Annotated in this window: 107 protein-coding genes, 2 tRNA genes and 1 pseudogene (1 of these 110 running past the window's edge); 37 read left to right on the top strand and 73 right to left on the bottom strand. The window is 48.3% G+C overall.

From position 1 onward, the window contains the following. Positions 1-860 carry the 5' portion of a helix-turn-helix domain-containing protein gene (locus tag ACSHWX_RS09945; protein WP_435668059.1) on the bottom strand. It extends 43 nt beyond the left edge of the window, so only the first 860 of its 903 coding nucleotides appear in the window; it begins with the start codon at positions 858-860; its stop codon lies off the left edge, out of view. Between the two features lie 70 nt (positions 861-930). Between ACSHWX_RS09945 and ACSHWX_RS09940 the strand changes: the two genes are divergently transcribed. From ACSHWX_RS09940 to ACSHWX_RS09925, 4 genes are all read left to right on the top strand, one after another. Next, positions 931-1,467 carry a NuoB/complex I 20 kDa subunit family protein gene (locus tag ACSHWX_RS09940; protein WP_435668058.1) on the top strand — a complete coding sequence of 179 codons (537 nt, stop codon included), beginning with the start codon at positions 931-933 and terminating at the stop codon, positions 1,465-1,467. A gap of 71 nt (positions 1,468-1,538) precedes the next feature. After that, positions 1,539-3,092 (top strand): ArnT family glycosyltransferase, encoded by a 1,554-nt coding sequence (locus ACSHWX_RS09935; protein WP_435668057.1) that lies wholly within the window; start codon positions 1,539-1,541, stop codon positions 3,090-3,092. Continuing rightward, positions 3,092-3,850, top strand: a complete 759-nt coding sequence (locus ACSHWX_RS09930) for an SDR family NAD(P)-dependent oxidoreductase (RefSeq protein WP_435668056.1) — start codon at positions 3,092-3,094, stop codon at positions 3,848-3,850. The genes ACSHWX_RS09935 and ACSHWX_RS09930 overlap by 1 nt, the downstream gene beginning before the upstream one ends. Before the next feature lie 106 nt (positions 3,851-3,956). Beyond that, on the top strand, positions 3,957-4,484 hold the full coding sequence (locus ACSHWX_RS09925; protein WP_435668055.1) for a 2TM domain-containing protein: 528 nt from the start codon (positions 3,957-3,959) through the stop codon (positions 4,482-4,484). A gap of 88 nt (positions 4,485-4,572) precedes the next feature. Here the strand turns inward: ACSHWX_RS09925 and ACSHWX_RS09920 are convergent, their stop codons facing one another. The 8 genes from ACSHWX_RS09920 to ACSHWX_RS09885 form a co-directional block, all read right to left on the bottom strand. Continuing rightward, entirely contained in the window at positions 4,573-5,811 is a 1,239-nt protein-coding gene (locus tag ACSHWX_RS09920; protein WP_435668054.1) for a class I SAM-dependent methyltransferase, read from the bottom strand. A 204-nt stretch (positions 5,812-6,015) separates the two neighbouring features. After that, a complete protein-coding gene (recJ, locus tag ACSHWX_RS09915) occupies positions 6,016-7,806 on the bottom strand; it encodes a single-stranded-DNA-specific exonuclease RecJ (protein WP_435668053.1) in 1,791 nt (596 codons plus the stop codon). Positions 7,807-7,946: 140 nt separating this feature from the next. Then, complete coding sequence (locus ACSHWX_RS09910) at positions 7,947-8,288, bottom strand: DUF1579 domain-containing protein (protein ID WP_435668052.1); 342 nt, start codon at positions 8,286-8,288, stop codon at positions 7,947-7,949. Positions 8,289-8,624: 336 nt separating this feature from the next. Then, positions 8,625-10,181 (bottom strand): LA2681 family HEPN domain-containing protein, encoded by a 1,557-nt coding sequence (locus ACSHWX_RS09905; RefSeq protein ID WP_435668051.1) that lies wholly within the window; start codon positions 10,179-10,181, stop codon positions 8,625-8,627. 165 nt (positions 10,182-10,346) lie between these two features. Beyond that, positions 10,347-10,853 (bottom strand): hypothetical protein, encoded by a 507-nt coding sequence (locus tag ACSHWX_RS09900; protein ID WP_435668050.1) that lies wholly within the window; start codon positions 10,851-10,853, stop codon positions 10,347-10,349. Positions 10,854-11,273: 420 nt separating this feature from the next. After that, a complete protein-coding gene (gene glpX, locus ACSHWX_RS09895; protein WP_435668049.1) occupies positions 11,274-12,263 on the bottom strand; it encodes a class II fructose-bisphosphatase in 990 nt (329 codons plus the stop codon). Positions 12,264-12,327: 64 nt separating this feature from the next. Continuing rightward, positions 12,328-13,677, bottom strand: coding sequence for a homoserine dehydrogenase (locus ACSHWX_RS09890; protein ID WP_435668064.1), 1,350 nt, complete (start codon positions 13,675-13,677; stop codon positions 12,328-12,330). A gap of 313 nt (positions 13,678-13,990) precedes the next feature. Beyond that, positions 13,991-15,205 carry an LL-diaminopimelate aminotransferase gene (locus tag ACSHWX_RS09885; RefSeq protein ID WP_435668048.1) on the bottom strand — a complete coding sequence of 405 codons (1,215 nt, stop codon included), beginning with the start codon at positions 15,203-15,205 and terminating at the stop codon, positions 13,991-13,993. Between the two features lie 618 nt (positions 15,206-15,823). Here ACSHWX_RS09885 and ACSHWX_RS09880 point away from each other — a divergent pair. Then, positions 15,824-16,345 carry a MarR family transcriptional regulator gene (locus tag ACSHWX_RS09880; protein ID WP_435668047.1) on the top strand — a complete coding sequence of 174 codons (522 nt, stop codon included), beginning with the start codon at positions 15,824-15,826 and terminating at the stop codon, positions 16,343-16,345. A 1-nt stretch (position 16,346) separates the two neighbouring features. Here the strand turns inward: ACSHWX_RS09880 and ACSHWX_RS09875 are convergent, their stop codons facing one another. Both ACSHWX_RS09875 and argC read right to left on the bottom strand, forming a co-directional pair. Next, positions 16,347-17,033 (bottom strand): glyoxalase superfamily protein, encoded by a 687-nt coding sequence (locus ACSHWX_RS09875; protein WP_435668046.1) that lies wholly within the window; start codon positions 17,031-17,033, stop codon positions 16,347-16,349. 216 nt (positions 17,034-17,249) lie between these two features. Next, positions 17,250-18,302, bottom strand: coding sequence for an N-acetyl-gamma-glutamyl-phosphate reductase (argC, locus tag ACSHWX_RS09870; RefSeq protein ID WP_435668045.1), 1,053 nt, complete (start codon positions 18,300-18,302; stop codon positions 17,250-17,252). A gap of 143 nt (positions 18,303-18,445) precedes the next feature. Between argC and ACSHWX_RS09865 the strand changes: the two genes are divergently transcribed. After that, a complete protein-coding gene (locus tag ACSHWX_RS09865) occupies positions 18,446-19,738 on the top strand; it encodes a glycosyltransferase (protein ID WP_435668044.1) in 1,293 nt (430 codons plus the stop codon). A 23-nt stretch (positions 19,739-19,761) separates the two neighbouring features. Here ACSHWX_RS09865 and ACSHWX_RS09860 read toward each other — a convergent pair whose 3' ends face one another. The 7 genes from ACSHWX_RS09860 to ACSHWX_RS09830 all read right to left on the bottom strand — a co-directional run bounded on the left by ACSHWX_RS09860 (position 19,762) and on the right by ACSHWX_RS09830 (position 24,689). Next, positions 19,762-20,415 carry an SdpI family protein gene (locus ACSHWX_RS09860; RefSeq protein ID WP_435668043.1) on the bottom strand — a complete coding sequence of 218 codons (654 nt, stop codon included), beginning with the start codon at positions 20,413-20,415 and terminating at the stop codon, positions 19,762-19,764. After that, a complete protein-coding gene (locus ACSHWX_RS09855) occupies positions 20,408-20,677 on the bottom strand; it encodes an autorepressor SdpR family transcription factor (RefSeq protein ID WP_435668042.1) in 270 nt (89 codons plus the stop codon). The genes ACSHWX_RS09860 and ACSHWX_RS09855 overlap by 8 nt, the downstream gene beginning before the upstream one ends. Before the next feature lie 99 nt (positions 20,678-20,776). Then, complete coding sequence (locus ACSHWX_RS09850; protein ID WP_435668041.1) at positions 20,777-21,451, bottom strand: HAD-IA family hydrolase; 675 nt, start codon at positions 21,449-21,451, stop codon at positions 20,777-20,779. A 48-nt stretch (positions 21,452-21,499) separates the two neighbouring features. Then, positions 21,500-22,381 carry a DMT family transporter gene (locus ACSHWX_RS09845; RefSeq protein WP_435668040.1) on the bottom strand — a complete coding sequence of 294 codons (882 nt, stop codon included), beginning with the start codon at positions 22,379-22,381 and terminating at the stop codon, positions 21,500-21,502. Positions 22,382-22,527: 146 nt separating this feature from the next. Then, the gene (gene rpsI / locus ACSHWX_RS09840; RefSeq protein ID WP_435668039.1) at positions 22,528-23,016 is read right to left on the bottom strand and encodes a 30S ribosomal protein S9; all 489 of its coding nucleotides are present in this window, start codon (positions 23,014-23,016) and stop codon (positions 22,528-22,530) included. A 1-nt stretch (position 23,017) separates the two neighbouring features. Continuing rightward, on the bottom strand, positions 23,018-23,482 hold the full coding sequence (rplM, locus tag ACSHWX_RS09835; RefSeq protein ID WP_435668038.1) for a 50S ribosomal protein L13: 465 nt from the start codon (positions 23,480-23,482) through the stop codon (positions 23,018-23,020). Between the two features lie 154 nt (positions 23,483-23,636). Next, positions 23,637-24,689, bottom strand: coding sequence for a COX15/CtaA family protein (locus tag ACSHWX_RS09830; RefSeq protein ID WP_435668037.1), 1,053 nt, complete (start codon positions 24,687-24,689; stop codon positions 23,637-23,639). A 153-nt stretch (positions 24,690-24,842) separates the two neighbouring features. Between ACSHWX_RS09830 and ACSHWX_RS09825 the strand changes: the two genes are divergently transcribed. Next, positions 24,843-25,070: a DUF2842 domain-containing protein gene (locus ACSHWX_RS09825; protein WP_435668036.1), complete on the top strand. Its 228-nt coding sequence runs from the start codon at positions 24,843-24,845 to the stop codon at positions 25,068-25,070. On the opposite strand, the gene ACSHWX_RS09820 is transcribed toward ACSHWX_RS09825, so the two are convergent. Then, positions 25,057-26,112: a polysaccharide deacetylase family protein gene (locus tag ACSHWX_RS09820; RefSeq protein ID WP_435668035.1), complete on the bottom strand. Its 1,056-nt coding sequence runs from the start codon at positions 26,110-26,112 to the stop codon at positions 25,057-25,059. The two genes, ACSHWX_RS09825 and ACSHWX_RS09820, sit on opposite strands and share 14 nt — an antisense overlap. Positions 26,113-26,129: 17 nt before the next feature. Next, positions 26,130-28,382, bottom strand: a complete 2,253-nt coding sequence (locus ACSHWX_RS09815) for a Wzz/FepE/Etk N-terminal domain-containing protein (RefSeq protein ID WP_435668034.1) — start codon at positions 28,380-28,382, stop codon at positions 26,130-26,132. Between the two features lie 194 nt (positions 28,383-28,576). Here ACSHWX_RS09815 and ACSHWX_RS09810 point away from each other — a divergent pair, with 194 nt between their 5' ends. The 4 genes from ACSHWX_RS09810 to ACSHWX_RS09795 all read left to right on the top strand — a co-directional run bounded on the left by ACSHWX_RS09810 (position 28,577) and on the right by ACSHWX_RS09795 (position 33,167). Beyond that, positions 28,577-29,146, top strand: coding sequence for a polysaccharide biosynthesis/export family protein (locus ACSHWX_RS09810; protein WP_435668033.1), 570 nt, complete (start codon positions 28,577-28,579; stop codon positions 29,144-29,146). Between the two features lie 26 nt (positions 29,147-29,172). Beyond that, entirely contained in the window at positions 29,173-30,285 is a 1,113-nt protein-coding gene (locus ACSHWX_RS09805; protein WP_435668032.1) for a glycosyltransferase, read from the top strand. An 89-nt stretch (positions 30,286-30,374) separates the two neighbouring features. Further along, positions 30,375-31,895 (top strand): undecaprenyl-phosphate glucose phosphotransferase, encoded by a 1,521-nt coding sequence (locus ACSHWX_RS09800; protein ID WP_435668031.1) that lies wholly within the window; start codon positions 30,375-30,377, stop codon positions 31,893-31,895. A 12-nt stretch (positions 31,896-31,907) separates the two neighbouring features. Then, complete coding sequence (locus ACSHWX_RS09795; RefSeq protein ID WP_435668030.1) at positions 31,908-33,167, top strand: O-antigen ligase family protein; 1,260 nt, start codon at positions 31,908-31,910, stop codon at positions 33,165-33,167. A 1-nt stretch (position 33,168) separates the two neighbouring features. On the opposite strand, the gene ACSHWX_RS09790 is transcribed toward ACSHWX_RS09795, so the two are convergent. Then, the gene (locus tag ACSHWX_RS09790) at positions 33,169-34,158 is read right to left on the bottom strand and encodes a phosphotransferase enzyme family protein (RefSeq protein ID WP_435668029.1); all 990 of its coding nucleotides are present in this window, start codon (positions 34,156-34,158) and stop codon (positions 33,169-33,171) included. Positions 34,159-34,303: 145 nt separating this feature from the next. On the opposite strand from ACSHWX_RS09790, the gene ACSHWX_RS09785 reads away from it, so the two are divergent. After that, positions 34,304-34,380: transfer RNA gene (locus ACSHWX_RS09785), tRNA-Pro, on the top strand. Between the two features lie 158 nt (positions 34,381-34,538). On the opposite strand, the gene ACSHWX_RS09780 is transcribed toward ACSHWX_RS09785, so the two are convergent. The 7 genes from ACSHWX_RS09780 to ACSHWX_RS09750 all read right to left on the bottom strand — a co-directional run bounded on the left by ACSHWX_RS09780 (position 34,539) and on the right by ACSHWX_RS09750 (position 41,409). Further along, complete coding sequence (locus ACSHWX_RS09780) at positions 34,539-36,926, bottom strand: methyl-accepting chemotaxis protein (RefSeq protein ID WP_435668028.1); 2,388 nt, start codon at positions 36,924-36,926, stop codon at positions 34,539-34,541. A gap of 284 nt (positions 36,927-37,210) precedes the next feature. Then, positions 37,211-37,675 carry a MerR family transcriptional regulator gene (locus tag ACSHWX_RS09775; RefSeq protein WP_435668027.1) on the bottom strand — a complete coding sequence of 155 codons (465 nt, stop codon included), beginning with the start codon at positions 37,673-37,675 and terminating at the stop codon, positions 37,211-37,213. A 36-nt stretch (positions 37,676-37,711) separates the two neighbouring features. Beyond that, positions 37,712-38,023 (bottom strand): integration host factor subunit alpha, encoded by a 312-nt coding sequence (locus ACSHWX_RS09770; RefSeq protein WP_435668026.1) that lies wholly within the window; start codon positions 38,021-38,023, stop codon positions 37,712-37,714. Between the two features lie 89 nt (positions 38,024-38,112). After that, complete coding sequence (locus ACSHWX_RS09765; RefSeq protein WP_435668025.1) at positions 38,113-39,087, bottom strand: beta-ketoacyl-ACP synthase III; 975 nt, start codon at positions 39,085-39,087, stop codon at positions 38,113-38,115. Further along, the gene (gene plsX, locus ACSHWX_RS09760) at positions 39,084-40,169 is read right to left on the bottom strand and encodes a phosphate acyltransferase PlsX (protein WP_435668024.1); all 1,086 of its coding nucleotides are present in this window, start codon (positions 40,167-40,169) and stop codon (positions 39,084-39,086) included. The genes ACSHWX_RS09765 and plsX overlap by 4 nt, the downstream gene beginning before the upstream one ends. 87 nt (positions 40,170-40,256) lie before the next feature. Beyond that, on the bottom strand, positions 40,257-40,817 hold the full coding sequence (locus ACSHWX_RS09755) for a YceD family protein (RefSeq protein ID WP_435668023.1): 561 nt from the start codon (positions 40,815-40,817) through the stop codon (positions 40,257-40,259). Between the two features lie 43 nt (positions 40,818-40,860). After that, a complete protein-coding gene (locus tag ACSHWX_RS09750; RefSeq protein WP_435668022.1) occupies positions 40,861-41,409 on the bottom strand; it encodes a ubiquinol-cytochrome C chaperone family protein in 549 nt (182 codons plus the stop codon). Positions 41,410-41,572: 163 nt separating this feature from the next. Between ACSHWX_RS09750 and ACSHWX_RS09745 the strand changes: the two genes are divergently transcribed. Beyond that, complete coding sequence (locus ACSHWX_RS09745; RefSeq protein WP_435668021.1) at positions 41,573-42,004, top strand: outer membrane protein assembly factor BamE; 432 nt, start codon at positions 41,573-41,575, stop codon at positions 42,002-42,004. A gap of 65 nt (positions 42,005-42,069) precedes the next feature. Here the strand turns inward: ACSHWX_RS09745 and ACSHWX_RS09740 are convergent, their stop codons facing one another. From ACSHWX_RS09740 to ACSHWX_RS09700, 9 genes are all read right to left on the bottom strand, one after another. Further along, a complete protein-coding gene (locus tag ACSHWX_RS09740) occupies positions 42,070-43,281 on the bottom strand; it encodes an MFS transporter (protein ID WP_435668020.1) in 1,212 nt (403 codons plus the stop codon). 15 nt (positions 43,282-43,296) lie between these two features. Beyond that, positions 43,297-43,779, bottom strand: a complete 483-nt coding sequence (gene nusB / locus ACSHWX_RS09735) for a transcription antitermination factor NusB (RefSeq protein ID WP_435668019.1) — start codon at positions 43,777-43,779, stop codon at positions 43,297-43,299. A gap of 3 nt (positions 43,780-43,782) precedes the next feature. Beyond that, a complete protein-coding gene (locus ACSHWX_RS09730) occupies positions 43,783-44,235 on the bottom strand; it encodes a 6,7-dimethyl-8-ribityllumazine synthase (protein ID WP_435668018.1) in 453 nt (150 codons plus the stop codon). Positions 44,236-44,442: 207 nt separating this feature from the next. Continuing rightward, positions 44,443-44,910 (bottom strand): transcriptional regulator NrdR, encoded by a 468-nt coding sequence (nrdR, locus tag ACSHWX_RS09725; protein WP_435668017.1) that lies wholly within the window; start codon positions 44,908-44,910, stop codon positions 44,443-44,445. Positions 44,911-44,925: 15 nt separating this feature from the next. Then, positions 44,926-46,212 carry a serine hydroxymethyltransferase gene (gene glyA / locus ACSHWX_RS09720; protein ID WP_435668016.1) on the bottom strand — a complete coding sequence of 429 codons (1,287 nt, stop codon included), beginning with the start codon at positions 46,210-46,212 and terminating at the stop codon, positions 44,926-44,928. Between the two features lie 96 nt (positions 46,213-46,308). Then, positions 46,309-46,509, bottom strand: a complete 201-nt coding sequence (locus ACSHWX_RS09715; RefSeq protein ID WP_435668015.1) for a DUF6898 family protein — start codon at positions 46,507-46,509, stop codon at positions 46,309-46,311. An 18-nt stretch (positions 46,510-46,527) separates the two neighbouring features. Then, the gene (locus ACSHWX_RS09710) at positions 46,528-47,730 is read right to left on the bottom strand and encodes a L,D-transpeptidase family protein (protein ID WP_435668014.1); all 1,203 of its coding nucleotides are present in this window, start codon (positions 47,728-47,730) and stop codon (positions 46,528-46,530) included. 259 nt (positions 47,731-47,989) lie between these two features. Then, on the bottom strand, positions 47,990-48,502 hold the full coding sequence (gene ldtR, locus ACSHWX_RS09705; protein ID WP_435668013.1) for a transcriptional regulator LdtR: 513 nt from the start codon (positions 48,500-48,502) through the stop codon (positions 47,990-47,992). 163 nt (positions 48,503-48,665) lie between these two features. Next, positions 48,666-49,058, bottom strand: coding sequence for a hypothetical protein (locus tag ACSHWX_RS09700; protein ID WP_435668012.1), 393 nt, complete (start codon positions 49,056-49,058; stop codon positions 48,666-48,668). Between the two features lie 167 nt (positions 49,059-49,225). Between ACSHWX_RS09700 and hemB the strand changes: the two genes are divergently transcribed. After that, the gene (hemB, locus tag ACSHWX_RS09695) at positions 49,226-50,239 is read left to right on the top strand and encodes a porphobilinogen synthase (RefSeq protein ID WP_435668011.1); all 1,014 of its coding nucleotides are present in this window, start codon (positions 49,226-49,228) and stop codon (positions 50,237-50,239) included. Positions 50,240-50,276: 37 nt separating this feature from the next. Here hemB and ACSHWX_RS09690 read toward each other — a convergent pair whose 3' ends face one another. Next, positions 50,277-50,852 (bottom strand): TetR/AcrR family transcriptional regulator, encoded by a 576-nt coding sequence (locus tag ACSHWX_RS09690; protein ID WP_435668010.1) that lies wholly within the window; start codon positions 50,850-50,852, stop codon positions 50,277-50,279. 105 nt (positions 50,853-50,957) lie between these two features. Between ACSHWX_RS09690 and ACSHWX_RS09685 the strand changes: the two genes are divergently transcribed. The 5 genes from ACSHWX_RS09685 (at position 50,958) to ACSHWX_RS09665 (ending at position 55,930) form a co-directional block, all read left to right on the top strand. Continuing rightward, on the top strand, positions 50,958-51,461 hold the full coding sequence (locus ACSHWX_RS09685) for a GlcG/HbpS family heme-binding protein (protein ID WP_435668009.1): 504 nt from the start codon (positions 50,958-50,960) through the stop codon (positions 51,459-51,461). Between the two features lie 175 nt (positions 51,462-51,636). Further along, a complete protein-coding gene (locus ACSHWX_RS09680; protein ID WP_435668008.1) occupies positions 51,637-52,191 on the top strand; it encodes an RDD family protein in 555 nt (184 codons plus the stop codon). Positions 52,192-52,281: 90 nt separating this feature from the next. Next, on the top strand, positions 52,282-54,102 hold the full coding sequence (locus ACSHWX_RS09675) for an SLC13 family permease (RefSeq protein ID WP_435668007.1): 1,821 nt from the start codon (positions 52,282-52,284) through the stop codon (positions 54,100-54,102). A gap of 54 nt (positions 54,103-54,156) precedes the next feature. Then, positions 54,157-54,915: an arginyltransferase gene (locus ACSHWX_RS09670; protein ID WP_435668006.1), complete on the top strand. Its 759-nt coding sequence runs from the start codon at positions 54,157-54,159 to the stop codon at positions 54,913-54,915. 13 nt (positions 54,916-54,928) lie between these two features. Continuing rightward, entirely contained in the window at positions 54,929-55,930 is a 1,002-nt protein-coding gene (locus ACSHWX_RS09665) for an endonuclease/exonuclease/phosphatase family protein (RefSeq protein WP_435668005.1), read from the top strand. Here ACSHWX_RS09665 and parC read toward each other — a convergent pair. The 9 genes from parC to rpoZ form a co-directional block, all read right to left on the bottom strand. Further along, positions 55,927-58,173 (bottom strand): DNA topoisomerase IV subunit A, encoded by a 2,247-nt coding sequence (gene parC / locus ACSHWX_RS09660; RefSeq protein WP_435668004.1) that lies wholly within the window; start codon positions 58,171-58,173, stop codon positions 55,927-55,929. The genes ACSHWX_RS09665 and parC overlap by 4 nt on opposite strands. Before the next feature lie 55 nt (positions 58,174-58,228). After that, on the bottom strand, positions 58,229-58,951 hold the full coding sequence (gene recO, locus ACSHWX_RS09655) for a DNA repair protein RecO (RefSeq protein WP_435668003.1): 723 nt from the start codon (positions 58,949-58,951) through the stop codon (positions 58,229-58,231). 7 nt (positions 58,952-58,958) lie between these two features. Further along, on the bottom strand, positions 58,959-59,870 hold the full coding sequence (gene era / locus ACSHWX_RS09650) for a GTPase Era (protein WP_435668002.1): 912 nt from the start codon (positions 59,868-59,870) through the stop codon (positions 58,959-58,961). Beyond that, complete coding sequence (gene rnc, locus ACSHWX_RS09645) at positions 59,860-60,570, bottom strand: ribonuclease III (protein WP_435668001.1); 711 nt, start codon at positions 60,568-60,570, stop codon at positions 59,860-59,862. Before rnc ends, era begins: the two co-directional genes overlap by 11 nt. Beyond that, on the bottom strand, positions 60,567-61,343 hold the full coding sequence (gene lepB / locus ACSHWX_RS09640; RefSeq protein ID WP_435668000.1) for a signal peptidase I: 777 nt from the start codon (positions 61,341-61,343) through the stop codon (positions 60,567-60,569). The genes rnc and lepB overlap by 4 nt, the downstream gene beginning before the upstream one ends. Before the next feature lie 49 nt (positions 61,344-61,392). After that, on the bottom strand, positions 61,393-61,791 hold the full coding sequence (gene acpS, locus ACSHWX_RS09635) for a holo-ACP synthase (RefSeq protein ID WP_435667999.1): 399 nt from the start codon (positions 61,789-61,791) through the stop codon (positions 61,393-61,395). A 15-nt stretch (positions 61,792-61,806) separates the two neighbouring features. After that, positions 61,807-62,391, bottom strand: coding sequence for an orotate phosphoribosyltransferase (pyrE, locus tag ACSHWX_RS09630; protein ID WP_435667998.1), 585 nt, complete (start codon positions 62,389-62,391; stop codon positions 61,807-61,809). Beyond that, entirely contained in the window at positions 62,388-64,676 is a 2,289-nt protein-coding gene (locus ACSHWX_RS09625) for a RelA/SpoT family protein (protein ID WP_435667997.1), read from the bottom strand. The genes pyrE and ACSHWX_RS09625 overlap by 4 nt, the downstream gene beginning before the upstream one ends. A 105-nt stretch (positions 64,677-64,781) precedes the next feature. After that, positions 64,782-65,153 (bottom strand): DNA-directed RNA polymerase subunit omega, encoded by a 372-nt coding sequence (gene rpoZ, locus ACSHWX_RS09620; RefSeq protein WP_435667996.1) that lies wholly within the window; start codon positions 65,151-65,153, stop codon positions 64,782-64,784. Positions 65,154-65,430: 277 nt separating this feature from the next. On the opposite strand from rpoZ, the gene ACSHWX_RS09615 reads away from it, so the two are divergent. Further along, positions 65,431-65,985: an NYN domain-containing protein gene (locus ACSHWX_RS09615; protein WP_435667995.1), complete on the top strand. Its 555-nt coding sequence runs from the start codon at positions 65,431-65,433 to the stop codon at positions 65,983-65,985. Between the two features lie 46 nt (positions 65,986-66,031). Then, on the top strand, positions 66,032-66,637 hold the full coding sequence (locus tag ACSHWX_RS09610; protein ID WP_435667994.1) for a uracil-DNA glycosylase: 606 nt from the start codon (positions 66,032-66,034) through the stop codon (positions 66,635-66,637). Between the two features lie 6 nt (positions 66,638-66,643). Here ACSHWX_RS09610 and smpB read toward each other — a convergent pair whose 3' ends face one another. After that, a complete protein-coding gene (gene smpB, locus ACSHWX_RS09605) occupies positions 66,644-67,126 on the bottom strand; it encodes an SsrA-binding protein SmpB (protein WP_435667993.1) in 483 nt (160 codons plus the stop codon). Positions 67,127-67,131: 5 nt separating this feature from the next. After that, complete coding sequence (dapA, locus tag ACSHWX_RS09600; RefSeq protein WP_435667992.1) at positions 67,132-68,007, bottom strand: 4-hydroxy-tetrahydrodipicolinate synthase; 876 nt, start codon at positions 68,005-68,007, stop codon at positions 67,132-67,134. Between the two features lie 276 nt (positions 68,008-68,283). Here dapA and ACSHWX_RS09595 point away from each other — a divergent pair, with 276 nt between their 5' ends. Both ACSHWX_RS09595 and ACSHWX_RS09590 read left to right on the top strand, forming a co-directional pair. Next, a complete protein-coding gene (locus ACSHWX_RS09595) occupies positions 68,284-70,332 on the top strand; it encodes a lytic transglycosylase domain-containing protein (RefSeq protein WP_435667991.1) in 2,049 nt (682 codons plus the stop codon). A 57-nt stretch (positions 70,333-70,389) separates the two neighbouring features. Beyond that, positions 70,390-71,316 carry an alpha/beta fold hydrolase gene (locus ACSHWX_RS09590; RefSeq protein WP_435667990.1) on the top strand — a complete coding sequence of 309 codons (927 nt, stop codon included), beginning with the start codon at positions 70,390-70,392 and terminating at the stop codon, positions 71,314-71,316. A 62-nt stretch (positions 71,317-71,378) separates the two neighbouring features. On the opposite strand, the gene ACSHWX_RS09585 is transcribed toward ACSHWX_RS09590, so the two are convergent. The 3 genes from ACSHWX_RS09585 to ACSHWX_RS09575 all read right to left on the bottom strand — a co-directional run bounded on the left by ACSHWX_RS09585 (position 71,379) and on the right by ACSHWX_RS09575 (position 77,646). Beyond that, the gene (locus tag ACSHWX_RS09585; protein ID WP_435667989.1) at positions 71,379-72,077 is read right to left on the bottom strand and encodes a hypothetical protein; all 699 of its coding nucleotides are present in this window, start codon (positions 72,075-72,077) and stop codon (positions 71,379-71,381) included. Positions 72,078-72,248: 171 nt separating this feature from the next. Then, entirely contained in the window at positions 72,249-76,163 is a 3,915-nt protein-coding gene (locus ACSHWX_RS09580) for an OmpA family protein (protein WP_435667988.1), read from the bottom strand. Positions 76,164-76,425: 262 nt separating this feature from the next. Then, positions 76,426-77,646, bottom strand: coding sequence for a hypothetical protein (locus ACSHWX_RS09575; protein ID WP_435667987.1), 1,221 nt, complete (start codon positions 77,644-77,646; stop codon positions 76,426-76,428). A gap of 449 nt (positions 77,647-78,095) precedes the next feature. Here ACSHWX_RS09575 and ACSHWX_RS09570 point away from each other — a divergent pair, with 449 nt between their 5' ends. Both ACSHWX_RS09570 and ACSHWX_RS09565 read left to right on the top strand, forming a co-directional pair. Next, positions 78,096-79,427, top strand: coding sequence for an Hsp70 family protein (locus tag ACSHWX_RS09570; RefSeq protein ID WP_435667986.1), 1,332 nt, complete (start codon positions 78,096-78,098; stop codon positions 79,425-79,427). Positions 79,428-79,537: 110 nt separating this feature from the next. After that, on the top strand, positions 79,538-80,158 hold the full coding sequence (locus ACSHWX_RS09565) for a TIGR02466 family protein (protein ID WP_435667985.1): 621 nt from the start codon (positions 79,538-79,540) through the stop codon (positions 80,156-80,158). Between the two features lie 605 nt (positions 80,159-80,763). Here ACSHWX_RS09565 and ACSHWX_RS09560 read toward each other — a convergent pair. From ACSHWX_RS09560 to ACSHWX_RS09525, 8 genes are all read right to left on the bottom strand, one after another. Further along, positions 80,764-80,919 (bottom strand): hypothetical protein, encoded by a 156-nt coding sequence (locus ACSHWX_RS09560; RefSeq protein WP_435667984.1) that lies wholly within the window; start codon positions 80,917-80,919, stop codon positions 80,764-80,766. Positions 80,920-81,363: 444 nt separating this feature from the next. Beyond that, positions 81,364-83,124, bottom strand: coding sequence for an ABC transporter ATP-binding protein (locus ACSHWX_RS09555; RefSeq protein ID WP_435667983.1), 1,761 nt, complete (start codon positions 83,122-83,124; stop codon positions 81,364-81,366). Positions 83,125-83,162: 38 nt separating this feature from the next. After that, complete coding sequence (locus ACSHWX_RS09550) at positions 83,163-84,107, bottom strand: acetamidase/formamidase family protein (RefSeq protein ID WP_435667982.1); 945 nt, start codon at positions 84,105-84,107, stop codon at positions 83,163-83,165. A gap of 18 nt (positions 84,108-84,125) precedes the next feature. After that, positions 84,126-85,739 carry an ABC transporter substrate-binding protein gene (locus tag ACSHWX_RS09545; RefSeq protein WP_435668063.1) on the bottom strand — a complete coding sequence of 538 codons (1,614 nt, stop codon included), beginning with the start codon at positions 85,737-85,739 and terminating at the stop codon, positions 84,126-84,128. 41 nt (positions 85,740-85,780) lie between these two features. After that, positions 85,781-86,701: an ABC transporter permease gene (locus ACSHWX_RS09540; protein WP_435667981.1), complete on the bottom strand. Its 921-nt coding sequence runs from the start codon at positions 86,699-86,701 to the stop codon at positions 85,781-85,783. Then, on the bottom strand, positions 86,701-87,549 hold the full coding sequence (locus ACSHWX_RS09535; protein WP_435667980.1) for an ABC transporter permease: 849 nt from the start codon (positions 87,547-87,549) through the stop codon (positions 86,701-86,703). The genes ACSHWX_RS09540 and ACSHWX_RS09535 overlap by 1 nt, the downstream gene beginning before the upstream one ends. Before the next feature lie 7 nt (positions 87,550-87,556). Further along, positions 87,557-88,150 (bottom strand): ANTAR domain-containing response regulator, encoded by a 594-nt coding sequence (locus ACSHWX_RS09530; protein WP_435667979.1) that lies wholly within the window; start codon positions 88,148-88,150, stop codon positions 87,557-87,559. Further along, positions 88,147-89,328, bottom strand: a complete 1,182-nt coding sequence (locus tag ACSHWX_RS09525) for a transporter substrate-binding protein (protein ID WP_435667978.1) — start codon at positions 89,326-89,328, stop codon at positions 88,147-88,149. The genes ACSHWX_RS09530 and ACSHWX_RS09525 overlap by 4 nt, the downstream gene beginning before the upstream one ends. A 458-nt stretch (positions 89,329-89,786) precedes the next feature. Between ACSHWX_RS09525 and ACSHWX_RS09520 the strand changes: the two genes are divergently transcribed. Beyond that, positions 89,787-90,251 carry a GNAT family N-acetyltransferase gene (locus tag ACSHWX_RS09520; RefSeq protein WP_435667977.1) on the top strand — a complete coding sequence of 155 codons (465 nt, stop codon included), beginning with the start codon at positions 89,787-89,789 and terminating at the stop codon, positions 90,249-90,251. Between the two features lie 126 nt (positions 90,252-90,377). Here the strand turns inward: ACSHWX_RS09520 and ACSHWX_RS09515 are convergent, their stop codons facing one another. From ACSHWX_RS09515 to ACSHWX_RS09490, 6 genes are all read right to left on the bottom strand, one after another. Beyond that, entirely contained in the window at positions 90,378-90,848 is a 471-nt protein-coding gene (locus ACSHWX_RS09515; RefSeq protein WP_435667976.1) for a nucleotidyltransferase domain-containing protein, read from the bottom strand. A 46-nt stretch (positions 90,849-90,894) separates the two neighbouring features. Then, positions 90,895-91,662, bottom strand: a complete 768-nt coding sequence (locus tag ACSHWX_RS09510) for an inositol monophosphatase family protein (RefSeq protein WP_435667975.1) — start codon at positions 91,660-91,662, stop codon at positions 90,895-90,897. Continuing rightward, positions 91,659-92,642 carry a glycerophosphodiester phosphodiesterase family protein gene (locus ACSHWX_RS09505; protein WP_435667974.1) on the bottom strand — a complete coding sequence of 328 codons (984 nt, stop codon included), beginning with the start codon at positions 92,640-92,642 and terminating at the stop codon, positions 91,659-91,661. Before ACSHWX_RS09505 ends, ACSHWX_RS09510 begins: the two co-directional genes overlap by 4 nt. Before the next feature lie 8 nt (positions 92,643-92,650). Beyond that, positions 92,651-94,351 carry an ABC transporter permease gene (locus ACSHWX_RS09500; protein ID WP_435667973.1) on the bottom strand — a complete coding sequence of 567 codons (1,701 nt, stop codon included), beginning with the start codon at positions 94,349-94,351 and terminating at the stop codon, positions 92,651-92,653. A gap of 1 nt (position 94,352) precedes the next feature. Continuing rightward, on the bottom strand, positions 94,353-95,348 hold the full coding sequence (locus ACSHWX_RS09495) for an ABC transporter ATP-binding protein (protein WP_435667972.1): 996 nt from the start codon (positions 95,346-95,348) through the stop codon (positions 94,353-94,355). An 81-nt stretch (positions 95,349-95,429) separates the two neighbouring features. Then, positions 95,430-96,443, bottom strand: a complete 1,014-nt coding sequence (locus tag ACSHWX_RS09490; protein WP_435667971.1) for an extracellular solute-binding protein — start codon at positions 96,441-96,443, stop codon at positions 95,430-95,432. A 155-nt stretch (positions 96,444-96,598) separates the two neighbouring features. On the opposite strand from ACSHWX_RS09490, the gene ACSHWX_RS09485 reads away from it, so the two are divergent. The 4 genes from ACSHWX_RS09485 to ACSHWX_RS09470 all read left to right on the top strand — a co-directional run bounded on the left by ACSHWX_RS09485 (position 96,599) and on the right by ACSHWX_RS09470 (position 100,333). Further along, positions 96,599-97,765: an ROK family protein gene (locus ACSHWX_RS09485; RefSeq protein ID WP_435667970.1), complete on the top strand. Its 1,167-nt coding sequence runs from the start codon at positions 96,599-96,601 to the stop codon at positions 97,763-97,765. 165 nt (positions 97,766-97,930) lie between these two features. Then, positions 97,931-99,484, top strand: coding sequence for a hypothetical protein (locus tag ACSHWX_RS09480; protein WP_435667969.1), 1,554 nt, complete (start codon positions 97,931-97,933; stop codon positions 99,482-99,484). 7 nt (positions 99,485-99,491) lie between these two features. Then, on the top strand, positions 99,492-99,752 hold the full coding sequence (locus tag ACSHWX_RS09475) for a hypothetical protein (protein WP_435667968.1): 261 nt from the start codon (positions 99,492-99,494) through the stop codon (positions 99,750-99,752). Further along, entirely contained in the window at positions 99,749-100,333 is a 585-nt protein-coding gene (locus ACSHWX_RS09470) for a hypothetical protein (protein WP_435667967.1), read from the top strand. Before ACSHWX_RS09475 ends, ACSHWX_RS09470 begins: the two co-directional genes overlap by 4 nt. Here the strand turns inward: ACSHWX_RS09470 and ACSHWX_RS09465 are convergent. Continuing rightward, a complete protein-coding gene (locus tag ACSHWX_RS09465) occupies positions 100,330-100,971 on the bottom strand; it encodes a LuxR C-terminal-related transcriptional regulator (RefSeq protein WP_435667966.1) in 642 nt (213 codons plus the stop codon). The two genes, ACSHWX_RS09470 and ACSHWX_RS09465, sit on opposite strands and share 4 nt — an antisense overlap. After that, on the bottom strand, positions 100,968-103,166 hold the full coding sequence (locus tag ACSHWX_RS09460) for an ATP-binding protein (protein ID WP_435667965.1): 2,199 nt from the start codon (positions 103,164-103,166) through the stop codon (positions 100,968-100,970). Before ACSHWX_RS09460 ends, ACSHWX_RS09465 begins: the two co-directional genes overlap by 4 nt. Before the next feature lie 130 nt (positions 103,167-103,296). On the opposite strand from ACSHWX_RS09460, the gene ACSHWX_RS09455 reads away from it, so the two are divergent. Further along, the gene (locus ACSHWX_RS09455; RefSeq protein ID WP_435667964.1) at positions 103,297-103,740 is read left to right on the top strand and encodes a hypothetical protein; all 444 of its coding nucleotides are present in this window, start codon (positions 103,297-103,299) and stop codon (positions 103,738-103,740) included. A gap of 230 nt (positions 103,741-103,970) precedes the next feature. On the opposite strand, the gene ACSHWX_RS09450 is transcribed toward ACSHWX_RS09455, so the two are convergent. Further along, positions 103,971-104,789 carry a hypothetical protein gene (locus ACSHWX_RS09450; protein ID WP_435667963.1) on the bottom strand — a complete coding sequence of 273 codons (819 nt, stop codon included), beginning with the start codon at positions 104,787-104,789 and terminating at the stop codon, positions 103,971-103,973. A 499-nt stretch (positions 104,790-105,288) separates the two neighbouring features. Here ACSHWX_RS09450 and ACSHWX_RS09445 point away from each other — a divergent pair. Continuing rightward, positions 105,289-105,492, top strand: a pseudogene (locus ACSHWX_RS09445) (IS3 family transposase); the annotation flags it as partial. A gap of 200 nt (positions 105,493-105,692) precedes the next feature. Here ACSHWX_RS09445 and ACSHWX_RS09440 read toward each other — a convergent pair. Beyond that, a tRNA-Ser gene (locus tag ACSHWX_RS09440) sits at positions 105,693-105,782 on the bottom strand. A gap of 358 nt (positions 105,783-106,140) precedes the next feature. Between ACSHWX_RS09440 and ACSHWX_RS09435 the strand changes: the two genes are divergently transcribed. From ACSHWX_RS09435 to ACSHWX_RS09425, 3 genes are all read left to right on the top strand, one after another. Next, a complete protein-coding gene (locus ACSHWX_RS09435; RefSeq protein ID WP_435667962.1) occupies positions 106,141-107,424 on the top strand; it encodes a DUF2254 domain-containing protein in 1,284 nt (427 codons plus the stop codon). A gap of 270 nt (positions 107,425-107,694) precedes the next feature. Beyond that, positions 107,695-108,123, top strand: coding sequence for a DUF2147 domain-containing protein (locus ACSHWX_RS09430; RefSeq protein ID WP_435667961.1), 429 nt, complete (start codon positions 107,695-107,697; stop codon positions 108,121-108,123). Positions 108,124-108,219: 96 nt separating this feature from the next. Then, the gene (locus ACSHWX_RS09425; RefSeq protein ID WP_435667960.1) at positions 108,220-108,984 is read left to right on the top strand and encodes a sulfite exporter TauE/SafE family protein; all 765 of its coding nucleotides are present in this window, start codon (positions 108,220-108,222) and stop codon (positions 108,982-108,984) included. An 18-nt stretch (positions 108,985-109,002) separates the two neighbouring features. On the opposite strand, the gene ACSHWX_RS09420 is transcribed toward ACSHWX_RS09425, so the two are convergent. From ACSHWX_RS09420 to ACSHWX_RS09410, 3 genes are all read right to left on the bottom strand, one after another. Continuing rightward, positions 109,003-111,096 carry a molybdopterin-containing oxidoreductase family protein gene (locus ACSHWX_RS09420; protein ID WP_435667959.1) on the bottom strand — a complete coding sequence of 698 codons (2,094 nt, stop codon included), beginning with the start codon at positions 111,094-111,096 and terminating at the stop codon, positions 109,003-109,005. 145 nt (positions 111,097-111,241) lie between these two features. Beyond that, the gene (gene ndk, locus ACSHWX_RS09415) at positions 111,242-111,664 is read right to left on the bottom strand and encodes a nucleoside-diphosphate kinase (protein ID WP_435667958.1); all 423 of its coding nucleotides are present in this window, start codon (positions 111,662-111,664) and stop codon (positions 111,242-111,244) included. 105 nt (positions 111,665-111,769) lie between these two features. Then, positions 111,770-112,231 (bottom strand): hypothetical protein, encoded by a 462-nt coding sequence (locus ACSHWX_RS09410; protein ID WP_435667957.1) that lies wholly within the window; start codon positions 112,229-112,231, stop codon positions 111,770-111,772. A gap of 214 nt (positions 112,232-112,445) precedes the next feature. Here ACSHWX_RS09410 and ACSHWX_RS09405 point away from each other — a divergent pair, with 214 nt between their 5' ends. Beyond that, entirely contained in the window at positions 112,446-114,338 is a 1,893-nt protein-coding gene (locus ACSHWX_RS09405; protein ID WP_435667956.1) for an ABC-F family ATP-binding cassette domain-containing protein, read from the top strand. 9 nt (positions 114,339-114,347) lie between these two features. Then, on the top strand, positions 114,348-115,157 hold the full coding sequence (locus ACSHWX_RS09400; protein ID WP_435667955.1) for a DUF4344 domain-containing metallopeptidase: 810 nt from the start codon (positions 114,348-114,350) through the stop codon (positions 115,155-115,157). The last annotated feature ends 186 nt before the right edge of the window (positions 115,158-115,343 follow it).

Raw genomic sequence — 115,343 nt, 5'->3', positions numbered from 1 at the left:
TCTTCGTGATCGATTAATTCATTCAGTTGCTTAGGCGATAGACCGGTTATCCGTTTTACGTCACGCCCTAAATGAGATTGATCGGCATAGCCATTTTCAACGGCAATTTGGGAAAAACTGAAATCATCGTTTTCCCGCCGATGAATGAAACTCTTATAAAGCTCTTCGCCCCGCGCATAAGATTGTAATTCCCTTTGCGTCAAACCTGTCCAGTGCTTAATCCGGCGTTGAATTTGTCGCGTGCTGCGGCCAACACCGCCGGTCGCTAATTGCATAAGCCCCTGGCGCATCCAATCCACCAAGCCGTTGGGAATGATTGCATGGCTGGGCCGTCTCTTGGCCCAGATTGGGGCCAATATCTGCTGAAGATGAGCAAACTCTTCCTGAGCATCTCCATCTACAGTGAAAATATCCAGAAAAGGCAAAAGCTCATTGGGTAAAATTTTACCTGCATCAATGTACTTATTTGCAATTGTTGAAGCGTCGATCCCTGTCAGCGCAAACCAGGCATCTGGCAGAAACCCCAATGTGACTGCGTAAACATCGCCCTCGTTCCAAGAGATTGTGGGCTGGTTCGTAGGGCCGCTCACAAAAACCTGAGGTAGCGGCGACCAACATTCTGGATCGGCACCCCCATCTTCAGAAACACGACAATCGCCCTTTAATATCCATGAAATGGCGCAATAGGGAGACTTGGGAAAATTGTTAAATCGATCAGAAAAGCCAAGGTTTGCACCGCGCGTATCGCGCACAACACCTGTGGGCATACAGGCAGCAATGTCACCCTGTGGCCAAAGCAGCTCAGATTTGGCTTTTGATTTATCGATTTCAGACATCAAAGTTTTTGCTAGGCCTACCATGTCGCATTCATTCTATCTTGTTTCTGCCAAAACCGAAATTGTTCTCGCATGGAAACAATGGAACCAGAGCATGAACAATTCAGATGCGCCAACTTTATCTAGTCAACGTCAATCCAATGATGATTGGAGTACCTTTTCAGATCAACTTGCCGACAAGGGGTTTTTGGTCACCTCCTCTTCTAAACTGATTAATTGGGCCCGCACAGGATCACTTCACCTGCTCAGCTTCGGCCTTGCTTGTTGTGCTGTTGAAATGATGCAGTTTTTAACGTCACGCTATGACTTTGAACGTTTGGGCATGGCCTTCCCAGCAACGCCGCGACAGGCCGACTTGATGATTGTCGCTGGCACGGTCACCAATAAAATGGCGCCGGCATTGCGCAAAATCTATGATCAGATGCCGGAGCCGCGATACGTGATCTCCATGGGCTCATGCGCCAATGGAGGTGGTTACTACTATTATTCATATTCTGCAGTACGTGGCGTCGATAGATTGATTCCCGTTGACATTTATGTGCCGGGTTGCCCACCAAGCGCTGAGGCGCTGATGTATGCGGTGATGTTGCTGCAAAAGAAGATCAGACGCACGGGCACGATAGAGAGATAATGAGTTCTGGCCCTCCTCGCCTAAACCTATTATAGCAATCAGCAAGTATTGGCGGTGAATAAGGGGCGCATATGGCCAAGACAGTTGGGTCAAACGCGGATGGATCAAAGGATATGACGCAGCGCGTGCAAATTCCTTTTTCAAACAAGTTCATGGTCGCCGTGCTGGTCTATCTGGTCGCGATAAAGCTGATTACCAGCTTTACAATGCATCCGCTTGGCGACGAAGCCTATTACTGGCTCTGGGGCCAAAACCCTGCTCTTTCCTATTTCGACCATCCAGGACTTGCTGGTTGGCTCTTGGGCCTCACAGACGCGGTGTTCGGCACGTCGCTGTTTGGCTTACGGATAGCCTCCGTTTTGACCGCAATTGGTTCTGTATGGTTTTTGTGGCTTTATGCGGCGCGCGTTGTTCCCCTCAATCAGCGCAAGGGCCTTTTGTTCATCACCCTGATGATCGCCACCTCACCCACTATATTTGTATGGACCACCTTGGTTTATCACGACCATCTGTTGATTTTCGTGTCACTGGGTGCGATGTATTTCTTCACTTGCTATTTGGGCGACGAAGCGTCGTCAAAAAATGCAAAGCTCTATCAGCTTTATGCTGGTGCTGTTCTTTTGGGTCTGGCGGGGCTTACGAAATATAGTGCTGTGTTCATGGGTTTAGCCATCGCCCTGTTGGTCATTGGCCACCCGAAATTGCGACACATATTAGCGAGACCGCATATCTATTTCGCGGGCCTGCTTACTGTGATCATGCAAGTCCCAACGCTTTATTGGAATTACAACCGCTCCTTCGCTTCGTTTGGTTTTCATCTAAACGATAGACACGGGTCTGATTGGCTGTCAGCTTTCAATTCCGACAGTTTTTTCAACTTCGTGTTGGTCACCATCGTGCTTTTCGGCCCTTTTTTGGTGCCGCCCTTCATCAGATTGTTTAGGGAAAAAACAGAAGGTGACTTTTACGGCATTGGCATTTGGCTGGCCCGGCTGGTCACCATTATGTCGACCGGAACCTTTATGTTCATCGCGTTTTTCTCCTTTACCCTGTGGTACTGGAGCGACCTTTCTTACATTTTGATGTTGGTGATGTTGCCTGTGCTTGCCATGAAGCGGTGGCTGGCACTTGCGCATATTTGGTTTGGTCTTGTGCTGATCACGCTCGTCGGGATCAATTACACGGTCGCCCCCGTCGCCAATCTGTTGGGGCAACGCGATATTGAAGCGGCGACCGTTTATGGCTGGGATGAGATTGCCCAGTTTGTTGAAAAAGCTGAGCAAGTGCATCAACCTACATTCGTGGCAGCAACGCGGTTTCAATCAGCTTCTCAGCTTTCCTTCGCCATGCGCCGCACCGACATAACCGCGATTGAAGGCCGCCCAACCCAATTTGATATTTGGGAAGATCGCGCAGCAATTGCAGGCGGCACAGGGCTTATTCTACAAGACGAGTTTGGCAGTATGGGTGAAACCCAACAGCGGTTTGAAGAGCTAAAAAAAATCGATGAGTTCATGGTTGAGCGTTTAGGCTATCCATTATTGAAATATGAACTTTATCTTGGCACAAACTACACGCCGCGCCCAACTGACTTGGTCAAGCCAGATTTGGCTAAGGCAAACTAATGGCAGTCGCCCAGCGGAAAACAGCATGGGTGATCGGTGCAAGTTCTGGATTGGGCGCAGCTCTATCTGTTCGCTTGGCGAACGAGGGATATGACGTTGTCATTTCAGCTAGACGCGTAGAGCTTCTCGATCAAATTGCCACCCAACATAATTCCATCACGTCGCTTCCACTTGATGTCAGCGACCATGCTGCTTGCAAACTGGCAGCCAATCAGCTGTGCGACCGAGCAAAACCAATTGACCTATATGTGTTTTGTGCAGTGAGTGCCGGCAACCAAGAGGGTTTGCACAATGAGATCAGCAATGCCCTAGATGTTGGCCTGCTGGGCTGCACGGCGACATTAGAACCGATCTTGAACCAAATGCGCACTCACGAGAATGGGCATATTGCACTCATTGGATCACCAGTTGGATTTCGGGCCCTACCGGGAACCACAAGCTATGGGGTTACAAAATCTGCTTTGGCCCATCTGGCGCAAAGCATAAGGCTTGAACACGCCAAACAAGGGATTGATGTCCAACTGATTTTGCCCGGCTTCGTCGACACGCCGCTTACCCAACGCAATCAATTTCCAATGCCATTTCTCATGCCGCTTGAAAAAGCAATTGATCGGATATGGGACGGGTTGTGTCATCCAAGCAGGTTCGAGGTCGCGTTCCCCAAACGCCTGATTTGGCCCATGCGCTTGATGGCAGCATTGCCAGACGCCATATATGGAAGGCTGATGAGCTTCATTTCAAATAGGATGAAAAGCTAGGGAAAACTGGCATGTCTGATCAATGTCGTGAACCTGTCGCACAAATGTCGTGTTCACCCATCCTTCAATTCGATAATCAGTCGTTGCCACAAATTGAGATTTAAAAATGAGCATAGCAAGACGAAGAATTGATAAAGGTTGGACACAGGAACAGTTGGCAGAAGTCGCCGGACTGAGCGCCCGTACGGTCCAACGTATCGAAAGCGGCAAATCCGCAAACTTGGAGTCTTTAAAGTGCCTTGCGTCCGTTTTCGAAACCAATGTGGCAGATTTGATTAAGGAGCAAGAGATGCAAAATCAAATAGCTGAGCATGCGGATTTAGAAATAGATGGCGACCAAAAATCCTACCGCGAAACTGAAGCCATCAAATATGTGAAAAACCTCAAAGAGTTTTACCGGCATCTAATCGTCTTCGTCATTGTCGCACCGTGTCTTGTGGCGTTCAATGCGTGGCTTACACCGGGCGTATGGTGGGTCGTGTGGGCGATTTTTCCTTGGGGATTTGCCGTCGCGATGCACTTTTTAACTGTGTTCGGATTTTTGAACCTGCTGGGTCCCAAATGGGAACAACGCCAATTTCAAAAACGGATGGAAGCGCACGACAACAATCGGGCTGATAAGACAGGAAACTAAGTTGGGACGTTTCAGGAAATTCGGCAAACTAAAGCGAACTAAGTGAAACAAAGTGGGACATGTTTCACCCACTTATCCCCGCTCCGTTTCAGTCGATCCGGCGGTATTGATAGACCCCAACATCGATCATTTCTTCGGCAAATCCAGCTTCGCAATAACACAGGTAATAGATCCACCTGCGTTTGAAAACGTCGTCAAAGCCAAGCTTCTCGATTTCCGGCCAAGCCGCCAAAAACTGCTCACGCCAAATGCGTAATGTCGTTGCGTAAGACTGGCCGAAAAGCTCTTGTTTTTCCAACTTCAAACCAACCGCATCGCCTTGATCTTTCATCGCTTTTTCCGTCATCAACATGCCGCCGGGAAAGATATAGCGCTGAATGAAATCGACGTGTTTTCGGTAGTCCTCGAAATCGCTCTCATTGATGGTAATCGCTTGAATCGCAGCCGTGCCACCCGGTTTCAAACGGTCATGTACCGTTTTGAAATAGGCGGGCCAATGTTCTTCGCCAACTGCCTCAATCATTTCGATTGAACAAACATGATCAAACTGACCAATTGTGTCGCGGTAATCCTCGATCACTAAATCGGTGAGATCGGATAAACCCTTGTTTTCCATACGATCTTTAGCGTATTTAAGCTGTTCGGTTGAAAGGGTTATCCCCTTTAATTCCGCTTTGTAATCTTTGGCTGCCGTTTCTGCAAACGCGCCCCAACCACATCCGATTTCGAGGACAGAATGGCCCTCTTTAAGGCCAGCCAAATCCGCAACGAGGTGATTCTTTGCCCATTGCGCTTCGGTAAGTGTTTGATTTTCATCAGTATAATACGCCGATGAATAAATCATCGTGGGGTCGAGCCAAAGGGCATAGAAGTCATTTCCAAGGTCATAGTGCTCGGAAATGTTTTTCTTCGAGCCCTCTTTGGTGTTTTGCCGCGACAGGTGGTAAGCCATGTCTTGAGCAGTACGCTTGAAAAAGTTCGGTTTAGAGCCAACCAATTGATCGCGATTGAGCAAGAAAAACGAGAATACTTTCACAAGGTCATCGCACTCGATATCCTCGTTCATGTAAGCGGCTGCAAAACCCACCGTTCCGCGCTGCGCTGCTTCCCATATGACATTGAAGTTGTTCAGACGAAGAATCGCCTTTGGGCCATCATTGGATTTATCCCCCAACGAGATGCTTTTCCCCGAGGGTAAAACTATTTTTAGATGTCCAATTTTAATCCGGCCAACAGAACGTTTGCCGATAAATCCAACAATTGCCGACATGATTTTGGCAGACAATGTTGGTGAATTTTTCGCGTGGTCTAAAGCAAAGTCACTCATTTTATAAACCTGGTACAATCAAACCCTAAGACGTTGATTCAATGACTGATTCAGTGCGCGAAGTTGCGCCAATCATCTTAGAACTTGGTACAGCCAAGCCTCCTCAATTTACAAATATAAGTTTAACGAGGCTTTTTTTTGATGCAACCCCAATTTGCGGGCCATCAAAATAGCGTTAATTTCTGGGTCTTGCATGGCTTGATACTATCCGGCTGGTGCTGCATCCATAATTCTTAGCTGAACCTCTTCGCGGCCCTGCCAATGGTTTATAGATAACGTGCCAACTATATGAATCGGATCAGAATTTCTTGCTTCTAACAGAAATTGTCCGAGTGCCGTATCAGCTGCTCGAAATGCGATACCGTTAAGACGCGCGCGGTCTTGGGAAACAAGGCTGACTTTTACATGTCCGCCAACCCCAACAATGTCTGAAAAAGTGACGCGGTGGGCGGGTAACGCAAAAACTGGGCCCGAATTGCCTGCGCCAAATGGGCCCGCCTTTTCAATGGCATGCATGAAATCTATCGTTGCGCCACGCGCGGTCAGTGCCGCATCGATCTTTATGCCTGTATCCTGCTGCGCCTCACCAACTGAGCTGACCAGTTTTTCGCTCAGGAAAGTGCGAAATGTACCGATTTCACCAGACCCGATTGAAATGCCAGCAGCCATGGCATGGCCTCCGCCTTTTGTGATGATGCCTTTTGCAACAGCTTCAAGCACCGCAGCGCCTAGATCGACACCTGGAATAGATCGGCCAGAACCGGTGCCGCTGCCATCCGGGCGCTGTGAAATAGCAAATGCAGGTCGGTTGAAGCGTTCTTTTAAACGCGATGCAACAAGTCCAACAACGCCTTGATGCCAATCTGGCGACGCCATGACAAGCACAGGAGGCCCTTCCCCGTCGCCAATTTCTGCGTCCGCTACCGCGATAGCTTCGTCAACCGCTTGTTTTTCGATTTTCTGGCGTTCAGCATTTAACTGGTCAAGCTGGGCTGCCATGTGCATCGCGTCATGTTCATCGCTGGTGGAAAGTAATTTCGCGCCAATACTTGCGTCGCCTATTCGGCCACCTGCATTGATGCGCGGACCAATAACAAAACCAAGGTGATAGGGGTTAAGCGGCCCAGATACCCGAGCAGCCATCGCCAGCGCGCCGATGCCAATGTTCGACCCTTTGCGCATAATATCAATGCCGCGCTGTACGAAGGCTCTGTTTAGACCCTTAAGCGGCACAACATCGCAAACGGTTCCAAGAGCAACCAAATCGGTCATGCCCATTAGGTCTGGCAAAGGAGAAACGCCAACTTCCCGCAATTTTCGGTTTAGCCCGACAAGCACCATGAAAGTAACACCTGCGGCGCACAAATGCCCAAGCCCCGAAATGTCGTCAGGCCGATTTGGGTTGACCAATGCGTCCGCCTTGGGCAGTTCCCCATCCACCATGTGGTGATCGATCACCAAAATGTCGACGCCGCGCTCTTTGGCATGTTCTATTGGCCCGTGGCTTGTTGTGCCACAATCCAGCGTGATGATTAAGTTTGCACCATCGTCTATCAGTTGATCAATAGCGCCATTGTTAGGGCCATAGCCTTCAAATATCCGGTCTGGAATGTAAATTAGCGGGTCAAGGCCCACTCCGGTGAAATACCGCGTTGCCAATGCGACGGAAGTGGCGCCATCAACATCATAGTCACCAAACAGGGCAATTTGCTCATTGTTTTGAACCGCTTGAACAAGCCGATCCACCAATGGCTCCATGCCGGTCAACAGATTAGGGTCCGGCATTAAATCGCGAAGGGTGGGTGTTAAAAACTGTTCGGTTTCTTCCAGTGCAACGCCCCGGCCCGCCAAAATACGCGCAACAATTTCACTGACTTCAAATTGCTGGGACATGGCGGTTGCAAGACGAACAGATTTTTCATCCAGCCGGTCCAACCATTGGCGACCAGAGATGGACTTTTCGACCCCAAGAAAGTTCTTATTTCGCTGCAACATAGGTTAAGTGCTAACGATATATGAGCAATTCGTCGAGTGAAAACATGGCGATGGCGCTCCTCTAATCCGCAACTGACAAACTCGCGTAGAGCTTTCTTCTTCCCAACGCTACTCACAATTGACAAAAAATGTATGCATTCTTAGCCAACGCGTTCGAAATCCATTGTCCAATTGGTTTCCCATGTTTCACCATCATCAACTGACATCGCTTGTTCCCATCGAGGTGAATCTGTGTCTGTGCGCAGCCATAAGAACCTAACGATTACTGGATCTCCATCGAAACGGTCATTGGCAAAGAATGATCCAACTCCATTCTCAAACTTACCGACGACCGGCACATCAAGTTGATGCGGCTCATTGGCAGAAAGCCACCAGATCGCCCAAGTTTGAGCTGTGGTGTCAAACGAACGTATGGCGATGGCACGATAAGGGCCGCTTGGAAATTCCAGTAAATTGTCTTCGATATTGCCATTACCGCCCAATACAGGTTGCGTTTGCGAATAGCCATCAAACTCCTCCCAATCCCTGCTGCCAACCAACCTTTCTTTGAGTCTGCGATGTTTTACTTGCCATTGCCCAAACTCAAAATCAAAGTCGGGTGAAATGCCTGCTGGTCCTTGCGTGGATGATATCCTAGAATGATCATGTCATTTTTTGTTCTCTATATGTTCTTATTGTAAATATAAACCAACATAAATGGGGTCTGTTCCGGCTGAGTGCGAAATGACACTCTAAGGTCAGCAATGCGGACAAAACGACATTTTGCTGCTTTTGCGCCAAAGGCAGCTTTACGTCGCAAAAACTTTACCCATGAGCTGTTACCGCCCTCTGATATAGTCATGGTCGGGGACTATTGATGATACCACAATGGTTTCATCATCCGAATGCTTCACCTCTTCGGCAAAGATGATCATATCTATCAAATAGAACAGCGCTGCTCTTGCCAGTTTCAGTGAATCCAGAGTTAGACGCTCAAACTTTGAAATATCTATATGATCAACAGCAAACGATGCAGAAGAATAGTCGTTGGAAATCATGTCATCATGAAGAACCGAAAAACGGTGCGTAGAGGTGTTTCTGTAGGTCTTGTGTGCCTCCATATAACCGTGCCCTCGGCTATCATCTTTGGAGATATCGTGAAAAATATTGTAGAGCGCAATGAGACCGGGGTTGCCTGAATTTAAAGAAGCTTTGATCTCTTCATGTAGTTTAAAACCCTCACCCTTTTTTTTACTGCCCCAAACCTTGGTAAAGTCAGTTTTATTTGCTTTCTCCATATCTAAGTAGCAGGCCAGAGCAACAGCAATTTTATCCAGTATATCAAACACAATACGTTGCGCACTTGTTAGCGCTGAATAGCGAACACCGTACACGGCATAGTCTAAAGTATCCGCGCGAGAGGTTGTCTCAAAGAACGGCGTATCAGTGTCATACTCCCATACGTCAAAGAAAACCTGCCTAGCAAAAGCATAGTCAGATTTCATCACATTAATCATTGCAAAAATTTCAGGACCATGGTGCTTGTCGGATGGCTTCGCCTGAACCGAGGGGATCGTCAACAAATCAAAGCGGCCGGAAGAAAACTCGTCATTGCTACAATAAAGAGAAAGAGCCAAGCCCTGCTCTGCTACGAATGCGAAAAATGGATTATCAATTTTCTTTTGGGGACAAGGTTTGATTTTAGCAGCATCCTCAACGGCTTTCTGAACCGATGACAAAGCGTCCTTCCCAGAAAATTCCTCTACGGTGTCGTAGTTAGAAGAAACCACATCAGAAAGCTGTCGAACGCGCTCAAGCATTGTATCGACATGACAATAGCTTTGATAAGTTTTTGTCTTCCTATAAAACAATCCCGCTAGGCTCATCGAATGCCGCATCTCTTGATATGCAGCGACCCCGTTTCGCGGTAAAATTTTCAACGCTTTCTGAAAGCAATCAAGAGCTTCTACCCAACGGGAAGTTTCCAGAAGAAGTATTCCAATATTGGTCAACGCCTGCGATTTCAGTTCGGGAGATGCGTGGTTATCACGTATGACCTTTCCGAAATTTACTCTTGCTTGAAAACGGTCTTCAAACTGCGGCCCGGCAACGGGAGATGATAGCTCGTCATTTACCCGCGAACGGATTTGCAGTCCGTTTGCCAAATTGTAAAAGAGTCCAGAATTGGGTTTGGCTATTTTTATTAGCCTGCCAAGTATCTCAACGCCTTGACTGACAGCTTCAAAGTTATTCGTAGCGGCGCCACAATCAATAAGCACAACCGCCTTTGGCAACAGTTCTTCCCGACTATCGCCCAACTCGTTGAGAAACAATAGGGCTGCTAAAGGGTCTTCATTTCTAAGTTTGTAAAGCTGATTGATTTTTTCAGATGACATCATAGCCCCTCAAGGTTTTACGTAAAAACCTCCAAATGTTGAAACTGTCGCACGTTAGGATTTCTCCTAAGCAGACACTAGTCGTATTGTGATAGTCTGGCAAAAAGGGCTCAGAGCGGTCGTCGGCGTTGAAACCTAAAAAACGTCGAAGGAAGCCAATTAGTACTAAAATGCGTCCGATCGCCTACCGAAACTATCCAACATGCAAGTCTGCCAAGAGTCATAAAACAATGTTGCAGCACAATTTGGAGGGGAACAATCTAAACTGTCAGACGCAACTATAAAAAAGTCGTCACCATAACTCTTGCCGGCGTTTGCAATGACCCAGCTACCCAATGGACTAATGACCGTAATACTAGAGTTATCTTCTTGACGGTTCTTTGCTATTACAATGCTTGTTAGCTCAGCATCGACTCCCAATTGAAATGGGCAAGCCGTCGGCAGCTGCGCGTATCCATGAACGTATTCGTCTTGATTCAAACCGTCGACAACAGTTTGGATAACCGGAATACTCCCCATCGTATACGATGACAAAGTGAGGCCCCATTTTCGCATTTCTTCTCGATATCCGAATTGACCTGCAAAATGAATAATGACGCCAGAACCCAAAACTATCACCGTAAGCAAACTAAGAAATTGCGCAGACCTGGCCTTGTTCAATAAGTTTTTCAAACCGCCACCAAACGAATGTCGCTACATGCCTCGAATTCTACGCACATCTACGGCTTTCCCAACTCACACTGTTTCAGAACCCGATGTGTAATGAATGTGGATATCCTTGGCAACTTGGCTAATGCTCTGAATAGAAACAATTTTGAATATACAATCGCTAACAGGCCCTACTGGTCGAAGTCTGCTTTGGGCTCAAACCAGTCATTTGGTTGTTTCGCAAACGTTCGTTTGAGACATAGGCTCTATATGCATGAAAAGCTGTAGTTTTGTGCTACACAAACCATATCATAACCAATAGTTTGCAAAGGGTTGGTAGCGAATTACTCTTCGAGTTTCATTTCACACTCAGTCGGAACCGACCCCTTGAAGGGCTTCATCGCTGAAGCCCTCCTCTATCAGTATCTGTGAATAAACTAAAACCTAGTTGTCGCGCAAATGGCGTGCATTGATCCAACGTACTGTCTTTGACCAAGAACGCATGACAATTGTTGAGGTTTCAAAGTGGTTTGGGCGAATTTTTACGCCAGCCAGCATCGACCCATCGGTCACCCCGGTTGCGGCGAACAAAACATCACCAGAAGCCAAATCCGTAACGTTGTAGATACGGTCTGGATCTTCAATGCCCAAGCGTGCGGCGCGTTCGCGCTTTTCCGCTGTGTCCAGCACCAACCGCGCCTGCATTTGCCCACCTACACAACGTAAAGCCGCTGCCGCCAACACGCCTTCTGGCGCACCGCCGGTGCCCACATATAGGTCGATCCCGGTTTCTTCTCGGTCGGTGGTGTGAATGACACCTGCAATGTCGCCATCATTGATCAATTTGATCGAGGCACCCATTTCGCGCAATTCATCAATAATTTTAGAGTGTCTTGGACGATCCAGCACACAAACAGTGATTTCAGCAGCTGAAACGCCGCGCGCCTTGGCCAAGGCATTTACGTTTTCGGTGATGGAGCGATCGATTTGCACAATGCCTGGCTCGTATCCGGGGCCAACGGCGATTTTGTCCATGTAAACGTCTGGCGCGTGCAACAGTCCGCCCCGTTCGGCCATGGCTAGAACGGCCAAAGAATCATGCTGGTTTTTGGCGCACAATGTTGTGCCCTCAAGTGGATCAACGGCGATATCTACTTTAGCGCCCTCGCCTATGCCGACTTCTTCACCAATAAACAACATGGGTGCTTCGTCGCGTTCGCCTTCGCCAATAACCACCCGGCCATCAATAGAAACCTTGCCAAGCTCTTTGCGCATGGCCTCAACTGCGGCACGGTCGGCAGATTTTTCGTCGCCTTTGCCGCGCCATTCAGCCGCCGCGATGGCCGCATTTTCAGTGACCCTTACAATCTCCAATGTGAGATTGCGGTCAACAATCGCTGTTTGGCCTTTTGCTGATTTTGCAGTTGTTGCCATTTTCGACGCCTCTTATAAGTGTTTGCCCATAACCAATTACTATAAGCAGATCGGCCAAATTGGCCTAAAACCGCTCAATACGAATAACCTGTGGCGTACCGACGATGAAACCGTCTTTTGCCACGCGATCAAGGGTTTGACGCACGGTTTGCTCCATGGTCTCTTGCGTGATTAAAACCACTGTCCGTGTTGCTACATCACCCGCCTCAGGGTCACTAACAACCAAATCTGGACGTTGGATGACGCTTTCCAGCGAAATATCACTTTCCCCCATACGCGAGGCTATAGCAGCAAGTGCGCCCGGAATGTCCCTAGCATTTAGTCGTATAAAGTAACCGCCTTCGTGCGCACGCATGCTGGCTTTTTGATAAGGCGCAAGCTGATCAACGGGCATACCCAATGGCGGCACCAAAGTACCACGAGCGCTATCAAAAATATCGGCCAATACAGAAGCAGCTGTGGCTTCACCGCCCGCACCGGGGCCGGCCATCAACAATTCTTGCACATGATTGGTTTCAAGTGCCACAGCGTTCATCACGCCATCAATGCCTGCAATTGTGGACGTTTTAGGAACCAATGTCGGGTGAACGCGTTGCTCGATGCCATCCGACGTGCGTTGCGCGACACCCAGCAACTTGATGTTGAAACCAAGGTCGTCAGCCACTTTAATATCAGCCTGATCAATGCGGGTAATGCCTTCAACAAACATTTGATCGGCAGCGATTTCAACGCCAAAACAAAGGCTCGTAAGAATTGCAAGTTTGTGTGCTGTATCAAACCCTTCAATATCAAAAGTTGGGTCCGCTTCTGCATATCCCAATTCTTGCGCATCTTTTAGACATGACGCGAATGAAATCTCTTCGTTGGACATGCGCGTTAGGATATAATTACAAGTACCATTCATAATGCCGTAAACGCGTTGCACACGAGCAAGCCCAAGCCCTTCACGCAACGTTTTAATAACCGGAATGCCGCCGGCGACCGCCGCTTCAAAATTGAATGAGGTGTTATGCTTTTCCGCCAGGCGCGCAATTTCAACGCCATGTTTGGCGATAAGCGCTTTGTTTGCGGTGACAACCGGAATCCCCGCCTCTAGCGCTGCGCGGATGCTGGCTAGCGCCGGACCATCTTCGCCACCCATCAGTTCAACATAAAGATCGATAGAGCTAGACTTTGCGAGGGCAACAGGATCGTCGAACCATTCGACTTCGCTCATATCGACGCCGCGATCGCGTGAGCGCGAACGAGCGCAAACAGCGGTTACTTCGATATCGCGCCCAAAACGCTTTTGAACATCATCTTGCTGGCTTTGCAAAATGGAAACAAGAGCCGCGCCAACGGTGCCAACACCTGCAACACCTATACGTATCGGAGCATTAGCATTTGTGGATTGTTTTTCGATGGTTTTGATCATATCGGTAATCTTGTTTCTTGTTTCGGCGCGAGGCTCGCGCCCTTCACGAAGGTTGAATACAAATTGCGGATCAGACGCCAACTCCCGGCCAAAGCGGGTTGGTGTCCACTCATTTCGTTCCATAAAGCGCTCTACACGGTCACGAAACTGGTCTAATTCGGTCATGAACTTCACGTTCTTGTTGTTGAAACGCCTATAGAATAGGAAAAGTCCTATTCGTCAACAGTAGTGCATGGGATTGTTGGGAGTGAAAGTAAAAAAGGCACCCGTCCGATAGACGCACGCCTAATTAATCCCTTGTGCAAATGCCGTCTTACTTGCTCATTTTCACGACATTATCGCCGCGTTTGCCGTGCTCAGTCATGAATTTTTTGATGTTGCGGGCTGCTTGGCGGATGCGTTGTTCGTTTTCTACTAGGGCGATGCGCACGTAGTTGTCGCCATATTCACCGAAGCCCAGACCTGGTGCTACCGCAACGTCTGCCTCTTTGATCAACAATTTGGCGAACTCGAGCGAACCTAAATGTGCGAACTGCTCGGGAATTGGGGTCCACGCGAACATGGTTGCCGGTGGTGGTGCGACGTCCCACCCTGCGCGCGCAAAGCTGTCGACCAGCACATCGCGGCGATGTTGATAAATCTCGCGCACTTCAGAAACGCAATCATCTGGGCCGTTAAGAGCGGCGGCGGCGGCGACTTGAATTGGCGTAAACGCGCCATAATCCAAATAGGATTTCACGCGTTTTAACGCCTTGATCAAACGTTCATTGCCGACAGCAAATCCCATGCGCCAACCCGGCATCGAGAATGTTTTGGACATTGATGTGAATTCAACTGCGATGTCTATAGCGCCGGGCACTTCTAGAATTGAAGGCGGTGGTGTGCCGTCAAAATAGATTTCGGAGTAAGCGAGATCCGACAGGATGAAAATCTCGTGCTTGCGGCAATATTCAACGACCCGTTTATAGAAATCTAGGTCCGCAACATAGGCTGTTGGGTTAGATGGATAATTCAAAATCAACGCGATTGGCTTTGGAATTGAATGCCGTACGGAGCGATCTAACGCCTCAAAGAAGTGCTCATTCGGCTCAGCTGGCATAGAACGAACTACGCCGCCAGACATGATGAAGCCAAATGAGTGAATGGGATAAGTTGGATTAGGCACCAACACCACATCACCGGGCGCGGTGATGGCCGACGCCATGTTGGCAAACCCTTCTTTGGAGCCAAGCGTGGCGACAACTTGCGTGTCAGGGTCCAGCTTCACGCCAAAACGGCGGCCATAATAGGACGCCTGCGCTTTGCGAAGTCCGGGAATGCCCTGAGACGACGAATAGCGGTGGGTACGCGGATCGTTCACGGTTTCTTTTAGTTTTTCAACAATGTGCTTGGGGGTCGGCAAGTCTGGATTGCCCATGCCAAGATCTATAATGTCCGTTCCCGCCGCTCGCGCCGCCGCCTTGATCGGGTTGATATGTTCAAACACGTAAGGGGGTAGTCTGCGTATACGGTGAAATTCTTCGGTCATCTTGATCTCTTTCGACCTCTTGTTGATGTTGAAACGTACCTAACTGGTACTGCGTAAAATGCGCTATAGCATCTATTGTGAAGAATTATGGTTTTTAAAAGGATAATCTAGAACCAAACGCTGAAAATTCGGGCTTGTGTAGCCGTTATACCACTGGGAATAGACGACTTATCATGTCGCTTGGAATTAATCCTGAAGCGTTTAAGATGTAGGGTATTGCGATTAGGTCATTGAAAGGAGTGTTTTATGCAAAAGTGTATTTTTACGACATTCATATTGGCACTATTTCTAAGCACAACCTCAGCCCAGGCTGCCACTTGCAAAAGCTACTCGACTTGCCAACAAGCCGTTAAAAACTGGTGCGAAGGAAGCCACCCGAGAGCAGATGGCGACGGAGATGGAATTCCTTGCGAGAATGTTTGCAAATCACTTGCTGACGTTCAAAAAATTCGAAAGAAAATTGGCTGCTAGTCTTATTGGAAGAGTTTGTCATTGCGCAACGATGACTTGATTTGCGGTTGATAAGTTGCATTATGATGGAGTTCTACCCAAGCAAGTGATTGACGTGCCACGCTAATTTGAAGTTAGTACGGAAACCGTACAAATTTTGGATTGCATATGAATATCGCCGATCATTTGGAAACACTGCACCGGCAGGCCCATCGCCACTGGATGAAACATGGCTCGACGCTGGGGCTAAGTTACAGCGAATTCGAATATTTAAGCGCAATCAAAGAACAAGAAGTACTTAGCACGGCTGATGATTTTCACGGCCAGCATCTGCATGATTTGGTAACCGCTATGGGCGTCAACAAAGCTTCAGCCAGTGCGATGATGGACAAGTTGGAAAAGCGCAAATTGGTGCGGGTAAAGCCGTGCAAGCGCGATGCGCGGGCGAAACATTTCATCCTAAGTAAAAGCGGTGAAGCGCTTCGCGTGCAAGGAAAAGCGGCATATGCGCAATTGCTTGAAACCTTAAGTGCCGACGTGCTGGCGATGATTTCATCTCAATCGCTAGAGGCAAAAATTACACCAAATCAAGCGATTGAGAAACCAGCGTCGAAACCAAAGCCTAAGAAAAAAGCAGAAAAGCCCGCCGTTGATAACGCCGAGCTTCCGCAATTGAGTTTGTTTGGGTGAATTAGTTCAGTCCCAAGTTTGTTGGTTCATCACCACCATATTTTCGTCCACCAGACACCGGGACCGAATTGTCCACTTTTTCAAACTTGATGTTGCGAAACCGGGCCATGCCGCTGCCAGACAACATACAACCAAAGTTGACGATATCTGCACCGTCGGGCACGTCCAGCACCAGCTCTAGCGGTGTCCATTCGTTGGTGCCTTCGAGCGCTCGATAGGGCGCCACGTCGACCATGTTGTCGAATGCGAGCGTGCTATTCGGCTTTCCATCAACGCGCATCCACAGGCTTGTGGGCCCAGCGTTTCGCGTCGCAACTTCTGCGGCCATTCGTATATGACTTCCCAAATATGTTTTTGCAGAAATGAACTGCATAAGCGAAGCAAACGTGTTGGCACGCGCTTCGATGCAGTCAATCACCATTTCCTTGGCGTGGGCCTCCCCTTCAAGTCGAGCATTGTAGCATTCCAGATGATCCCGTCCAATAAAGGACCAGCCGTCGGGAATTTGGTTATTTCGACATTCATTGGGCGTTTTCCGCAAATTTGCGCTCAGATGGTTCCAGCTTTTCTCGCCGACCGTTTCTGCAATGATTTCCAAGCAATCTGAGTGAGAAAATTCTGAATTTCGCGATGACAGCGCGTTGCGCAAGGCTTTCGCGTAGCCCTTAATCTGTTCTTCAGTATACATATTCGTCCCATTGGCGACGATCAATTTGTCAGTGCGTGCATTGCCAACACATCGTCGCAATGATTGACGATTTGCAAAGTACAGAAAGCGCTTTCACCAATCCCAACGGGACGCACGCAGCAGGCAGCGCTGAACCTTTTGAAAGGTTAGCGCTGTTCACAAAATGATTCAAGATGTTGCCAAAATGATTCTGCTTTGAGTGGTAAGCAATTGAACTTAAGGGAACATTGGTTGTTGGCTTAAGCCTGTTGTTTCTTCAAAACCGAACGCGACGTTGAAGTTTTGTAGCGCCTGCCCGGCACTACCCTTGACCAAATTATCAAGCGCGGCGATCACTATTGCTCTACCCGGAATGCGGTCTTCAAACACATTGATAACGCACGAATTAGAGCCGCGCACCATGCCGGTTGAGGGCATTTTGCCTTCGCTCAACACCCTAACAAAAGGCTCGTTCGAATAAGCCGTTTCAAGCGCACTGCGCAAATCGGCCGCGGTTTTGCCATTCGATAGCTCTAAGTGCGCAGTGATCAATTCGCCCCGACTCATAGGGATAAGGTGGGGGGTGAAATTGACTTTGATCTCTTTGCCGGCGACGGCGCCGAGTTCTTGTTCCAACTCGGCAGTATGGCGATGGGCGCCGACGGCATAAGGAGAAAGACTTTCCCCTGCTTCGGCGGCGAGTGTATTTTGTTTCAGTCCCCTACCCGCGCCAGTTACGCCGGATTTCGCATCCACAATGATCGCGTCCACATTGATCAAATTGGCTTTGGCCAAGGGCAACAATGCCAACAGAACAGCGGTGGGGTAACAGCCAGGGCAAGCGATGATCCGCTTCTCCCGAATCGCGTCGCGATTGTGTTCCGTCAGTCCGTAGGCAGCGATTTCTTGCAGTTTTGGGTCAATATGGTCATTGCCGTACCAGTTTTTATACTGCGCCGGGTCTCTCAAGCGAAAGTCAGCGGACATATCCACAATCTTGGGCCGGTCGGTTTTTGTAATGATTTCACTTACAATTTTTTGGCTCGTTGCGTGTGGCAACCCGCAAAAAATAACGTCAAATTCTGCCCAATCTAGCTCTTCTGCCCGTTGCAAAGTTGGCAATTCAACCCCACCTAAGTGCGGAAACACGTCCTCTACGGCTTTGCCCGCATGGGTGTTTGCAGTTAGGGCCTTAAATTGAACATGTGGATGTAAGACACCTAATCGCATCAAATCAGCACCCGTATATCCGGATGCACCCAGCAGTGCGGCGTTGAGCTTCTGGCTCATGATACTTGCCCTCTTTGGTTGATTATGCGAAACAAATGTGTCCAATTGCGCTGTTCTATCTGCGCCGCATGGTGTTGTAAATGGTTCGATGTTTGGGCGCGGCGCTTCAAAAGCGCTGTGGAGTTATAGGAAGTGAGGTTTTGATGGCAAAACGCATTGCGATCGCCACGATCGGCACGCAAGGTGATGTCCAGCCATATGTTGCGCTGGCAGTTGCTCTTCGGGATCGAGGATATTCGGTTGTTCTGGGTGCGCCCAACGACTTTAAAGAGATGATTGAGACCGCAGGTCTCGAATTTTTCTCGCTTGGTCGAAACATTCAAGCCTTTGTAAAACAATCCAACTTGGATGAAGTCGTCACCAAAACACTACTGACGAGCGCGCCAAAACTGATGCGCCAGGGCCAAAAGATTGTGGAAATTGCCGCGCGCCGTTCATGGGAAATGGCCCAGGGTGCCGATTTGCTGATGGCAAATATGAACACCACCTTTTGCATCGATATCGGCGAAGCGTTGGACATTCCGGTGATCATGTCGGCGCTGCAGCCTCTTACTGCGACCAGCGAATTCCCAATTGTTGCTTATGACGGTCCCGATTTGGGCCCAGCATTCAATTATATTTCTCATGCGCCGATGAACTGGCAGCAGATGTTTTATGATTGGCCGCGCAATAAATTGCGCAAATCGTTGATGGGCATGGAACCACGCAAAAAGGGCGGGTTTTTCAAGGACAATCACGGGCATGATCTGCCTGCGCTTTACGCCTATTCATCCCAAGTTAGCCATCGACCGGACGATTGGCCCAAAACCGCCCACGTCACTGGCTACTGGCAGTTAAAAGACCAAGCTGACTGGGAACCAAGCGACAGTTTTAAAGAATTTTTGGCCAATGGCTCCGAGCCGATTTATGTCGGCTTTGGGTCGATGCCATTTGGTGCTGAGCGGAATACGCAGATACTGAAAGACGCCGTTGCTAAATGGGGGGGCCGTGTTGTTGTTGGGCGTGGTTGGGGCGGTATAAACCCGGAAGACTTGCCTGATACGATCTACGCCATTCGTCGCGCGCCGCATGACAAGCTGTTCAAATATGTGCGTGGCGTCGTGCATCATGGCGGCGCGGGCACCACATCTGCTGGGCTTCACGCTGGCAAGCCAACTTTTGTCGTGCCGCAAACAATGGATCAGCCATTTTGGGGTCGTCGGATACATGTGCTTGGCTGTGGCCCAAAGCCTGTGGCGTTGCGCAAGCTAACATCCGATGATTTGGCCTACGCTTTGCGCCAATTGGCAACCAATGAAGAATTCAAAAATAGCGCCGAGAATATGGCTGCAAAGCTGCGTGCGGAAGATGGCCGTGAGCGTGCTTGCGACATAATTGGTGATGTGATTGCCAATTACCAGCCGATTTCGTTGGGAAAAGGCAGTGCCGCGCGATAGCGGCACCACTTTAGCTGCAACACTTACTCGGCACCTGCGCTTTCGCGAATGAGGTAGCTATATGCAATTGACGCGATGGTGCTTGCTGCCAAGCAAAAAATTGCGATACCGAGATTGTAAGGTGCCGGGATACCGATCACCCCAACAAGCACCGCCGCGAGGCCCGCCAACATAAATATCCTGCCTGCAAATTGATGGGTCTTTGTCCAATTATCTTCGGAACTCAACGTCCATTTGGTTCGAATTCCGGACCATTTATTGCGCTGTGATTTTGGAAGGTAATTGCCAATAATGAGCAGCACAAAACCAACGAATAGGGTGCCAAACCGTGTGATATCAAGCCCCGGCCCGCTCGCCTGAATGACGATCATAAGCTGCGCGAAACACATGGCGGCAAAAGCGATTGTGACGCTTGCATTTACCAAAGATTTACCCGCTGCCTGCTCATTTTGAGATATGCGCGCGTTGTAAGCCATCGCGCCTATGACAATGAGTGAAGCTCCAATGGGCGCGATCAGAAGCGCGTATGATGCTGCCATAAGACTATCGGGCTGACCGAAAATATCCCAATGAACCGCCACTTGTTTATCCAATGGAATGTTGAACCAACCGTACCCGAACGCCAAGCCAATAGCGGTCAACATGGCCACGTTTAGTGGCGAAAAAACTCTAATCATCTTTGTTCCCTTCACTAAAATCGAGCAAATCGCTTAACGCCGTCTCCAAAACTGATGCGTTGAGGTGATACAGAATGGAATTGCCCTGTCTCGTGGTGCGCACAAGTTCGGCCTTTTTTAGCTTTGCGAAATGGGACGAGATGGTTGGCTTGGTCAGGTCAAACATACCCGCCAACTCACCCGCCGATTTTGGCCCCTGCTTGAGGGTTTTCACAATTTTGCGCCGCACGGGGTGCGACAAAGCTTCAAAGACAGAATTCATGACCACTCATCTATTTCGAATATCATCTAATTAGATACTAATCTAAATAGAGTCAAGCGGTGAAGCCTAAATTGTCTGAGAGGTGGTGTTTGAGGCCAATTAGCCGATCAACTTATCGGCCACGCAAAATAGGTTTTCAAAATTGGATATCACATGATCAGGACCATAAGTCTGTATGGGATGCTCAGAATATCCAAAGTCGACTGCAATTACGGGAATATTCGCGCGTTGTGCGGTGAGTATGTCGTTTTGCGTGTCACCGACCATGATCGCCTTTGAGCAATTTCCGCCAGCCAGTTCCACTGTGCGTATCAAGTGTCTGGGATCCGGTTTTTTGAATTTAAAACTACCAACGCCAGTGACAGCTGAGAACAGTTGGTCGATTTCCAGTTCAAGTAACAATTTCTCTGCAAGTTCAATCGGCTTGTTTGTACAAACTCCAAGCAACCATCCTTTGTCTGAGAATCGCTGGAGGCTGTCATTAACACCGGGATACAAGGCTGTCTCAACAGACATATTCTGCTGATAGTCAATGATGCTCTCGATGAACAGTTCTTCGATTAATTCTTGGTTTATCGGCATGCCCGCTTGCTGGATGGCATGCATGATCATCGCTCTTAGCCCTCCTCTGCCGGTCATGAACCCAACTTGGGTTGCCTCGACGCTCTTCACTTTGTGAAGGGCAAGCGTGCGATTTAGCGCTGCAACAAGGTCACTTAGCGTGTCAGCAAGCGTTCCATCTAGGTCAAAAACTATTGTCGGTTGTTGGCGCATATAGACCTTAAATGGTTGCGAATGTGCGAGCTTAACTCGGGTTTTACGCTATATAGCCTGTCTCTTGTTCTTCGCATTTTCACTCATAATATTGACGATGTTAGCAACCAACACAAGCACAGCGCCAAGAATAACAGGCCATTCAAACGCTTCCTGATAGAGCACAAATCCAATGAAAGCGATCAATGGCAACCGGACGAACTCTAGCGGTGTCACGACGGTAGCGGGTGCCAGATTGAGTGCATTTGTTATGCAGAAATGCGCCAGCAGCCCACACACGCCGATCAAGGCAACGAGCAGGATTTCAACGCCTTCAGGGATGGCGATTTGGCCATCAAAACCAGCGGATGCGGCACCAAGAACCGAATGCATGACAACCAGCCAAAACAGAATAGCAGTTGTTGATTGCGTGCCGGTAAGCTTTTTGGTCGCCATTGTCGTACCTGCGAAAAAGATAGCGCATGTCGCAGCGGCAATGATGGCAGGGTCGACGATAATGTTGTCAGGACGAGCTACGATTAAGATGCCTGTGAACCCTAATATGGCGGCAAAGATTTTGGTTGGCGTTAGGCGCTCACCCAGAAATATAGGCGCTAGAAGCACGACCCACAGAGGTGAGGAAAACTCAAATGCAAATAGTTGAGACAGCGGAACAATCGTGACCGCGTAAAACCACAGGTTCTGCCCCACGAAATGGCAGCTGTTCCGTATCAAATGTAGACGAAATTTTGAAAATCCGATGTCGCCTAACGTCCCGGCAAACTTTGCCACAGTCAACACGATGATGACGCCCAAAAATGAGCGATACATCATGATCTCAAATGTATCGAGCCGACCACCAAGTTCCCTACCCGCAATGGCCATAAGGGAAAAAGAAGACATTGCACCGACCATCCAATAGGCGGCCTTAAGGGGTTGGGACTGTGTCAAAATGGAAACCTAAATGTTTGAAGAGTTTTAGGCTAGCGCTTCAAAATGCAACTCGCAAGAACAGGTTGTTGATATTTGATACATAAAACAAAAAAAGGGCCAGCGAATGCCGACCCTTTTAAAAAGCAAGAAAAGTGCTTTGAAAATTAGCGCTTTGAGAACTGGAAAGAACGACGAGCTTTTGCGCGACCGAATTTCTTACGTTCAACAACACGACTATCGCGTGTTAGGAAGCCGCCTTTTTTCAAGACAGGACGAAGCGCAGGTTCAAAATGTGTAAGCGCTTTAGAAATACCGTGACGTACTGCACCAGCTTGGCCAGATAGACCGCCGCCAGAAACAGTAGCGACAACGTCGTACTGATCTTTACGTTCAGCAGCAATCACCGGCTGTTGTACAACCATTTGCAACACAGGACGTGCAAAATAAACAGGCATATCGCGGCCATTGATTGTGATCTTGCCTGAACCTGGTTTAATCCAAACACGAGCAACAGCATCTTTACGCTTGCCGGTTGCATATGCGCGGCCTTGTGCGTCAAGCTTTTGCTCATAAACAGGCGCGTCATTTTCAGTCGTTACAACTGTAGCTTCGCCCAATTCTTCGAGCGAGTTGATGGTCTCTTGTTCAGCCATGTTACTTCACCCGCTTGTTTTTAGGGTTGATAGATGCCACGTCCATTACTTCTGGACTTTGGGCTTCGTGTGGGTGCTCTGTACCGCCATAGACGCGCAAGTTTTTCAACTGCGCACGAGTCAATGGACCACCAGGCATCATACGCTCAATAGCTTTTTCCAACACACGTTCAGGAAAACGACCTTCAAGAAGATCGCGCATTGAACGCTCTTTAATACCGCCAGGGTGATTTGTGTGCCAGTAGAAGATTTTGTCGTCCATCTTCTTGCCGGTGTATTTCACTTTGTCAGCATTGATAACAATAACATTATCGCCACAATCCATGTGCGGTGTGAATGTTGGTTTGTGCTTGCCACGCAAACGTGTTGCGATGAAAGCTGCAAGGCGGCCAACAACCACCTCTTCAGCGTCGATCAAGATCCATTTTTTCTCGATCTCGCTCGGTTTTGCCGAGTACGTCTTCATTTCAAATTCCTTGAATTGGTAGGATTGAGACTTTGAGCGTTTCCCAAAGTTCACCCCGTTCGTCGTGCGATTTAGACAAGATTACACTCCTCGTCAAGCACAAAGTTTTTATTATTGTTTTTCAATAACTTAGTAATGAGGTATTTGAATACCGCTAATTTTGATGAGACATATCAGCGAGATAGGCCATGATTGTCGCCATTAAGATAAACGCTGTTGCCTGGTGCGCCAGAGCTAAGTGAATTGGCACCACATAAATAAGCGTCAAAATGCCGAGAACCACTTGGAGAACGGTCAAAACGGCAATGGAGATCATCCAGCCGTGTACCCCATCAAACTGAGTTTTGACCCACCCATGCCATGTTAGACCAACCACCACAGCAAATATGAAGTAGGCAAGCATGCGGTGAGAGAATTGCACCGTGATGATGTTTTCAAATAGGTTTAGCCAAGACGGCACGAGCATCAACATACCGTCAGGAACGAACTTCCCGTCCATAAGCGGCCATGTATTATGGGAAAAGCCTGCATCTAGCCCTGCAACAAACGCGCCTGCGATGATTTGAACAAAAACAAGGATGCCCAACCCGGACACCAATAAAGGCCAACCCTTTTGAACCCAAATCACTGTTGGTTCTCTTAGCCTACGCGCGACCCAGATCAAGGCCATCAACAAGATACACGCTGCACCTAGATGCGCGGCTAGGCGATATTGAGAAACGTCGACCCGATTGCTAAGGCCTGAGGACACCATCCACCAGCCTAAGAACCCTTGAAACCCGCCCAAGAAAAACAAAGTCGCCAGTGCGGGTGCCAATTTCCAATTCAGGCGCTTTTGAAACAAAAACACCAAAAATGGAAATAGGAATGCCAAACCAATTATACGGCCAAGGAAGCGGTGGCCCCATTCCCACCAAAAGATGCCCTTGAACTCTTCAAGCGACATGCCCTTGTTGATCTGCTGATATTCTGGAATTTGCTTGTATGCTTCAAACTCTGCGGTCCAGTCTTGGATATTCAAGGGTGGGATGGTGCCTGAAATCGGCTTCCATTGGGTAATGGATAGGCCAGAATCTGTGAGACGTGTCGCCCCGCCAACGACCACCATGAGCAAGACAAGCAACGCCATCACATAAAGCCAGATGCGTACCGGACGCAATTTAGCGTATGCGTTGGGAGCCGAAGAGGTGAGATCAATTGACGACATGCGCATTATGCCCTTGCTTGAGATAGACTTCGTGATAAATCGTTGGAAGCGAAACTGCAAGGGATCGCCAAGAAATCACATGCGATCATAATGACGCAGTGGGCTCATAGTGACGCAGTACATGCCACTCAAAGTGGATAGATGGGGATTACATTGACTTTACGACAGCGCAAATTTCTCGGCATTCCAATTATGATCGTGATCATCATTGTCTATGCAACGATTGGCATGTTGATTTATGAGCGGTTTCTAACGGGGGCGCACAATCTGATTTTGCTGGTCTATTTTGTTGTTGTAGGCACCGGTTGGTTTTTCCCAGCTGCGTGGACGATCAAATGGATGTCTGCGCGGCCGCACGAATTGCCGCCTAGTCAAGATTGACTTTTTTCATGCCGCTGTGCGCGGTAAAGATTGCGCCGGTTAAAAACACATCTAAAAATCGGCGTTTTTGGTATTTGCCATTCAACGATACACGCGGCAATGCGTTCGGGAATTGTGCGTTTTCGGCGTAAAGTCCACCCGGGCGCGTCGTGACCCCTGACGTGATATCCATCGACTTAACCGCGTCAAATTCACGTTTTGCTGCCGAAGCAGGACCGCCCAGTGGGTAGGAGAAGTGTGACGGCTTCTTACCTAACTTTTCGCCCAAAACCTCTACAGATTGCAAAATCTCACCGCGCATCTGATGTTCGGGTAATTTGGCAAGCTCTGGGTGATTCATTGTATGCGCACCGATTGTGCATAATGGCTCATCAACGAATATTTGCAGCTCTTCCCAGTCCATGATCAAGGCGCGGCAATGCTGAGTTAAATCTAGACCATATCGATGCGCCAGCTGGTGCAGCAATGCCAATCGCTTCTCTTCAGGCTGATTGCGCATATACCAATAGAGATGATCAAACGCTGCGTTTTTTTGCGGTATCGTTACTGATTCTAGAGTCTGTTCCCCCTCACCCAGATCAAACTTAATCTCATCATTTTCTCCAATGATATCTTCTAACGCCTGCCACCAAATCTCAGCTGTCGCGCTTGTGAGGTTGGGAGCGATGAACAGGGCGAACGGGCAATTATGTTTGCGCAAAACTGGCAAGGCGTGTCGTAAATTGTCTCTATACCCATCATCGAACGTAAAAACCGCAAACCGGTTTTCTTTTTCTGTAGATTTGAGACGTCGCAAAGCTTCATCCAAGTCAACGATATCCACCCCGAGATGACGGCAGCGCAAAATCGTTTGTTCAAGAAAATCAGGCGTGATCTGCAAGATCGCATTGGGCGAAAATTCCGCAGGCGTTGAAGGCAACACGCGATGCAAGGTAAAAATGATGCCTTTAGATGCGGAAAACTGGCGAATAAGAGCAGCCACACCGGGCAACGCGAAGACTTCCATTGCCAAATGGATTGCGTGATATTTCAAGGCGCTCACTATATTCCCCTGTCGGGTTAGGCGACATTAGTGTGGATTTTGGATTGCTCGATGCAGGTGATATTGCGAATGCCGAGTGCCCGAACATCGCCCATCAACGCTTCAAGCTGTTCCTGATCTGAGGTGTTTGTAACCAACAAAAGGGCTGGATCCAAATCCGCAAACGGAGCCAAAGGCGCACTTAGTCCCAAACGTCCGCATTCGACGATCACGTGATCGTAAATTTCGCTCAATGCATCCATCATCAAAGTGAAACGTTCACCTGAAAAATGTAGTCGGTCCTTGGTGCCCCATGGCACGTAATATTGCTCTTCTGTCGCGCCTTTACGAATAATCGAACCAAAATCAGCGTCACCGACGCACATGTCGGTTAACCCGGCCATGCGTAATTGGTCTGGTCCGCCAGCATTCACAACAATTGCAGTTCGTCCGTTTTGGGCAAGATATTGCAACAGCTCATCGGCAACCACACTGTCTGTGCGGGTTGGCGCAGCGTTTGTTACAAGTATAGTGCTCTCGCGATTGGCTATGATTTGCGCAGCCAATGCGGACATGGAGCCATTTGCTATTGCCGGAAGGTTTGCCTGCCCACTTATGTTGGCCCGTGCTTGAACGGTAGGTTCGGCAGGCGCAATCGGTGCGGCCGCAACGACTGGTGCCATATCTTGCAATTCATCATTTTCCATATCATGAATTTCTTCATGTATGTCTTGCGGTACATATTTTGGCTCAAGTGCTGGAGGCTGCTCCACATGGGATTGCGCAGCTTGGGCCTGTTCGGTTTGAGGTTGAGCGACAATTGGCGCTGCTTGCGCATATTCCGCTTGCTGCAGCTCGTCATCTTCCAACTCATGACGCACCGTGATTACATTTCCAGCGGCGAGTTCTGAAATGATCACCATGCCCAATTGCAAAACAACTGAAATCGAAGCCACGAGAATCAATAGAAGCGGCTTATTTGGCCAAGACGGTTTGCTTGGCGCTGATGCCGTCGAGATAATACGAACGTCAGGGAAGATGGCGCCAGTATTGGTCCTTGCTGTAGCTTCGCTCTGGCGCGCTAGGAAGGTGTTCAACAAATTACGTTTTGCGCTTGCTTCTCGCTCTAGCTCAGCAAGTGTCACACCGCTTCGTTCTGCACCCGAAGCTGTGAGTTTCAATCGCACTAGGTCATCGCGAAGTGACTTTTCCAACTCACCTTCAATTTGAGCCTGCGTATCCAGCGATTCTGCAATTCGACGACCTTCTCTTTGTATTTGCTGGTCGATATCGACAATCTGAGCATCAAGCGCTTGCAAAGTGGGGTGATTGCTCAACAAGGTCGCAGCAGATTGCGCACGCGACGCCTGAAAGTTGGCCTTTTGCTGAGACATGCGCTGAATAACTGGTGATTGGCGTACATCTGGAACAGATTCTAAACTTTGACCGCCGCGCAACAAATTGCGGATCAGGCGTGATCTAGTGGCTGCCGAATTCTTCCGTTCAGACACGGTACTAATTTGGCGCGAAAGGTCTGACAATTGCTGACCAATTAGTGTTGTGTCGCGCGTTGAGCGGAAAAGATCATTTTCCACCCGGAAATTGGCGACCCTATTCTCGGCGTTTACAACATCTATGCCTAAACTCTTAATTTCTTGATCCAACCATTTGGTTGCGTCAGACGTATCCGAGATCGCAAGGTCTGAGCGACGGTTGACCAATGCCTTAGCCAAGGCGTTAGCGACATCAGCCGCAATTTTTGGATCAGTCGATGAAAACTTAATCGAAATAACCCGGCTATCGCGCGCTTGAGCGGCAACCAATTTACTGGAAATCTTGGCAATGATTTTATTGTCGAGCGAAGAACTCGGCGCATCGGCGTTGCTTCCGCCAATCGAGAATAGCGCGAACACTAAGTCTAATGGTCCAGCACCCTTGCCCAAAAATTCTGGATTTGATCTTAGATCAAGATCATCAACAACACGGAGCAATGTTTCGCGCGACTTAAGCAACTGGATTTGACTGGCAATCGCTGCATTATCAACAGCAGACTGGTTCGTCGGGTTTGTGCGTGCGCCTGAACTTTGCGCAAAGCTGTCACTTCTGGGCTCTAAAAGAACACTCGCGTTGGATGTATATTCCTTGGTCATCAAGGAGGTGATCACAAAGGTCAAAGCGCATAGAATTGCCGTGATGATCACAATCCGCGGTAATGCACGCCAAATCGCACCAAAAAGCTGGTGGATGTTAAGTTGTACGTCTTCGTAGCTCTTAGCCCCGTTCTGGGTCATGCAACGATTCCTTCGCGGTCGAAAAAGTATTCCGTCCCCTTTTCGCCTACGTATAGTAAGAATTCAGTTAATTTTCGCTTTGGTTGCAGATGTGCAATGCGGACAGCCAAACAGCTATGCTCTGCATTTTTCCTGAAAATTAACCATAAGCCCCTCATAAGAAGGTCAGTAGTCGATTCTTAAAGGTCATTGTTATGCCATTGTTGCGTCCTGCGTTTTTGTTGGTTGTCTTGTTTCTTTCTGGATGTGCAGCCACATCTCGCGTTTCAACAAGTGACGATCCAGGTGTTTATTCAAACGCTGGGGCTTCATACCTATTGGATACTGGCGACGTTTTGCGCGTGACTGTTTACAACGATGCGCAACTAACAAGCCAATATGGTATTGACGATGCCGGCTACATTTCCATGCCGCTTGTTGGACGCGTTTATGCACGTGGCAAATCCGTTAGCCAAGCAGCCACATTGATTACCGCACGACTGGCCGCTGGCTATTTACGCGATCCTAATGTTGCCGTTGAAGTTGCGCAGTACCGACCGTTCTTCATTCAAGGCGAAGTGAAAACCTCCGGACAATTTCCGTTCATTTTCGGGATGAGTGTACGTGCTGCGATCAGCACAGCCGGTGGTTTCAGTGACACTGCGTCAAAAAACTCTGTCACCATCTATCGCCGCACCAAGACCGGTACTACGCAAATGCGCGCATCATTGGATACGCCAGTGCAACCCGGCGACACAATTGTTGTTCACGAGCGCTGGTTATAAGTCGCTCATAATCGGAATCTGAAAACATGGATAAGTCATTGCGCGTATTGCAAGTTTTGCGAGCGCCTGTGGGCGGATTGTTTCGCCATGTGTGCGATTTGGCAACGCAGTTGGATGAAAATGGCCATCAGGTGGGCATTGTTGTGGATGCCCTTTCCTATGACAGCGAAACCGAATTGAAGCTGGCTCAAATTTCGCCGCGCTTAAAGCTCGGCATTCACCCCATAGCCATTCCTAGGCTTTTCGGACCTCAAGACCTGCTGGCGCCCTTTAAGATAAGCAAGTTATTCGCGCAACACCAAATAGATGTTGTGCATGGTCATGGTGCCAAAGGTGGATTTCACGCTCGTTTGGCTGGGTGGAACAAACCTAAAGTCAAAAAGATCTATACGCCACATGGCGGAGCGTTGCATTTTTCTCAAACCTCAATGGCTGGTCGCATTTTTCATTTTTTGGAAAAGCGTCTTATCCCTCTAAGTGATCACATCATTTTCGAAAGTTCATACGCACAAAACACCTACAAAGCGCAAATCGGCGATGTTGGTGAAATTGGCAGTGTCATTCACAACGGGCTGTCCAGTACAGAATTCACGCCTATCCCCTCATCTGACGCGTATGATTTTGTTTTCGTGGGCGAAATGCGAGATCTAAAAGGCGTTGAATATTTGTTGCACGCTTTAAAGGGCGTAAAAACTGCACAAGGCGTGCAAGCCAAACTGTTGCTTATTGGCGATGGTCCACATCGCGCTCAATTTGAACAACTTGCAGGCGAACTTGGGCTCAATGATAGCGCAAAGTTCGTTGGGCCCCAGCCAGCAAAAAACGGGTTTGCAAGCGCTGACATCGTCATAGTGCCATCGCTCAAAGAATCCCTGCCCTATATCGTGATGGAAGCTGTGGCTGCTGGCAAACATGTCATCGCGACTGATGTAGGTGGAATTGGTGAAATATATGGCCCGGAGAAGGCTCAACTTATCCCGGCAGCCGATGTCGACGCGCTAAGGGGCAAAATGATCCAATCACTGGCTAACTCCAGCCAACAACAAAAACACCGCAACGCATTGTTCGACCATGTTCGCTCAAACTTCGTGATTGATAAAATGGCTGGTGAAATTACTGCTAAATATTTTGAACGATAGCAAATCATTAACCCTGATACTTCACCTCACTTTCACGCCTTTAAGATATTGTAATTCTTGAATAACTCGAATTTTCGCAGGAACCGCAAATGTATCGAATTGATCCCAAAGAAGTTGTCGCTGAAATGTTAAGTGAGCGCCAGCAAGCCGTTGCGGAGAGTTCGCTATCTAAACGGGCGAAGGAAATTGCTGCTCAACCAGTTGATCGCGCTATGTCGAGCAAGATCATTGTTGGCGTTGTTCAATCAATTGAATTCCTATTGATAGCCGTCTTAGGTTTGGCGATTTATTTCGCATATGTGAAGGATGGTGATTTATTTCATTATCTTACACTTAGCTTGGCAGCATCTGGGATTTCGCTTTTCGGGCAAAACCTTGTCAAAAACCATTCGATACAGAAATACCGCACAACACTGACCCAAGTTGGCCGAGCTTTAGCCGTATGGGCATCTGCCATTGTGTTGCTGGTTGCCGCGATATTTTTGCTAAAACTCAGTGAGTATTTTTCACGGGCCTGGATTTTGATCTGGCTGACGACAGGTGCCGCAACCTTGGTTTTTTACCGCATGGCGGTACGCAGTTTGATATTGCAGTGGACCAAAGCAGGCCGATTAAAAAGACGAACCGTGCTTGTGGGCGGTGGCCCAGAAGCTGAGGTGTTGATCAATGGCATCAAAAACTCAGCCCATAACGATATTGAACTATTTGGCCTATTTGACGACCGGGCAGACAAACGTTCCCCTGAACTCGTTGCTGACTGCCCAAAACTTGGCAAAGTGACTGACCTCGTAGAGTTTGCACGGTTGACCCGCATTGATTTGGTGATCGTGTCCCTGCCCGTTTCTGCAGAAACCCGCGTTTTGCATATGCTTAAGCAGCTTTGGGTTTTACCCGTGGATATTCGTTTGAGCGCGCACATGAGCAAGCTTAAGTTCAAATCCCGCGCCTATTCTTTTCTTGGTGATGTGCCGGTCTTTGATATGGCGGACAAACCAATTTCAGACTGGAACATCGTCGCCAAGTGGATTTTTGACATGGTGGTTGCGGCGGTCGCATTGGTGGTGTTTTCACCAATCATGTTGTTGACCGCAATTGCGATCAAGCTGGATAGCAAGGGCCCTATCTTCTTCAAGCAAAAACGTCACGGCTTCAACAATGAGCTGATCGAAATTTATAAGTTTCGCTCCATGCGCACAGAGAGTGCGGATGCACAAGCCAGTAAGCTGGTCACAAAAGATGACCCTCGTGTCACTAAGGTCGGCAAGTTTATCCGCAAAACATCGATTGACGAGCTGCCCCAGTTTTTGAATGTGTTGCGTGGGGAACTTTCAATTTGTGGGCCACGTCCACACGCCTTACAGGCAAAAGCCGAAGATCGCCTTTATCATGATGCGGTCGACGGCTATTTCGCGCGGCATCGGGTGAAGCCTGGAATTACCGGTTGGGCGCAAATTAACGGCTGGCGTGGTGAAACTGATACGGTTGATAAGATCATGCATCGAGTCAACCACGACCTCTACTACATTGAAAACTGGTCGATTTTCCTTGATTTGTACATCCTACTGATGACGCCGATTTCGTTGGTCAGCAAGAATGAAGGCGCATACTAACTCGGATTTCTTATGGCAGTTCAATCTGACTTCGGACATCAAGGCGTTAAAGTTAGCGGTGCGGCAATTGCCCACCGCTTAATGCTTATGCTGGTGCCTGTGTGGATTGTGGGCGGCGCTTTTGTGTTCTTTGAACCTTCGCCTTACGAACTTTTGTTTGTTGCTGTCTTCGGCCTAGCTTTGATCGCAGGATTACCCATAAGCCGGCGCACCAATAACTATTTGTTTGCCGTTCTGTTGTTCATTCCGCCAGCTTTTGTGGCCATCCTGCAGATGAAATACTCTACGCTGGATAAAGGTTTGATGTTTACGGTCGTTACCGTTTTTCTTCTGCTGACCGGGTATTTTGTCGCCAACTTTATTGCAGAAAAGCCATTTGAACGCACCAGCTTGATTGTAAAGGCATACATTGTTGCTGCCGTGTTTACAGCGCTGCTCGGCACTTTAGCCTATCTCGGCTTGTTGCCTGGCAAGGACTTCTTTTTACGATATGGGCGGGCAAAGGCATTGTTTAAGGACCCGAACGTATTTGGACCCTTTTTGATACTGCCTGCTGCGTATTTGGTTCAACGCATTTTGCTCAACAATCCTTTAAAGATGATTGGCAACGCAATCCTGTTGGGGATCATCTTTGTTGGCGTATTTGTGTCTTTTTCTCGAGGTGCTTGGGCGCACTTGTTGCTCACACTGGCGATTGTATTCGTTTTGAATTTTGCACTGGAAGCGACGGCGCGTGAAAAACTGCGCATGATCGGCCTAGCGCTTCTTGGTGTTTTTCTCTTGGTTTTATCCATTTTGGGGCTGCTGATGATCCCAAGCGTCGCGGAGTTGTTCACACAGCGCGCGACGCTGGTGCAAAGCTATGATAGCGGGGAGACAGGTCGTTTCGCCCGTCAGGCGTGGGGCTACGGACTGGCGCTCAACAATCCACTGGGGCTTGGGCCCTGGCAATTCGGCAACCTTTTGGTGAATGAGCAACCGCACAACACTTATCTTAAGGTTTTCCTTGATTATGGATGGCTCGGCGGTGGTGCGTTTGTGTGGCTAATTTTGATGACGCTTTGGCGTGCAGTCGCGTCGCTTGCGATCCCCTCACCCAACCGCTTGTTGATGATCCCTGCCTTCGCGACATTTTTGCCTTTGATTTTGGAGGCAGCCATTATTGACATTGACCATTGGCGGCATCTGTTTTTGATTATGGGCATGATTTGGGGTATTTCAGCGGGTTACGACGTTTATGCTGGCCAACGCAACATCCGACGTCTCCCGTAAACTAGCTGAAATTTTCTAGATACTTTTGCGCCAATGCTGCGCCTCTTGGCACAAAGTCACGTGCCAAGCTTTTTGCATAAGGGGTTTCCGCATGGGAGCCGATCCAAGCCGTTAGCGCCATACGCCTAAGCATGACAAACGTATCGATTTCTGCTTCGTCACTGGCAGACAATTGGCGTTGGGTGCGATAGCCTTTAAGCCAAGCCTGTTTTAGCTTTGGCACTTGAGGGCTGTCTTCGATGAATGAAATAGCCGCGGCGAAATCGTACAAGAACCAGCAAAATCCGCAATCGTCGAAGTCGATCAATTTGATCTGATCCCCATCGATCAAAAGGTTGGCCAACCGCATATCGGCATGGATCAGTCCATATCGCTGGGCTTCACTACCGAATGCCCTTAACCGCTTGCGCAGCAACACATCAACACGTTCAAAAACGGTATTGTAGTCGCTGACCATCCCCGGTGCCGTGCGCCAGTTGCCCCACAATCCATCTGGATCCAATATGGTGTTGGCTGACCATCGCAACCGCTCAAATCCTGCAGGTTTGACCCAATGTTGCGAATGATTGTGCGCTTTGGCTGCCAAAATGCCTAGCTCAACAAATGAGTTCTCGAGATCATCATCTGGACTTGGCTCAACGCCTGCCTCAAATTCAAAAAGAACCATAAAGTGTTCTTGTGCGTCAGCACCTACCGGGGCGCTTTGAACAAGTTGGTTGTTCAAACCGCGTAATGCGACGGGTGTTTTAATCTGTTCATCTGCCCGCAATGCTTTGCTCCAAGCCAGCTCCGACTGGATCGCATTTTTTGTATTATAGCCCGGGCGGTGAACGCGCAGAATTTTTCGTTGCCCATTGGGCATGTCGATCAGAAACGTCGCGTTTTCAGTGTGATTGATCAACTTAAACCGGGAATTCTGCAGGTTGGGCCAAAGATCGAAAGCCTTGGTCAATCCACTTCTGGAGATACCTGTATTTTCGATCAAACTCATGTCCATCCCAACCTTTGAGTTGGATGGCTAACCCAATTTGGGCAGGCTGTTAAGCCACAAACTTGGATAAACTGTTCTGTTTCGCAAAAAACGCAGTTTGAGCAGCTTGCGCATGCAGACGAATTTAGATAACAAAGCGTCAGTTCGGGGTGTAGCGCAGCCTGGTAGCGCATCTGTCTGGGGGACAGAGGGTCGTCAGTTCAAATCTGGCCACTCCGACCATTCACAAATTTATTTGGATGCCCATTTCGCATGCCTGTGGTCAATCCGATTCATATTCGTTTGATGATGTTTCACGACCGATGAAATTCCGAATTGCAACGAAAAAGGCGCCCCGGAAATTCCAGAGGCGCCTTTGATTTTGAGGTCGATAAGTGCGGCTAGAATTCAGCCCAATCTTGACCAACTGCTACTTTGCTGGCTGGGGCTGGACTAGGTGCAGCAACTGCCGCTTTTTCACGTAATTCATGACCAGCATCTCTTAGCTTGTCTACAGCACGATCGTTTAGCTTGAAGACATCGACAATGCGATCCAGGTCGCTGGCCTGTGTCTCGGTTTGTTCGATTGCGGCGTTTGTTTCTTCAACGAGTGCCGCATTGTGTTGGGTCATTTCGTCCATCTCACGAACCGCAGCGGTCACTTCATCAATTGAGAATGCTTGATCGCGACTGTTATCAGCAATGCCTTCCATCAATGCGGTGTTTTCTTTAACACCATCTAGCATTGTAGAGAGTCGTCCTGCAGCATCCGCGACCAACTTAGAGCCGGTTGCAACTTCTGATGCACTTTGCTCGACCAACTGCTTAACTTCATTAGAAGCTTCTGCTGCGGATTGAGCCAAACGACGAACTTCGATCGCAACAACTGCAAATCCCTTACCGGCCTCACCTGCCCTTGCAGCTTCAACTGAAGCGTTAAGCGCTAGCAAGTTGGTTTGGAAAGCAATGTCATCAATCATACCGATAATGTTTGAGATTTTTGAAGAAGACGATGTAATACGCTCCATAGCAGAACTAGCCTGCGACATAGCATCACCACTCTCTTCGGCCGTTTTTCTAACCTCTTGCGCTTTGCTCGCACCAGTCTGTGCTTGCTTTGTATTGCTGGTCACTGTGGTTGAGAGCTGTTCCATTGCAGCAGATGTTTCTTCAATCATCGCTGCTTGCTTGGTTGTTCGATCAGAAAGATCGTTTGCGCCAGAAAGGATCTCACTCGTCGCTGATTTGAGACCAGATGAGGTTTCTTTTAGTTCGCCGACAATATCTGAAAGCTTATCAGCAACAAGGTTGGTGTCATCCTTTAGACGCTGGAACGCACCGTGATAATCGCCTTCAACCCGAATGGTCAGATCAGTATTGCTTAATGCAGAAAGTACTTTTCCTGTTTCATCCAACCCAGAGTCCACTGTGGATACCAAGTTGTTTACAGAAGCAGCCAATTCATTGAGTTCTGCGTCAGGGAAGTCTGCAGGAACGCGTTTGCTGAAATCACCGGCGATGGCTGCGTCAACAACTTCACCGAATGCAGATCGCAAGTCGCCCATCATCGTTGCATGTTCGAGTTTACGTTGAGCGTCTGCTTGCTCCTCTTCACTGGAAAGCGCAGCCACTCGGATTGCGTTTTTCTTAAACACTTCAACCGCGCGGGCCATCGCACCAATTTCATTGCTCGCATCCAAGCCCTTAACCTCAACATCCAAATCGCCACCAGCGAGTTTGGACATTGTGTTGGTCAGTCCTTGAACGGGAACCGAAATTAGCTTGCCTATGACGAACGCTAAGATTGCACCAAACACGATAGCAACGATTGAGATGGTCAATGTTACAGTTACTGACTGACTAACCTCTGCAGAAGCCTGTGGGCCGAGTTCATCTTGCAACGCTTTATTGGCAAGTTTGAGATCTTCCATCTCTGTCGCCATTTGAGGGCCGATTACGTCCAAAGTACCTGTGATGATAGCATTACGGTCTGTGATGACCGAAATAACTTCGTTGAACGTCGCTGTGTATTCGCCAGCCAACGCCATAACTGATTTCGCAAGTTTATTGCGTTGAGGGTTTTGAAGTTCTTTGAGCATTTCCGCGGATTGTTTTTCAAAATCTGAAAGCTCTGCGTTTGCACGTTCACCACTTGCCTCCAAATTGTCCACCAAATAGCGGTTTGAATATAGACGTGCCAGCAATAGTGAGCGCAATGCGGAACCAGCCATGAAACTTGCCTGCGCATCATCGTCTTTAAACGCACTCTTCATAATGGATGTAAGGTCTTTTTCAGCCTTAGGTCCAACCGTATTCAATATATTGACTAGCTTATTACGTTCCTGAACAAACACAGTCACTTGTTCGAAGGAGCTGTCATATTGTGCGATACCCGCCTGCAGATCTTTCACGACCTGCAATGCTTCAGGACGATCAAACAGCGTCATGCTTTCGTCAATAAGAGTGGAAACTGATGCTAGGCGCTTTCGAACTTCTTCGGCCGCTTCTTCCGTATTTTTGAGCAGAAAATCCTTTGCCGCAAGTCTAGCAGAAAGCAAATTGGATTGAATGCGTCCCAGTTGATTGGTCTGAATTGCGTAACTACGGTATTGCTTAAAGTTACTATTTGCACTGGACAGGCCATCGTATGCAAAATATGCAACCCCCACCAACAAAACGAGTACCAGAGAAAACCCTAAGGCTATCTGCCGTGAAACTTTGATGTTTGAGATAGACAGTTTGGAAAAAAGTGTCTTGGACCCCGTAGTATTTTTGACTTGCTCGCTCATATAACCCCAACCTAGTTTTTCACCTGTAATTCCAGCTAAAACATCACAAGAATCCATCGCTTCTTCGGAAAGCGACCTTTTGATATTCGAGCCACACCACATAACTATTCAAATGTATAAATATGTATGGTGAACGAAATATTAAGTGTTTCTTGCGCTTGCTCGAACACAGAATGCAGGAATTATGAACAATATTTCAAAGGGGTACGGAAAACACCAAAAGACGTCACAATTTACATGACAATCAGAAGGTTACATCAATTTGTGGGAGGAATTAAAGTCCGCTAGTTTAACGGCTCTTCTGTCGCCTTGTCTAAAATCCGTTTGCACTCTAGCAATTCATGCAACGCCTCATTGAGCCGGGCACGTGAATAAGTGTCTATAACTGAGCCGGATGTGGCAACTTCTGGGGCAGTAATTTGAGGAGTGGTCACCATTTCATCGCCAGCACCTGCCGACGTTACAGTTTCAATAGCGCCGGTTTCGCCAATCGTAATGACGTGGCGTGCGCCGTTTTCTTTGAGGATTTTTTGAACGCCTTTGATCGTAAATCCTTCATCATAAAGAAGGAAACGAATGCCACGCAGCAGCTGCACATCATCGGGACGATAATACCGCCGCCCACCACCACGTTTAAGCGGTTTGATCTGGGAAAATCGCGTCTCCCAAAACCGCAATACGTGTTGAGGCAAGTCAAGCTCTTGTGCCGCTTCCGAGATTGTACGAAATGCGTCAGGCGACTTTTCCAACGGCTCCACCCTTTAAATTCTGAAACGCGATTATTGTTATTTTTTAGCGCTCAGCATCTTGTCATTGATTTTTGATTTCAAAACATTGCTTGGTTTAAACACCAAAACACGTCTTGGCAAAATCGGCACTTCTTCGCCCGTTTTAGGGTTGCGGCCAATTCTTTCATTCTTCGATCGAACTAAAAATGAACCGAAAGATGAAAGCTTGACGCTTTTACCCGCCACAAGTGAATCACTCATCAAATCCAATACGCGTTCGACCAAATCCGAGGATTCTGCCCGCGATAGACCAACCTGCTGATACACTGCCTCACTTAGGTCAGCGCGTGTTAAAGTTTTCCCTGCCATATCCGCTCCGCAATGCATTTCAATATGTTAACGAGCATAGATGCGACATTTCATCTGGTCAATGACCAAGAAGAAACATGCGTTACGCTCTACCACCTAACCAGTGACGCACCCCATGTAAAACCACCACCCATGGCTTCTAACATAACCAAATCGCCCTGCTTTATGCGTCCATCTTCAACGCCTATGCTCAGCGCCATGGGCACTGATGCGGCGGAAGTGTTCGCATGCTTGTCGACGGTAACGATGACTTTTTCAGCAGGAATTTTCAATTTTCTGCCAGCGCCATCAATTATCCGCTTGTTTGCTTGATGGGGAACGAACCAATCCAAATCGCTCGGCTCTACGTTCGCTTTTTCGAACGCACCTTCAACCACATCAGAAATCATACCCACCGCATGGCGAAAAACTTCTTTTCCTTCCATGCGGACGAAACCAACAGATTTCGTGAGTGAGGGGCCGCCATCGACATAAAGTTTTCGCCAATGTTCGCCATTTGAACGCAAGCAGTTTGATAAAACGCCGCGATCACCTTCAGTGTTGTCAGGAACAGCCTCAACAACCATCGCACCTGCGCCGTCGCCGAATAACACACAGGTGGTGCGGTCTTCCCAGTCTAAAAGACGTGAGAAGGTTTCTGCACCAATGATTAGGGCTTTGGTGCCCAATCCATTTTTCAAGTAGCTGTCAGCTGTCGCGACCGCATAAACAAAACCAGAGCATACGGCCTGAATATCAAAAGCAGCGCCTTGAGTGATGCCTAGTTTTTCTTGAACTAGCGCCGCTGTCGCTGGAAACGTGCGGTCAGGCGTTGTGGTGGCCAGAATAATCAGGTCGATTTCGCTGGCATCCATTCCGGCGGCAGCTAACGCGTTTTTAGCGGCGTTTAAAGCCAGATCAGACGTTTGCTCGTCGTCACCCGCTATATATCGCTGTTCGATGCCTGTGCGTTGCACGATCCATTCGTTGGATGTATCAACCGTTTTGGCTAGTTCCGTGTTTGTGACCACATTTTTGGGCAAATGATGCCCCACACCCCGAACAACTGTTTTTACCCCACTCACGCTGACGCTACCTCACCATCATTTTCGCCATCCGATGCCGCTTTTTGGGCCTCTTGGTCAGGCGTTTCAAACTGTTTCAAACCTTCACCGATTTTATCCATCAGTCGGTTCTGTGCCATTTCATATGCAACCCCGAGCGCGCTTTTAAAGCCCACTTCGTCCGTGCCGCCATGGCTTTTAATCACGATGCCATTTACACCCAAAAATACGGCACCATTGACGTTTCTTGGGTCCATTTTGTCCCGCAATGTCCGCAATCCGCCAGAAGCAAGCAGAGCGCCCAATTTGGAAACCCAACTTTGAGTGAGTGCGGTGCGCAAATATGTAGCGACCTGCCGGGCTGTGCCCTCAGCGGTCTTTAGCGCAATATTGCCGGTAAAGCCTTCAGTAACGACAACATCAACCGTGCCTTTGCCAATATCATCACCTTCAACAAAGCCGTGATATTGATATCCGCGACCTGTATGGGAGCTTAGCTCCTTCGCAGCATCTTTTACCGCTTCTAAGCCTTTTACTTCTTCCGTACCAACATTGAGCAAACCAATTGTTGGTTCTTTCATATCAAACAGGGAGCGGGCCATTGCAGCGCCTAGAATTGAAAAATCGATAAGTTGTTTCGCGTCGCCACCCACGGTCGCGCCAACATCGAGCACAACGATTTCTGTGCGTAGCGTGGGCCAAACCGCAGCTAAGGCCGGACGGGAGATGCCCTCCATGGGGCGCAGGCAAAATGTTGCCATCGCCATCAACGCGCCGGTATTGCCGCCTGAAATTGCGGCATCCGCTTCCCCATCTGCAACGGATTGCAACGCATTCCACATTGAGGACTTGCCACGCCCTTTGCGCAGGGCCTGAGATGGCTTTTCGTCCATCGAAACAACATTGTCGTTGTGCCGAATCTCGGATACTGCCTGCAAATCGCTGTATTTTTGAAGCAAAGGTGCCAATTCATCTTCACGCCCATGAAAGATGTAGCGGGTGTTGGGTCGCTCAAGAAGAGACATTTTTGCCCCCAAAAGGACGATCTCTGGACCATTGTCGCCACCCATGGCGTCGACTGAAATTGTTATATTTTTTGCCATATTCGCTTTGGTTTTTTTAGCAAAACTGCTCGACAGCTTATCTATGTATAAGCCCCGTACAAGCTTTTTCGCACCTTTGTCGACCGATTAATCTGACTTCTTTAGTGCCGCGAGTGCAGCAAACGGTGATTTCTCCGCCGGTTCATCATCGATATTCAATTCAGGCAACACTGCGCCATCCTTTTTTGGATATGGATTGATGGATAACAAAAACTGCTCAAGTACAAATTCACTCAAGTCGATTTTGTCTTCATTAAACCATTCATTGTCTGCACTTGCCTCAAGATCAATGAACACTTCCCCATTTGAGGTCACATCCATTTCAGGCTCTTCACCCCGCATAAAGATGCGTCGCATCTCAATGTCGATATTCTCATCTACTGGTTCAAGGGTTATGACACATGGTTGTTGCAGTGAGGCGACTAATTTGCCAGTTGCTTCATATCCACCTCTGATTGGGCGTAATTCGACATGACCGACAAATTTACTAACCTGCGACGCTGGAGAATTCTGCGTCAACCAAGCCAATCCCTCTTCGTCGGCGTCAAAGTCGTATTTTCGCCCCTCAACAGATATCTCATCAAGTCTGGCCACAATGTCCAGAAGTAGAGTTAGGCTATGGGTGCGTCGTTCTTGTTTGTCGCTCATTATCAATTGCTCATCATTTATTACTTGTATTAATTGGCCAACGCTATTTGGCCAAATAGCTGGATTGTGATTGTTCAGGGCTCAAAAAATTTAGCAAGCCTTGCAAAAATTCATTTTGCCCTTCCAAATACCCCACCTGCCCGATGGTGTATTTTGCCAACTCTTCAGCGCATTTTGAGTTTTCTTCGTTGTAGAGATTTCGGTCTAACGCTGCCGTCAGCCCATCAATATCTTTTTCATCAAGTGCGCCTTTAACCGCGCCCAACAACCCGTAGAACACCTCACCCATCTTTTTTACTTTTTTGGGTACGGTGATATCACCAACGCCCATTTCGCGCAGAGATCTATCCATGTCTTTGAAAAACAAGTCAAATAATGATTGGGCAAATTTGCGTTGTTCTACATCACCCTTGTGTAATCGATGAAAAACAAGCGACATATGTAAGGCGATCATATCGAAGCGGCCGGTTACATTGTCTGCTATATCATAGGATAAATAGAAATCGGGATGCCGAGATTGTGCCACAATGATATTGTAGGCAGCTAGCGCTGCTTCGGCATATGGGTCTTTTCTAAAGGGATTGAAAATCATTGGTTTGTCGTAGGTTCCGCTGCAGGTCGAATTTTTTAAGTTCTATCTGTGACTTGCCATGTTACGACTTAGGCAGCTAAACAGATTTGGAATGCGCGTATCAAGTTGCGCCGATTTGTCTTGTTAATAGAGTTTTTGTGAGAAAGCCAATTAAATGATGGTTATGCGTACAGCAATCCGCTTCTTTTCACTTGTCAGCGTTATCGCGGCAGCCCTTTTGCTTTCCGGCTGCCTGACCCAACAACGCACTCAGGGTTATGATATTCCTGAGGATAGCTTAGCCCAGGTTCGTCCAGGTGTATCCAAGCAATTGGTCGAATTCGTCATGGGTTCGCCTCAGTCAAAAAATACGTTTGGCGATGAAGAAGCTTATTATTATGTAGAAACGAAGATCGAACAGACCGCGTTCGGTATGAAAAACGTCAAGGACCGCACTGTTGTTGCTGTCTATTTCGACAAAAAAGATCGTGTGATCGACAAAGCAGTTTACAAGCTTGAAGATGGCAAGGTGATCGACACAGTGTCCCGCACAACGCCAGGATTTGGGCAAGACCGCTCATTCCTGCAGCAATTGCTCGGCTCGCTTAGTTTCTAGGCGAAACAGAAGTATTCAAAGAAAATTAGGCGGGAAGTTTCATAAACGAACTTCCCGCCTTTTTGTTATTGGGTGCGAAGCTTGCGCTGGCGATAATCGCCCCACGCCAGCAGGGCAAGCGCTGCTGTGACGATTGGCAACACCATCACGTTGATTGATTGCCAACCCAACGTATTCAACAAAACGCCTGAGCTAATTGAAGCGACAGCCATTGAACCGAACACCAACGGCTCGTTTAGGCCCTGAGCAGTTGAGGCTTCCTCTGGACGGTAAGCCTGAGACAACAACGTTGTCGAGCCGATAAACCCGAAGTTCCAGCCCACACCGAGCATGATCAAAGCGGCATCAAAATGGGTAACTGATACGCCGTTGAGGTTGATCAACGCGCAGATGAGAATCAACACAAGACCTATGCCTACCGTTGCGTGAGCGCCAATACGATTGATGATGTTACCGGTGACCAAACTGGGCGCGAACATTGCAATAATATGCCACTGAATTGTTGTGGTTGCTTGTTCCGCAGAGTGACCGCACACATGAACCATGGCCAAAGGTGCAGCAACCATGACAAACGTCATCAGCGCGTACGAAATCATTCCTGTTAGGATCGGAATGCCGATTTCAGGCACTTTGATCAGTGCCATGGCCGACCGGCCTTTGGCATCCCCTACTTTTGGCTTCACAATCGGGGCAAGTTTGGTTTGTGAAAGCAAAACGATCGCCGCGATCGATAGAAACGAGATGATCAAAAACGAGCCTGCAAATTCAACCCCGCCCAACCAGTCCTTTGAAATGTAAGAAAGTCTTGGCCCAAAAAAGCCTGCAGCAACACCGCCAAGCAGAACCAAAGAGATGGCACGCGCCTTCATGCCATCAGGCACACTATCGGCAATGGCAAAACGGTATTGTTGGGTAAATGACGCACCCATTCCAACAATGGAAAGTGCCAAGGCGAACAAAATAAAGGATGACAAAGTAACGGCGGCGGCGGCGGCCAATCCCGCAATCACCCCTAGTCCTGCGCCCACCAAAAATCCATTTCGACGTCCAATCGAATAGATGATTTTTGTTGCTGGTCCGGCCATAAGGGCCAAACCGATAATCATTGCTGTTGTTGGAAGTGTTGCTAGGCTTTTATCTGTGGCTAGATTTGCGGCAGTAAGCGCACCAACAGCCATAACGATAGCTTGGCTAGAGCCGCCGACAGCCTGCGTTAAAGCCAAGAGCCCGATGTTTCGGCCCGCATTTTTTTCTTTATTAAATTCGGGCTCAGTCATCTTTGGGGACTCCGTTTATTTCAGTTCGTCTGGTCTAAATATCTGCGCAATATTATGCAAAACGCCATTGACCATGGCAGGTTGATCTTTTTCGAAAAACGCCCGTGCAACATCGACATATTCAGTGATGACTACACGTACGGGAACATCTTTTTTGTACAATAATTCGAACGCTGCAGAACGCAGGATCGCACGGAGTGTACTATCGATTCGAGTAACGGGCCAACCTTCAACCAGTGAATTATCGACTATTGGATCAATCTTGAGCTGATGCGCTTTCACGCCTTTTAGGATTTGGGTGAAATAGTCTTTGTCCGCAGGGAGATACTCGTCTCCCTCTACTTCTTTACCCAAATAAAACATGTCAAACTGGGTCAAAGTCGCCTCAAGCGAACTTCGGCCGATATCCATTTGATAAAGCGCTTGCACCGCAGCTAGACGCGCCGCGCCGCGCTGATTGGCCTGTCCGGGCGAACGTTGTTGTTTATCTTCGTTCATCTCTTACAATCCAAACTTCTTTTTCACGTCGATCATGGCAAGTGCTGTTCTGGCGGCATCTGCGCCGTTATTTTTGTTGGTTCGTTTAACCCGACCCCGCGCTTGGTCTTGGTTTTCCACAGTTTGAATACCATTACCTAAGGCTAAGCCTTCAGACGTCACCATGCTCATAATTGCGCGTGCGCTCTCATTTGCGACAATCTCATAGCGGGATGTTTCAGATCGAATAACCACGCCAAGCAAGACATAACCATCGTAAACATCAGCATCAGCAACTTCTGCACCAATAAGCGCCATCGATAGCGCGCTGGGTATATCGAGTACGCCGGGGACAGAAATACGTGTCACAACAGCGCCTGCTTCGTCCAAAACTTCCATGGCGCCTGTTGCCAACTCGTCGGCAAGTTCTTCATAATTGCGCGCTTCTATGAGCAAAATACTTGGCTTATCTGTCATTTTGGTCCTCAAATTGCGAATTAGCGAGCATAGTTCATTGCGATCAAGCTGGCTGCATATCGCGCCGCATGATCAATTTCAATGTTTATCTCATTGCCCACATTTGCAAGGCCGCATTTGCCTGCCCCCGATTAATGGGGCGTACTTTATAAAATGCCTCATTGAAACAGGAAGAAATAGCGTCAAGCTGGACCTTAGTCCGCCCAACTACTCGTCTTCCTTACTTCCGGCATCAAGCTGGGAAAGGAAGGATTTGAAATCATCTGCTTTGGAAAAATTCTTATAAACGGAGGCAAACCGAACAAAGGCCACATCATCGAGCTCTTTAAGGCCCTCCATAACCAGTTGGCCAATTTGCTCTGAGGTGATTTCGTTTTCGCCAATGCTTTCGAGCCGACGCACCACGCCAGAGATCATTCGATCTGCAGCTTCTGCATCGACTTCGCGTTTGCGAAGAGCGGTTTTGATTGATCGCGTGAGTTTCTCGCGATCAAAAGGCACTTTGCGGCCCGATTTTTTGCTGACAATCAGCTCGCGCAATTGCACACGTTCAAACGTGGTGAACCGCCCACCGCACGCCGAGCAAACTCGGCGGCGACGGATCGCGTTAGAATCCTCGGTTGGCCGAGAATCCTTCACTTGCGTATCGTGATTACCGCAATATGGGCAGCGCATGGTGCCTCCAGAGGCCTAATCAGCGTAAATCGGGTGCGAATCTGTGAGCAGTTTTACTTGCTCACGTACGCCAGCTTCAACGCTTGCATTGCCCTCTTCGCCATTTTTTGAAAGCCCATCAACAACTTCAACGATCAATTCGCCGACAGTCTTAAAGCTCACTGTACAAAAACCGCGTGATGTTGCCGCTGGTGTACCCACACGAATACCGGACGTTACGAAAGGCTTTTCCGGATCAAACGGAATGGCGTTTTTGTTACAGGTAATGTGCGCACGTTCCAGAGCAGCCTCAGTTGCCTTACCGGTAACGCCTTTAGGACGAAGGTCAACGAGCATCAAATGGTTGTCTGTACCGCCTGATGCAATGTCCAACCCACCTTCAATAAGCGCGTCTGACATGCTTTGGGCATTGTCGACAACTTTAGTGATATATTGCTTGAAGTCATCTGTTAAAGCTTCACCAAAAGCCACTGCTTTTGCTGCAATAACATGCATCAGAGGTCCACCCTGAATACCAGGGAAAATCGCTGAATTGAACTTTTTGGCGAGCGCTTCATCGTTTGTCAGAATCATGCCGCCGCGTGGTCCGCGCAACGTTTTATGCGTAGTTGTGGTTGCAACGTGGGCGTGTGGGAACGGACTAGGATATTTGCCACCAGCCACAAGGCCAGCAACGTGTGCCATATCCACCATGAAGTAGGCGCCTACTTCGTCCGCAATCTCGCGGAAGGCCGCAAAATCAAGAACGCGCGAATAAGCGGAGAAACCTGCAATGATCAGCTTGGGTTTATGTTCCCTAGCCAAGTCACGCACTTGGTCCATATCACACAGACCGTCCTCTTTACGCACGCCATAATGGATCGCATTGAACCATTTACCAGATTGGTTAGGACGCGCGCCGTGGGTAAGGTGTCCACCTGCATCAAGGCTCATGCCCAGGATCGTATCGCCGGGCTGAATAAGTGCTTGGAATACGCCTTGGTTGGCTTGTGAGCCAGAGTTCGGCTGCACATTGGCATATGCGCAATCGAAGAGCTTCTTGGCGCGATCAATGGCCAAGTTCTCAACAACATCAACATGCTGACAACCGCCATAATAACGTTTGCCGGGATAGCCCTCAGCATATTTGTTGGTCAGGACTGTGCCCTGCGCCTGAATTACCGCTTTAGAGACGATATTCTCTGAAGCAATAAGTTCGATTTCAGTTTGCTGACGCTTAAGTTCAGCATCAATTGCCCGCGCAACATCAGGATCGACATCTGCCAGCGAATTGGTGAAGAAATTTGGAAAAATTTCGGTCATGGAAAATCCTCGCGATTATAACGACCAATTTCGGTGAGGACGGCATATCATAGAGAATTGGGTAATCCAAGTCGTCTAAAGTTCAATCGGTTCTTGCTAAGACTTTGCTTCTGCTAGTTTCCGACGCAATTTGCCCAACGCCAACTGTCGCATATGCTGCTCAGTCGCTTGAATTGGTGCAATTGCCATGACTTCTGTGCCGGTTTCTTCATGAATGGCTGCGATTCGCACTTGCCCACCCATTTGAATGAACTCGAAATAAACGGTGCCGACCGGCGTAACGTCACGCTCTCTCATGGACGAACCCTTTAGTTCTTAATCGCTAGCCAATGCCACTCGGCCCTGCGCATCATATTGGTAGATATCTTCACGGAACGAAACAACACCTTCGCGGTTTGCCCAGGCAGTGATGTAGGTCGTGATAATCGGCACTGGATTTTTTATGCTGACGTCTAAACGTTCCCCAGATTCAAATGCTGCGTCCACAGCGTTTTGGTCCCATTCGCCGTTGCTCTGCAACAACCATGACACAAGCTGATCGACGTCATCCACGCGCACGCAGCCTGAAGAGTGAAAACGTCTGTTTTGACCAAACAGTGATTTTTGAGGCGTATCGTGCAGATAAACCGCATGTTTATTGTGAAAGTTGATTTTCACATGACCCATGGAGTTTTCAGCACCGGGCTCCTGGCGGAATGAATACTGAACTGCCTCTTCTGTTTTCCAGTCAACAGAGCTTGGCTCGAGTTCCTCACCATTGCCGTCATAAATTTTAATCCGGAAATTGGCCAAATACTGCGGATCATCATTCATATATTTGATGATGTCGCGGCGAATAATGCTCTTGGGCACATGCCAATATGGGTTAAAATTGATCTGGTGGACTTTGGACTGCAAAATTGGAGTTGGGCGATCAATACGGCCAACAATCGCCGTGTGACGGCGCTCAACGGTGCCGTTTGACACGGCTTCAATTGAAGCGGCAGGAATGTTCACAACAATATACTGATCTGCGAGTGCTGGTACCAATTCCTGAACACGTGCTTGGTTCAGACGAAGCTGATTGAGCTTTTCCTGTACCGGCACATTCATGGTGATGAAGGTTTCTTGGTCAAGAACGCCCGTTAAACGCAAACCGTGACGGGCCTGAAAGAGGCGTACCGCAGCATCAACATCTGCATCAAATTCGTCAGACAGCCGAAGATTGGGATCCAAATCGCCAGATGCCATCAAACGTCTACGAATGCCACGCACATGGCCCTGACTTTTGCCAAGCTTTAAACCGTACGATCCGCGCGAAATCGGCTCCCAGCCGCCTGCAGCAGCGATCGCTTCATATTTTTGGATGGCTAATTGTAGATTGTAGGCCGTGTCGTAGGAAAGAACGGGCTCGATCGAGTCGATCGCATCTTGTGCCGCGCTTACACTATCCTGCGCAAAAGGCGCTGAAACGCCAAGCGACATGGCGACGATCGCGCCAGCAAGCATTTTAACAGTGTTTCGCTTCAAGAATTTCATGACAAAAATGCCCCAACTACAGCTTATGAATACATCAGCGTGTTTAACACTACATGCGCAAACCCTCAACCAATGATTGTATTGGTTTTGCCTAGTTGGTGTTTAAGGCATCTTTGTGTCGTTTGCGGCTTTATTGAATTGCCAGCGCCTCAATTGGAAGCGACACCTAAACTAGCAATGAAGCATCAAGCCACGCCATGTTTCGATGAAGAAACAGGCGCAGCCGGTGTGCTTAACCAAACAGGTAATATCGTAAGTTCTAAAGTTTATAAAGAATTTGATCGACCCAGAAACGTTCCAGACGTGCAAGGGCTGTGTTTAGACCTTCAAATTCTGTTTCCGACAAACCACCAACATGCGCGATGGATTTCAAGTGGCGGTCATAAAGTTCGTCGATCACTTCTGCAACCTCTTCGCCCTTTGGCGTAAGCTTAATTCGAACTGAACGTCTGTCAGCCTTTGAGCGTTCCTGAAAAATATATCCTGTATCCACCAACTTTTTGAGGTTGTAAGATACGTTTGATCCCAAATAGTAGCCTCGCGAACGCAATTCGCCTGCTGTCAACTCAGAGCCACCAATATTGAACATCATAATGGCTTGAACTGGGTTGATATCATCCCAACCCATGCGGTCAAACTCGTCTTTTACCAGATCGAGTAAACGACGGTGAAGACGCTCCACGCGAGAAACGGCTTCCAGATAGCTTGGCTTTAAAGAGGGGCCAGCTTCTTCAGGCAAATGCGCCTTAACTTTCATCGGGTTCGTAGTCATAATTGCCTCACTGTTTTGGTCGCACGATTTTTCGTGTCTATGCAGCCAAATTAGCGAACGAGCTATAATATCAGTTTAAGATACAGACTTAAGAATATCTTACTGAATAAATAGGCATTTTTAGCTTTCTCAAACCTTAAGCACGTTCAGGTTTTCATAACCTTCACAATTGGTTTACGTGCTGGTGCTTGTTCACTGAACGCCAAATTAACAATCCCAATGATGAAGCAAGCAACAGGATGCTGATTGCAAATCCGGTAGGGCTGATCATGAGGTCAACAAGACCTGAGGTCGCAATAAACATTTCGAGCACACTTGCAAAAAGAAGCAGAAATGCGCCCCAAGTTGCATGGGCCCACAACCCGACCGCCGCAAAAAGCCTTAATAGCGCTACAACAGACAACACAGCGAATGCTGCTTCGCCATATTGTTCGATTGGGCTTATTAAACTGGCAGATACACCCATAGCGTTGAACGCATTCATCAAACCCACGACAAGGCTAACGCCAGCAACAATGCGTGCAACAATACGAATCCGTCGGGCTGAAAATGCCATTTTGCGTTTCCTCTTTTAAAGCTGCATAACCAAACTAGGCTGCTCGTGGCAAGGTGCCGCAGCTAAATTGCATAAATTTTGCTGGACCATTGTTTCAAGTTAAGTTCCAAATGCGTCAAGCAATTTAAGATTCCAAGCAAAAATCCAATTCAGGAAAATGACGGCATATGAGTAAGAATTTTGAGCGTGTGAATATGGATTTTCTAGCAGGACGTCGCCTCCGTCGCTCTCGGCAATATGGTTGGAGCCGAGATATGGTGCGCGAAACTATCGTTCAGCCGAGCGATTTGATTTGGCCGCTCTTTATCATTGAGGGTGAGAATGAACGGCAGGCCGTTAAATCCATGCCTGGCGTGGATCGATTATCCATTGATCTCGCCGTCCAAGCTGCAAAAGAAGCGCTCGCTCTTGGCATCCCTGCCCTCGCCCTTTTTCCGAACACGCCAGCTGATGCACGATCTGAAGATGGTTCTGAAAGCTATAATCCTGACAATTTGATGTGTCGCGCTCTTTCAACAATTAAGTCGGCAGTACCCGAAATTGGTCTTATCGCCGACGTTGCGTTGGACCCCTACACCACCCATGGTCATGACGGATTGCTAGATGGTGAACGCATTCTAAACGACGAGAGCGTCGAAATATTGGTCAAGCAATCTCTTAACCAAGTGCGCGCAGGTGCCGATATTATTGCCCCATCTGACATGATGGACGGACGCATTGGCGCAATTCGAGAAGCTTTGGACGCTGAGGGGCATCAAAACACGCTGTTGCTTTCCTATGCGGCTAAATACGCATCCGCCTTCTACGGACCATTTCGTGAGGCTGTTGGTTCTGGCTCCCGCTTGAAAGGCGACAAAAAGACGTATCAGCTCGAGCCATATAACCGCGAGGAAGCCATGCGCGAGGTCGAGCAAGATATCTTGGAAGCCGCTGACTGGATAATGGTCAAACCCGGTATGCCGTATCTCGATATCGTGCGAGAAATCAAAACTCGGTTTGAAATCCCCGTGTTCGCGTATCAAGTTTCTGGCGAATATGCCCAAATTGAATTCGCAGCTCAAGCTGGCGCGATTGATCGCCAAGCCGCGATGGTAGAAAGCCTAATTGCGTTCAAGCGCGCAGGATGCTCAGGCATATTGACCTATTTCGCCAAAGACATGGCGGAGTTGCTCAACAGCTAGTCTTGATCGTAGAGCACCATTCTTAGATTTTCACGTCTTAGCTTTTTGCGATATCTACGCCACAAAGGGTAAGCGTGCTGTTGCGCAAAACGCTGAGCAGTTCGTGCAAGTGGGCTTCGTTTTTGGGTGAATGCTTCAAGGCCATCAAAGATTGCTGAATATAGTCTGAGAGCTGAAAAAGACTCATTTGATGGCCAACAATCGCCTCTTCGTAAGGGGCTAATGCTTCCTCGATGGCGATTCGGTACTGTTCGGAAGCCGAAACCAGTTCATCACGCGCAGCTTCATTAAATCCATTTAAAATGTCAGAAGGATCTGTCGATTGCTGGATCATTTTGAAACTTTTGACTGCGATTGCGTCAAATATTTTGTTTAGTCGCTGTGCGAGGTCATCGGATTGCTCGAACTCTTGTTTAATCTCCGCAATTGCCCTGCCGCAAAGTAGCCGTGTTGCTGCGCGCAAAAGCTCGTCTTTCGTCGAGAAACACAAATAAATTGATTGTCGAGACAAACCTGATTGCTTGGCAATATCGTTCATGCTGGTTCTAGACAAACCATAACGCATAATGACAACAATCATTGCCTCAATAATTTCTTCTTCGCGTTTTGTCACATCATGTTCAAACATAAGAAGTATATTGCTTAGGCTTGTTTTTTTGTCAATTTTACAATATTACCAAATTTGTAAAATTGACAATCCACTATTATGGAACAACGAATGAAAATTTTATTTATTGCCACCATGCTTGCGACGTCCGCACTGCCAGCCATTGCCAGCGATCACCTTTTGAGCAAGCAAACAATGCTGACACTTGATGCGGCAGAACTCATGATGGATGCGACCAAAGGGGCCGCGATAGCCAACAATGCGGCAGTTAGCATCGCAATTGTCGACCAAAGCGGAACATTGATTGCATTTGAAAAAATGGACGGCTCTGCCTTGGGTAGCATTGATTTCGCCATAGACAAATCGACCAGCTCCGTATCCTTTGGTGTGCCAACACAATCCTTGTCTGACTGGGCATTTGGTGAGAATTTGGAAGGTGGACCATTGCCATTTATTGGAACATCGGGCGAGTTGTTTGCATTGGGTGGTGGCCAACCGATTTATATAAACAATGAACTCGTTGGCGGAATTGGTGTTAGTGGCGCGACTACACCTAAGCTTGACATAACTATCGGTGCGGCAGGTATAAAAGCACTGGGCAACGCCATCAATTAGGACGCTGCAACAAAAACTGCAGCAATACGGTTTTGCATACGTTTCATATGACAGCGACGACCGTGCAGAATGGCCGTCGCAAAACTCAAATGACGGCCTACGCCGATAATTTGGCATTTTGCACTTGTTCCACTCGATTTTTGAACCATCTATGCGTTAGAGATGGAGACGAACAATGCCAAAAGATACATTTGGACTGAATATGCGTGACGACCTGCCAACACCTGACACTTCCCCTGAACTTTTTGAGGGTGTTTTGAAACGTCGCGTTTTCGCGTTCATAATTGACGCGGTAATTCTGATCGCTTCGATCGCTGTTTCCGCCGTCATTCTGGGTATTTTGGGCATTCTGACACTCGGTCTTGCTTGGCTCGGTTACTTTATTTTGGTGCCCGGCGTGATATTCGCATATTATGTCATTACGCTAGGTTCTCCTGCCCGGGCGACCATCGGCATGCAGTTGATGGACATTGTGCTGACGCCAACCCGCACCCGCACGCTTGACGGTGGCTTGGCCATTTTGCACCCAATTGTAGGTTGGATTTCGCAATCCCTCACCCCGCTTGTTCTTCTGGTTCCGCTTTTCACTAAGCGTCGTCAGATGTTGCATGACCTTGTTGTCGGCACATTGATGGTTCGTCGTTCACCCATGCAACGTTTTTGGCAAGAAGAAGTGCGCGGCTATGATGAACCATGGGTTTCGCCTACCAATCCACGCTGGGACGAATAGTGGTAAAAAAGCACAAAAAGTGTTGATTTCGGTGCGTATAGTCCAAATTTGTGCTTGGAGGTCGGCTAGCTAATCGGCAATGTGTCGACCATGGTTGCACAAATTTTAAGCGCTGATTCTTTAGCCATGTGGGCAAGTTTTGCGGTAATTGCTATTGCAATTGTACTGTTCGCAACTGAACTCGTTTCCTTGGAGCTGGTCGCGCTTGGTGCAATTGTTGTATTGATGGCAATCGGCTTGCTGGCGCCGGAAGCAGGGCTAGAAGCCGAAGAATTACTGTCCGGGTTTTCTAACCCGTCATTGCTGACGATCTTAGCGCTCCTTGTTATCGGGCAAGCTTTGTTTCAAACAGATGCTCTTGGCAGTCTGACGAAGACTTTTGAACGACTTTGGCCACGACATCCCCAACGTGTTATTCCCATCGTCCTCATCATTGCAGGTGTTGCGAGCGCGTTCATCAACAATACGCCGGTCGTTGTTATGTTCATACCGCTGCTCACAGCCGTCGCGGCCCGGCGCAAGCTACCGACACCTAAAATAATGATGCCCCTAAGCTTCATATCGATACTTGGCGGTATGACCACGCTGATCGGCTCTTCCACCAACCTTTTGGCCGCTGGTATTGCGGTTGGTGCAGGTGTTAAGGGGTTAGACTTTTTCGCTTTCACAGTGCCGGGCTCCGTAATGGCGCTAGTGGGTGGCGTATATGTTTTGTTTGTCATGCCCAAATTACTGCCAAGCGCCGTAAATGCAGACGGACAAGAAGTTCAGCAACGCAACTTACAATTCATTTCAGAAATTCGGCTTTACGATAGCCACCCGTTGGTTGGGGAAAAAACCGTCGCTGGCATGTTCCCCAAGATAACGACCATGACCGTTAGGGCGGTCATTCGGGGCTATCATCGCTATTTGCCACCGTTCGACGACATTACTCTTCGTACAGGTGATGTGCTGATTCTTGCTGCCACCCGAGAGAAACTGACCGACGCCCTAAAGCAATGGCGCGCTTTTGATACGCCGCTAAAGCCTGGTGCGGACGAAGGCACCACAGACCACGGCGTTGTGATGTGTGAAGCGCTGGTGCAGCCCGGCTCACGCCTAATCAACAACGGTATCGATCAACGCGGATTTTTGGCGCAACATGGCTGTCTGATTTTGGGCGTCGAGCGACGTAGCCGCATGCCCCGCGAATCACTATCAGACATTCGATTGGAAGCTGGCGATGTATTGCTAATCGCTGGGCCAGCTGACCGCATCAACAGAATGCGCGGGTTGCAAGACATTGTCGTGATTGAGTGGAGCGCGTCAGAATTGCGGCCTCATCGGTTTGCGTTTCGAGCACAAATGGTCTTTCTGGCAACTGTCGCAGCAATTGCTACTGGGTTCGTGCCCATTGTGTTTGCCGCCATTGCTGGGGCGTTTGGCATGCTAGCCACCGGCTGTTTGAACGTACGCCAGGCGACCCGTGCCATTGACCGTCGAATCATTTTGCTCGTTGGCTCTGCAATCGCAATGTCTGGCGCTCTTGAAGCAACCGGAGGTGCGCAATTGCTGGCTGATTGGGCTGTGGGCGGCTTGGGCAACGTCACGCCGTCTCTTGTGATGGCGATCATCTTCATTATCGTAGCAATTCTGACCAATGTGCTGAGCAACAATGCCACTGCAGTGCTATTTACACCAATTGCGATATCAACCGCGCAGAGTTTAGGCGTCGATCCGCTTCCGTTTGTTGTAGCTGTAATCCTTGGTGCCAACGCTTCGTTTGCCTCCCCCATTGGGTATCAAACCAATTTGCTCGTAATGGGCCCAGGGCATTATCGGTTCAAACATTACTTCATCGCTGGTGTGCCACTTATCCTTTTGGTTTGGATAACATTTAGCATAGTTGCGCCATGGTATTATGGGGTCTAAACTCTCCTAAAAGAACCCAAAGGGATAGCCGGGAAACTGGCGAATAAGCATGCAATGACTGAACATAGCCCGTCAGATTTGCAGTTTTATTTGACCGCCGAAACGCCCTGCCCCTATTTGCCGGGAAAATTTGAACGCAAGCTATTCACCCACTTGGCCGGCAAACGCGCCGGGGACTTGCATGATATGTTGAGTTTGCACGGATTTCGACGCAGCCAAAACATCGCTTATCGTCCGGCCTGCGAAGGTTGCGATGCTTGTCAATCTGCACGCGTTCTGGTTGACGACTTCGAGCGCAACGCCAATCAACGCCGAATCTGGCGAAAGAATGCAGATATTGTTGGTACGCCAGTTGACCCCGTAGCGACACAAGAACAGTACGCTTTGTTCAAACGCTACCTAAAAACGCGGCATCAAGATGGTGGCATGTCGGAAATGTCACATATTGATTATGAGTTTATGCTGGAAGACACGCCTGTTCAGTCAATGGTTGTAGAATACCGTATTCGAACTGATTTGGATCAGGACGATGGCCCTCTTGTGGGGTTAGCCCTTACTGATCTTCTGCCGGACGGCATTTCGATGGTCTATAGCTTTTTCGATACGGAAGCCCATCGACGCAGTCTTGGGCGGTTTATGGTGTTGGACCAAATAGAGCGGTCTCGTCGATTGGGCCTGCCGTTTTTGTATTTGGGATATTGGGTCAAAAATTCGCCTAAAATGACCTATAAAAGTTCCTTTCAACCGTTGGAAATCCTTGGAAACGGGGATCGCTGGCAATTGTTAGACGACGCCCCAACCGGGCAGAAATGAGACTGTTTCGCCTGTGATCATTAAGCGACTTAAGCCCATTTTTCTGTTCTTGTTTTCGAGCGGCGCTTTTTTTGTCTCACTGGCGGCGATTGCTGGTTTTCTGGCCTTTGCTTTTTGGCCGCTGGATGTTTTCAACCATTTCCAGCCTGTCATCTTTCCGGTCACGTTAGTTCTGTTTGTCACATCTGCAATATTTGCGCACCGGCAGCCGTTTCGGGGCCTAATGCTGAGCGTAAGCGCAACTGGGTTTATTGCCTCTTGTCTTGTGACTGTCCCAGAAATTGTTGGCGCCATTCGGCAAACTCCTCAACTGACCCAAATCGAAAATACTAAACGGCTGATGACGTTCAACATTTATGCAAAGAACGAAGACATTGAAGGTCTATTTGCCAGCATTAAAGACGAAAATCCGGACGTTTTACTGATGCAGGAATATTGGCGCTGGCATAGGGGAGAACTCGAGGAACGCTTAACGGTTCTGTTCCCCTATAGTGTTCATTGCCAAGGCGGGAAAAGGTCATTCCTTGGCATTTATTCAAAACTGCCGCTCAAAGAGTTACCAGGACACAATTGCATCGACAAGCTGAGTACCAAACAACGCACTTCGATAATCGCTGTTCAAGTTCAAGATGAGATTCCGTTTAATGTGATAACCACCCATTTTGATTGGCCAATTCCTGCTGGGCGGCAACGCGAACAGATGCAAACGGTAGTAAATGTGATCTTGGCTCAGTCAGGGCCGACATTGTTTGGGGGTGACTTCAACTCAACACCGTTTTCATATTCATTTAAAAACTTGGTGGATCAGAGCAAACTTAAGCGCGCCGTTTGGCTGATGCCGACTTGGCCTGCGCCACCAACTCACCCTGTTCCAATGCCAGCTTGGCTGCAGTTGGATCACATTCTTGCATCAAGTCATATAAAACCCACCAATTGGCACCGCGGCGCCAATGGTGGTTCTGATCATTATCCGTTGGTGATCGACTTTCAAATCTATTCTGGCGAACTCAACTAGCCTTTGAACTTGTTGTTGCGCGGGAAACCGGTTGGCGGCTGTCGTCCAGCTTGGGCGCGTTCACCCTGCCATTCCAGAAGTTCTTCACCCTTTTTGGTGTAAGTCCTTCCGGAGCTATCTGTCCAAGTTAGACCGTCCTCAGCGTTGAAGAGTTTAACGTCAGAAACCCCACCGTCTTTGTAACGCTGCAAACGGACGCCTTTTCCACGTCCCATTTCAGGCAACTGATCTCTTGAGAACACAAGCAGCTTGCGATTTTGGCCGATCACAGCGACCATATCGCCTTCAGCTTTAACGAAAATCTTAGCTTCTTGTTCGCCCGTAACATTAAGCACCTGCTTGCCCTTGCGCGTATTGGCGATCATGGCTTCTTCACCAACAACAAACCCGTTGCCAATGTCAGATGCAATCATGCGTTTTGTTCCTGGTACATGGACACAAAGGTCTAAAATGTCGGCACTTTCTTCCAAATCGATCAGAATACGAACAGGTTCACCATGCCCTCGCCCGCCCGGCAGTTTATCCGCAAGCAGTGTGAAGACCTTGCCGTTTGTTGCCACAAGGAACAATTTGTCTGTCGTTTGAGCGTGTGCCCACGTCTTTATCCGGTCGTCAGTTTTGAACGTTAAACCTTCAATATCAGTCGTGTGCCCTTTAAGCGCTCTAATCCAGCCTTTTTCCGATAGGATAATGGTCACCGGCTCCCGCTCAATCATTGCGGTTTGGATGTCTTCCAGATTGGCCACGGGGGCATCCTCGAACGTCGTACGACGACGACCAATTTTGGTGTCTTGACCGTAGGCTTTCCGAAGGTCTCTAATCTGTGTCGAAATTACCTGCCATTGCTGAGGATCAGAGCCCAAAAGCTCTTCAATTTTTGCCTTTTCAACGGTCAAACCGTCGAATTCCGTGCGAATTTCAACTTCTTCGAGTTTGCGCAATGCCCGCAAGCGCATATTGAGGATGGCTTCAGCTTGCACATCATTCAGATTGAATGCAGCCATCAGCGACGATTTCGCATTGTCTTCTTGACGGATAATGCGGATGACCTCGTCTAGATTGAGGTAAGCAATCAAATAACCACTTAGAACATTCAGGCGATGTTCGATATGGCGCAATCGATGATTTGAACGTCTGACCAGCACTTCTTTGCGGTGATCTAGCCATTCACGAAGTGTATCGCCAAGGCCAAGAACGCGGGGCACCGCGCCTTTGGTCAATACGTTGAGGTTGAGTGAAATCCGACTTTCAAGATCGGTGAGCTTGAACATGGACTCCATCAACATAATGGGGTCAACAACGCGAGATTTCGGCTCCAACACCAGACGCACATTTTCGTCGGACTCGTCTCGTACGTCGCGCAATAGTGGCAAGCGCTTAGCGATCAGCAGGTCAGCAATTTTTTCAACCAACCGCGCTTTCGGCACCTGATAAGGAACTTCGGTGATAACGATTTGATATCCGCCGCGACCGGTATCTTCACTTTCCCAACGCGCACGACATCTGAATGCCCCGCGTCCCGTTTCGTAGGCGTTGATGATTGACTGTTCGCCATCAATCAAAATGCCGCCGGTTGGGAAATCTGGACCTTTTACATAATTGACCAAGGTTTCAGTCCGCGCATTCGGCGTTTTGATCAGATGAAGTGCCGCGTCACACAATTCAGCAACATTGTGCGGCGGGATAGACGTCGCCATCCCAACCGCAATGCCGCTTGAGCCATTTGCCAAGAGATTGGGAAAATTGGAGGGAAGAACAACCGGTTCGTTGTCTTCGCCATCATATGTGTCGCGAAAATCAACGGCGTCTTCTGTGATACCCTCGAGTAAGCGACCAGCAACGTCGGTCAATCGCGCTTCGGTGTACCGCATCGCAGCCGCGCTATCGCCGTCGATGTTACCAAAGTTTCCTTGGCCGTCAACAAGCGGATAACGAACTGCAAAATCCTGCGCCAAACGCACCAGAGCGTCATAGACAGATTGATCACCGTGTGGGTGGAACTTACCGATAACGTCACCGACGACACGAGATGACTTTTTATATCCCTGCCCCGGTTCGAGCTTAAGCAAACGCATGGCGTGCAAAATTCGTCTGTGAACAGGTTTAAGCCCGTCCCTTACATCCGGCAAAGCCCGTTGAGTAATAGTCGACAGCGCATAGTTCAAATAACGCTCTTCAAGCGCTGACTTGAGTTTTAGTACTGGAAGTTGACCACTGTCGTCTGGGGGCTGCTGATCGCCCATAGATTGCCTCGTTACGCTTTAGAAATGGATCAGTTAAATCGAATCACTCAACTGATTATAGCCCTTCACATAGGGTTTTGATCAGCCGTTGTCGCATAGAAGGTGGGGATAATTGGCGCGGCGACCAAATATGCATGTTTAAAAAATGCTCTGTTAGCGCAAATGCGGCTTCAAGTTCAGCTTTTTCGCTCAATTCTAATATTCCGCCGAACAGCGAGGGCAATTTCATGAGCTTGGACAAATAGGGTTGCGCTGCCTCGTGGGTCACCGCTCGTCCGGTTTTTGGAGAGATATAGGCCAGACCCGTTTCTTCTCCGGTCAAAGCGCAGCTTTTAATGTCGATCCCAAAACCCAATTCATTAAGCAAACGCATTTCGAATTTTGCCAGCGCAGATCCAAGGATATATCCGCTTGCTTCAATGTCGTGCATTGCGGTGGCTTCGGCCAGCAAACGCGGATGCGGATCTCGCTCTGGCAATGCGCGTAAATGTTCACAAATCAGTTGGCTCAATGAAAGGCGTTCGCGTGTTTGCATCAGCGCCGCAGCGCGCAACGAAAGTGCTTCGACCGTATATGAACCCAAATGGTTTTCTAGACGCGCGCGCCAAGACAATTCGACACTATTTCCTGCCTGTAAAAGCGCAGCGAAACGTCGAGAGCGACCACCGCGAACCAAACCCATGTGACGGCCGTGTTCAACGGTCATAGCTTCCACAATCACGGCATTTTCGCCATGTTTTCTGGTGCCAAGAATAAGACCTTCGTCACGCCACTCCATTTAAGACCTATTTGGGGAATTCAAGTCCCATTTCCCGATAGCGAGATGGGTCATCGCCCCATTTTTCACGAACTTTGATGAACAGGAACAGATGTATTTTGACATCAAACATTTCCATGAGTTCTTTGCGTGACTCAGCCCCGATTGCCTTAATCGCTTGGCCGTTTTTACCCAAAATAATTTTCTTGTGCCCGTCGCGAGCCACGTAAATTATTTGTTGGATGCGGATTGAGCCGTCTTTTTGCGTTTTAAAACTCTCGGTTTCAACAGTCGCGCCATAAGGTATCTCTTCATGGATACGCAAAAACAGTTTTTCCCGCGTCACTTCTGCAGCGGTAAGCGCCATAGTAAGGTCGGTCAAATGATCTTCTGGGAAATGCCAATGGTCAACTGGCATTTGTTCACCACAAAAATTCACAAAATCTTTTACGCCGTGGCCCTTTAGCGCTGAAACCATGAAGGTCTGATCGAAATCAACTTTTTCGTTCAGTGTCTTTGACAACTCAAGCAGTTTTTCGTGATCGATCTGGTCGATTTTATTGAGCACAAGCACTTTGCGCTGATTGTAATCTTTAAGACCATCCAGCAAACGTTCAACTTCGTCAACAATGCCGCGCTTCGCATCAATGATCAGCGCGACCATATCTGCGTCGCCAACGCCGTTCCACGCCGATTGAACCATTGCGCGGTCTAGACGACGTTTTGGGAGAAAAATACCTGGTGTATCAACAAAGATGATTTGGTTTTTCTCAAGGGTAACAACACCGCGCACTTGCGCCCGTGTGGTTTGCGCCTTGTGCGTTACAATCGACACTTTAGTGCCAACCAACGCATTTAGCAGTGTTGATTTACCTGCATTGGGTGCCCCGACCAACGCGACAAATCCGCATCTGGTATCAAGGGGGTGGTTATTCGTCATCTTCGCTCCAAATGCCTTCGCGGATTAAAAAATTCATGGCCGCTTCATGTTCAGCAAACTTCTTCGACTTGCCCATCGCAGTTGCTGAAACATGTTTTTCAATTTGTACTTCAATTGTAAATTCAGGTGCGTGGTCGGGCCCTTCGCGCAAAACCTCAACGTAAACAGGAAGGCTTAGGCTTTTTGATTGGGCCCATTCCTGCAAACTGGTTTTCGCATCGCCACGGCCATCGGTGCCGCCTTTAATGTATTTTGCAAAATGTTTTTCGATGAATGTTCGAGCAACCTCGATACCACCATCCACATAGAGCGCGCCAATAATCGCCTCGCAAACATCGCCAAGAATAGCTTCTTTTTGTGCGCCACCGGACTTCGCTTCGCTTTGCCCCATAATGAGCGCAGGTCCGACATCAAGTTTACGCGCAACATCCGCGCAACTTTCCTTACGAACAACTGAATTAAGCGCGCGAGACAAACCACCCTCGTTGGCGCCAACATTGTCGCGCAACAATCTGTCAGCAACAACAAGCCCCAAAACCCGGTCGCCCAAAAACTCTAACCGTTGGTATGAGTTCTCGGTACGTCTGGTGGGCGCAACTGCGCTAGAATGCGTGATAGATCGCGTTAACAGCGATCTATCTTTGAACTGGTGCCCAGTTCGTCGTTCCAGCTCGTCTATTGTACGGTTTCTTGTGTTCATTGGTAGACGGATTGGAACATGCGCTCTAGGCGAACATTGCCCGGCCAGCGCCAAACCTGCCAAGGATTGATGTTGTCTTTTATGGAGAAGAACCGTACCTCAGCCTTACCAATGAAATTTTCCAACGGCACATAACCGACGGTTTGCAATGAACGGCTATCCAATGAGCGGTCTCTATTGTCACCCATCATAAAGTAATGACCATCTGGCACGGTATAAACGCTTGTCTCGTCGAATGGGCGCGTATCGGAAAACTCTTGAACAAGATAGCTCACGCCGCTCGGCAACGTTTCACGATATTGAATCATTTCAAGCGAGTCGCCGCGACTGTCCGTATCGATAATTGTGCCAACGCGTTCTTTTTGTACGGCTGTGCCGTTAATATGCAGCACGCCTTTTTTCATCTGAATTGTGTCACCGGGCAAACCGATTACGCGCTTCACATAATCAACTGTTTGCGGCACGGGGCGGAAAACGGCGATTTCTCCACGCTCTGGTGCTCGACCAAATATCCGACCGCTAAAGGGAATAATTTCGAACGGGAACGAGTATTTGGAATAACCATAGGTGTATTTCGACGCCAAAATATAGTCACCGATCATCACATTTGACTGCAACGATGCGGTTGGGATTGAAAATGGCTGAAACAAAAAGCTACGGAAAATCAGTGCAATAGCAAGTGCTTGCACGAGAATAACAATCGTTTCCCAAATTTCACTTTTGGCCGTGGGCTTGCCATTGGCATCAAGCTTGTTCTCAATTTTTCCGGCCATTTGGTCCTGCTTGTCTGGTGGTTGATGGCGTCTTATCAACGGATTTTTGTCAAACTTCAAGAGCTTCAATGATAACAAATGCCTGCGCCATGCCGTTATCGTCAGTTATCGAAATATGAATGTGGGGATTATGGCCCTCTGGCACAAGTCTTTGCAGCGCTTTTAGGGCGCCGTTGGTCAACTTAAGCGTTGGTTTGCCCGACGGCAAATTGACAACCCCAATATCGCGCCAGAAAACCCCATGTGACATGCCAGTCCCAAGGGCCTTAGCACACGCCTCTTTGGCGGCAAAACGCTTGGCATAACTTGCAGCGCGTTGTTTGCGGCGATCGGATTTAGTGCGCTCAATTTCGGTAAAGCAACGCATGGTGAAGCGCTCACTGTGACGCTCTAGTGTTTTTTCCACCCTTGCGATCTCACAAATATCGTTGCCCATCCCGATGATCATATTTTTGCACCTACCCTATTTAAGACCGCGACTACCTGGCTTTACAGCCGGTATTGCCGCCAATTCTGGGGGTAAATCATCTGGCGCATATGCAGGTACTTTGAACCCGGTCAAAGCGACCAACGGCACGCCGATATCCGCCTCACCATCTGAGCGGTCAACAAGACATGCAGCTGCAACAACTTCAGCCCCAAGGTCAGTTAAGCACTCAACGCACTCCCTGATCGAAAGGCCGGTTGAAACAATGTCTTCAACAACAATTACTTTTTCGCCCGGTTCAATTTCAAAGCCCCGGCGCAGTTCAAATTTGCCATTCACGCGCTCGGTGAAAATCGCAGGCTTTTTAAGGTGACGAGAGGTTTCGTAGCCGGGAATAATGCCGCCGATTGCCGGTGAGACGATTTGAGATACATCGCCAAATCCTTGCGCTACGATTTTCTCGGCCAACGCTTTGCAAAGAATTTCAGCTTTATCGGCATGCATGAACACGCGTTGTTTTTGCAAGAATGTTGGCGAACGTAGGCCAGAGGACAGAATAAAATGGCCTTCCAATATTGCCCCACACGACCGAAAAACCGCTAAAACTTCTTCTTGGTTCATCCCTTATTCTCCTCTATTTCCAATTGTTGATATTGATCACTCATGTTCTCAACAATTTCAGCTTCTGCGGCGCTGGCGCGAACAACTTTGGATACACCAACAATACGTGTGAGCGTGGCAATGACATCATTTAGCTGCGTGATATCAACCAACTCCAATTGGAACAACATTTCGTTGAAATCAACCGTCGCAGAACGCGAAAGTAAATTCGAGATGTTGGCTCCCGTTGCAGCAATTGATGAGGTTACTTGTGCCAAAATGCCCGGTTTATTGACTGATTGAATCGCTAGAATGGCGCTGTAAGTTGACATGTCATCGTCCGCGATGTCCCATAAGACATCGATCCAAAGCACTTTTTGATCGTGATAAGCTGGCAATGCCTCAGACCCTATTGGATAGATCGTAAGGATGCCATCCGAAGGTAATATGCCCACTAGACGATCTCCGGGCACGATGCCTTCAGCAGCCTTTTTTACTGGAGTTGTAAAGTCCAAGCTGGAAAATGTCCGCGAGACACTTTCAGGCACATTTTGCCCTCCGGGCACTCGGAACTTAAATCCAGGCCCTTGGGCGAGAGAAAACCATCCGTCAGCTGATGTGCCAACACGCAGCCCCATCGGCTTGCGTTTCTTGCCCTTCTCCGCGCCTCTTATTGTGTCCATCTGCCGAACGAGATCGTCCCCGGACAGCGTTGCTTCACCCAATGCAATAAACAATTGACGCTGCGAAGCTAAATTAAGGGCTGACAACAACAATTTGCTCTCTTTTACATCAAGAACAATTGTCTCGCGCTCCAAAATTGCTTCATAAATTTGTTGCCCTAACGAATGTGCGCGCTCTTGCGATGCGTTGCGCAGGGAGCGTCGTATTGCAGCACGGGCTTTCCCCGTTATGGCAATATTTTCCCAATTGGGTGGCGGGCTGTGCTCGGGGTCACGGACGATTTCGACTTCATCACCGTTACGCAATTGGGTGTTCAACGGCATAATTGTGCCATTGACCTTGCAGCCAACGCAGGTGTCGCCGATATCGGTATGCACTGCGTAGGCGAAATCGATGGATGACGCGCCGCGCGGCAAGGCGATCAGACGCCCGTTGGGTGTGAAGCAAAAGACCTGATCCTGAAACAGTTCAAGCTTGGTGTGCTCCAAAAATTCTTGCGGATTTTCCCCTTCGGTAAGGTGCGCAATTGTTGACCGCAGCCATCCATATGCCCGGCTCTCTTGCTCAAGTCGCCCCATATCGCCCGAGATGCCTTCTTTATAAAGGGCGTGGGCGGCAATGCCGAGCTCTGCAATTCGGTGCATTTCCCTGGTGCGCAATTGCAACTCAACCCGTTGGCGTCGCGGCCCAACAATGGTTGTGTGGATTGAGCGATAGTCATTTTGTTTGGGTGTGGAAATGTAGTCTTTAAATCGTCCGGGAACGACCGACCATGTGGTGTGGACAACGCCAAGTGCCTGATAACATTTAGCGACATCATCAACCACCACGCGAAAACCGATAATATCAGATAGTTGTTCCAGACCAATGGACTTGCGCTCCATTTTCTTAAAAATCGAAAATGGTGCTTTCAACCGTGTTGTAACGTCGGCAAGTATGCCCTCTTCAACGAATCGCGCGGCCAACTCCATGCGAATTTCATCTACAACTTGTCTGTTTTCTTCTTCGTAGTCAGCCAAACGCTCAGAAATGGCAGCATGATGCTCTGGGTGCAGGGTCTTAAAGGAAAGATCTTCCAACTCTGACCGCAAATCTTGCATCCCCATACGCCCTGCCAAAGGCGCATAAATTTCCATTGTTTCTTGAGCTATGCGTTTACGCTTGTGTTCTGGCACAAACCCGAGCGTGCGCATATTGTGTAAGCGATCCGCCAGTTTAACCAACAACACCCGCACATCTTCGGAGATCGCCAGCAGCAGTTTTCGAAGGTTTTCGGCTTGCGCCTCTTCGCGCGATGTCAGATTTAGTCGATCGATCTTGGTGAGACCTTCAACAATCGCCCCAATCTCAGAGCCAAAGAGTTGATCAATTTCAGCCCGTGTTGCGTCCGTGTCCTCAATTGTGTCGTGCAAAAGCGCCACTGCAATTGTGGCATCGTCCAAATGCAATTCGGTGAGGATCGCTGCAACCTCCAAGGGATGCGCGAAATAGGGATCACCGGATGCACGGGTTTGTGCGCCATGCTTGCGCATGCCATAGACATAAGCCTTGTTTAACAAGGCTTCATCAGCTTTGGGGTTGTAAGCTTGCACGAGCTCGACAAGCTCATATTGACGCATCATGGCTTTTAGCGCTGCTCCGCAAAAATTTGGTTGAACTTAGTGCATAAAAAAGGCGTCGAAACCGACGCCTTAAAATCTAACGGTTTGTAGCCCTGCGATGCAAGACTAATCGTCGCGCCGTTCTGGGGGCGCCAAACCTTCGATACCGCGAAGAAGCTCTTCTTCACTCATTGTATCAAAGACCATACCCTCGTCGCTATCTGTGCGGCTTTCGATAAGCGGAGCAGTGTCTGCTTCCGGCTCATCAACTTCCACATATTTTTGAAGAGAATGGATCAAGTCTTCTTTTAGGTCACCAGCAGAAATTGTGCCGTCGCCGATTTCGCGAAGCGAGACAACCGGGTTTTTGTCATTGTCACGGCTAACCGTAATTTGCGAACCGGATGAGATCAAACGTGCGCGATGAGATGCCAAAAGGACAAGCTCAAAACGGTTTGGAATTTTTTCGATGCAATCTTCAACTGTGACGCGTGCCAAAGTGACTTCTCCAAAACTAAGTATAGGTCGCCGTGCTTACAACAGGTACAAGCTTTTTACAAGGTCCAAATTTACCCCGCATTGTTCGAATATTAATCATCGACATATTCGTGTTTTTTGATTTATTAACTCGGTTGAACCAAAGTAATGTGATTTGTGTGGCAAAAATGCTATTAATCGCGAAATTATAGGCATAATACTGAGTCATATCGTAATATTATGTCAAAAATAACAAGCCATAATTGCTTGTTGACGTAGAGTAAGGCAAATTTGCTGAATGTTTGATCCGAGTGAAAAAATTGTCCTATTTATGGACGGTGCCAATCTATATGCTACTGCAAAGGCATTGGGCGCAGAATTAGATTATCGTCGTATGTTGGCTGAATTCCAAAGCCAAGCATATTTGTTGCGCGCGTATTATTATACCGCGCTTGTGGAAGACCAAGAATACTCCTCCATTCGCCCCCTTATCGACTGGTTGGATTATAACGGTTACACAGTTGTCACCAAGCCCGCAAAAGAATTTGTGGACTTTCAGGGACGCCGCAAGATTAAAGGCAATATGGACATCGAAATTACAATCGATGCTCTCGATTTGTCTGATCATTATGATCATCTTGTTTTGTTCTCTGGCGATGGCGATTTTACGGCCCTTGTTGCAGCGCTACAAAAGCGCGGTAAAAAGGTGACTGTAGTTTCCACAAAAGCAACTGCATCTCCCATGATTTCGGACGACTTACGTCGTCAGGCTGATTATTTCATGGATATTGCAGATCTTGCTAAGTCAGTTGGTCGTGACCCAGCTGAGAGCGCAAAAACGCCAGATAAATAGGTCTCTAACTCCTTTGACTGAAACCAACCCGCCTTTGGATTGCCAATTGTGCCCGCGGCTCGTTCAGTTTCGCAATGGCGCGCGCGAGAAATTTCCGGACTGGCACAATGGGCCAGTTCCCAATTGGAGTGCGCCCGCACCAAATCTGATGATTGTCGGTCTCGCGCCCGGTTTACGCGGCGCAAACCGAACGGGACGCCCCTTCACGGGCGATTGGGCCGGTGATTTATTGTATCAAACACTGGTAAAATTCGGCTTCGCGCAGGGCGAGTACGGCCAATCATCTGATGATGGTTTAAAGCTAGTTGATGCGATAATCGTCAATGCCGTGCGCTGTGTTCCACCGGAAAACAAACCAATTGGCGCAGAAATCAGTAATTGCCGCCCATTCCTTGAGGCAACAATTGAGCAAAACAGTTCTGTTCAAATTGTGGTTGCGCTTGGGGGCATTGCCCACAATTCGTTTTTGACCGTTTTTGGCGTGAAGAAAAAAGACCATCCCTTTGGTCACGGCAATGAACATCGTCTGCCGAACGGCTCTTTGCTCATCGATAGCTATCACTGCTCTCGATACAATACGAACACGAAGGTGCTTACTGAAGAAATGTTTGAGGACATTTTTGCACGGGCTAGGCAAATTATTGACGGTTAGAGCGGCTTAGCCGTGATCTTTCATCACGCGTGACTTTTGACGCGCCCAGTCGCGATCTCGCTCTGTTTGGCGTTTGTCGTGGGACTGTTTGCCTTTGGCCAGGGCGATCAATAGCTTCGCCATTCCACGATCGTTGAAATAGAGTTTTAGAGGAACAATGGTGTTGCCGTTTCTTTCAACGGCACCCATGAGGCGGTTCATTTCTTTTTTCGACAAAAGAAGTTTCCGCTTGCGGCGCTCATGGTGATTGTAGCGGTTTGCTTGCAGATATTCTGGAATATGGGCGTTGATCAGCCAAATCTCACCGTTTTCTGGTGTGGCATAGCTTTCCGTGATTTGTGCTTTGCCATTGCGAAGTGACTTAACTTCGGTGCCTTGCAACATGATCCCGGCTTCGATTGTATCAAGGATTTCATAGTCATAACGAGCCCGACGGTTTTCCGCCACCAGACCCGATATTGCTTTGTCTTTTTTCTTTTTCGGCGCCATTTGGGCTATATTAAACCCGCATGTTCTAGCGCTGCATCGACTTCAGCTCTCGTGCTGTCAGAAATCGATACCAAAGGAAGCCTAACGTCCGGCTCGCAAAGCCCTAGACGTGATGCGACATACTTCACGGGCACTGGGTTCGGATCTTTGAATAGAGCCGAGTGCAGTGGTGCCAATTTGTCTTGCACCGATAATGCTTTAGCAAAATCGCCGCTTAAACAGGCTTCTTGCATCTCATTGCACAGCTTTGGGGCAACATTTGACGTAACCGAAATGCAGCCTTGCCCACCATGCGCCATAAAACCGAGCGCTGAGAGATCATCTCCGGTCAATTGAATGAAATTGTCATCCAAATAATGGCGCTGCAAAGATGCCCGCGCCATATCTGCTGTTGCGTCTTTGACACCAACAATATTTGGACACTCTTTGCGCAAGCGTACCATCGTATCAATAGAGATATCGACGATTGAGCGGCCTGGAATGTTGTAGAGAAAAACCGGCAAGTCGGTGGAATTGGCAATCGCAGCGAAATGCGCGAACAAGCCATCTTGATTTGGCTTATTGTAATAGGGCGACACAGTTAGAATAGCGTCTGCACCTACTTTTTGAGCAAATTTTGCGAATCCGATGGCCTCTTTAGTGGAATTGGACCCGGCACCGGCAATCACCGGCACCCGTTTGTTTGTGGTTTCAACACAGATCTCAATTACCCGCTCGTGTTCGGCATGGCTAACAGTAGGGGACTCACCGGTTGTACCCATAGGTACAAGACCATTGGTGCCCTCCTCTATTTGCCAGTCTACGAAACGGGAAAATGCAGGCTCATCAACTACACCATCGCGAAATGGCGTGATCAACGCTGTAATAGAACCACGAAACATCGTCATTTCCCTTCTCACTCAAATCAATAGGCACTGTTGACAACATGTTGTCACCAAAAGGTCAAATAATTTCCGCAATTTGAACCTGAATGTGCCGGAGTTAACGAACATAATCGCAGTTGAATATGGCCGCAAGTCGACAAATCCAAATTTGGTGCGTTTTTACATGCTTCTAAACCGATCATTCACCTTAATGAATTATGATTTCCGAGATTGTGCGATGGGGGTCGCACAATTGTTGAATTTTGTTTTGCGTACATCAAACGGATCTAAATAATGATTATGGACCGCCCAATATTTCGTAACAAAAACGCGTTTCTTGCTAAAATCTTGGCTGGCATCAGCTTGGGAACATTGCTCACGCTGAGTTCTAACGCGTTCGCTCAGCAAAAAATTGACAACACGGTCACGAGTTCAATTAGCGCCACCGCCACATCAACAGCTTCGGTGAAGGGCAGCCAGCGGTTTCAGAACGCCTTGAGCGCGTTGGAACGCGGCAATTATGTTGACGCCTACAGCGCAGCGCGAGCAATTGCCGATAATGTTGAACGACGTACCATTCAGTGGGCCAGTATTTATTTTGGCAATGGCGCAATCGATCACAACACCGTATTGCGGTTTCAGGCAGATGCGCCCCATTTTGCCAGCACAAAGACATTTAAGACCCGCATAGAACAATCGCTGACGAAATCTAAGCAAGACAAACAGACAGCTATTTCGCTATTGGGTGGCGCAATGCCCTATACCCTTACCGCGCAAATTGCTCTTGCCGACGCTTACGCCAAAGATGGGCAGGTTGAACGTGCAGGTCGGATTATTAAATCCGTTTGGACCAACAACTTTTTAACGAGGGCTGTTGAAGCTGACCTTTTGGCGCGCTACAGCCGCCAATTAACAAGAGACGACCATTGGAAGCGCACGCAGCGCTTGTTGATGCACGACAGAGCGCGTGGTGCTGAGCGCATCATGAATCGCTTATCATCAGCACAACGCAGTTTAGTTGTTGCCCGCATTGCCGTTTCGCGTAAGCAAAAGAACGCGGTTTCCTTGTTGGACCGTGTCGATCCCAGTTATCGCAATCACCCGCTATATTTTTATGCGAATGCGCAACGTTTAAGCGACAATGGCGCAATTAGCGCAGCCGTAAAAGAGCTTAACAAAGCATCAGGCGCACTGCCAGAAGCCCATTTGTGGTGGTATGAACGGCGAACCCTCACGCGCAAACTGCTTGCCTATAACAAACCAGCAATCGCCTACCAGGCAGCAGCTGGATACACGAATGGCCCGGAAGGCAGATTGGTTGACTCTAATTTCCATGCTGGATGGATTGCGTTGTCGTTTTTGGGCGATGCGCCAACCGCCGTGAAGCACTTTAAAAAAATGGCAAGCATGTCAACCATCGCCACAAGCGCTTCGAAAGCGCAATATTGGCTTGGCCGCGCCTATGCTAAAATGGGACAAACATCGCAGTCGAACGCGCACTTCCAACAAGCTGCAAAGTTCAACCAATATTATTATGGTCAATTGGCCATGGTTCGATTGGGCAAAAAAACAGTTGGATTACGCGGCATGCCCAGCTGGCAGCAAAACGAAGCAGTGTTCAACCAGCGTGAAATTGTTCGTGCCATTCGTTTGTTTGGTGCAAACAAGACGTATAGTTTTGCGCGCCCCCTCACCCGTCGTTTAATCTATCAAGTAAAAGAAGCTGGCGAAATGTTGCTGGCCGCACGACTGGCCCAAGATATTGAAGCACATGACCTGGCCATTTTGATGTCAGATGTCGCAAACAGCAGAGGCGTCGGTCTGGACCTGTTTGCATTCCCTAAGGACGGTCTCCCTCGCCATAAATTGGCCGATGTCGACAATGCTGCTGTATATGCAATTGCCCGGCAAGAAAGTAAGTTCAACCGAACAGCGATAAGCCATGCAGGCGCGCGCGGGTTGATGCAATTGATGCCTGGCACCGCGAAGGAAACAGCTGGAAAGCTTGGGATTTCTTATTCGAAATCAAAGCTCACAACTGATCCATCTTACAATGCCTTGCTCGGTTCAACATATTTAAAGGCGCAGCTAAAACGCTATGATGGGTCATTAGTGTTGGCCGCAGCCGCATATAATGCGGGCGCCGGCAATGTGAACAAATGGCTCAAAGCCTATGGTGATCCACGCAGCCCGTCGATTGACCCGGTCGTTTGGATTGAGCTTATTCCGTTTACCGAAACACGCGGCTACGTTCAAAAGGTGCTTGGAAACTACCAAATTTATAAACTTCGCTTAGGCGACAATCGCCTTCAAATGGCGAAATTCTTACGTAGTATTTATTGAGACTAGTTTTGGTGTTCGCGCTGTTCAATATTACGTGGACTTGGTATAGCGATCATTATGGATCTTGAACAAAGCATTCGCCAAGAACGCAGCGAACTAAGAATGATCAGCGTGCGATCCGGCGCACGGCAATTGGCCGTGCGCACCAGCGGAGACTTTGACGACAAATCAAAGTTGCCCATCATTTGCATTGCAGGCTATCATCGCAACATGTCGGACTTCTTTGCTTTTGCCGACAAGTTCTCAGAGTTTGCCCGATCTAAGTGGCCAATCATTCGCGTTGATCTGATTGGCCGTGGCAAGTCACAAATTGCACCCAAATCTGAAGAATATTCGACGCTAGACGACGCCGTTGATATGGCAGAACTTTGCAAGATATTGAACGTTCATCGCGCGATCTGGTTTGGCCAAGCACATGGTGGCAATGTGATCATGGCACTTGGTCCAAAAGCACCAGGCATTATTGCAGGCACGATACTATGCGACGCGGGGGCGCTCATCAGTGCCCAGGGCTTGGTAAGGTTGCGCAACAACTTGAAGTTTCTATCAAAAATCCGAAATGAGGACGAAGCAATTGCCGCTCTTCGTCGTATAATCGGTGTGGATTATCCGGCGCTGGGAAGCGGCAAGTTGGACAGCATTGCCGGACGCACACACATATGGAACAAAAAGAAAAAGCGGCTTGAGCCGCGCTTTGACTGGCGTCTATTGGAGCGTCTTGATGCGTTTGATAATGATGACGTGCTGACCGCCAATTGGGCGTTATTTGACAGCCTTGCCCAAACGCCGATGCTGCTCATGCGTACACGCAACACTGACTTGTTACGTGCCGATGTGTACCAACATATGCTAACCCGCAGGCCAGATGCGATCTCGCTTGAAATTGAAGGTGAAGGGTCGCCCGCTTTATTTGAGCAGCCAGATGAAATGGGCACAATCGCTGAATTTGTGCTGCACACCAATAAACGAGCTCTCGGAAAATAAAGGCCGAAACCCCAAAAGGTTCCGGCCCAAACTGTTCAAAATCGAAACTTGAAGTTGATTGACTATGTTGCGTCTTTGGCCAATTGCTTGGCTTGAGAAACCCACTTTTCGCGGTCTATTCGACCTTTAAAAGACAGTTCCTCATCAACCCACTTCACCTCTTTAACACCCCATGAAGCGACTTGGTCATAGTGATATATGCCCATGCTATTCAAGGTGCCTTCAATCTTGGGTCCCACACCCTTGATTGTTTTTAGATCGTCCTTCTTGCCACCTTTTGGAGCCGTTAAGGTCGCTGGTTTGCCGTCAGTTGCCACCGTTGCTTTTGCTGCGGTTGGTTTCTTAGCAGCCGCTGGTTTGGTCGCCGAAGTAGGTTTAGCGGCAGCCTTTGGTGCAGTCGCTTTTTTCGCCATCGCTGTGCTTTTAGGCGCAGTCTTGCGCGCTGCAGCAGGTTTAGTGGCCGCAGGTTTAGCAGTTGCAACTTTTGAAGCCGACGACTTTGCTGGCGCGACCTTTTTGGCTACTGGTTTTTTGGCTGCTGGAGCCTTTTTTGCTGTAGCTTTGGTGTCGGTGGTCGTTGTGGTGCTGGTTTTCTCAACCGTGCTGTCAACAGAACTGGAAGCGGCCGTTGCCTGATTTGATGGAGATGATGCAGGGGCGTTACCGCCCATCAAACGGCGCAAAAAATATCCGATTAAACAACCGATAAGAAATGCTGCCAGCATTAGCAGCGCAATTTCAATTAGATGTGGTGCATTCATACCAGTTTCCCTCGTTCAGTCAGCAGCATTTATAGTTTATCTTCGGACGCATAACTCATCCAACCGGTTAGAATTCCGATCGCCAAAGCGATGGCCAAATATAGCCAATATTGAGAAATTAGAAATCCAATGGTTTCAAAAAACATGTGTACCTCCCCTTGTGGGCAAACCCTACTCTACAGCCTCGCGCACTGCAAATACTATGCGCCGGTTCTCTTTTTTTCCAGCTCTGTTATCGTTTGATGCAATGGGAAGGCTTTCCCCGTAACCGATTGCAAAGATACGGCCAGCATCCACGCCAAGCTCGACCAATTCATCTACCACACGCTCCGCACGCATCACCGAAAGCGTTAAATTTGCGTCGGCGGGGCCGTCAGAGTCTGTATGGCCTTCGACCTCTACGAATGTTTTGGGACAAATTTGTAAGTTCTTTGCAATTTCACCCAATGTATTTGTCGATGCATTGTCTAGTTTCGCGCTGCCGCTCTGAAACGAAATCGCTTTCTGCTTAACCAAATCAGCGATTATCTCACCACATATCAAATGTGCTGGCGGCGTTTTGATGTTGACCACCCAATCGCCCGGAGAGGTTGTTAGGCTGGCCAATGATTTGTCTCTTGAAACAAAATCACTTGTCGCACCAGACAATTCCCACGCCCCTTTGCTGTAGGTAACTTCACCCTCGTCCAAATGTTCTAATGCCAATATGCCGGTAAGCGCATTTGATAAAAATCGATCAGGCGCACCAGCTGCAACGTCAAGCGACGGAGTTTCCGCTGCACCAACTGCTAGCTGCAAGCTGTAACGCGCACTTGGGTCAGGCACGTTGCCAAGCATTTCAAAACCAGAGCCAGCCTTCTTCGCGCTCCACGTAAAATTGAGACCGATTTCGCTTTGCTTCGCTTTTTCGTCCGCTTCAGCTTTTGCCTTGGCTTCAGCTCCTAAACGCGCATTTTCCTCAGCCTGGGCTTTTGCCTTGGCCTCAGATTCCAAACGTGATTTTTCCTCGGCGTTTGCTTCAGCCTCCAGGCGTAACTTCTCTTCGGTTTCGGCCTTTTCCTTAGCCTCAGTTTCTGCCTGCGCTGCGGCTTCTGCCTGCACTTCTGCCTCGGCTTTTGCCTTTGCTTTTGCTTCAGCTTCCAGCCTTGCCTTTTCGGCAGCTATTGCCTGCGTTTCAGCCTCCAAGCGCAACTTCTCTTCAGCCTCAGCCTCTGCCTCTGCCTTAGCCCTGGCTTCGGCTTCCAATCTTGCTTCTTCGGCGGCTATTGCTTTTGTTTCAGCTTCAATGCGCGCACTTTCCTCTGCATCAGCCTTCGCTTTGGCTTCTGCTTCCATACGTTCCTTCTCGTCCGCTTCGGCTTTTGCTTTCGCTTTGACTTCTGCGTTGGACAAGTTCACCATCCAAACAGGATCTTCGTCGTCACCGAGCGTTAGTTTCACCGCCGCTGCAATCGCTTTGTCAGCGACCTCACCTTCAATTTTCCAAGCGGTCCCATCATACGAAAGGCGTCCGAAGTTTAACATCTGGACGGCGGCTAGACCGTTTTCGATCCGTGCGACAAATGGCTCACGCTCTTCAATTACTTTTCCAATGAACAGCGCTCTATTGTCCGGCGTTTTCTTCCACGACAAGGGGTCATCCAAATATCCGGTATATGATATTAGACCGTTTTCTGTCTGTTCGGCTGAAAAGATGAGTTGGTCTATCGGTTGTACAACATGAACATCCAGTCGGAATGACGAGCTGAACGGCGTCAAAATTTTCATCATATTTTCAAGGGCTTGATCAGATTTAGCACGACCAATCAGCGACCAGGTATTCCCAGAAAGACTGGCGCGTCCTGTTTCTAGTTCCTGCAAACTACTTAGCGCAACGTTCGCACGGGATTGAAACTCGTCAGGCGCACCAACACCAATTTTTGGTTGCCCAGATACATTGGGCAATGCCATCCATTCGTCGATCACAGCCTGTTCCGGTGCATAACCACTGACGACAATGTCGGCGTCTTTGGATTTCTGTGCGGACCAAATATATGGGACCACCGGAACAATCCGCGCAGTCAACTCAATGGTCCAACCGGAACCATCAGCCGTAAAATCGCCTAGGTCATTTTTGATTTTTTCTACTGTTTGCGTATCGGTTGCCGTACCCGAAATATGCCAACGTTCGCCGTCAAAACCAAACTCACCTTCTTCCAATTGTTGAAGTGCAGAAATGCCAATATTGGCGATTTCTTCAAAACGATCAGGTTCGCCACTCGCTAGGCTGACGTTTGAAGTGCCCATGCCCAAAAGAAGCAATTGCAGATCTTCATTTGGCACATAACCATCAAACGAAAATTCAGCTTCATTGGTCCAAACGGCACTAAATCGATACGGTTTTGCTACAGGTGGCGCTAGTTCTGTGAATTGGGCTTGCCAACTTTCAACTTTAATCCCTTTATTAGAAAACTCTGTAAAGATGTTGTTTTTCATCTCTTTATTGGCAATCGTCGAAGCAAGGGACCATTGCCCATCATTCAGGATTACCTGCCCTTCAACCATATGGTTTGAAGCAGCGGCGCTCGCAATTGCTACCGTTTCAAATTCAGCCGGTTGCCCGATGGCTGGCAAAGTCTCATCCATCAACTTAACGCCATTAAGCTGCTGCAAAACTTGGGAGTTGAATTGTTTTGATGGCGAATATCCGGCCATCCGAACTCGATCTGTCGTCTCTTTGGTCAGAGACCAGGAATATGGCGACACGGTCGGCAGTTCGATGCTGGCTATGGCGAGGTCATATCCGTCCGGGATTTGGGTGCCAAACTTTTCTTGGAGCGCCAAAAAGTCCTGCGGTGTAATTGCTTTTCCTTGCACAACAATTTTTTGATCTTCGATCTCTGCCGAAGCACCATCATATAAATGGCCTAATGCATCCACTAACATTTCGGTGGCAGTTTCAAATTGCTCTGGCGCACCGCGGGCTACTCTGACTTTAGACACGTCTACTGGCATTGATGCCATTTGCAGTTTGGCCAAACCTTCTTCGCTGGGCACATACCCCGAAACAACCATTTGTTGATCGCGCAACTCAAGCTTCAATGTAAATGGCTGGATTACTGGCCTCTCGAGATTTACCGTTACATTGAATGCACCCAGTTGGTCACCCAACCCGCTAACATCGTCATAAACCTCAAAGTTCGGCACTTCACCTTGAATTTGTATGCGGTCATCAGAGATCGAGAATTCGCCATTCAAAAGCTCATCAAGCGATTTCACGAGCAAACCCAAAGAGTTCTCAAAGTCTTTCGGTGCGCCTGAACTGATTTGTAAGTTTGCAACGTCTAACCCAGCTTCCCTTAATTCTGCTTTTGCTGGCTGTGAGTGAACATTTCCTTCAAGAGACAAATTACCTTGCGAGCTTTTTTGACCTGACAGCTCATACGGAGCTACGAGCGGCGGAATAATCTCACCACTGCCACGCACCAAATTGTCCGGAAACCCAGCCCCAAACACAACATCAAGAGTGTGGTAGGCGTCATGGTCTTTAGCCCGTCCCGCCATGGAAACGGTCAGGCCTTCAACTTCTACATTGCCCTGATCAAAATGCTGCAACAGCCGAATTGCAAACTGACTTGCATCGCGCCAATCACTTGGTCTGGGGCTGCCTGACGCCAACGCCAAAGACACGTCGCCCTCTCCAAACCAATCTGTGACTTGTTTGGTCACGTGATCATTTGGCATACCGCCAACCATTGAACGAGACTTGCCGTCTTGGGAAAGCGAGAGTTTGAAGGGCTCCATCTTTGGTGCAACTTGAATATCTAAACTGACACTACGAACACCATTATGCGCGGCTACAAGTTTGGTGATTTCATCAATTTCAGCAGTGTTGGTGCTTAGACCAGAAATTGTGACATCGCGGCCCACAACATCGACGCTAGTCCATTTATGCCCAAACTTGTGGAGCTTTTCGCTGACGCCAGCGTTGAGTTCGGCTTCAACATATGCCTGTGTTTGCCAAACAGCTACAGCACTGCCCACACCAATGGTTAGCACCCCCGCAATCAGCAGAGTGAACCATTTCACACGTTTTATCGATCCCATTTGGCAAGCTACTCCGCTGGGCGCATCAAATTCGTACAATTTACCGCAGCTGGTGCAGTTCTGTATCAATCAAGCCGCCGCCCGCTTAACTTGTTGACACATTCGGTTGGGAAAGAATCTTAAGCACAAATACTTTTCGTACCAGCATTTTCTGACAATCAAGTGGACTGTCAACAATTTCGTGTTCGGTTCCCACTAGACACAAAAAAAGCCCGGCTTATGCCGGGCTTTCTCAAACTCAAAATCAAATTGCCCTAAAGGACTATTCGAATGTTTTCTTGAATTTTGTAGAAACAGTTGTTTGACCTGTGCTGTCAGCATTGAAGCCAACATTAACAGTAGCACCGCCACCTGGCATCCAGTCAATGTCACCCTCGAATTTGGTAACACTTGCTTCGTCGAAGTTAACTTTAGCAGAAGCAGTCAAAGTATCAGATACTTTAAACGCGCCTTTCAAAGCAACATCCCAGTCGTTGTTGTCGTCGAAACGACCAGCAATAGTCAATGTAGTAGTGTCATCAACTTTAGCTACGCCTGAAACAGCAGCTTCCCACTGGCTTGCGTTATCGAATTCAACGCCAGCTGCCAATGTGAACATGTCAAATGTTGCTTTACCAGAAAGCAAAGCTGACCATGTGCTATCGCTAGCTGTTTCGAAAGCAGCACGGAAGCTCACTGTGTCAACATTGAAAGTTGCACCAGTATGAAGTGACCATACGTTTGCAGCTTGAATTAGATCGTCAAGAATGAACGTAGCGTGTGCAGTGCCCCAATCTTGCTTAACACCGATAGCGCCAACCAAAGAAGCATTGTTCACTGTACCAAGATCTTCAAGAGCAACAACAGCGTTTACGCCATCACCAAGGCTTGCAGACATTTGAACAACATAACCACCAGTTGCAACGCCGCCGCCAAGTGCTAGACCTTCGTCAGAACCAGCTGCATCGCCAGATAGACCAAGTGAGTCAAGAGCGAAGATTGCTGTAAATGTTTCGTCGTCGTCTTCTTTAGCAACTGAGCCTTTTTTACCAGCATAAAGAACAACTGAAGAAGCGTCGCCGATACCAACATAGCCTTCTTCCAACACAACATCATTAGCAGTTGCGGTCAAAGTTGCTGGAGCTACACCTGCAGCACCACCGGTGCGTGATGTATCGTCTTCTTTTTCAGAAATCTTAATAACAGCCATTGCTGGACCGAAATCGCTGTCTGCAGTTGCAACAGCTTTCAAATGCCAGTCAAGGTCGCCAGAAGTGTTTTGAACGCCTGCAGAAGCAGTGTCCAAATCGTAGTTGCCATATTTCCATTCGTAAGAAACTTCGCCTGAGAATTTCAAGCAGTTTGTTTCAGAAGAAATAGTCAAACCAGTGATGTTCAATAGATCGCAAGTGTCTAGTGCGACTGCGATCGGATCAGCTGCTTGTGCGCTTGTGCCAAGTGCCAAAGCTGCTGCGGAACCAAGTAGAAGGCTCTTAATTTTCATAGTACTGACCTCCAAAAATCAGTTAGTAGATTGACCGGATTTTACCGGTGGTTTGTCGTAACGCGGCCACACTTATTGTAGATGGTGTGTTTGACGCCGCGGTTGCGACCGACAAACGATTCCATGCATGGATTCGCTTAGCCAAACTACTCATCCGCTCTAAACATTCAAGCACAGAAACATTCCTACAACACGCTTGGGGGTTCGCTGTTGCATTTTGAACACATAATGCACGCCACGGCGGTAGCAACATGCATCATCCGGCAATTATTGCAGTGCAGATTGCGACCCCGCAACGCCCCGTTAATATGACGTTAGGTTTATTTGGTCTGCAATTAGCCACAAAGACACGATGATTGGGTGTTGACCGTGGCGCCCAGTTAGCTAAAAACACATCCCCGCCTGCTCGTGCTTGTGCATAAATTTTAACTTAGTATCTGGAAGTCCCCATGGCCCAAATCGCTTCATCAATCGGCATAGACTTTGGCACATCGAATACAGTGATTGCATTAGCCGACGCCCACGCCAACGTGCGTACAATTCAGTTCGGTGCCGAAGCGGATGCATCTGACGTTTACAGATCAATCCTTTGCTTTCAGAAGCAAGATGGTGGTGGCCGTCACGATATCGAAGTCAATGGCGGGGCAGAGGCGATCGAAGCCTACCTTACGAGCGCAAATGACGTTCGTTTTATTCAGTCAATAAAAAGCCACGCTGCCAGCAGATTGTTTGAAGAAACCCGGATATTTGGCACGCCTTATAAGTTTGAGGATTTACTTGCCTCGTTTTTGCAATGCGCTGTGAAAGACACCAGCGACGCACTAGAAAATTTGGGGACGAGTTTTATCTCAGGACGCCCTGTTGCATTTGTAGGAAGCGCACCAGATGACGCTTTGGCCATGACGCGATATGAAGCGGGCTATGCAAAAGCGGGGTTTCCAACACCTAAGCATGTTTATGAACCAGTTGGTGCCGCCTATAGTTACGCACGTCGTTTGAAAAACGATGCCACCGTTTTGGTTGGTGACTTTGGTGGCGGCACAAGCGATTTCTCGATCATAAAGTTCGAAAAGACTGGCGGACGAACCGTTGCCCACCCAATTGGGTATGCCGGCATTGGCATTGCAGGCGACCGATTTGACTATCGCATCATTGACGCCGTCATTTCTCCTAAGTTGGGGAAATACGGCCAATATCGCTCATTCAATAAACTACTTGAAATGCCAAAGCACTATTACACGCAGTTTGCGAAATGGCATCAACTCGCCCTTTTAAAGTCTCCAGAAACCATTCGTGCGTTGCGCGAATTGGAAAAAGCAGCAACAAAACCCGAGCAGATTGAAGCCTTGATCGAAACCATAGTAGATGACCGGGGATTTGACATTTACAGCGCTGTTTCCAGCGCGAAGACGCAGCTCTCCTCCAACAGTACAGCAAAACTTCAACTCAAGCTGGGCGACATAGACATAGATGAAACCATCGCAGTGGAAGACTTCAACCACTGGATTTCACCAGACATCGCCCAGATAGCGAGCAAAGTTGACAGCTTGTTGGAAAGCACGGGTCTAGATGACACTGATATTGATAATGTGTTCCTGACCGGAGGTAGTTCATTTATACCTGCCGTTAAAAAGATATTCGCCGACAGGTTTGGCATTCACAAACTGGCTGGCGGCAATCAATTTCAATCTGTAGCAATCGGCCTCTCCCTAATTGGACTAGAGGATGACGTTTCCCCATGGCTTGCAAATGCAGCAAACAAGTCTCAGTTTACCCGTTGAGAATATGATTTTGACTCAGATTCAGGACTAGATTGCAAATTCAACTTGTTAGATTTCATTTGCAGTTTGGCACCCTCGCCTCAAGCACCGCGTTAAGTTAAGAAGAACTTATGTCAAAAATTGATTCTCTCTTTGTTACTCGTCTTTATCGCGCGGCCCTTTCGGGATTGGGCAAAACGCTGGATCCAGACGAACTTGAAGCCACCTGTCTGTCGATTGCCGACGATGATGAGGCTGGACAGAAATGGTGTGAGGAAAATGATTTTCCCGGTTACACCAGCTATGCCTCACTAGATGACCTTCCTTGGCGGTTTCCGATCTTCAAGGATTTGATAGAAATACTCGACAAGCACGTCGCCGCATTCGCCCAAGATCTTGAGTTTAATCTTGATAACAAACCGCTCAAGTTGGACAGTTTGTGGATTAACATTCTGCCTGAGGGTGGTATTCACACATCCCATATTCATCCCCATAGCGTGATTAGTGGCACCACATATGTCGCGATGCCCAAGGGGGCAAGTGCGATCAAGTTCGAAGACCCACGTTCGGCCATGATGATGGCAGCGCCGACCCGAACGAGCGATGCTCGAAAAGAAATGCGTAGCTTTATTTATGTTGCACCAGAAGTGAGCGATATTTTGCTTTGGGAAAGTTGGCTGCGCCATGAAGTGCCTATGAACATGGCAGAACAAGAGCGGATAAGTGTTAGTTTCAACTATAGTTGGGGCTGACAGAAACGCTCTCGCCTACCACTAAAGTTCGATGCTCCACATCAGTTTAAGCTGAGGAGCCGCCATACCCATTTATCAGGCCAAGAGACATCCAAGATGCTCGCGTCCCTGGCTGTTGATGCCGAATTTCGACCGCGGCTAGGCCGATAACGGTCAATTTGTTACTCTTTGTAATATACATCAACGCATAGAATAATTCTTCTGCTGAATGTGGTTGCGCACAAATTGCAACTTACGGATTATGAACGGATTATGAACGGATTATGAATTGATGTGCGGCCAAAGGTTTTGTTGTCGCCAGTCCTGTCGGCGATGTCGATGATTTATTACCGAAACAGCAGAGTAAGCGTGAGCGTGGTAAACAACCCTGCACTTCCTTGGAAAAATCCACCAAAAGTCTTTAATAAAGTTCTAAACCAAGGCAGGCAAAGCGACTTGGCAAGACCATAAGCAGTATGGCTCTAGCCAAACTATTGCGCGACAAGGATGCCCAAAGTGACACGTCAGGTCGACATGCAACTGCTCACGGTTTCGGGACTAGGCGTCAGAAAACGACTATTCCCGCAACCTCGGCGAGCGAGCCGTTGCTCTTACGATCAATAGTTCTACAAAAACAGCATATCACCGAACGGACTTGCTCGAACAGCATCGGCCATGATGGAAAGCCGGGCCGCATTCTGTTGTAGGAAGTAGGTTCCAACTGGTGTTTTAAAACCAAAAAATGTGATTTCATTCGAAATTGTACTATCAGCGGATGCCATAAGCGCTGGCTTCCTCACAACTTAGTCAAACTAGACAACTCGAAAATAGGAGCCCCGCTTCAAGACTTGCAAACAGGACAATACAAATGTCCATTGTGGAACGGAAAGCGGCCATTGGGCGGGGATGTAAACGTAAAAATCGATTTATGTAATTTGGCAGTTAGCACCAAGTTCACTTACATATTCAGTATATGGTTCGACCGCAGGCCCGAAACAATACATTTGCCTTATATATTGTCGTGTAAGATGTTTAGTTCGCTTGGGAAACGTCAACTAATTCCAACCACGGCCCCCGAAATCTGCACGCTGGCATAGTGCAGATTGCGACGCTACCGCTACGCCACACCATTCACTTCGCACGCGGGAACTTGCGATGACTAGATAGGGAGCTTATTGTACCGTTAGGTTCTGGATGCGAATAAGTGCGAAAATCAAAGCAAAAAATTAGGTCGCAACGAAGTGATTATGCTCGACTTCCATCAAGTTTAGAAAATTTGGCTTGTACGAAAGGTCATGCACCGGTGAAGGGATCTCCTCGCCAACAATCATGCTACGTTTCTTTCTTTTGTTCGGATCAGGAACAGGCACAGCTGCTAAGAGCGACTTCGTATAATCATGTTGGGGATTTTCGAACACTTTATCCCGCGCACCAATTTCAACGATTTGGCCCATATACATAACCGCGACACGGTGGCTGACTTTTTCCACCACGGCCATATCATGCGAGATGAATAGATAAGACAGGCCCAGCTCGTCTTGCAATTCACCAAGCAAATCCAATACTTGGGCCTGTACCGTTACGTCGAGCGCTGAAACGCTTTCATCTGCCACAATGATTTTTGGATTAAGAGCCAACGCCCTTGCGATGCAAATACGTTGTCTTTGGCCCCCTGAAAATTCGTGTGGGTATTGAGAGATATGGGAAGGATCCAAACCAACACGTTTAAACAGTTGCGCCACTTTATCTTTTTGGTCTGCCACATCGCCGATTTTATGAATAACCAGGGGCTCCTGCACCAAATCCCCTACGGTTTTGCGCGGATTGAGCGACGCATAGGGGTCTTGAAAAATCATTTGAATTTTGCGTCGTGCAGCCAAACTGTCTCGTTTGAGCGATGCGCGAAGGTCTTCGCCCTCAACTTTGATGCTCCCTTTCCAATCCACTAGGTTGAGAAGGGCGCGCCCCGTTGTGGACTTGCCGCAACCACTTTCCCCAACCAATGAAAGGGTTTCACCCTTATGTAGATGCAACGAAACTTTTTCTACAGCATGCACGCGTTTAACCGTACGCTGCAAAATGCCGCCTGCAATATCGAACCGGACAGATAAGTCTTTAATATCCAATAGGGGGATAGGTGTCTCGTCAGCATCTGTTTTTAAGCGCGGCTCAATACCCGTCATCGAGCCTAGCTTTGGCAAGTCACCAATTAGCTTTTGCGTGTAGGTTTCTTGTGGAGCATGGAATATGGCGTTCACATCTCCCTCTTCAACCATGTTCCCCTGGTTTACAACCAAAACGCGGTCAGCCATTTCAGCAACAACACCCATATCGTGGGTGATGAGGATCAGGCCGGTGTCAAATTCACGCTGTAATTCTTTCATCAATGTGAGCATTTGCGCCTGAATGGTTACATCAAGCGCGGTTGTCGGCTCGTCCGCAATCAACACCTTCGGGCTACATAAAAGCGACATGGCGATCATCACGCGTTGGCGCATACCACCCGATAGTTCGTGCGGATATTGATCAAGACGTTTTTTCGCCTCTGACAATCTTACGGCCTCTAGCATGTCCAAAGCAAGTTTGCTGGCTTGTCCGCCTTGCATCGATTTATGAAAGCGCAAAACCTCACGCAACTGATCGCCAATTGTCATAACGGGGTTGAGCGAAGTCATCGGCTCTTGAAAGATCATGGCAATGTCATTGCCCCGAATATGCTGCATTTGCTGTTCAGGCAATTGCAGTAAATCCGTACCATCCAAAATCGCTTGTCCGCTGGTGACGCGGGCGGACGTTTTGGGCAAAAGCCCCATCACCGCCAGTGAAGAAATTGACTTTCCTGAACCGGACTCCCCAGCGATGCACAGCGTTTCCTGTGCATCGACATGGTATGTAAAGTCACGCACCACGACCTTTTCACCAGCGTCGGTTTTGACAGATATCGATATGTCTTTAACGTCCAATATGGGCGATTTTGGCTGGCTCATTTGTCAATTCATCTTTCAGGCAGTGATGCCGCTTTAATCTACTCAAAAACAATGCGCGGGAAATAGAATGACACAACCCAATTGGGTTGATCGACAATTTCAGAAATCCGCAGATCGCCGCACACCGAGCAAAGCATATAAGCATCAACAGCGCTCATGTTCTGTTGGGCGCATAGTAAATCGATCATGCCGCTCAACGCATCACGCGCGCCCTGCATTAGGCTTTCACCAATACCGGTTGTGACTTCATAGCCCTTTTGGTCCAAGTGGTTGGTGACCGGACCCGGGGTTGTGAAACGTGGCATGTTTAGATTGGCGTCCTTCACCAAATCCAAAGTAACAATGGCGTTCATGCGGCTTTCAATGGCCGTGCCACAAACTTCACCGTCGCCTTGTGCCGCGTGGGTATCGCCAATGGAAAATAGTCCACCCACCACTTCAACAGGCAGATAGAGTTCGGTGCCCGCTGCCAAATCGCGAATGTCCAGATTGCCGCCCATGCGACGCGGTGGCACCACAGAGTGAGGGCCGGCAGCTGCTGGTGCTAAACCGATTGTGCCCGGAAATGGCTTAAGCGGTACACGCCCGCCGGGGCCATAAGCTGAGGTGCCCAGTTTGTCTTTGTCATAATGCCAGAGTTGCAGGGCCGGTTCTTTGAACTGATCCGCCAACAGGCCAAAGCCAGGAATGTTCGCGGTCCATCCGAAGCCGGATGGGCCAAAACCTTCAATGCTCACTTTGATGGCATCTCCGGGTTCGGCACCATCAATATAAATGGGGCCGGAAACCGGATTGATTTTCTCAAAATCTAACTTCGCAATATCATCAGTTTTACTTTCGGGCGTTATTTGACCGCCCGATGAATCAGTGCATTCAAATTCTAGTGTTGTTCCCGGCTTTACCGTTTCAACTGGGACAATTGAATTGTCCCAGCCGAAATGATGGTGATGCCGATGGATTGTATAATCCGGTGCATTACACATGTTTGTTTTCCCCCACGTTTATTCAGAGATATAGACGTGGTCATAATGCACTGGAATGTGCACAGGGTCGACAAAGATGCCTTCTGGACCAGCAAGGCGGCTCGACCGAATGGTAAAGCGTTGCTCGTTGAACACGGGAACCCAAGGGGCTTCGTCTTGAACGTCTGTGAAGATTTTCTTCCACGCTTCAATGCGATCATTCGCCTGTGATGGATCCGCCATGGCATCTGCCGCAATCGCACGTTCGTCGATTTCAGCATTGCAATACCAAGACCAGTTCCAACCACCAGGCACCGCGCCGCCACAGCCCAAAATTGGTCCGTAGAAGTTTGATGGATCAGGGAAATCTGCAATCCAAGCCATACCGCCGGACCAGATCATTGGAGCTTGATCTTTTTCACCGCCAGCCGCGATTACATTGGCTTGCGCAAGCGATTTAATTTCAGCTTTAATGCCAACATTTGAAAGATCTTGCTGAATGGCTTGGGCAATACGAGGTTGCGGATCGGTATTTGCAACATAAAGCTCTGTTGTAAATCCATCCCCAAAACCAGCTTCAGCCAACAGTGCTTTCGCACCTTCTGGATCGAACTTGAAGCCCTCATAGTTTTCGTCATAGCCAGGCATAAGTGGCGGTAGTGGTTGATTGGCAGGAACTGCACGGCCATTGATAATCCGCACGATCCGATCTTTGTTAACAGCCATATTTACAGCTTGGCGCACTTTCAGATTATCAAAAGGTGCCATTTGTGTGTTTAGGGTAATATAGCCAGTATGAAGTTGACTGCCTTCAACGATATTGGCCTTTAAGTCTGGATTTTTCATGACTTCAAGGAATTTGGCAGGCGGAATACCGTCCCCAGCAATATCAATTTCACCCCGTTCTAGACGCAAAAGCGCAACAATTGGTTCTTGCCCCACTTCAAAGGTAATTTTGTCCAGCTTTGGTAGACCTTCGATGTGATAGTCGGCATTTTTCTCAAAAACAACATGCTGACCCAATGTCCATTCTGTCATTTCATACGCACCGGTACCAACAGGATGCTTGCCGAAGTCCGCACCATATTGTTCCACAACTTCGCTTGGCACCACATGGGCAAAGTTAAGCGCCATCACATGCAAGAAAGTCGCGTCAGGGCGTGACAGGTTAATTTGTACCGTTAGATCATCCACGGCTTGCACACCTGAAAGGCTGTCAGTGTCCCCTGCAGAAGCTGCATCAAAACCGTCAATGGCGGCAAAGAAGCCAGCACCTGGACTTTGTGTTGTTGGATTAACCACACGGTCCAACGTGTATTTGACATCCGTAGCGGTCATTTCGCGACCATTGTGGAACTTGACGCCCGGTTTAAGCTTAAAGGTGTAGGTCAGGCCATCTTCTGAAATGGTATAGCTTTGCGCCAGATCTGGCACCAAATCTGTGGTGCCCGGAGCATAATCCATCAACCCGTCAAAAAGGCTTTTGATCATTGACCAGTTTTGCCAGTCATATCCAATAGCTGGATCAAGTGTGGAGACATCATCTTTATACGTGACGGTAATCGCCCCGCCCATATGTCCGTCGGCAAAGGCACTTGTGCCCCCCAACATCATTGCGCAGGCGGCAACGCCAGCAAATAAACTATTTCTCAGTTTCATATTTTCCTCCCAAGGATTTGGTTTAAGTTTTATGTTTATTTCAGTTTGATCCGTGGATCGATGAAAGGGGCGATAAGGTCAGCGACCAAATTGCCCAGTACGATTGCGCAGGCAGAAACAAGGGTTACACCCATGATGATGGGAATATCGATGCGTTGAATGGCCTGCCATGCCAGTTGGCCAATGCCTGGCCATCCGAAAACACTTTCAACCACCACAATGCCGCTCATGAAAAACCCGATATCGATGCCGATCATGGCAATAATGGGCAAAAAAGCGTTGGGTAAAGCGTGGCGGAATATCACGCGCGCGCTTGGCATTCCCTTGGCTTTTGCGGTGCGGATATAGTCTTGGGTGAGCACATCAATGAGCGAAGAACGCATCATCCTTGAATACCAACCAGCGCCCAAAACACCCAATGTTAGTGAAGGCAAGACCAAGTGCGCAAATGTGCCGTACCCGCCAATCGGAAACCATTGTAATTGCACAGCAAAAATATAGAGCAGTAAAATACCAACAACGAATTGGGGAGCCGACACACCAATGAATGAAAGCACCATCAATACTTTATCCAACCATGTGTCCCGCTTGATGGCTGCGACCACGCCGATCAAAACCCCGAATACCAACTCGGTAAAAATGGCGGAAACCATAAGCAGTAGGCTTGCAGGAAGTCGCGCGGCGATCAGTTCTCCAACTTCAGATTTTTGTAAGTAAGAACGGCCAAAATCGCCTTGCAGCAAATTGATGAGATATCGCCAATATTGCTCATAAAATGGCAGATTTAGGCCCAACTGCTCACGGATATTCTCAACGGTTTGCGCCGTCGCACTTCGCCCTGCAATTTGCCGAGCCGGATCTGCAGGCACCAAATAAAGCAGCGCAAAAGTGATAAAACTCACCCCCAGCAATATCAGGGCAGCTTGTAGAATTCGTCTAATCAAATAAGCAGACATCAGCTCTTGCCCTTCAATGTTGGATCAAGAATGTCGCGCAGCGCATCCCCAACAAGGTTGAAGCCAAGAGCAAGCAGCACGATTGCGGCACCGGGAATGAACACCAGCCAGGGGGCAGAAGTGAAATAGGTCTGATTTTCAAAAATGATGTTGCCCCAACTCGGAATTGGCGGCTGCACCCCGATGCCCAGATAACTCAGCGTCGCTTCCAAAAGCACCGTTGTGGCAATGCCCAATGTTGACCACACCAATAGGGTTGGCACCATATGGGGCAAAATATGATGGAACAGAATACGGGCTGACCCCGCCCCAATGGAGCGTTCAGCAACAATAAAATCGCGTTCAACAAGCGACACAGTCTGGGTGTAAACAACTCGGGCCACCTGCACCCAATTGACCATCGCGATCACCAAAGCCACAATCCAAAGGCTGGGTTTAAAGATCGCCGCTAAAACAATAGCGAGCAGCAGGGCGGGGAATGCCATCATCAGGTCTGTAAACCGCATGAGAAGGGTACCAATCCAGCCCCTGAAGAAGCCGGCAACGATGCCGACAAAGGCACCCAGCGAAACAGCTACCCCGTTAGCCACAATGCCGATGATCAGTGAGGTTTGCGCTCCATAAACAAGGCGGGAAAATAAATCCCTACCCAGCAGGTCAGTGCCCAACCAAAATTGAGCACTTGGCGGAATTGGCGCACCTTCGATGGTCAGCCCGTCAAACATCTGTGCATCCGGCTCATAGGGGGTCAGCCACGGTGCAAACAGCGCAAAAATTACAGTGATCAGCACGATCAAAAGACCAAATAGCGATAAGGGCCGAGTAAATAATTGGCGAAAGACTGACATTTAACTCTTAAACTCGTTTCTTTGCGCGCGCATTGGTGGGGCTAAAAAAATCAGATTCACAAAGGGCCTCCACAGACTGGCGGCGTTGCATCGCCTCTGAGCGGATAAACGCATAGGCAGCGTCTTCGTCCAAACTTCGGGATTGCATCACACAAAGAATGGCACGAACCACCTTTGGCCGCAGTCGTGCTTTGGTTTTAAGCTCAGCGATTTCATGGGCGAGCATTTGCTGTTGGGTAAAGTTAGCGACCGCAATCACCAACGTTGAAAAGACACCGCCAGAACCAATCGGTTTAAGCAAGTGCGCAGACACGCCTTGGCGCAATGCCCATTCGAGCCGCCCCGGCGCTTCTGAGCCAAGCAATGCCACCATTGGCACTGGCGCATGTCCTTCGGGCCAAGGGAAAAGCCCATCAAACCCGTTGTCCCCATCAAAAAACACCACGTCAGCGTCTGAAAGCTGCGTGAGTTGGGGCCATACCTGTTCGCAATCCATGCCCAGCCGCGAAAGCTGACGGACAAGTCGTTCCACATTTTCGCTTTGCCGATGGACAATGAGGGCGCGCCAACCTCTAAAATTTGGGGTGATGGACGTGTTCATTTCACCACCTTTAGATGCTTTTTCTGCGACGTTGCGTCCATGGAAATTGATTTCGCAAATTCCCGCGCATCAAAGTCAACAAAATAAGGATCTGCGGCCACAAGCTCATCTGCTGCAGCCACGATTTCAAAACCGTTTGCACCATCAAATCGCCCCACACCTGGTCGCAACGCAGCGTGGTTGGTCAATTTATCAATTTTGAGCGGCCCAAGAGCTGTCTGGAAGCGGCGTGCCAACAAATTTGCGCGTACATCGCCAATTTTATCCGAACCCGTATCCCGAATGGCAGCGGCCAGCATTTTGACCGCAGTGTAATTTGACACCAAATAATTCGAACATCTGCGGTCCCGACCATAACGCGCGCGCACAGCAGCAATCATTTCCTTGTTTTCGGCGTTAGATTGATTTTCAAAATATACCGCTGTGGTCAGATGCCCTGTAAGGGCGGACACCCCGATACTGTCGATCTCACACTCTGCGATATTGCAACTCACGATCGGCGTGTTTTCGGGCAAAAATGCCGGGTTTCTTTGCCCTAGCTTCATGTAAGCGTCAAAAAACGCATAACTGGAATTGCCAATGAGGTTGTTGAGCACAAAGTCTGGCCGCTTGGCTTCAATTTCCTCAATCAACCGTTCGATATCTGGCGATCCAAGAGGTATAAATCGATCCCCGACAATGGAGCCGTTGCATTCGGTAATGAGTTCGCGCGCCACCCGACTGGTTTCCCAGCCCCAGATATAGTTTGAACCCACAATATAGGCATTTGCCCCAAATCTTGGGATCACATATTCAAATAGCGGCACCATGTGTAGGCTGGGCGTTGACCCGATATAAATAATATTCTCGCAGCTTTCGAACCCTTCATAGGGGCAGCAATACCAGAGCAAGGCATCGTGCTTTTCCACCACGGGTATAACTTCTTTGCGCGAAGATGAGGTGACTGTGCCAATGACTTGGCGACACCCAAGTTCGCCCATCATCTCCTCGGCATATTTGTGGAACAGAGAAAGACTATCCCCCGGATCTCGAATAATGGGAGTCAGTTGAAAGTCAAAATCTGGGTCCGCGTTTACTTCTTCCAATGCCATCAAAGCGCCGTCTAGCGCATCGATACCGATGCGTTTGTCGGTTCCCGATACCGAAAACAAAAGCCCTATCGGTATATTGGTGGTCATTGCAGCTCCCCAAACGAAAAAGCCCCACAACCAAGCACAGCAATTTGCTGCAATTGGTAATGGGGCGTCGTTGCCTAGTCTTAATGTTGTCTAAACGTTAGTAGAGCAATGGAATTGTGTCAATAGGTTGAATTCAGCTCAAAGAGTATGAAGTTAGTTCTTTTTATTCAAAGCCTTACAATACAACGATAACGTCGTCCGTGGTTCTTTTGTGTCTCTCGTCTCCACTCCCCCAAACCCAAATTCTAATTCGATTGGCAATCAATCTGCTACGCAGTTTTTAGCTCTCACTAAACAAAGCTGACGTTCGAATCTCACTTGTTGTGTCTCCCAAAGCAGACATCCAATCGTGTTTGTTTCAAAATTCAGTTCGACGTCTGGAACCCGGACTTTTCTCGTGTTTATTTGGAAAGTAATATTCGATAGAAATATGAAACCACTGTTGATAACTTCAACTTATGAATATTCCCGACCTTCCACCAAACATCACCTTTCCAAGGCTTAGTTCGACGCGAAACGATGTGAATTTTGCTTTTGATGCTAAGCGTGCAGCCCTGGGACCCCACATTGTTAAACGTTGGGGTTGGGATGAAGATTTTCAACGTGGTGTGCATCAACATCGTTTCGAAGAGAAACCCTTTTTCCAGATTCTGTCCAATAAACGAAAGCTTGGCACAGTTTCTTTTGAAGTACGCGCAAACTATGCACGCTTCGGTGAATTTTATCTTTTTCCCGAATTTCAGAAACAAGGAATAGGATCGAAAGTACTCAAGCATTGCCTTCGGCAAGCCGATATGCGCGCGCTCCCAGTTAAGCTGGAATATCTCCATTGGAATCCCGTGGGATCATTATATCGTCGGCATGGTTTTGTGGAGACAGGTCAGTCAAAAATTCACTGCTTTATGGAACGTGAAGTTAGTTGACCCTGAATTAAGTCGTTGCCAACATTTGCGCGAAAGATGAATGGCACCATTAAAACGGCCAATCATGAACGACGTCGCAGTTTTGGCCGTATAGCGTCAAGATGGCAGCCAGACTTTGTGTCTGCGCTACTCAATCCGAAATTTTGCCTTTAGCATTTTGAGGTCATGGCGGTCCTTTTGCCTCATCTCGTAGCCTGTTCGGTTCGCAATCTGAAAAGCAGCAGACATACATTTGACGGGGGCGTTGGCCATCTTGCCGCGTCCCGTAAATGCATCAGCTGGGTAGAACTTGTCGTCTTCGGGGGGGCCGTAAATACCCTTTCCCGCGTCATCAAAAACGATCACATGGAAATCGACTCGCTGATCTTGTGCGTCGGTGAGTACAAAGTTCCACGCTCGCGTATCGTCTCTTGGAAAGGGAATGAAACCCCGTTCTTCCAATAACTTAACGACACGCTCGAGATGAACTTCTTGAAGAACGATATCCACATCGTCGTGCGCACGTGTTTCTTTTAACAACAAAGCATCTACACCCCAGCCACCATCCAACCAAACGTCGGCGCCAAGGGCATTGATGCTATGCAAGAGATCAATCACAAATTTTTCCGATGCCGCCATTAATTCTGACGCCTTGCAAAAGAAATCAATCTTTCCATTTTAAGTCGACCGGTAAACACCGCACCTTCGTCTTGAAAAGATTTGTTCCAACGTCAAATTTGACGTTTAACCCTGCTGCCCGACAAAGCACAACGCCAGCGGCACAGTCCCAAAAACCGATTCCCTCTTCAATATATCCTGCCATGCGGCCAAGTGCACAATAGGCCAATGCAACAGAACAAGACCCCAAATTGATGGGGTAATAGCCAAGTTGTTCAACCTGGCTTTCGGCTTCAATTCTCTTATTAGCGTTCCATAGGCCGTTGCGTCCAACGCCGAAAACCAGTGGCATAGCAGGGTTACTCCGTTTGGCGTTGCTGGTCTGATCCAATCCAAGATCGATATGGCCAGATACAGTCTCACCCAAAATTGGCATTGCGATTGCACCGAATTGAGGCTCACCATTTTCGACATAAGCGACCGAAATTCCCCAGAGTGGTAATCCTGAAAGGAAATTTGAGGTGCCATCAATCGGGTCGATTATCCAGTATTTTTCACCTGAGCGGCCACCCAGTTCTTCGCCAACCACATCATCATCCGGAAAAGCACTTTTGATGCAGTTTATGATTTCTTGCTCAACGGCTCTATCTGCTTCTGACACAAAATCGCGTTGGGACTTTTCCGAAATCGTAAGCGTGTCGCGTTTTGTGAAAAATACGCGCGAAAGATCGCTCGCCTTCGCCATGATAGAAGCTAAAGCACTGTATCGCTCTATATTTAGGGGCGATGCATTATCTTGTTCGGCAAGGGTCAAACGATGTCTCCTTCCGACCTAAACCCAGAAGATCGCAGCCATTGCAACACAAATTCTGGTTCATCCGTTTGGATAACACTTGCCCCATGGGCGATCCAAAAACTGTAAACCACATCTGGTCCCAGGCGGGCCAATTGGCAATTTCTGCCCCCATTCCATTGATGATTGCCAGGCACTTTGGGGTCCACATAAAGGGTGTTGATGAATTGTCGAATATTGTTTTTGGACAAAAGCTGCCGCGCTTGAAGAGAAAAGAGCCACCCCCCATCCGGTGTAAACCCGAGATGGTGGAGTAAGTTATAACCTTTTGACCCTGCCTGATAATCTACAACACATTCCACGCAGGAAAGATCAAACAAGGCACACACCTCATGCAACGTTTCCATGGTATCGCGGCGGTCAATAAGCACGGGCACAAAATCAACTTTGTGAGGCGTTTTTCCCAAAATATCTGCGACTTGTTGAAAGTGCGCCGCATCGTTCTGATTGGACTTAATCGTGACTTGAGGCAGCACACCCGCGTTCGCTGCAATATCGGCAATTTTAGGAATGTCTGAAATGTCTGTCTTGATCTCAACATTGACCATCATATTGTCGCCCAAAGTCAGAAAAATTTCTTCCAGCGTTGGGATCGTCGAGGAGAATGGCTTGCGGGTGCCTGGGTGGACAAGCGGCACATTCTTTAGGTCATTATAGTTTTTGTCGGCGATCTTTCCAGTTTCTGACGTCGTTCTATCCAGCGTATCGTCATGCATAACGATGGCCGTACCATCTTTTGTGAACTGGACGTCAATTTCAACATTGTCACACCCGATGACACGCGCATGAGCGATCGATTCCACGGAGTTTTCAGGACGCATGATCATATTGTCTTTGATAAAGGCACCACGATGCGCGGTGACAAAGACCTCGCCAATCGTGCCGGCAGGATCTCGCCATTTTTGAACAATGTTAGCCGCAGTTTTTGTTTCTTTGCCCATCGTTAAACTCATTTCTTAGGGTGTTGGTTGCGTAATCCGTGACGTTGCGCAAACGAGATTATCACGAACGAAAACACCATTATCAGGGTCATATAGACCAAATTGATCGCTCCCTGTTCTGGGTTGGATGATCGCGCCCCTTCGAACAAGGCGATAGAAAGCGGCTTGTTGTTCACATTAAATAGAAAGGCGGACATCGAATATTCGCTCAAAATGCTATTAATATTCATACCTGCGACCAGCACGATCACCGGCAGAATTGTGGGCAAGGTTATCCGGATAAAGCGATAAATTGGAGAAGCGCCTAGCGACCGCCCAGCTTCGTCTAAAGTGGGATCGAGTGACCAAAATGCGGCCCGCAAAAACCTTATCATTAGGGGGATAACGACAATTGCGTAACCGATTGGCAAAATCCAATAAGAACCCAATAGAGTGTAATTGCCAACAAGCAGATTGGGCGTTGAAAACGCAACAATAAGACCAATGGCGATGAATGGCGCGGGCAACATCCAAGGCGTCATGAAGGTAAGATCAAGCGCCGTGGTAAATCCATTTTTGTATTTGTGGGCCAAAACCACGACCAACAGACTTACGGCCAAACCAGCAGCCACAGCACCTGTGGCCATCAGCAAGCTATTTTTGAGGGGGATGAATGCTGCGCCGCCAGAAAAAACCGCTATGTAGTTATCCAAGCTGAGCGATGAGGGGATCACCTCGGACAAAATCGAGGCTGCTGGTGCAAAGGAAAAGATAAAGATGAGAAATACCGGGAGCAATTGAAGTATTGCAACGAGATACGCGCCAACATGCACCATAGTATTGACAGGCTTGTTTGCAATTTTAATCCTGGTGATAGGCACAGGCGTCTTTGCCCCGCCGGTATAGCTGCCCCTTTTTTCGATCTGCTGCATGAAGATAATACAAATGATAACGGCGATGCCTAAACCGATAGAAAGCATTGCTGCCATGTCCGGGCGGCGCAAGCTGTTTAGGGTCAAAATGAGTTCGGGGACCATATCAAATTTTCGTCCACCAAGCACCGCTGGGATTGCGAAGGAGCCAAGCGATTTATAGGTGACCAGCAAAGACGTTGCGAAAATTGTTGGCATAAGCAGGGGCAGCACAACCTTTGTAAAGGTTCTAAAATTGCCTGCACCAAGGCTTCTTGCAGCTTCAACCATAGAATAGTCAACGCGTTTCATCGCGGCACGTAAAAACAGGAAGTGGAAACTTGTCAGCAGAAAAGTATGGGCGATGACGACCGCAAAAATTCCAGAAAACCAGTCATTGGGTAATTGGGGGAAAATCGATTGTAACCCGCGGGTAACCACGCCTGTTTGACCATAGGCAAAATTGTACCCCGTTGCGGCAACGACCGACACAAAAACCAGCGGAAGTGAATAGGCAAATTTAAGGAATGTTCGACCGCGCACCGAAATATACTCAAGCGCTGCAACTTGAAACACCCCTACAATGTTCACGGTGATGACAGACAAAACGGTAACGATGAATGTGTTTTGAATGGCACTCTTCACGCGTTTAGAGCTTGCTAACTCAGCAAATGCATCAAAGCTAACTGTTCCTTCTATGATAAAGGCGGACTGGAGTACGGTTAGAATCGGTGCGTATATAAACGAAACGGCGATCCAGAGCACACACGCGATGCCAAAAAATAATAGACCACGCTGCAGGCTCAAATTTGACGTCATTTTAAGCGCCTCCGAACGAGTGGACTTTTGATGGATCAATTTGGACGGCAATGTCCAATCCGACCTTTAAATCGCTTGGCAAATTGTCTTGCGCAAGCGAAACAGAAACTTGATGATCCAGCAGTTCAATATCGACGAAAGTTGTTGCCCCCAAAAAGTCGATGTTGCGCACTTTGCCAACAACCTGATTGTTCTCGCCAGCATCAAAAAATTTGATGTCCTCAGGTCGAACGAAGTGTCTGGATGCAGCTTTGAGCCCAAACGCATTGGCCACTGCATTCGATAGTTCATTGGCACCACCCACAAAGTCACAAACAAAAGGCGTTGCGGGCGAATTGTAGATCTCGCGCGCGGTCCCAATTTGATCAGCGCGCCCATTGTTGAACACAAGCAGCCTGTCTGACATGGAGAGGGCTTCTTCCTGATCGTGCGTCACAAAGACGGCGGTGAAACCAAGCTCTTTTTGCAAGCGTTTGATTTCTTTGCGCATCACATCACGCACTTTTGTATCGAGATTTGAAAGGGGCTCATCAAATAGGAGGACCTTGGTTCCCATAACCAATGAACGCGCGATCGCCACGCGCTGTTGCTGGCCGCCAGAAAGCGCCTCAGGCTTTTTTTCGCTGTGCTCGCCAATGCCGGTAACATCCAAAATTCGGTCCACTGCAGATTTGATTTCGCTATTCTTTTTTCGCGCGACTTTTAAGCCAAACGCAACATTTTCGCGGACGGTCATGTGCGGGAACAGCGCATAGTTTTGAAACACAATCCCGACATCTCGGCGCTCTGCGGGGATGTGAGTAACATCCTCCCCGTTTATAATTATTCTGCCGGACACGGCCGGAACAAATCCCGCAATTGCGCGAAGTACTGTTGTTTTGCCGCAACCGGATGGGCCAAGAAGCGTAAAAAATTCTCCGCTTTCAATTTCCACTGAAAGCTCTGGAATGACTTCAACTTCACCATAACAAATGCGTACATTTTCTAACGAGATCATTGCCTGTCCAACTGTTCTAAGAAAGGTAAATTGGCTGGTCGCAAAGGGAGGTAAACGGCCAGCCAATTTTGCTTGAATAAATTACTTAATTTCAAGCTCGATGCGTTGCATCCAACCATCAATCTTAGGCGCAACTGCATCCCAATTTATGGGCTGAGGGCTGAGCAAAGTTGCGTTGGCCTGCACAGCTTCAGGAGAAAGCGCGATGGCATCTGGGTGCACGGGTGTTTGCCCAAATTCTTTTGCGTAAGCTGCCATGAACTGTGCCGAACCGAACCAGTCAACAAATGCTTTTGATTGGTCCAACTGATCTGTTCCGTCCATAATCGCGACACCTTCTGCAATAAACGGCGTGCCGCCTTCTGTGTCCACCATCACAACGTTGTAGCCAACATCTCTTGCAAGATTGCCAACCCCACCAAACCAATTCAGGTCGATAACCGCCTCGCCGTTCACAAAGGCTGCAGTTTTTGCTTCGCCGCTGTCAACGACAATTGCGTTGTCGTAAAGGCGTTGCATGAACTCCCACCCTAGATCAGAAATGGACCCGTCATCTTCCATGTATCGCACCAACATGCCAACAAGGTAAGACTTGGTTGTCTGCCATGCTGAGGAACCAATTACGTATTTCCCCTTATATTGGGGCTTGATTAGGTCGAGCCAGCTCTTAGGCGCCTCATCAGCGCTCAAAACGTCCGAATTATAGGCAAGTACAATAGGTGTCTGCCAAAATTTGTGCACCATGCCATCAGGCCCTTTGTACACATTTGGCAAATTGTCATCTGCCCAAGCTGGAACGTAGGCCTGAAACAAATCTTCTGTCTTCAACGTTGCCATCGCAGCGTCAATTAATCCAAGCACCACGTCAGCCTGTGGGTTGGCTTTTTCTGCCAACAATCGATCAAACAATTCGCCACCGCCCGCTGACAGCATTACAATATCATGCCCCGCAGCTTTCGCCTGCTCGGTGATCCACACCGCGCGCTCTTCACCCTGCGGCGAATAAACTGTAATTGAATCCGCAATCGCGGCCGTTGCAACGAATGCACCTATTGCTGATGCAAGAACCGTCGACTTAACCAAATTGGTAATCATCCTAATTTCCTCCGAATTTGTCACCAAATGTTCCGCAGATAAATTCACTACGACAACATATGTAAAAACAATCTAATCTATTAAATTACTTTTTGTAAAGTAATAAATAATGATAGATTTATGACGGTACAGAATCACAGTTTGTCGGAATGCATATGAAACCTTTTGAAGCGGAACTATCTATGAACGAAAAGCGGCTCGTCGAGCTTGTCTATCGCCATGGTAAAATCGCGCGCGTCGACCTCACAAAAACCACAGGCTTAAAAGGCGCAAGCATTACGCGTTTGGTATCTGGCTTAACTGAAATGGGACTTTTAACAGAAGTTGTCGATAAATCCGGCACGCGCGGACAACCAAGAAAGCTACTGTCTTTGCAAAAAAGCAGGTTCCGCAGCGTTGGCGTATACATCTATTTCAACAAAATAGTCGGTGTACTGGTGGATATGAGTGGTCAGGTTTATGATACGATATCTCGCGAATTCGAGCTGGCCGCCGCAAGCGACTTAGCTCATTTGGCGCGCGAATTGACCGAAAATCTCTGCACACCAAAAAATATGGGTGGCGCTCAATTTTTGGGCACTGGCTTATCAATTCCCGGCAATTTTGGCACCTATAGCAAAAGAGTTCGAGCGCACGAGTTATTTTCTGTCCTTGAAGGTGGAGCGATCTATAAAGAAGTCCTAAATATTTGCGAATGGCCCGTTTTTTTCGAGAATGATGGAACGGCTTCAGCGCTCGGAGAATACTTGTTCAATGATCGAAAAAACGCAGACCCGCTATTCCTACTTCATATTGGATATGGCTTGGGCGGCGGCGCAGTCGTTAATGGTCGACCCTTTCGTGGCGCGAACGGAAACGCCTGTTTGCCCGGCTCCCTTTTCCCATACGATGGTCCGCGCCCCACTCTTCAAGACTTAATCCTGACGCTCGAAAATGCAGGACTAATTTACGATGACCTCAATTTTGAGAAAAGCGAAACTTTAGAGATCGCTAGTGTGGCCGACTGGATTGAGCGCGCCTCCACTCAATTGCGATTTGCTGCGCAAGTTGTTTCTGGAATGTTTGATCCAAATGTAATTATTTTGGGCGGGGCATTGCCAATGCCACTCATTGAGATAATCGCAAAAAACTTGCAAAAAATACCACCGCATGGCCCATCTCGCGGCATAAATGCAGCACCTGTTCAACCTACGAGTTTGGGAAGCTATAGCGGCCCCATTGGCGCAGCAAGCCTGCCCTTCTTTGAAACGCTTTTTCCAGGTTCAAGCGTTGAGCGCGGGAACAAGTATTTGGACGGACGGACCATGAATCGTAGCGGATGAAATCCGTGGGTGATGAAACATCAATTTGCAAACGATGCGGCCTGATCCACTATGGGATGATTTCCGATGCAAATAGCCCATAGTACAACACTCCCCTGAACAGAGTATGGGCCATCGCTGAACCTCCACCTAGATTTAGACCAATCAATTTGGTGGAGAGAACAATTGAATTGGCACCGTTTAATCTTGGCTTTGTGCAGCTTGATCATTTCTAGCGCCGCATCAATTGGGGCTGAAATCAAGTTGATTTCGATGCATTATTCTGCCGATCGGTTTGTGCCGCATATCCGTTATGACGGACCGGTAATCGCAGGCGACACTGAAAGTCTCGTTAAGCTCATCGAGCAATATATTGAATGTGATGCTGATAACTTGCCAGCCGAAGGTGGCAATTGTGGGGTGATCAGCCTCAACAGTCCTGGCGGTAATTATCGCGAGGGCCTGATGCTGGCAAATACGTTGCGAAAACATTCAATTGCGAGCGTCGTTCACGCTGGCGACTATTGTTACTCCGCATGCGCTTTCGCCTTTTTAGGCGGATCTGGCTATTCCACCCAATCATCGGTCGGCACTTACGTAGACCGGATGATTGAACCAGCCGCCACGCTGGGTTTTCACGCGCCCTATATTGCCGCAGATTCTTTAGACACGCTGGTGGCTGAATATGGCATGGAGGAAGTTCTCGGGTCGTCGCGAGGAGAAATCGCCTTGATGATCCAAGAGTTAGTGTCGTGGAACGTAGACAAGCAAGTTTTGGCTTACATTGTAAGCATGGGACCCGATCAAACCTATGATGTTGTTTTAGGTGAAGATTATTATCTCACGCGCTCTCAGCTTCCGCCAGCACCAGTTCCATTCTGGAATTCAAATAAGGAAGATCGTATGCGCAACGCCTGCATTTATTTGCTGGCGCAACATTTTTCTCGCTTGCCAAGTAGTTTTGAGAACTCTTTCGACATGCCTTTTGTACAAGATTTCGCGAAGAACTCTAGCGGACAATTGCTCAGCGGATACCAGCTCGACCAGGCTAATCCTTTGCAGCTTAGCTATTGCGGCATGCCCACGGATCAGCTTGAACAAACAAATGAATTGGACATTGCACTTTATACCGGCACAGGTGTAACCGGCGTAGTAACGCCCATGCTTTCCTTATTTAGTCGCAACCAAGGTTGGTCGACATTGGGGCTTGGCGGCTCTGCCACACAACGCATTTTCCAGCGTGATGCGATGACCCAAGCCTTTACGAAACCCAGCCAAGTTGTTGATGGTAGCGTTTTGCTTTTCACCTATTATCTACAACAACGCCGTTTCGCCGCACTCAACGAGTTAGGCGAAATCAAGACCAATATTGCGTTTCCCACAACACAATTGTCAGTGCAAACAATTGATCAGTCAAATTATGCGCGCATTTCGCAACGAGACAATTTTCGCATTATAGAACAGGTAGGCAGCCCGTTATTATTCAACATGGCGAAATCTGAGTTTCCCAAGCTGAACATACCCTTCACCCATCAATCCATCTCGGAAATAGGCTTCATTTTTGCAGGAAAATATCCGCATTCAGGGACGAAATTTGCCTGGGTCGGATTGCTAGATGATAATTCCAGCCTGATCCGCATCGAAGAAATTGAGTCTAGTGGCTCAGCGGATTTTTCTTCCCTCTACCAAATTGCCTGCAGCTACTCCTTTGCTGGCTCTCAACTCAAATGCGAGAATTGAGGCTAAGATGGGTTGGTATGCAACGTTGACGGTCATATTGAGTTTAGTTTTCTTAGCTTGGATAGTGCTCGCCTTTAGTTTTCTATGGAAATTACGCAAAGAAGCAGTGCGCCGCTCACATCGAACTTTGCCTGATATGGGCACTACACTGGCGGTATTTAAACTGGGGCTCGTCGCTCCCCAATATTTGGCTTATCGACTTGGACTTGGATTGCTCACCGCGCTTTTGCTCTTGTCTTCCATTATGATTGGGATGGCTTTCCAATGAAAAAGCTGATTGTACAACTGCTCAGATGGCTTACATTTAGTGCAATACTCACCAGCACAGCCGCTGCGCTTGAATGCCCTGCGAACCAATCCGTTTATCGCTTTGAAGAGCATGATTTGGCATTTGAAATTCGGTTTGTTGAGGCAAAAAACTTCGCGACCATCGCGTCCGACCTCTATTTGCTTTTAAAAACACCCAACCAAATCTATTGGTTCAATTTCAATGTTTCAAATGGCTATAGCGGCATTACATTGCATCCCATTTCGGACCCATATGATGAAAGTGCGCGTGATAATGGTCCAAAAGAATTGTATGTAGACTACCCCGATGACATTGCAGACGAGATCCTAATCTCGTTGCGTTTTTACCCAATGGATGAAGATTTGCGCTTTTTGCACGAGCCGCCGTTGTCGACCACACCAGCACCTGCCTTTATTTCAATGCCGGAAATTGGCCTTTCGCTTTGGTACAATGCGAATTTACTGACGGAGAAATCCGATATTGATCGAGATCCAATGCCGCGGGGCATCTTTCGCCTAGCGGAATGCAGCGCCGACCCTATGATGAAAGCATATCCTTAAGTCAAGCCAAGGCGCGTTGCATGCAATGCAGCCTCCGCACGGGACGAAATGCCGAGCTTGCGATAAATCGACTTGATGTGGGTTGCAATTGTGGTGTCTGCCAAACCTAACGCAATGGCAACGTCGCTGTTTCGCAAGCCTTTTGCGATCAGTTTCAGGACTTCAGCTTCCCGTGCAGACAATTTTTCGCTTGAACTGACAATTGGCCCGGTACGCTGAAAATGCTGCATAATTCTGAGTGCAATAGCGGGTGAAAGAGCGGGGATACCATCCTGTAACTGACGCAATTGTTTGGCGATCTGCGCACCTGGCTGGCCCTTTAAAAGAAATCCCTGTGCGCCAGCTGAAAGCGCGGCCACAATTTGCGAGTCTTCACCAACAACGGTGCTCACCACACACATAAGATCGGGTTGTTTCTTTTTCGCATAGCGGATAACTTCAAGGCCAGAACCATCCGGCAACCCCAAATCCACCAAAGCCATTTGCCAAGGTTTTTCATCAATCGCGCGCCGCGCTTGTTTCACATTGCACACCGCATGTACCTGTACATCAGCGAACGCGGTAGTGGCGATGGCGCTCAGTCTTGATCGCGCTTCTGGCAAATCTTCAACGATAAGAAGCGACGCGATTGCCATCATTCGTTTTCGCCCTTCAAAGGCAAGCTGACATATAACTTTGTCCCAGTAGATGGTGCGCTGAACACAACCTCCCCACCCAGTTGCTCCGCCCGCAGTTTGATATTGGCAATGCCGTGCCCAATGCTTTCGTGGTTCATAAAGCCTACACCATCGTCAGCGACAATTAGGTCAAGTTTTCCATTTGCATGGGCCAAAGACACGTCCACATTTTTCGCTTTTGAATGTCGAATGACATTGCTCAGCGCTTCGCGCAAAATTGAACGTAAGTTGTGCGCGGGCTTTGCATCCAAAAAGCACATATCATCAACATCAGTTTTCCAAGACATGTCAATATGATGATCGTCCAAGCGTTCGGCACTTTCAAACCTCAGTTGAGCCCACATCTGCGATAGGTTGATCCCCTCGCCTTGCGCATTAAGCACGATGTCTTTCAAATCCGTAATGGTATCAGCAATCAGTTCATCTTTGCGCACGGGGTTTTCAATGTGCAATGTCCGTAAAAGCTGAGCGCCAATATTATCATGCAAATCTTGAGCGATACGTGTGCGCTCTTCGCTAACCCCTTGCGCAAATGCTTGACGACTTTGCAGCGCATTTTTTGTCAATGCCACCATATCCTGCACCTGACTTAGATGCCGCGGCCCAAATAGGCTCTTACCAAGATTGGCAAATCTTAGCTCGAGCGCCCTCAATCCTTCGACAGCAGGGACATATAGGGACAAACCATTATCCAAAATTTCAGCCTGAGTGAAACACTCATCCGATCGCATTGACGTTTCCAAAGGCTGGAACTGGCGTTCCATAAGTTTTTGCCACGCTTCTTGTTGTTCGGATTTGCTGCGCAAGTTCGCAAGGTCGATAATTTGCCGAAATTCAAGTTGGGAAATTGTGTGCTTTTTAAAGAGTACGTTGCCCAACCAGTTTCGAAGCGGCAAGTAAACCAGACCTACCAAAACCAATGCAATACCAAAGGCTGGTAAGCGCTCGAACGAGACAATGTATAGCAAAAACGCGTCGATCGATAATAGCGCTAGACCGCCAGCAAAATAGCTCAACAGCCGGAACGCCCAAACATCAATATCGAACAGGCGATAGCGCCCGATCCCGACGGCAAGCCCTAAGAATATGGGTATAAAAATGAGTGACAAATAGGCATTAGGGACCAACACATTGCCACCAAAAATAATCGGCAAAGCACTCACCAACATGAAAAAAATCATACCCAAGAAAAAGGAAAAAGCGATCCAGTAGAGGATTACCCTTGCCATCGGGTCGGTGCGGGCGAGTATCGCTTGCCCCACCATCAGCGGCACCGTCAATGCGTAGAGAAATGTCAAATATCCATAGAGATATAGTGATGACAAGAGAGAAAATTTGTACAGCAACCAGACGATCAAAGCTACTGCCCAAACCGCGATGATCGCGTAATGGTTGAAAATCCTTTTTGGATAGATGGTGATTAAGCTCACAAGGGCGGCCGCGAATATCAAAGTAGTTGCAGAATTCACTGTCGACAGGAACTCATATAATCCGACATCGATTGTCAGTTCTCGGCTATTATAAACAGAGCCGGAGAGGATAGACCCCAAAGAACCGAGACAGCAAATCGCAAAGAATCGAGCGCTATTTTCGTTTAGTCGAAAGGCCAAAACCCAGCCGCCAATTAAAGCGCCAAAAGTGGCAATCACAATCTGGAGCCAAAGTTCTATTGGAAGGTCGACGATCGGACGTTTGTCGCTTGGAGAAATAGACACGCGCTTAACTTCGGCATTTGGCGGCGCAATGGTTGCAAAGAATGTTTCTCGACTTACAATTTCAAACAAAGCTGCCTGATTGCGCTTAAATTCTTTCCATTGCTCAACAGTTGGCAAAGTGTCCGGTTCAGCAATAATGTCTTTAGGGGTGACGCGCTGTTCCGGCATCCCATCTGCGCCAAATGATATGATCTTGGTCCATGTCGCAATATCTTGGAATGGGCCGCCTACTGCGACTGAATGGATGACAACGCTGTTGCCCTCACCTGTAGAAAGTTTAACCCCCAGCCAAGGTGTATTGATCACAGCGAAAAGCGTGGCAGCAACACAAAAGATAGTGAAAGCGACAACGGCCGCAAAAGTAAAGAACGGCGTGCGCACATAAGCCAACACTGTCAGAAATTTGTTTATTGCCTGCTCAGTTGTTACCAAAAATCTCACTTACCCCAAACAGGGTATCCCCATTCCAATTCGGAAAACCTAGCATTCGCGCCTGATCATACTGCTTTTTTTGGAAGATCTTTAGACAATCCGGCACGACTGAATAAGTAGCATAAGTGGGGAAAAATAAATGAAAAAAACAAATATGATCATCATCTTAAGTGGCTTTATGGCAGCAATAGCAGCAAACAATATGGTTTTGGCGAATGAATATCCGCGAACTGGAATTGGTGGCGTGACCAATGGCGTCGCCAGTAGTTTTGTTGGCGAATGGTCCATTCATTATCCTGAAGGGAGCACCTATTCGGCCAGTGGCGTCACGAGCTGCGAAGACCCTGTGCGCATCGAAAGTACTGAACCCAGTTCGATCGTCTACCAGGCAGTAAATGGCGATAAAGTGGAGTTCATTTTATCGTCTTTTATGGATCGCACCGTTTGGATGCCTGCCATGACCGAAAGCACGTTGGCGGTGTGGACTACTAAGGACGAATTTTTCGCTTATCAAGTCGACCTTAGAACCGGAAAAGCGAAGTGGGAGGCACCTCTAGTGTATCGCCGATGTGATGTGCAGTGAAGGGGATGCAGACCGGCTTTATTGCAATAGCTATTACTAACCTTCGAATCGTCCCAGTCCCATTTCCGGCGTGTGCGAGGAACAATTGCGGCTTGCTACAAACACTAAGCATAAAGAACATCACTTAGGAGAATGTATGCTCGCCCCAACATTTGGTCGGCACGGAAATTATGACGATCGGGACGCCATAATTTCGAGCGCCCCAAAAACGTCAACTGTGCAGCAAGTTTCTAGTTTTTGGCACCAGCGGTTTCCAAAATATAAGATTTCAGCACATCGCTCAGTCCGGCTTCGCATTTTTGATTAACGACAGGGAAAATGAACCGCTCAATTGAAACGCGTTCGTTGTTCTTCTGCTCAAATTGGACCGCAACCGAGACTGTTTCAAGCTGGGTATAATATTTGAATCGTTGTTCCAAAATACCATCGGCATGAATGAGACACAATTCCATCGCGGCACTTCTGATCAGGGGAACATTACGCAATTGTTCCGGCTCATCAAGGGCATAGACCAACTGGAGTTCACCCCATTCATCGCCCTGCTCTACATAGCGAAGAGCTACACCCAACCCGCTCGGCATTTTGGGCGAAAGATTATTTTGCGCGACGCTTAATGGCTTTGGGGTGCATGTCTTGTCTTCGCCAATAGCAAAGTCAACTTCATGAAATCTCGTCCACTTCACATCTTCCCCAAGACCTTCTGGCCGAGTCGCGGGAGTAAAATCCCACCGGATCCTAGTCTTGCGTATTTTTTTCTCATCTAATTGTTCCCAGCTATTTTGCACTAGGTTTTTGCACAAAGGCTCAAACGTTCTGGCAAAAAAGTCAGCGGGGATCGACCCAAAAAGTTCTGGTTGGAAATCTGGTTTCCCACGCACCAAGAGCGTTAATTCGCCAGTGTCGTTGTTTGTTTCAATCAAGTATTCCTCTATTATGAAATGACTGCCATCTCCCAAGGGAACGGTGCTCTGTGCCCAACCGCTTTGTATCGGCAATACAGCACAAAGGCATGCGGCCAGCAAAGTGGCTTTTGATTTAAACCATGGCATAATTCTTCTATCCTATCGTTTTCAAGAAGATAGAGAAATCCTTTGTGCAGTACCCTCCCCTGAACATGGTAATATATAGCACTATGGGTTAGGCCGAAATGGGAGTACCAACCTTGCTCTAGTTATCTTTGGAAAAAATTCGCTTGGTCCGGTGCAAGCTTTCAACCTAAATGTGACGCGGTGAATTCAGGATTGGCGTACAAATCAACACAGGCAATGGTCCGCTCGAAAGCAAGTTCGTTGTTACCAACTGTCCGTGCGCGAAAACACCGGAGACTTTAAGCGTATTTTTCGAACCGCTTTTGATTTTCTACAAAACCCGCAGAAACTCTGGGCTTCTGATCATATGGAAGACAAACGTGCGATGCTAAAACTGGCATTTGCAGAGCGTATACCATGTATGCGAAATGAAGTGTCTGACGTCAGCGCGTATGGGTCCAAGTAGTGTAATTTGATAAGAGAGTGTTTTAGGCTCATCGCAACCACCAAGGAGTGGAAGATGAGACAGACCAGTGGAACTCGAAAGAGCCATGGCGAGAAGATCGTCAAAGACATCAAGCGTGCCACACGTAAGCAGTATTCACCCGAAGAGAAGATCAGGATCGTGTTGGACGGTCTTCGTGGCGAAGACAGCATTGCTGAGCTGTGCCGTCGTGAGGGTATACGCAAGGCGGCAGCACGTCGATTGGCAGAAGCTGGCCGTAGCAACCAAGAAATAAAAGCAGTGACCGGACACCAAACAGATGCGGAAGTTAACCGTTACACCCGCGGAGCTTCACAACGAAAACTAGCCACACAGGCAATGTCAGAAAGCAAAACAGGAACAGAAATGTCTAACCCCTCTAAGAAGGTTAGACACTAGGAAGGTTAAACCATGGAAAACATTGATGATTTAAAATTGAATGGCGGAGAGGAAGGGATTCGAACCCTCGAAACAGTTACCCGCTTACACCCTTAGCAGGGGCGCGCCTTCAACCACTCGGCCACCTCTCCGAGGGCGTGAATACCTAATATGAGCCTTGGTTTGCAAGCACTTTTTTCAATTTGTTCAAAATAGCTCGAAAATTGGGAAAATCCATCTCAAACCGAAACTTGCTGTGAACGCGTGATAAAGTTCCTTCAAAACTAAACCAATCTCTGTACCTTATACATCTGACGAACCATTGGTGTGTAAACACTTGAGAAAACTTGACTATTGGAGAAAACGGATATCAATTTGTTTTTTGATCAATTCGCCCTTTTGACTGGCAGCTAACCGCGGCAGGTCAATTCATTGATGCCAATTATACTCTGTTAGTCAGTATAAGATATTTCAGATAAGCCTTGAAGCAACCAAGAGTTACCTTTGCCCATGACACAAATATCCAGGTTCCTGAAAAACCAAGCCAGGAACATTCGTGGTTTAAACACCGTTCCCGGCCTGATCGCTATGGGACTTTGGGGAATGTCACTGCTGTGCTTATGGGTGGATCATTCTTTTCCTGAGTTCTCATCCTCACAACCTTTTCGAGTGTTATACACTGACTATGACACCGCAAAAACGATCCTTTCCACGGTTGCGGCTGCGTCCATAACCACGCTTGGACTGGTCTATTCAATTGTGCTTGTGGTGTTCACTACGGCTGCAGGCAACATTGGGCCGCGCCTGCTGCAACGGTTTACCAGCGATCCGGTCAATCAAGTTACGGCTGGTCTGTTTGGTGGGACATTTTTGTTTGCACTTACTGTGCTGCACCAAACCGATACGGTGTTTGTGCCGTCTTTTTCCATTACGGTGACCTTTTTGTTGGCAGGGCTTTTTGTTCTCCAGCTCATTTATTTTGTTCACAAAGCTTCAACCAGCGTGACGATCGACGAAGAAGTGGCAGAAATTGCGGACCGGCTGGAACGAGATATTGCCAGACTTGTGGATGACGAAGAAGGCCGCGACAGCTACAAATCGGAACCGCCGGATAGCGACTTTGAAGTTCAAATTGAAACAAATGCATCAGGCTACATCACCCTTATTGATGTGCCGGCCCTAGTGAAACTTGCCAAAGAACATCAGCTTTTCATCTGCCTTGCACAGGGGCATGGTGATTTCATTGTGCCGGGCCTTTTGTTGGCCCAGCTCGATCGTTCGCTTGGCGAAGAAGAACAAGAAAAAGTTACCAAGGCAATTTTGAATGCGGTCGTTGTTTCCAAATCCCGTTCGCCTGATTCTGACATCGAGTTTTCCATTAATCTCTTGATCGAAATCGCGCTGCGGGCGCTCTCACCGGGCGTCAATGATACATTCACCGCGATTGCCTGTGTGGACCGGATATCCGCTGCGCTTGTGCGCCCTGCCCGTCGCGGCATGCGTGATCAATATAGGGCTGACGAAGACAAAGTTCCCAGATTGTTTTTGCCTGATCTGACTTTGATCGACTTAATCGATGTCACATTCCATCCGCTGCGTCGTGCGGCGAGTAGCAATATTTTGATGGCCAAGCATATTTTGAATGCACTGGGTCGACTGTATATTGTGGGCGATGAAGAGGCCTGTGAAATCATCAAAAAGCACGCAGATTTGATTGTCGAGAATGTTAAAAAAACCGAAATAATGCAAACCGATATAGACTTCATCTCGAAGCTCCATAAGAAACTTTTTTAGGCGGCGTTCAATCGATCAACGTCATTTTTGGGGAATCCGCGAAATTACATTTGCTCCGAATTTTTCAAGATGATTATCGCGCAATAATATAACGGTTTCAAAGCGTAGTATTTTACTCAATTTTTTGACATTTTTTTCTACCATTGCAATTTAGGCTGAGCATAATCATATCGGTGGATATTGAAATGAGCGACCATGGCGATTGTCAGGCAACGTTCTGGCCTGTAAAGTTGGACTATATTGGGCGCTAATACGGATAAGGAAAGAACCGTGTTTGGTAAAAAGCCAAAAGATCTTTTATTGGCGAGTACGCTGGTTTTATTTGCAATTTTTTCTGCATCTGCTGCATTTTCGGCGGACCCAACAGGGGTGTGGCTAACCAAAGACAAAGCAGAAATTACCATCAAGCGCTGTGGCGCAGACTATTGCGGCATTGTTTCCAAGCCAGCAAAACCAGGTTTACGCGATATTCGCAATCCTGATCCCGCTTTGAACGGACGACCTATTATGGGGATGCCTTTGCTCCGGGTCAGCAAAGAAGGAAAAAAAGGCGTGTTGCCGGGCCAGCTTTATAATCCGCTAGACGGCAAAATGTATGAAGGCACCCTTGAGTTAAGAGCCAATAACAAACTCCGAATACGCGGGTGTGTTCTTAAAATATTCTGCTTGCACGAAGACTGGGTCAAAATCGGTTCTTGACCGTCTATCCAATTCAAAGTCTAGCGCACGATTATCCTATTGCACTCGTTCATGTTTCACTAAACAATACGCACTGCATCTTAGGGGCTTTGTAAATTGGACATCATCATACTGTTTGGCGCGGGGCTGTTTGCTGGCGCGCTTAATTCTTTGGCTGGCGGTGGCTCATTTGTTATTTTCCCCGCGCTGTTGTTTGTCGGCGTGCCGCCGATCATGGCCAATGCCACCAACACTTTTGCCTGCCTTCCCGGCTACGGAAGTGGGGCGATTGGCTTCAAAGAAGATATACTGCGCCATAAAGACAAGTTGCTTCAATATTCGATCATATCGCTTATTGCTGGATATTTAGGCGCTGAAGCAGTGTTGCGCGTTTCAGATGAGCAATTTTCCGGCCTCATTCCGTGGCTAATGGGGTTTGCTGTGCTGGCTTTTTCGTTTGGCGGAAAGCTGAATGCATGGATGGCCGAACGCTCGTCTAACTCTGCGCGTGCGGCAAAGACCGGGTCGATCCTCACAGCCGGATTGCTCGCCCTCATCTGCTTTTATGGCGGGTTCTTCAATGCCGGTCTCGGCATTATCCTGTTGGCCTATTTGGTGCTTGCCGGGTTTAAAGACCTGAACGCCATGAACGGGCTGAAATTGCTCATTTCATTCTTAGTTTCAATAACCGCAGTCGTTCGGTTTGCGATGAGTGGGTCTATTGAATGGCAATCCGGCACGGTCGCACTCGTGGGTGCTACGATCGGCGGATTTGTTGCAGCCAAGTACGCCTATTTGCTGCCCGCTTCTCTCATCAGAAATTTTGTGATCGTTTACGGCATTGGGCTGACGGTCTATTTCTTTTACGGGCAATATTTCTAGCCCAAACCGGCGTAAAATCTACTCAGCCTTACGGACCCAAACAGCGCAATCATGAAACGCTGCGCCGCCGAATGGTGGCACGGGATCTGATCCGATTAGCGTATTTATGCCAATTTGATCTGAGTGGGCTGAATTGGGGTGAAGCCCCTCCACGATCAGCACGCCTGTTTGAATGCCATCAAAAAGCTTTGCAAAAAGAGTCACTTGGCCGCGAGCGTTACCAATCTGAATCACTTCGCCTTCGGCGATGTTTAGTGCTGCTGCATCCTTTGGATGAACATGCGCTTTGGGCGTACCCTCACGCTTTTGAGAACCCGGTGTTTCATTAAACGACGAATTGAGGAATGCGCGCGCGGGACTGGTCGCCAGCCTAAATGGATGACGTTCATCACAAGCCTCGTTCACGTCCCAATGGTCAGCGAATTTGGGCATTATGGCCGGATCACAGACCCACTCCACGCCTTTGGTTTTGCGCGTTTCTTCCCAAATTGGCGCAAATCGATATTTGCCGTCACCCCACGCAAAGCCATCGCGATAATGCGCGGCATCGGCATGGCGCTCTTTGTCCACAAAACCAGTTGTTTCAAATTCGGATGTGCCTTCAATCTGCGAGGCTTTGAACGTGTGATCAATCAATTCGCGATCTGACATTTCAAAAAATGCGGACGAGCTATCCAGTCTCTTGGCAAGTTGCGCAAATAGCCAATGGTTCGATTGTGCTTCTCCAGGCGCATTGATGAGTTTGGGGCCATTCAAGATACGCGTATGGCCGCCCCTTGTGTAATAATCGTTGTGTTCCAGGAACATTGTTGCAGGCAATACATAGTCAGCAAGTTTGGCGGTGTCGGTCATGAACTGCTCATGCACCACGGTGAACAAATCATCCCGCATAAAGCCGTTGCGCACCTTATCCTGATCAGGTGCCACAACAACTGGATTCGTATTTTGCACCAGCAGGGCCTTGACCGGAACGTTGGACTTAAGCGCTTTTGTGTCGCCCGTCAGAATTGGACCAATTTCGCACATGTCCAGCAGACGAGTTGGTGTTGCGCGCAAGTCTTTTCCTTCGAGGTCCGTCTTGTCCAAATCCCAAGTGCCAGAGTTGGAATGAAAAGCCCCTCCGCCCTCCTTCAACCATGCGCCAGTCATCGCCGGTATCGAAAGCGCAGCGTGCATGGCAACTGCGCCATTGCGTTGCCGCGTAAAGCCATACCCTAGCCGGAAAAAGCTCTTTTTGTTTTGCCCCACCAGCGCTGCAAACTCTTCGATTTGCGCCACATCAAGCCCAGTGATATTTGCCGCCCAATCGGGTATCTTATCCTTTAGATGAGATTCAAATTCCTCAGAGAAGTCTGTGAATTTGCTCATATATTCGCGGTCAGCGAGCCCGTCGCGCAACAATATATGCATAATAGCACACGCTAACGCGCCGTCTGTACCGGGGCGTACAATCAGACCAATATCAGCTTGCTGCATGGTGGCAGTGTTGTAGATATCGACCACGACGATTTTGGCGCCGCGTTCTTTTCGCGCGCGCATGGCGTGGGTCATCACGTTAACTTGGGTGTGTACGGGGTTGGTGCCCCAAATCACCACAACGTCTGACTTGGCCATTTCTTCTGGATTAACGCCCATCAGTTTGCCCGTTCCAGTGACAAACCCGGCCCAAGAGATCATCGAACATATTGTCCCGTATTGGCGGGAGTAGCCTTTAGAATTACGCAACCGTTCAAGCCCGTCGCGCATCACATGGCCCATGGTCCCAGCGTAATTGTAGGGCCAAATCGCTTCCGCGCCAAACTCGTCTTCAATTTCTAAAAACCGAGTAGCGATATCGTCCAGCGCTTCGTCCCAACTCACCCGTTGCCAATTGCCCTCACCCTTAGCACCGACCCGTTTTAGCGGATGAAGCAGGCGGTCAGGATGATGCACACGTTCAGCATATCGCGCGACTTTTTCGCAAATCACCCCAGCTGTATAGGGATCATCCTTTGCGCCGCGCACGCGGCCAATTGTATTGTCGTCGATAATTTCAACGTCCAGCGCACAGGTCGATGGGCAATCGTGTGGGCAGACGCTGCGCGCGATTTCGCGTGGGATCGGCTTATTCATGTGGAATACTTGTTTCGATAAATTGGTTTTCAACAAATTCATAGAGCATATGCGTGGCCTGATTTGTCAAGCGGTACAAAAACCAAAAAGGCCGCACTCCAGCAAGGAGTACGGCCAATTTCAAAATCAAAACAGTAAGCTTGGATTAGCCAACAAGTTCATCGTCTGAGAAGAAGTATTTGATTTCTTCAGCAGCAGTTTCAGGTGCATCAGAACCGTGAACTGAGTTTTCGCCAATTGAAAGAGCAAACTCTTTACGGATCGTGCCCGCGTCAGCGTCTGCTGGGTTTGTTGCACCCATAACTTCGCGGTTTTTCAAAACTGCGTTTTCGCCTTCAAGAACTTGAACAACTACTGGCTCAGAAATCATGAATTCGACAAGCTCGCCAAAGAACGGACGTTCTTTATGAACGGCATAAAAACCTTCAGCTTGTGCTTGGGTCATGTGGATGCGCTTTGAAGCAACAACGCGAAGACCTGCATCTTCGAATTTAGCAATGATTTTGCCAGTAAGGTTGCGTTTGGTTGCATCAGGTTTGATGATCGAAAAAGTACGTTCCAGAGCCATTTTAGTTCCTTAGGGGGTCAGGGAGAATTTGGGCGCGGTTTTACGCCGACTTGCGCCAAGAAACAAGCCTTAGTGTGATCTTATTCTGTTTGTTTGAACGGGTCTTTATGCACTCGGCTCTATCCATAGCTCATTGCGCTCGATCAAACCGCCCTCTTGGTGATGTACTTCCACGATCAAAATTTCAATTTCACTCGGTACTTCAAACACTTGATCAAAGGTTATGGGGGTTAAGACTTCAGCGCAAAACCCATCCCGGATTTGTGGCACGAAGGTAAGTTGGGCCGTATCTCCTTCGACCGAAAGAGATTGGGTGTTGCCCATTTGCCAACATGAGTTGGGGCCGGTGTAGGTATATTGAAGCTGGACCGATTTATCCCCGGTTCGCCATGCGCGCTGAATTGCTTCTTTTGGGGCCGCTGTTGGGTCAAAAAACTCCGAACTTTCGCCACTTTGTTCCGGGTTAGTTTCGCTTTGTTTCGAGATTGTTTCAGGACTGACCCAAATAGTTATTGCCAGCGCAATCAGCGCAGCCAACAGGCTAGCAACGATAAGTTTGATGTTCATGGTGATTGTTGCCTCTTCAATTTCGCGCCAATTGACCTATAAATGCATAAATTACATGGTTTTCTTAAATCGTTGTAGAAAAACAATGGCCATCCCGCCCCTATTTCAAGTACACAACCCTCAAATCCATTTGAGTTTTCAAACCATCGCCAATTGAAACATATGTCGGATCGTTCCGACTTGTTTCACAAATTTAGAAATATGTGACGTACCTATGCTGCAAATATCAAATCTGACTTACTTGATCGAAGGTCGCACACTTTTCGAAAATGCTAACCTGTCATTGCCAACTGGCGTCAAGGCAGGTTTCGTTGGGCCGAACGGTTCCGGCAAAACAACCCTGTTCAAAATATTGCAAAACGAGTTGGCACCCGATGGCGGTGGATTTGAAATTCACCAACGCGCTCGGATCGGTTCTGTGGCGCAGGAAGCACCTGCGACCAGCGACAGCGTGATGGATATTGTGCTGAGCGCGGATAAAGAACGCATGGCACTATTGGAAGAAGCAGAAACCGTAACAGACCCTAATCGGATCGGCGAAGTTTACACGCGGTTGGCTGAAATCGAATCCCATTCCGCAGAAGCTCGCGCCAGTGCAGTTTTGAAAGGCCTTGGGTTTTCGGCTGAGCGGCAGGGCGAACCTTGCGCCAACCTTTCTGGTGGTTGGCGGATGCGCGTGTCTTTGGCGGGCGTTCTATTTTCCAAACCTGATCTGTTGCTATTGGATGAACCCACCAACTATTTGGACCTTGAGGGCACCTTGTGGCTGGAACGTTATCTGGCCAATTATCCCTATACTGTTTTCATGATCAGCCACGATCGTGATCTTTTGAACAAAGCGGTCGATTCCATCGTGCATTTGGAAGGTGGCGACTTATCGTTTTATCGCGGCAAATACGACCAGTTTGAAGCCAATCGCCGATTGCAAATGGAATTGAACAACAAGCAGCGCGAAAAGCAGCTTGAGCAATTGGCGCATATGCAGTCGTTTGTAGACCGGTTCCGTGCGAAAGCCTCAAAGGCTAAGCAGGCCCAGTCTCGCTTGAAGCGAATGGAAAAGATTAAGCCTGTATCAGCCATGTTTGACGAACATGTTTCCCCCTTTACGTTCCCACAGCCTAAGCGTGCCGTATCTGCCCCGATCATCGACTTGCGGGATGCGGCCACTGGTTATGGTGAAACGCGCATTTTGAGCAACATCAACGCACGCATTGATCCCGAAGATCGGATTGCCCTGGTTGGGGTCAACGGCAACGGTAAATCCACCTTTGCCAAACTGCTCGCTGGTGAATTGCAATTGCAAAACGGATACCTGAATAAGGCACGTAAACTTGAAATTGCCCATTTTGGCCAACACCAAATGGATATGCTCAAACCTAAGCAAACCCCGATTGAGCATGTTGAGCAGCTTATGCCTTATGACAGCGAAGCGAAACGACGTTCTCGTATTGCCCAAATGGGTTTGAATACGTCGCGAATGGACACATTGGCCGAAAACCTTTCGGGTGGTGAACGCGCAAGGCTATTGATGGGGTTAATCACCTTCTCTGGCCCCAACATGTTGATTTTGGACGAACCAACCAACCACTTAGACATTGATAGCCGAGATGCGCTTGTGCAGGCCCTTAACGAATATGAAGGCGCTGTTTTGATCATCAGCCACGACAGGCACTTGATCGAAGCGACAGTTGATCAGCTTTGGATTGCAGAAAACGGCACCATTTCTGTTTGCGATTATGATCTTGATACCTATCAGCGCTCAATTATTGGCGGTAAGGGCGATAAAAAGGGTGATCGGGGAAGTAACCAAAGCCCAGCAGACAGAAAAAAAGACCGCAAGCAAGCGGCAGCACTTCGGGCAGAGCTTTCGCCGTTGCGCAAAGAAATCAAAGCGCTAGATGCTTTGGTGAGCAAGCTAAACAAGGACGTCAAAAAGCTCGATGATGAGCTAGGTGATCCTGAACTGTTTCAAAATGATCAATCAAAAGCCGTGCAATTGGGCAAAGACCGCGCTGATATTTTGCAAAAAATCGAATTGGCAGAAGCTGATTGGTTAGATAAAACTGATGCATTGGAAAAAGCAGTAGCAGAACAAGCAGCGCGATAAGGGAACATTATGAAGCATTTTGGATTGGCACTTGGACTTGCTTGCGGCTTGGTTTTTACTGCACCGGTTAGCGCTCAAGAACTTACCGACGAGCAACTAGGCGCAGCCGCGGATTTTGCGATAAACGCCACTGCAGTCACGCTTTATCATGAGATTGGTCATTTGCTGGTCGCGCATTTTCAACTGCCCATTTTGGGCAAAGAAGAAGACGCAGCGGACAATATTGCCACCATTATGATGTTGAACGCGCAAGATGATGAAAAAGACGCGGCGCTGATCGATTCCGCGAACTCCTTCTTTTACTCAAACAATGAAGCCGCGCCAGAAATCGAAGATGAAGCCTTTTATGATGTGCATAGTTTAGACCTGCAACGAGCGTTTCAAGTTATTTGCCTGATGGTTGGTTCAGACCCGGACTTGTTTGGCGATGTGGCAGACGAAGTGGGCATTGACCCTGAGCGTCAGGAAAGCTGCAGCTTTGACTATGAACAAATTTCTGGCAATTGGCAGCGCCTAAACGAGACTTTCATCACTCAAGGCAGCAACGGCCAACCGATCACTGTTTCTTATGAAGAGCCCAGCGAAGAAGAAGCTGGCGCTGCCGAACTGTTGCAGCAATCGCAAATTATGGAAACAATTGCCGAAGAGATCACAAGCACAATCGAACTACCCCGTGCCGTTAAATTCATCGGAAAAATGTGCGGTCAAGAGAACGCGTATTATGATCCAGAAAATGAAGAGATCGTCATCTGCTATGAGATCGTGAACCTTTATTACCTCCAAGTGACCGCTGATATGTTGGCCAACCCTGAGGGGTAGTGGTTTTTTAGTGAGCGCTATTACTGGTGTCACCTTGAGTTTGATGAATGGAAGTTGTTCCGCGCTAGAAAATTACCATTTTCGAAAGTGCAGTAATGGCTGCAATGTGGACAAATCGACTGATCTCAAAATTGTTCTATTGCTAAATGGGGCATAAATTGTACAGGCGTTCTGATACCTAGCCCT

This window comes from Maritalea sp., from assembly GCF_051251695.1.
Lineage (GTDB): Bacteria > Pseudomonadota > Alphaproteobacteria > Rhizobiales > Devosiaceae > Maritalea.
This window is presented reverse-complemented; position numbering and strand designations above follow the sequence as displayed.

What these genes read in the sequence shown, in the direction of transcription:
- ACSHWX_RS09595 (WP_435667991.1), top strand. Translation starts at nt 68,284, where the DNA reads ATGATTATGGACCGCCCAATATTTCGTAACAAAAACGCGTTTCTTGCT.
- ACSHWX_RS09715 (WP_435668015.1), bottom strand. Translation starts at nt 46,509, where the DNA reads ATGAGAGAGCGTGACGTTACGCCGGTCGGCACCGTTTATTTCGAGTTC.
- ACSHWX_RS09590 (WP_435667990.1), top strand. Translation starts at nt 70,390, where the DNA reads ATGGATCTTGAACAAAGCATTCGCCAAGAACGCAGCGAACTAAGAATG.
- ACSHWX_RS09930 (WP_435668056.1), top strand. Translation starts at nt 3,092, where the DNA reads ATGGCAGTCGCCCAGCGGAAAACAGCATGGGTGATCGGTGCAAGTTCT.
- ACSHWX_RS09550 (WP_435667982.1), bottom strand. Translation starts at nt 84,107, where the DNA reads ATGTGTAATGCACCGGATTATACAATCCATCGGCATCACCATCATTTC.
- ACSHWX_RS09885 (WP_435668048.1), bottom strand. Translation starts at nt 15,205, where the DNA reads ATGACCGAAGAATTTCACCGTATACGCAGACTACCCCCTTACGTGTTT.
- ACSHWX_RS09800 (WP_435668031.1), top strand. Translation starts at nt 30,375, where the DNA reads ATGTATCGAATTGATCCCAAAGAAGTTGTCGCTGAAATGTTAAGTGAG.
- ACSHWX_RS09890 (WP_435668064.1), bottom strand. Translation starts at nt 13,677, where the DNA reads ATGATCAAAACCATCGAAAAACAATCCACAAATGCTAATGCTCCGATA.
- ACSHWX_RS09880 (WP_435668047.1), top strand. Translation starts at nt 15,824, where the DNA reads ATGAATATCGCCGATCATTTGGAAACACTGCACCGGCAGGCCCATCGC.
- nusB (WP_435668019.1), bottom strand. Translation starts at nt 43,779, where the DNA reads ATGAACGAAGATAAACAACAACGTTCGCCCGGACAGGCCAATCAGCGC.
- ACSHWX_RS09470 (WP_435667967.1), top strand. Translation starts at nt 99,749, where the DNA reads ATGAAAAAGCTGATTGTACAACTGCTCAGATGGCTTACATTTAGTGCA.
- rpsI (WP_435668039.1), bottom strand. Translation starts at nt 23,016, where the DNA reads ATGGCTGAACAAGAGACCATCAACTCGCTCGAAGAATTGGGCGAAGCT.
- ACSHWX_RS09865 (WP_435668044.1), top strand. Translation starts at nt 18,446, where the DNA reads ATGGCAAAACGCATTGCGATCGCCACGATCGGCACGCAAGGTGATGTC.
- ACSHWX_RS09475 (WP_435667968.1), top strand. Translation starts at nt 99,492, where the DNA reads ATGGGTTGGTATGCAACGTTGACGGTCATATTGAGTTTAGTTTTCTTA.
- ACSHWX_RS09505 (WP_435667974.1), bottom strand. Translation starts at nt 92,642, where the DNA reads ATGGGCAAAGAAACAAAAACTGCGGCTAACATTGTTCAAAAATGGCGA.
- plsX (WP_435668024.1), bottom strand. Translation starts at nt 40,169, where the DNA reads ATGGCAAAAAATATAACAATTTCAGTCGACGCCATGGGTGGCGACAAT.
- ACSHWX_RS09535 (WP_435667980.1), bottom strand. Translation starts at nt 87,549, where the DNA reads ATGTCAGTCTTTCGCCAATTATTTACTCGGCCCTTATCGCTATTTGGT.
- recO (WP_435668003.1), bottom strand. Translation starts at nt 58,951, where the DNA reads ATGGAGTGGCGTGACGAAGGTCTTATTCTTGGCACCAGAAAACATGGC.
- ACSHWX_RS09615 (WP_435667995.1), top strand. Translation starts at nt 65,431, where the DNA reads ATGTTTGATCCGAGTGAAAAAATTGTCCTATTTATGGACGGTGCCAAT.
- smpB (WP_435667993.1), bottom strand. Translation starts at nt 67,126, where the DNA reads ATGGCGCCGAAAAAGAAAAAAGACAAAGCAATATCGGGTCTGGTGGCG.
- ACSHWX_RS09730 (WP_435668018.1), bottom strand. Translation starts at nt 44,235, where the DNA reads ATGACAGATAAGCCAAGTATTTTGCTCATAGAAGCGCGCAATTATGAA.
- ACSHWX_RS09420 (WP_435667959.1), bottom strand. Translation starts at nt 111,096, where the DNA reads ATGAATAAGCCGATCCCACGCGAAATCGCGCGCAGCGTCTGCCCACAC.
- ACSHWX_RS09625 (WP_435667997.1), bottom strand. Translation starts at nt 64,676, where the DNA reads ATGATGCGTCAATATGAGCTTGTCGAGCTCGTGCAAGCTTACAACCCC.
- ACSHWX_RS09790 (WP_435668029.1), bottom strand. Translation starts at nt 34,158, where the DNA reads ATGAGTTTGATCGAAAATACAGGTATCTCCAGAAGTGGATTGACCAAG.
- ndk (WP_435667958.1), bottom strand. Translation starts at nt 111,664, where the DNA reads ATGGCTCTGGAACGTACTTTTTCGATCATCAAACCTGATGCAACCAAA.
- parC (WP_435668004.1), bottom strand. Translation starts at nt 58,173, where the DNA reads ATGGGCGATCAGCAGCCCCCAGACGACAGTGGTCAACTTCCAGTACTA.
- ACSHWX_RS09675 (WP_435668007.1), top strand. Translation starts at nt 52,282, where the DNA reads ATGGTTGCACAAATTTTAAGCGCTGATTCTTTAGCCATGTGGGCAAGT.
- ACSHWX_RS09580 (WP_435667988.1), bottom strand. Translation starts at nt 76,163, where the DNA reads ATGGGATCGATAAAACGTGTGAAATGGTTCACTCTGCTGATTGCGGGG.
- ACSHWX_RS09565 (WP_435667985.1), top strand. Translation starts at nt 79,538, where the DNA reads ATGTCAAAAATTGATTCTCTCTTTGTTACTCGTCTTTATCGCGCGGCC.
- ACSHWX_RS09750 (WP_435668022.1), bottom strand. Translation starts at nt 41,409, where the DNA reads ATGATTTTCAATCCCTTTAGAAAAGACCCATATGCCGAAGCAGCGCTA.
- ACSHWX_RS09410 (WP_435667957.1), bottom strand. Translation starts at nt 112,231, where the DNA reads ATGAACATCAAACTTATCGTTGCTAGCCTGTTGGCTGCGCTGATTGCG.
- ACSHWX_RS09465 (WP_435667966.1), bottom strand. Translation starts at nt 100,971, where the DNA reads ATGATGGCAATCGCGTCGCTTCTTATCGTTGAAGATTTGCCAGAAGCG.
- ACSHWX_RS09700 (WP_435668012.1), bottom strand. Translation starts at nt 49,058, where the DNA reads ATGGCATTTTCAGCCCGACGGATTCGTATTGTTGCACGCATTGTTGCT.
- dapA (WP_435667992.1), bottom strand. Translation starts at nt 68,007, where the DNA reads ATGTTTCGTGGTTCTATTACAGCGTTGATCACGCCATTTCGCGATGGT.
- ACSHWX_RS09875 (WP_435668046.1), bottom strand. Translation starts at nt 17,033, where the DNA reads ATGTATACTGAAGAACAGATTAAGGGCTACGCGAAAGCCTTGCGCAAC.
- lepB (WP_435668000.1), bottom strand. Translation starts at nt 61,343, where the DNA reads ATGGCCGGAAAAATTGAGAACAAGCTTGATGCCAATGGCAAGCCCACG.
- ACSHWX_RS09830 (WP_435668037.1), bottom strand. Translation starts at nt 24,689, where the DNA reads ATGTCGTCAATTGATCTCACCTCTTCGGCTCCCAACGCATACGCTAAA.
- ACSHWX_RS09860 (WP_435668043.1), bottom strand. Translation starts at nt 20,415, where the DNA reads ATGATTAGAGTTTTTTCGCCACTAAACGTGGCCATGTTGACCGCTATT.
- ACSHWX_RS09925 (WP_435668055.1), top strand. Translation starts at nt 3,957, where the DNA reads ATGAGCATAGCAAGACGAAGAATTGATAAAGGTTGGACACAGGAACAG.
- ACSHWX_RS09485 (WP_435667970.1), top strand. Translation starts at nt 96,599, where the DNA reads ATGAAACCTTTTGAAGCGGAACTATCTATGAACGAAAAGCGGCTCGTC.
- rnc (WP_435668001.1), bottom strand. Translation starts at nt 60,570, where the DNA reads ATGAACACAAGAAACCGTACAATAGACGAGCTGGAACGACGAACTGGG.
- ACSHWX_RS09780 (WP_435668028.1), bottom strand. Translation starts at nt 36,926, where the DNA reads ATGAGCGAGCAAGTCAAAAATACTACGGGGTCCAAGACACTTTTTTCC.
- ACSHWX_RS09935 (WP_435668057.1), top strand. Translation starts at nt 1,539, where the DNA reads ATGGCCAAGACAGTTGGGTCAAACGCGGATGGATCAAAGGATATGACG.
- ldtR (WP_435668013.1), bottom strand. Translation starts at nt 48,502, where the DNA reads ATGACTACGAACCCGATGAAAGTTAAGGCGCATTTGCCTGAAGAAGCT.
- ACSHWX_RS09450 (WP_435667963.1), bottom strand. Translation starts at nt 104,789, where the DNA reads ATGCCATGGTTTAAATCAAAAGCCACTTTGCTGGCCGCATGCCTTTGT.
- ACSHWX_RS09560 (WP_435667984.1), bottom strand. Translation starts at nt 80,919, where the DNA reads ATGGCATCCGCTGATAGTACAATTTCGAATGAAATCACATTTTTTGGT.
- ACSHWX_RS09770 (WP_435668026.1), bottom strand. Translation starts at nt 38,023, where the DNA reads ATGGCAGGGAAAACTTTAACACGCGCTGACCTAAGTGAGGCAGTGTAT.
- ACSHWX_RS09540 (WP_435667981.1), bottom strand. Translation starts at nt 86,701, where the DNA reads ATGTCTGCTTATTTGATTAGACGAATTCTACAAGCTGCCCTGATATTG.
- ACSHWX_RS09435 (WP_435667962.1), top strand. Translation starts at nt 106,141, where the DNA reads ATGACACAAATATCCAGGTTCCTGAAAAACCAAGCCAGGAACATTCGT.
- ACSHWX_RS09855 (WP_435668042.1), bottom strand. Translation starts at nt 20,677, where the DNA reads ATGAATTCTGTCTTTGAAGCTTTGTCGCACCCCGTGCGGCGCAAAATT.
- ACSHWX_RS09815 (WP_435668034.1), bottom strand. Translation starts at nt 28,382, where the DNA reads ATGACCCAGAACGGGGCTAAGAGCTACGAAGACGTACAACTTAACATC.
- ACSHWX_RS09680 (WP_435668008.1), top strand. Translation starts at nt 51,637, where the DNA reads ATGCCAAAAGATACATTTGGACTGAATATGCGTGACGACCTGCCAACA.
- nrdR (WP_435668017.1), bottom strand. Translation starts at nt 44,910, where the DNA reads ATGCGCTGCCCATATTGCGGTAATCACGATACGCAAGTGAAGGATTCT.
- ACSHWX_RS09400 (WP_435667955.1), top strand. Translation starts at nt 114,348, where the DNA reads ATGAAGCATTTTGGATTGGCACTTGGACTTGCTTGCGGCTTGGTTTTT.
- glpX (WP_435668049.1), bottom strand. Translation starts at nt 12,263, where the DNA reads ATGGCAACAACTGCAAAATCAGCAAAAGGCCAAACAGCGATTGTTGAC.
- ACSHWX_RS09520 (WP_435667977.1), top strand. Translation starts at nt 89,787, where the DNA reads ATGAATATTCCCGACCTTCCACCAAACATCACCTTTCCAAGGCTTAGT.
- glyA (WP_435668016.1), bottom strand. Translation starts at nt 46,212, where the DNA reads ATGACCGAAATTTTTCCAAATTTCTTCACCAATTCGCTGGCAGATGTC.
- recJ (WP_435668053.1), bottom strand. Translation starts at nt 7,806, where the DNA reads ATGTTGCAGCGAAATAAGAACTTTCTTGGGGTCGAAAAGTCCATCTCT.
- ACSHWX_RS09455 (WP_435667964.1), top strand. Translation starts at nt 103,297, where the DNA reads ATGAAAAAAACAAATATGATCATCATCTTAAGTGGCTTTATGGCAGCA.
- ACSHWX_RS09585 (WP_435667989.1), bottom strand. Translation starts at nt 72,077, where the DNA reads ATGAATGCACCACATCTAATTGAAATTGCGCTGCTAATGCTGGCAGCA.
- ACSHWX_RS09795 (WP_435668030.1), top strand. Translation starts at nt 31,908, where the DNA reads ATGGCAGTTCAATCTGACTTCGGACATCAAGGCGTTAAAGTTAGCGGT.
- ACSHWX_RS09495 (WP_435667972.1), bottom strand. Translation starts at nt 95,348, where the DNA reads ATGATCTCGTTAGAAAATGTACGCATTTGTTATGGTGAAGTTGAAGTC.
- ACSHWX_RS09575 (WP_435667987.1), bottom strand. Translation starts at nt 77,646, where the DNA reads ATGAAAATTAAGAGCCTTCTACTTGGTTCCGCAGCAGCTTTGGCACTT.
- rplM (WP_435668038.1), bottom strand. Translation starts at nt 23,482, where the DNA reads ATGAAGACGTACTCGGCAAAACCGAGCGAGATCGAGAAAAAATGGATC.
- ACSHWX_RS09940 (WP_435668058.1), top strand. Translation starts at nt 931, where the DNA reads ATGAACAATTCAGATGCGCCAACTTTATCTAGTCAACGTCAATCCAAT.
- ACSHWX_RS09710 (WP_435668014.1), bottom strand. Translation starts at nt 47,730, where the DNA reads ATGAAATTCTTGAAGCGAAACACTGTTAAAATGCTTGCTGGCGCGATC.
- ACSHWX_RS09850 (WP_435668041.1), bottom strand. Translation starts at nt 21,451, where the DNA reads ATGCGCCAACAACCGACAATAGTTTTTGACCTAGATGGAACGCTTGCT.
- ACSHWX_RS09755 (WP_435668023.1), bottom strand. Translation starts at nt 40,817, where the DNA reads ATGAGCGACAAACAAGAACGACGCACCCATAGCCTAACTCTACTTCTG.
- ACSHWX_RS09555 (WP_435667983.1), bottom strand. Translation starts at nt 83,124, where the DNA reads ATGAGCCAGCCAAAATCGCCCATATTGGACGTTAAAGACATATCGATA.
- ACSHWX_RS09740 (WP_435668020.1), bottom strand. Translation starts at nt 43,281, where the DNA reads ATGACTGAGCCCGAATTTAATAAAGAAAAAAATGCGGGCCGAAACATC.
- era (WP_435668002.1), bottom strand. Translation starts at nt 59,870, where the DNA reads ATGACGAATAACCACCCCCTTGATACCAGATGCGGATTTGTCGCGTTG.
- ACSHWX_RS09810 (WP_435668033.1), top strand. Translation starts at nt 28,577, where the DNA reads ATGCCATTGTTGCGTCCTGCGTTTTTGTTGGTTGTCTTGTTTCTTTCT.
- ACSHWX_RS09530 (WP_435667979.1), bottom strand. Translation starts at nt 88,150, where the DNA reads ATGAACACGTCCATCACCCCAAATTTTAGAGGTTGGCGCGCCCTCATT.
- ACSHWX_RS09805 (WP_435668032.1), top strand. Translation starts at nt 29,173, where the DNA reads ATGGATAAGTCATTGCGCGTATTGCAAGTTTTGCGAGCGCCTGTGGGC.
- ACSHWX_RS09745 (WP_435668021.1), top strand. Translation starts at nt 41,573, where the DNA reads ATGCGTACAGCAATCCGCTTCTTTTCACTTGTCAGCGTTATCGCGGCA.
- hemB (WP_435668011.1), top strand. Translation starts at nt 49,226, where the DNA reads ATGAGTAAGAATTTTGAGCGTGTGAATATGGATTTTCTAGCAGGACGT.
- argC (WP_435668045.1), bottom strand. Translation starts at nt 18,302, where the DNA reads ATGAGCCAGAAGCTCAACGCCGCACTGCTGGGTGCATCCGGATATACG.
- ACSHWX_RS09570 (WP_435667986.1), top strand. Translation starts at nt 78,096, where the DNA reads ATGGCCCAAATCGCTTCATCAATCGGCATAGACTTTGGCACATCGAAT.
- ACSHWX_RS09685 (WP_435668009.1), top strand. Translation starts at nt 50,958, where the DNA reads ATGAAAATTTTATTTATTGCCACCATGCTTGCGACGTCCGCACTGCCA.
- acpS (WP_435667999.1), bottom strand. Translation starts at nt 61,791, where the DNA reads ATGATCATCGGGATGGGCAACGATATTTGTGAGATCGCAAGGGTGGAA.
- pyrE (WP_435667998.1), bottom strand. Translation starts at nt 62,391, where the DNA reads ATGAACCAAGAAGAAGTTTTAGCGGTTTTTCGGTCGTGTGGGGCAATA.
- ACSHWX_RS09405 (WP_435667956.1), top strand. Translation starts at nt 112,446, where the DNA reads ATGCTGCAAATATCAAATCTGACTTACTTGATCGAAGGTCGCACACTT.
- ACSHWX_RS09490 (WP_435667971.1), bottom strand. Translation starts at nt 96,443, where the DNA reads ATGATTACCAATTTGGTTAAGTCGACGGTTCTTGCATCAGCAATAGGT.
- ACSHWX_RS09670 (WP_435668006.1), top strand. Translation starts at nt 54,157, where the DNA reads ATGACTGAACATAGCCCGTCAGATTTGCAGTTTTATTTGACCGCCGAA.
- ACSHWX_RS09920 (WP_435668054.1), bottom strand. Translation starts at nt 5,811, where the DNA reads ATGAGTGACTTTGCTTTAGACCACGCGAAAAATTCACCAACATTGTCT.
- ACSHWX_RS09525 (WP_435667978.1), bottom strand. Translation starts at nt 89,328, where the DNA reads ATGACCACCAATATACCGATAGGGCTTTTGTTTTCGGTATCGGGAACC.
- ACSHWX_RS09500 (WP_435667973.1), bottom strand. Translation starts at nt 94,351, where the DNA reads ATGACGTCAAATTTGAGCCTGCAGCGTGGTCTATTATTTTTTGGCATC.
- ACSHWX_RS09905 (WP_435668051.1), bottom strand. Translation starts at nt 10,181, where the DNA reads ATGTCATCTGAAAAAATCAATCAGCTTTACAAACTTAGAAATGAAGAC.